Source organism: Tardiphaga sp. 866_E4_N1_4 (assembly GCF_052076075.1).
GTDB classification, from domain to species: domain Bacteria; phylum Pseudomonadota; class Alphaproteobacteria; order Rhizobiales; family Xanthobacteraceae; genus Tardiphaga; species Tardiphaga robiniae.
Genome location: NZ_CP197242.1, coordinates 2,532,828 through 2,645,613, shown reverse-complemented (window position 1 = coordinate 2,645,613; position 112,786 = coordinate 2,532,828). Strand labels below are relative to the sequence as shown.

General features: G+C 59.7%; 113 protein-coding genes and 1 pseudogene (2 of these 114 only partly in view). 72 read left to right on the top strand and 42 right to left on the bottom strand.

Going from position 1 to position 112,786, the window contains the following annotated elements; genetic code table 11:
- Nucleotides 1-1,201, top strand: the 3' portion of a protein-coding gene (gene mdoH, locus AB8B20_RS13000; protein WP_439073071.1) for a glucans biosynthesis glucosyltransferase MdoH. It extends 959 nt beyond the left edge of the window; 1,201 of the gene's 2,160 nt are visible here — the last part of the coding sequence; its start codon lies beyond the left edge, outside the window; the stop codon is at nucleotides 1,199-1,201.
- Nucleotides 1,202-1,338: 137 nt separating this feature from the next.
- On the opposite strand, the gene AB8B20_RS12995 is transcribed toward mdoH, so the two are convergent.
- Nucleotides 1,339-2,349, bottom strand: a complete 1,011-nt coding sequence (locus AB8B20_RS12995; protein WP_439072826.1) for a DUF1236 domain-containing protein — start codon at nucleotides 2,347-2,349, stop codon at nucleotides 1,339-1,341.
- Between the two features lie 758 nt (nucleotides 2,350-3,107).
- Between AB8B20_RS12995 and AB8B20_RS12990 the strand changes: the two genes are divergently transcribed.
- From AB8B20_RS12990 to AB8B20_RS12980, 3 genes and pseudogenes are all read left to right on the top strand, one after another.
- Complete coding sequence (locus AB8B20_RS12990) at nucleotides 3,108-3,263, top strand: DUF3606 domain-containing protein (protein WP_439073070.1); 156 nt, start codon at nucleotides 3,108-3,110, stop codon at nucleotides 3,261-3,263.
- Between the two features lie 1,447 nt (nucleotides 3,264-4,710).
- Nucleotides 4,711-4,929: pseudogene (locus AB8B20_RS12985) on the top strand (RlpA-like double-psi beta-barrel domain-containing protein); the annotation flags it as partial.
- A gap of 135 nt (nucleotides 4,930-5,064) precedes the next feature.
- Nucleotides 5,065-5,361 carry a hypothetical protein gene (locus AB8B20_RS12980; protein ID WP_120286796.1) on the top strand — a complete coding sequence of 99 codons (297 nt, stop codon included), beginning with the start codon at nucleotides 5,065-5,067 and terminating at the stop codon, nucleotides 5,359-5,361.
- A 109-nt stretch (nucleotides 5,362-5,470) separates the two neighbouring features.
- On the opposite strand, the gene AB8B20_RS12975 is transcribed toward AB8B20_RS12980, so the two are convergent.
- Nucleotides 5,471-5,797, bottom strand: coding sequence for a nuclear transport factor 2 family protein (locus AB8B20_RS12975; protein WP_231079558.1), 327 nt, complete (start codon nucleotides 5,795-5,797; stop codon nucleotides 5,471-5,473).
- A 2,205-nt stretch (nucleotides 5,798-8,002) separates the two neighbouring features.
- On the opposite strand from AB8B20_RS12975, the gene AB8B20_RS12970 reads away from it, so the two are divergent.
- The gene (locus AB8B20_RS12970) at nucleotides 8,003-8,245 is read left to right on the top strand and encodes a ribbon-helix-helix domain-containing protein (RefSeq protein ID WP_081422132.1); all 243 of its coding nucleotides are present in this window, start codon (nucleotides 8,003-8,005) and stop codon (nucleotides 8,243-8,245) included.
- On the opposite strand, the gene AB8B20_RS12965 is transcribed toward AB8B20_RS12970, so the two are convergent.
- Nucleotides 8,206-8,328: a hypothetical protein gene (locus AB8B20_RS12965; RefSeq protein WP_439060590.1), complete on the bottom strand. Its 123-nt coding sequence runs from the start codon at nucleotides 8,326-8,328 to the stop codon at nucleotides 8,206-8,208. The two genes, AB8B20_RS12970 and AB8B20_RS12965, sit on opposite strands and share 40 nt — an antisense overlap.
- Nucleotides 8,329-10,119: 1,791 nt before the next feature.
- Here AB8B20_RS12965 and AB8B20_RS12960 point away from each other — a divergent pair.
- A complete protein-coding gene (locus tag AB8B20_RS12960; protein ID WP_120286793.1) occupies nucleotides 10,120-11,811 on the top strand; it encodes an alpha-amylase family protein in 1,692 nt (563 codons plus the stop codon).
- Between the two features lie 233 nt (nucleotides 11,812-12,044).
- Complete coding sequence (locus tag AB8B20_RS12955) at nucleotides 12,045-13,211, top strand: glycosyltransferase family 2 protein (protein WP_120286838.1); 1,167 nt, start codon at nucleotides 12,045-12,047, stop codon at nucleotides 13,209-13,211.
- On the opposite strand, the gene AB8B20_RS12950 is transcribed toward AB8B20_RS12955, so the two are convergent.
- From AB8B20_RS12950 to AB8B20_RS12940, 3 genes are read right to left on the bottom strand one after another with little or no spacing between them, the layout of a single operon-like run.
- Nucleotides 13,144-13,698, bottom strand: a complete 555-nt coding sequence (locus AB8B20_RS12950) for a class I SAM-dependent methyltransferase (protein ID WP_244499902.1) — start codon at nucleotides 13,696-13,698, stop codon at nucleotides 13,144-13,146. The genes AB8B20_RS12955 and AB8B20_RS12950 overlap by 68 nt on opposite strands.
- 17 nt (nucleotides 13,699-13,715) lie before the next feature.
- The gene (locus AB8B20_RS12945; protein ID WP_120286792.1) at nucleotides 13,716-14,453 is read right to left on the bottom strand and encodes a PIG-L family deacetylase; all 738 of its coding nucleotides are present in this window, start codon (nucleotides 14,451-14,453) and stop codon (nucleotides 13,716-13,718) included.
- Entirely contained in the window at nucleotides 14,453-15,592 is a 1,140-nt protein-coding gene (locus tag AB8B20_RS12940; protein WP_439072825.1) for an acyl-CoA dehydrogenase family protein, read from the bottom strand. Before AB8B20_RS12940 ends, AB8B20_RS12945 begins: the two co-directional genes overlap by 1 nt.
- A 93-nt stretch (nucleotides 15,593-15,685) precedes the next feature.
- On the opposite strand from AB8B20_RS12940, the gene AB8B20_RS12935 reads away from it, so the two are divergent.
- Nucleotides 15,686-15,913 carry a hypothetical protein gene (locus AB8B20_RS12935; RefSeq protein ID WP_068738721.1) on the top strand — a complete coding sequence of 76 codons (228 nt, stop codon included), beginning with the start codon at nucleotides 15,686-15,688 and terminating at the stop codon, nucleotides 15,911-15,913.
- Between the two features lie 145 nt (nucleotides 15,914-16,058).
- On the opposite strand, the gene AB8B20_RS12930 is transcribed toward AB8B20_RS12935, so the two are convergent.
- Together AB8B20_RS12930 and AB8B20_RS12925 are read right to left on the bottom strand one after the other, a co-directional pair.
- Entirely contained in the window at nucleotides 16,059-16,268 is a 210-nt protein-coding gene (locus AB8B20_RS12930; protein ID WP_120286791.1) for a hypothetical protein, read from the bottom strand.
- Between the two features lie 966 nt (nucleotides 16,269-17,234).
- Entirely contained in the window at nucleotides 17,235-19,157 is a 1,923-nt protein-coding gene (locus tag AB8B20_RS12925) for a PAS domain S-box protein (protein WP_439060533.1), read from the bottom strand.
- Between the two features lie 694 nt (nucleotides 19,158-19,851).
- On the opposite strand from AB8B20_RS12925, the gene AB8B20_RS12920 reads away from it, so the two are divergent.
- The 12 genes from AB8B20_RS12920 to xth all read left to right on the top strand — a co-directional run bounded on the left by AB8B20_RS12920 (nucleotide 19,852) and on the right by xth (nucleotide 29,994).
- On the top strand, nucleotides 19,852-20,076 hold the full coding sequence (locus tag AB8B20_RS12920) for a hypothetical protein (RefSeq protein WP_147421556.1): 225 nt from the start codon (nucleotides 19,852-19,854) through the stop codon (nucleotides 20,074-20,076).
- 96 nt (nucleotides 20,077-20,172) lie between these two features.
- Nucleotides 20,173-20,388 carry a hypothetical protein gene (locus AB8B20_RS12915; RefSeq protein WP_081422127.1) on the top strand — a complete coding sequence of 72 codons (216 nt, stop codon included), beginning with the start codon at nucleotides 20,173-20,175 and terminating at the stop codon, nucleotides 20,386-20,388.
- Between the two features lie 692 nt (nucleotides 20,389-21,080).
- The gene (locus AB8B20_RS12910; RefSeq protein WP_120286788.1) at nucleotides 21,081-21,242 is read left to right on the top strand and encodes a DUF2934 domain-containing protein; all 162 of its coding nucleotides are present in this window, start codon (nucleotides 21,081-21,083) and stop codon (nucleotides 21,240-21,242) included.
- 111 nt (nucleotides 21,243-21,353) lie between these two features.
- On the top strand, nucleotides 21,354-22,214 hold the full coding sequence (locus tag AB8B20_RS12905; protein ID WP_120286787.1) for an SDR family oxidoreductase: 861 nt from the start codon (nucleotides 21,354-21,356) through the stop codon (nucleotides 22,212-22,214).
- 41 nt (nucleotides 22,215-22,255) lie between these two features.
- The gene (locus tag AB8B20_RS12900; RefSeq protein WP_068738714.1) at nucleotides 22,256-22,531 is read left to right on the top strand and encodes a SemiSWEET family sugar transporter; all 276 of its coding nucleotides are present in this window, start codon (nucleotides 22,256-22,258) and stop codon (nucleotides 22,529-22,531) included.
- A gap of 67 nt (nucleotides 22,532-22,598) precedes the next feature.
- Nucleotides 22,599-23,165, top strand: coding sequence for a phosphatase PAP2 family protein (locus AB8B20_RS12895; protein ID WP_120286786.1), 567 nt, complete (start codon nucleotides 22,599-22,601; stop codon nucleotides 23,163-23,165).
- A complete protein-coding gene (locus AB8B20_RS12890; RefSeq protein ID WP_439072824.1) occupies nucleotides 23,162-23,500 on the top strand; it encodes a DUF3147 family protein in 339 nt (112 codons plus the stop codon). The genes AB8B20_RS12895 and AB8B20_RS12890 overlap by 4 nt, the downstream gene beginning before the upstream one ends.
- Nucleotides 23,501-23,933: 433 nt before the next feature.
- A complete protein-coding gene (locus AB8B20_RS12885) occupies nucleotides 23,934-24,542 on the top strand; it encodes a cysteine hydrolase family protein (protein ID WP_439072823.1) in 609 nt (202 codons plus the stop codon).
- Between the two features lie 793 nt (nucleotides 24,543-25,335).
- Nucleotides 25,336-25,818, top strand: a complete 483-nt coding sequence (locus tag AB8B20_RS12880; RefSeq protein ID WP_120286837.1) for a (2Fe-2S)-binding protein — start codon at nucleotides 25,336-25,338, stop codon at nucleotides 25,816-25,818.
- Nucleotides 25,815-26,828 (top strand): FAD binding domain-containing protein, encoded by a 1,014-nt coding sequence (locus AB8B20_RS12875; protein ID WP_120286783.1) that lies wholly within the window; start codon nucleotides 25,815-25,817, stop codon nucleotides 26,826-26,828. Before AB8B20_RS12880 ends, AB8B20_RS12875 begins: the two co-directional genes overlap by 4 nt.
- Before the next feature lie 20 nt (nucleotides 26,829-26,848).
- Nucleotides 26,849-29,104: a xanthine dehydrogenase family protein molybdopterin-binding subunit gene (locus tag AB8B20_RS12870; RefSeq protein ID WP_439072822.1), complete on the top strand. Its 2,256-nt coding sequence runs from the start codon at nucleotides 26,849-26,851 to the stop codon at nucleotides 29,102-29,104.
- 119 nt (nucleotides 29,105-29,223) lie between these two features.
- Nucleotides 29,224-29,994 carry an exodeoxyribonuclease III gene (gene xth / locus AB8B20_RS12865; RefSeq protein ID WP_120286781.1) on the top strand — a complete coding sequence of 257 codons (771 nt, stop codon included), beginning with the start codon at nucleotides 29,224-29,226 and terminating at the stop codon, nucleotides 29,992-29,994.
- A 9-nt stretch (nucleotides 29,995-30,003) separates the two neighbouring features.
- Here xth and AB8B20_RS12860 read toward each other — a convergent pair whose 3' ends face one another.
- A complete protein-coding gene (locus AB8B20_RS12860) occupies nucleotides 30,004-30,372 on the bottom strand; it encodes a hypothetical protein (protein WP_120286780.1) in 369 nt (122 codons plus the stop codon).
- Between the two features lie 161 nt (nucleotides 30,373-30,533).
- Between AB8B20_RS12860 and AB8B20_RS12855 the strand changes: the two genes are divergently transcribed.
- A complete protein-coding gene (locus AB8B20_RS12855) occupies nucleotides 30,534-32,921 on the top strand; it encodes a PAS domain S-box protein (RefSeq protein WP_120286779.1) in 2,388 nt (795 codons plus the stop codon).
- 5 nt (nucleotides 32,922-32,926) lie between these two features.
- Here AB8B20_RS12855 and dinB read toward each other — a convergent pair whose 3' ends face one another.
- Both dinB and AB8B20_RS12845 read right to left on the bottom strand, forming a co-directional pair.
- Nucleotides 32,927-34,039 carry a DNA polymerase IV gene (gene dinB, locus AB8B20_RS12850; protein WP_439072821.1) on the bottom strand — a complete coding sequence of 371 codons (1,113 nt, stop codon included), beginning with the start codon at nucleotides 34,037-34,039 and terminating at the stop codon, nucleotides 32,927-32,929.
- The gene (locus AB8B20_RS12845; protein WP_120286777.1) at nucleotides 34,018-34,287 is read right to left on the bottom strand and encodes a hypothetical protein; all 270 of its coding nucleotides are present in this window, start codon (nucleotides 34,285-34,287) and stop codon (nucleotides 34,018-34,020) included. The genes dinB and AB8B20_RS12845 overlap by 22 nt, the downstream gene beginning before the upstream one ends.
- A 257-nt stretch (nucleotides 34,288-34,544) precedes the next feature.
- Here AB8B20_RS12845 and AB8B20_RS12840 point away from each other — a divergent pair, with 257 nt between their 5' ends.
- Nucleotides 34,545-36,206, top strand: coding sequence for an acetolactate synthase large subunit (locus AB8B20_RS12840; RefSeq protein ID WP_439068995.1), 1,662 nt, complete (start codon nucleotides 34,545-34,547; stop codon nucleotides 36,204-36,206).
- A 408-nt stretch (nucleotides 36,207-36,614) separates the two neighbouring features.
- Here the strand turns inward: AB8B20_RS12840 and AB8B20_RS12835 are convergent, their stop codons facing one another.
- From AB8B20_RS12835 to AB8B20_RS12820, 4 genes are all read right to left on the bottom strand, one after another.
- Nucleotides 36,615-37,088, bottom strand: a complete 474-nt coding sequence (locus AB8B20_RS12835) for a TspO/MBR family protein (RefSeq protein ID WP_120293167.1) — start codon at nucleotides 37,086-37,088, stop codon at nucleotides 36,615-36,617.
- Between the two features lie 280 nt (nucleotides 37,089-37,368).
- Complete coding sequence (locus tag AB8B20_RS12830; RefSeq protein ID WP_439072820.1) at nucleotides 37,369-37,518, bottom strand: hypothetical protein; 150 nt, start codon at nucleotides 37,516-37,518, stop codon at nucleotides 37,369-37,371.
- Nucleotides 37,505-38,326, bottom strand: coding sequence for a DUF1365 family protein (locus tag AB8B20_RS12825; RefSeq protein WP_120293169.1), 822 nt, complete (start codon nucleotides 38,324-38,326; stop codon nucleotides 37,505-37,507). The genes AB8B20_RS12830 and AB8B20_RS12825 overlap by 14 nt, the downstream gene beginning before the upstream one ends.
- Complete coding sequence (locus tag AB8B20_RS12820; RefSeq protein WP_120293171.1) at nucleotides 38,326-39,672, bottom strand: NAD(P)/FAD-dependent oxidoreductase; 1,347 nt, start codon at nucleotides 39,670-39,672, stop codon at nucleotides 38,326-38,328. Before AB8B20_RS12820 ends, AB8B20_RS12825 begins: the two co-directional genes overlap by 1 nt.
- A gap of 135 nt (nucleotides 39,673-39,807) precedes the next feature.
- Here AB8B20_RS12820 and AB8B20_RS12815 point away from each other — a divergent pair, with 135 nt between their 5' ends.
- From AB8B20_RS12815 to AB8B20_RS12795, 5 genes are all read left to right on the top strand, one after another.
- A complete protein-coding gene (locus tag AB8B20_RS12815; RefSeq protein ID WP_439059602.1) occupies nucleotides 39,808-40,461 on the top strand; it encodes a sigma-70 family RNA polymerase sigma factor in 654 nt (217 codons plus the stop codon).
- The gene (locus AB8B20_RS12810; protein ID WP_120293173.1) at nucleotides 40,458-41,108 is read left to right on the top strand and encodes a ChrR family anti-sigma-E factor; all 651 of its coding nucleotides are present in this window, start codon (nucleotides 40,458-40,460) and stop codon (nucleotides 41,106-41,108) included. Before AB8B20_RS12815 ends, AB8B20_RS12810 begins: the two co-directional genes overlap by 4 nt.
- Nucleotides 41,109-41,251: 143 nt before the next feature.
- Complete coding sequence (locus tag AB8B20_RS12805) at nucleotides 41,252-42,082, top strand: DUF1295 domain-containing protein (RefSeq protein WP_120293175.1); 831 nt, start codon at nucleotides 41,252-41,254, stop codon at nucleotides 42,080-42,082.
- Entirely contained in the window at nucleotides 42,082-43,110 is a 1,029-nt protein-coding gene (locus AB8B20_RS12800) for an SAM-dependent methyltransferase (RefSeq protein WP_120293177.1), read from the top strand. The genes AB8B20_RS12805 and AB8B20_RS12800 overlap by 1 nt, the downstream gene beginning before the upstream one ends.
- Nucleotides 43,111-43,113: 3 nt before the next feature.
- Nucleotides 43,114-43,683 carry a hypothetical protein gene (locus tag AB8B20_RS12795; RefSeq protein ID WP_120293179.1) on the top strand — a complete coding sequence of 190 codons (570 nt, stop codon included), beginning with the start codon at nucleotides 43,114-43,116 and terminating at the stop codon, nucleotides 43,681-43,683.
- Between the two features lie 5 nt (nucleotides 43,684-43,688).
- Here AB8B20_RS12795 and AB8B20_RS12790 read toward each other — a convergent pair whose 3' ends face one another.
- Nucleotides 43,689-44,099: a DUF2177 family protein gene (locus AB8B20_RS12790; protein ID WP_199712142.1), complete on the bottom strand. Its 411-nt coding sequence runs from the start codon at nucleotides 44,097-44,099 to the stop codon at nucleotides 43,689-43,691.
- A 482-nt stretch (nucleotides 44,100-44,581) separates the two neighbouring features.
- Between AB8B20_RS12790 and AB8B20_RS12785 the strand changes: the two genes are divergently transcribed.
- The 5 genes from AB8B20_RS12785 (at nucleotide 44,582) to AB8B20_RS12765 (ending at nucleotide 48,987) form a co-directional block, all read left to right on the top strand.
- Nucleotides 44,582-45,418 (top strand): hypothetical protein, encoded by an 837-nt coding sequence (locus AB8B20_RS12785; RefSeq protein ID WP_120293181.1) that lies wholly within the window; start codon nucleotides 44,582-44,584, stop codon nucleotides 45,416-45,418.
- Nucleotides 45,419-45,990: 572 nt separating this feature from the next.
- Nucleotides 45,991-46,242, top strand: coding sequence for a hypothetical protein (locus tag AB8B20_RS12780; RefSeq protein ID WP_184511612.1), 252 nt, complete (start codon nucleotides 45,991-45,993; stop codon nucleotides 46,240-46,242).
- Nucleotides 46,243-46,257: 15 nt separating this feature from the next.
- Nucleotides 46,258-46,419: a hypothetical protein gene (locus AB8B20_RS12775; RefSeq protein WP_184511611.1), complete on the top strand. Its 162-nt coding sequence runs from the start codon at nucleotides 46,258-46,260 to the stop codon at nucleotides 46,417-46,419.
- A 650-nt stretch (nucleotides 46,420-47,069) separates the two neighbouring features.
- Nucleotides 47,070-47,273: a CsbD family protein gene (locus AB8B20_RS12770; protein ID WP_068738686.1), complete on the top strand. Its 204-nt coding sequence runs from the start codon at nucleotides 47,070-47,072 to the stop codon at nucleotides 47,271-47,273.
- Nucleotides 47,274-48,261: 988 nt separating this feature from the next.
- Complete coding sequence (locus tag AB8B20_RS12765) at nucleotides 48,262-48,987, top strand: Crp/Fnr family transcriptional regulator (protein WP_120293185.1); 726 nt, start codon at nucleotides 48,262-48,264, stop codon at nucleotides 48,985-48,987.
- Between the two features lie 174 nt (nucleotides 48,988-49,161).
- Here the strand turns inward: AB8B20_RS12765 and AB8B20_RS12760 are convergent, their stop codons facing one another.
- A complete protein-coding gene (locus AB8B20_RS12760; RefSeq protein WP_439059594.1) occupies nucleotides 49,162-49,341 on the bottom strand; it encodes a hypothetical protein in 180 nt (59 codons plus the stop codon).
- Between the two features lie 426 nt (nucleotides 49,342-49,767).
- Here AB8B20_RS12760 and AB8B20_RS12755 point away from each other — a divergent pair, with 426 nt between their 5' ends.
- The 9 genes from AB8B20_RS12755 to AB8B20_RS12715 all read left to right on the top strand — a co-directional run bounded on the left by AB8B20_RS12755 (nucleotide 49,768) and on the right by AB8B20_RS12715 (nucleotide 53,662).
- Nucleotides 49,768-50,043 carry a hypothetical protein gene (locus AB8B20_RS12755; protein WP_439072818.1) on the top strand — a complete coding sequence of 92 codons (276 nt, stop codon included), beginning with the start codon at nucleotides 49,768-49,770 and terminating at the stop codon, nucleotides 50,041-50,043.
- 98 nt (nucleotides 50,044-50,141) lie between these two features.
- Nucleotides 50,142-50,354 carry a hypothetical protein gene (locus tag AB8B20_RS12750; RefSeq protein ID WP_141137210.1) on the top strand — a complete coding sequence of 71 codons (213 nt, stop codon included), beginning with the start codon at nucleotides 50,142-50,144 and terminating at the stop codon, nucleotides 50,352-50,354.
- A gap of 195 nt (nucleotides 50,355-50,549) precedes the next feature.
- Nucleotides 50,550-51,053, top strand: a complete 504-nt coding sequence (locus AB8B20_RS12745; protein WP_120293195.1) for a YciE/YciF ferroxidase family protein — start codon at nucleotides 50,550-50,552, stop codon at nucleotides 51,051-51,053.
- A 376-nt stretch (nucleotides 51,054-51,429) separates the two neighbouring features.
- Entirely contained in the window at nucleotides 51,430-51,651 is a 222-nt protein-coding gene (locus tag AB8B20_RS12740; protein WP_439072817.1) for a hypothetical protein, read from the top strand.
- A gap of 413 nt (nucleotides 51,652-52,064) precedes the next feature.
- Entirely contained in the window at nucleotides 52,065-52,238 is a 174-nt protein-coding gene (locus AB8B20_RS12735; protein WP_120293199.1) for a DUF3606 domain-containing protein, read from the top strand.
- A 71-nt stretch (nucleotides 52,239-52,309) separates the two neighbouring features.
- Complete coding sequence (locus AB8B20_RS12730) at nucleotides 52,310-52,468, top strand: hypothetical protein (RefSeq protein ID WP_439072816.1); 159 nt, start codon at nucleotides 52,310-52,312, stop codon at nucleotides 52,466-52,468.
- Nucleotides 52,468-52,689 (top strand): hypothetical protein, encoded by a 222-nt coding sequence (locus AB8B20_RS12725; RefSeq protein ID WP_149534431.1) that lies wholly within the window; start codon nucleotides 52,468-52,470, stop codon nucleotides 52,687-52,689. The genes AB8B20_RS12730 and AB8B20_RS12725 overlap by 1 nt, the downstream gene beginning before the upstream one ends.
- A 57-nt stretch (nucleotides 52,690-52,746) precedes the next feature.
- On the top strand, nucleotides 52,747-52,923 hold the full coding sequence (locus AB8B20_RS12720) for a hypothetical protein (protein WP_172980498.1): 177 nt from the start codon (nucleotides 52,747-52,749) through the stop codon (nucleotides 52,921-52,923).
- Nucleotides 52,924-53,395: 472 nt separating this feature from the next.
- Entirely contained in the window at nucleotides 53,396-53,662 is a 267-nt protein-coding gene (locus AB8B20_RS12715) for a helix-turn-helix domain-containing protein (protein WP_439072815.1), read from the top strand.
- A 281-nt stretch (nucleotides 53,663-53,943) separates the two neighbouring features.
- Here the strand turns inward: AB8B20_RS12715 and AB8B20_RS12710 are convergent, their stop codons facing one another.
- Entirely contained in the window at nucleotides 53,944-54,303 is a 360-nt protein-coding gene (locus tag AB8B20_RS12710) for a hypothetical protein (RefSeq protein ID WP_439072814.1), read from the bottom strand.
- A 281-nt stretch (nucleotides 54,304-54,584) separates the two neighbouring features.
- Between AB8B20_RS12710 and AB8B20_RS12705 the strand changes: the two genes are divergently transcribed.
- The 7 genes from AB8B20_RS12705 to paaE all read left to right on the top strand — a co-directional run bounded on the left by AB8B20_RS12705 (nucleotide 54,585) and on the right by paaE (nucleotide 59,952).
- Nucleotides 54,585-55,160: a DUF3325 domain-containing protein gene (locus AB8B20_RS12705; protein WP_439072813.1), complete on the top strand. Its 576-nt coding sequence runs from the start codon at nucleotides 54,585-54,587 to the stop codon at nucleotides 55,158-55,160.
- Nucleotides 55,161-55,262: 102 nt separating this feature from the next.
- A complete protein-coding gene (gene paaX, locus AB8B20_RS12700) occupies nucleotides 55,263-56,135 on the top strand; it encodes a phenylacetic acid degradation operon negative regulatory protein PaaX (RefSeq protein WP_439072812.1) in 873 nt (290 codons plus the stop codon).
- A gap of 75 nt (nucleotides 56,136-56,210) precedes the next feature.
- A complete protein-coding gene (gene paaA, locus AB8B20_RS12695) occupies nucleotides 56,211-57,203 on the top strand; it encodes a 1,2-phenylacetyl-CoA epoxidase subunit PaaA (RefSeq protein ID WP_439072811.1) in 993 nt (330 codons plus the stop codon).
- A 17-nt stretch (nucleotides 57,204-57,220) separates the two neighbouring features.
- Nucleotides 57,221-57,508 carry a 1,2-phenylacetyl-CoA epoxidase subunit PaaB gene (gene paaB, locus AB8B20_RS12690; RefSeq protein ID WP_089265549.1) on the top strand — a complete coding sequence of 96 codons (288 nt, stop codon included), beginning with the start codon at nucleotides 57,221-57,223 and terminating at the stop codon, nucleotides 57,506-57,508.
- 79 nt (nucleotides 57,509-57,587) lie between these two features.
- The gene (gene paaC / locus AB8B20_RS12685; RefSeq protein ID WP_439072810.1) at nucleotides 57,588-58,364 is read left to right on the top strand and encodes a 1,2-phenylacetyl-CoA epoxidase subunit PaaC; all 777 of its coding nucleotides are present in this window, start codon (nucleotides 57,588-57,590) and stop codon (nucleotides 58,362-58,364) included.
- Nucleotides 58,358-58,861, top strand: coding sequence for a 1,2-phenylacetyl-CoA epoxidase subunit PaaD (gene paaD, locus AB8B20_RS12680; protein WP_439072809.1), 504 nt, complete (start codon nucleotides 58,358-58,360; stop codon nucleotides 58,859-58,861). Before paaC ends, paaD begins: the two co-directional genes overlap by 7 nt.
- Nucleotides 58,862-58,872: 11 nt before the next feature.
- Nucleotides 58,873-59,952: a 1,2-phenylacetyl-CoA epoxidase subunit PaaE gene (paaE, locus tag AB8B20_RS12675; protein WP_439072808.1), complete on the top strand. Its 1,080-nt coding sequence runs from the start codon at nucleotides 58,873-58,875 to the stop codon at nucleotides 59,950-59,952.
- Here paaE and AB8B20_RS12670 read toward each other — a convergent pair whose 3' ends face one another.
- The 8 genes from AB8B20_RS12670 to paaG form a co-directional block, all read right to left on the bottom strand.
- Complete coding sequence (locus tag AB8B20_RS12670) at nucleotides 59,953-60,378, bottom strand: PaaI family thioesterase (protein WP_093757343.1); 426 nt, start codon at nucleotides 60,376-60,378, stop codon at nucleotides 59,953-59,955.
- A gap of 31 nt (nucleotides 60,379-60,409) precedes the next feature.
- Nucleotides 60,410-61,648: a cytochrome P450 gene (locus AB8B20_RS12665; RefSeq protein ID WP_093757342.1), complete on the bottom strand. Its 1,239-nt coding sequence runs from the start codon at nucleotides 61,646-61,648 to the stop codon at nucleotides 60,410-60,412.
- Nucleotides 61,649-61,684: 36 nt separating this feature from the next.
- Nucleotides 61,685-61,996 carry an EthD family reductase gene (locus AB8B20_RS12660; RefSeq protein WP_439072807.1) on the bottom strand — a complete coding sequence of 104 codons (312 nt, stop codon included), beginning with the start codon at nucleotides 61,994-61,996 and terminating at the stop codon, nucleotides 61,685-61,687.
- A 66-nt stretch (nucleotides 61,997-62,062) separates the two neighbouring features.
- A complete protein-coding gene (gene paaZ / locus AB8B20_RS12655) occupies nucleotides 62,063-64,090 on the bottom strand; it encodes a phenylacetic acid degradation bifunctional protein PaaZ (protein WP_439072806.1) in 2,028 nt (675 codons plus the stop codon).
- A gap of 42 nt (nucleotides 64,091-64,132) precedes the next feature.
- Entirely contained in the window at nucleotides 64,133-64,768 is a 636-nt protein-coding gene (locus AB8B20_RS12650) for a TetR/AcrR family transcriptional regulator (protein WP_439072805.1), read from the bottom strand.
- Nucleotides 64,769-64,791: 23 nt separating this feature from the next.
- Nucleotides 64,792-66,126, bottom strand: coding sequence for a phenylacetate--CoA ligase PaaK (paaK, locus tag AB8B20_RS12645; RefSeq protein WP_439072804.1), 1,335 nt, complete (start codon nucleotides 66,124-66,126; stop codon nucleotides 64,792-64,794).
- 22 nt (nucleotides 66,127-66,148) lie between these two features.
- Entirely contained in the window at nucleotides 66,149-66,613 is a 465-nt protein-coding gene (paaI, locus tag AB8B20_RS12640) for a hydroxyphenylacetyl-CoA thioesterase PaaI (protein ID WP_439072803.1), read from the bottom strand.
- Nucleotides 66,613-67,404 carry a 2-(1,2-epoxy-1,2-dihydrophenyl)acetyl-CoA isomerase PaaG gene (gene paaG, locus AB8B20_RS12635; protein WP_439072802.1) on the bottom strand — a complete coding sequence of 264 codons (792 nt, stop codon included), beginning with the start codon at nucleotides 67,402-67,404 and terminating at the stop codon, nucleotides 66,613-66,615. The genes paaI and paaG overlap by 1 nt, the downstream gene beginning before the upstream one ends.
- A 201-nt stretch (nucleotides 67,405-67,605) precedes the next feature.
- Here paaG and AB8B20_RS12630 point away from each other — a divergent pair, with 201 nt between their 5' ends.
- The 5 genes from AB8B20_RS12630 to AB8B20_RS12610 all read left to right on the top strand — a co-directional run bounded on the left by AB8B20_RS12630 (nucleotide 67,606) and on the right by AB8B20_RS12610 (nucleotide 72,190).
- Nucleotides 67,606-68,787: an ABC transporter substrate-binding protein gene (locus AB8B20_RS12630; protein WP_439072801.1), complete on the top strand. Its 1,182-nt coding sequence runs from the start codon at nucleotides 67,606-67,608 to the stop codon at nucleotides 68,785-68,787.
- Nucleotides 68,788-68,893: 106 nt separating this feature from the next.
- Complete coding sequence (locus AB8B20_RS12625; protein WP_068734804.1) at nucleotides 68,894-69,766, top strand: branched-chain amino acid ABC transporter permease; 873 nt, start codon at nucleotides 68,894-68,896, stop codon at nucleotides 69,764-69,766.
- Between the two features lie 3 nt (nucleotides 69,767-69,769).
- Nucleotides 69,770-70,714, top strand: coding sequence for a branched-chain amino acid ABC transporter permease (locus tag AB8B20_RS12620; protein ID WP_439072800.1), 945 nt, complete (start codon nucleotides 69,770-69,772; stop codon nucleotides 70,712-70,714).
- Nucleotides 70,711-71,493: an ABC transporter ATP-binding protein gene (locus AB8B20_RS12615; protein WP_439072799.1), complete on the top strand. Its 783-nt coding sequence runs from the start codon at nucleotides 70,711-70,713 to the stop codon at nucleotides 71,491-71,493. The genes AB8B20_RS12620 and AB8B20_RS12615 overlap by 4 nt, the downstream gene beginning before the upstream one ends.
- Complete coding sequence (locus AB8B20_RS12610) at nucleotides 71,486-72,190, top strand: ABC transporter ATP-binding protein (RefSeq protein ID WP_439072798.1); 705 nt, start codon at nucleotides 71,486-71,488, stop codon at nucleotides 72,188-72,190. The genes AB8B20_RS12615 and AB8B20_RS12610 overlap by 8 nt, the downstream gene beginning before the upstream one ends.
- 344 nt (nucleotides 72,191-72,534) lie before the next feature.
- Here the strand turns inward: AB8B20_RS12610 and AB8B20_RS12605 are convergent, their stop codons facing one another.
- Entirely contained in the window at nucleotides 72,535-73,434 is a 900-nt protein-coding gene (locus AB8B20_RS12605) for a GntR family transcriptional regulator (protein ID WP_439072797.1), read from the bottom strand.
- Between the two features lie 195 nt (nucleotides 73,435-73,629).
- On the opposite strand from AB8B20_RS12605, the gene AB8B20_RS12600 reads away from it, so the two are divergent.
- From AB8B20_RS12600 to AB8B20_RS12560, 9 genes are all read left to right on the top strand, one after another.
- Nucleotides 73,630-74,457 carry an ABC transporter substrate-binding protein gene (locus tag AB8B20_RS12600; RefSeq protein WP_439072796.1) on the top strand — a complete coding sequence of 276 codons (828 nt, stop codon included), beginning with the start codon at nucleotides 73,630-73,632 and terminating at the stop codon, nucleotides 74,455-74,457.
- Between the two features lie 12 nt (nucleotides 74,458-74,469).
- Nucleotides 74,470-75,195: an amino acid ABC transporter permease gene (locus AB8B20_RS12595; protein WP_439072795.1), complete on the top strand. Its 726-nt coding sequence runs from the start codon at nucleotides 74,470-74,472 to the stop codon at nucleotides 75,193-75,195.
- Between the two features lie 9 nt (nucleotides 75,196-75,204).
- The gene (locus AB8B20_RS12590) at nucleotides 75,205-75,945 is read left to right on the top strand and encodes an amino acid ABC transporter ATP-binding protein (protein WP_439072794.1); all 741 of its coding nucleotides are present in this window, start codon (nucleotides 75,205-75,207) and stop codon (nucleotides 75,943-75,945) included.
- Nucleotides 75,946-75,967: 22 nt separating this feature from the next.
- Nucleotides 75,968-77,131, top strand: a complete 1,164-nt coding sequence (locus AB8B20_RS12585) for a M20 family metallopeptidase (protein ID WP_439072793.1) — start codon at nucleotides 75,968-75,970, stop codon at nucleotides 77,129-77,131.
- Nucleotides 77,132-77,135: 4 nt separating this feature from the next.
- The gene (locus tag AB8B20_RS12580; RefSeq protein ID WP_439072792.1) at nucleotides 77,136-78,236 is read left to right on the top strand and encodes a mandelate racemase/muconate lactonizing enzyme family protein; all 1,101 of its coding nucleotides are present in this window, start codon (nucleotides 77,136-77,138) and stop codon (nucleotides 78,234-78,236) included.
- Nucleotides 78,229-79,401, top strand: coding sequence for a M24 family metallopeptidase (locus tag AB8B20_RS12575; RefSeq protein WP_439072791.1), 1,173 nt, complete (start codon nucleotides 78,229-78,231; stop codon nucleotides 79,399-79,401). Before AB8B20_RS12580 ends, AB8B20_RS12575 begins: the two co-directional genes overlap by 8 nt.
- A 36-nt stretch (nucleotides 79,402-79,437) precedes the next feature.
- Nucleotides 79,438-80,367, top strand: a complete 930-nt coding sequence (locus AB8B20_RS12570) for a dihydrodipicolinate synthase family protein (protein ID WP_439072790.1) — start codon at nucleotides 79,438-79,440, stop codon at nucleotides 80,365-80,367.
- 24 nt (nucleotides 80,368-80,391) lie between these two features.
- Complete coding sequence (locus AB8B20_RS12565; protein ID WP_439072789.1) at nucleotides 80,392-81,699, top strand: ABC transporter substrate-binding protein; 1,308 nt, start codon at nucleotides 80,392-80,394, stop codon at nucleotides 81,697-81,699.
- 172 nt (nucleotides 81,700-81,871) lie between these two features.
- The gene (locus AB8B20_RS12560) at nucleotides 81,872-82,642 is read left to right on the top strand and encodes a LamB/YcsF family protein (protein WP_439072788.1); all 771 of its coding nucleotides are present in this window, start codon (nucleotides 81,872-81,874) and stop codon (nucleotides 82,640-82,642) included.
- A gap of 310 nt (nucleotides 82,643-82,952) precedes the next feature.
- Here the strand turns inward: AB8B20_RS12560 and AB8B20_RS12555 are convergent, their stop codons facing one another.
- Nucleotides 82,953-84,905 (bottom strand): FAD-binding monooxygenase, encoded by a 1,953-nt coding sequence (locus tag AB8B20_RS12555; protein WP_439072787.1) that lies wholly within the window; start codon nucleotides 84,903-84,905, stop codon nucleotides 82,953-82,955.
- 164 nt (nucleotides 84,906-85,069) lie between these two features.
- Between AB8B20_RS12555 and AB8B20_RS12550 the strand changes: the two genes are divergently transcribed.
- The 3 genes from AB8B20_RS12550 (at nucleotide 85,070) to AB8B20_RS12540 (ending at nucleotide 90,562) form a co-directional block, all read left to right on the top strand.
- Nucleotides 85,070-85,552: a MarR family winged helix-turn-helix transcriptional regulator gene (locus tag AB8B20_RS12550; protein ID WP_439073069.1), complete on the top strand. Its 483-nt coding sequence runs from the start codon at nucleotides 85,070-85,072 to the stop codon at nucleotides 85,550-85,552.
- A 1,291-nt stretch (nucleotides 85,553-86,843) separates the two neighbouring features.
- On the top strand, nucleotides 86,844-87,872 hold the full coding sequence (locus tag AB8B20_RS12545; RefSeq protein WP_439072786.1) for an ABC transporter substrate-binding protein: 1,029 nt from the start codon (nucleotides 86,844-86,846) through the stop codon (nucleotides 87,870-87,872).
- A complete protein-coding gene (locus tag AB8B20_RS12540; RefSeq protein WP_175366278.1) occupies nucleotides 87,869-90,562 on the top strand; it encodes a hybrid sensor histidine kinase/response regulator in 2,694 nt (897 codons plus the stop codon). Before AB8B20_RS12545 ends, AB8B20_RS12540 begins: the two co-directional genes overlap by 4 nt.
- Here the strand turns inward: AB8B20_RS12540 and AB8B20_RS12535 are convergent.
- Nucleotides 90,559-91,299: a response regulator transcription factor gene (locus AB8B20_RS12535; RefSeq protein ID WP_093756926.1), complete on the bottom strand. Its 741-nt coding sequence runs from the start codon at nucleotides 91,297-91,299 to the stop codon at nucleotides 90,559-90,561. The genes AB8B20_RS12540 and AB8B20_RS12535 overlap by 4 nt on opposite strands.
- A gap of 77 nt (nucleotides 91,300-91,376) precedes the next feature.
- Entirely contained in the window at nucleotides 91,377-93,086 is a 1,710-nt protein-coding gene (locus AB8B20_RS12530; RefSeq protein ID WP_439072785.1) for a ShlB/FhaC/HecB family hemolysin secretion/activation protein, read from the bottom strand.
- 387 nt (nucleotides 93,087-93,473) lie between these two features.
- On the opposite strand from AB8B20_RS12530, the gene AB8B20_RS12525 reads away from it, so the two are divergent.
- From AB8B20_RS12525 to AB8B20_RS12515, 3 genes are all read left to right on the top strand, one after another.
- Nucleotides 93,474-94,127 (top strand): hypothetical protein, encoded by a 654-nt coding sequence (locus AB8B20_RS12525; protein ID WP_441253324.1) that lies wholly within the window; start codon nucleotides 93,474-93,476, stop codon nucleotides 94,125-94,127.
- A 67-nt stretch (nucleotides 94,128-94,194) separates the two neighbouring features.
- A complete protein-coding gene (locus AB8B20_RS12520; protein WP_439072783.1) occupies nucleotides 94,195-101,310 on the top strand; it encodes an MBG domain-containing protein in 7,116 nt (2,371 codons plus the stop codon).
- A 72-nt stretch (nucleotides 101,311-101,382) separates the two neighbouring features.
- The gene (locus AB8B20_RS12515; protein WP_439072782.1) at nucleotides 101,383-101,565 is read left to right on the top strand and encodes a helix-turn-helix domain-containing protein; all 183 of its coding nucleotides are present in this window, start codon (nucleotides 101,383-101,385) and stop codon (nucleotides 101,563-101,565) included.
- 260 nt (nucleotides 101,566-101,825) lie between these two features.
- Here AB8B20_RS12515 and AB8B20_RS12510 read toward each other — a convergent pair whose 3' ends face one another.
- The 3 genes from AB8B20_RS12510 to AB8B20_RS12500 form a co-directional block, all read right to left on the bottom strand.
- A complete protein-coding gene (locus tag AB8B20_RS12510; RefSeq protein WP_439072781.1) occupies nucleotides 101,826-102,749 on the bottom strand; it encodes an HpcH/HpaI aldolase/citrate lyase family protein in 924 nt (307 codons plus the stop codon).
- Nucleotides 102,746-103,912 (bottom strand): CaiB/BaiF CoA transferase family protein, encoded by a 1,167-nt coding sequence (locus AB8B20_RS12505; RefSeq protein ID WP_439072780.1) that lies wholly within the window; start codon nucleotides 103,910-103,912, stop codon nucleotides 102,746-102,748. Before AB8B20_RS12505 ends, AB8B20_RS12510 begins: the two co-directional genes overlap by 4 nt.
- A gap of 102 nt (nucleotides 103,913-104,014) precedes the next feature.
- Entirely contained in the window at nucleotides 104,015-104,992 is a 978-nt protein-coding gene (locus AB8B20_RS12500) for a LysR substrate-binding domain-containing protein (protein ID WP_439072779.1), read from the bottom strand.
- Nucleotides 104,993-105,134: 142 nt separating this feature from the next.
- Here AB8B20_RS12500 and AB8B20_RS12495 point away from each other — a divergent pair, with 142 nt between their 5' ends.
- On the top strand, nucleotides 105,135-106,097 hold the full coding sequence (locus tag AB8B20_RS12495; protein ID WP_439066905.1) for a Bug family tripartite tricarboxylate transporter substrate binding protein: 963 nt from the start codon (nucleotides 105,135-105,137) through the stop codon (nucleotides 106,095-106,097).
- 259 nt (nucleotides 106,098-106,356) lie between these two features.
- Here AB8B20_RS12495 and AB8B20_RS12490 read toward each other — a convergent pair whose 3' ends face one another.
- From AB8B20_RS12490 to AB8B20_RS12465, 6 genes are all read right to left on the bottom strand, one after another.
- A complete protein-coding gene (locus AB8B20_RS12490) occupies nucleotides 106,357-106,617 on the bottom strand; it encodes a hypothetical protein (protein WP_089266051.1) in 261 nt (86 codons plus the stop codon).
- Nucleotides 106,618-106,710: 93 nt separating this feature from the next.
- Nucleotides 106,711-106,986 carry a hypothetical protein gene (locus tag AB8B20_RS12485; RefSeq protein ID WP_439072778.1) on the bottom strand — a complete coding sequence of 92 codons (276 nt, stop codon included), beginning with the start codon at nucleotides 106,984-106,986 and terminating at the stop codon, nucleotides 106,711-106,713.
- A gap of 85 nt (nucleotides 106,987-107,071) precedes the next feature.
- Nucleotides 107,072-107,998 (bottom strand): glycosyltransferase family 4 protein, encoded by a 927-nt coding sequence (locus AB8B20_RS12480; RefSeq protein ID WP_439072777.1) that lies wholly within the window; start codon nucleotides 107,996-107,998, stop codon nucleotides 107,072-107,074.
- A 642-nt stretch (nucleotides 107,999-108,640) separates the two neighbouring features.
- The gene (locus tag AB8B20_RS12475; RefSeq protein WP_158596715.1) at nucleotides 108,641-108,787 is read right to left on the bottom strand and encodes a hypothetical protein; all 147 of its coding nucleotides are present in this window, start codon (nucleotides 108,785-108,787) and stop codon (nucleotides 108,641-108,643) included.
- 379 nt (nucleotides 108,788-109,166) lie between these two features.
- Nucleotides 109,167-109,406: a hypothetical protein gene (locus tag AB8B20_RS12470; protein WP_089266054.1), complete on the bottom strand. Its 240-nt coding sequence runs from the start codon at nucleotides 109,404-109,406 to the stop codon at nucleotides 109,167-109,169.
- 892 nt (nucleotides 109,407-110,298) lie between these two features.
- Nucleotides 110,299-110,514 carry a hypothetical protein gene (locus AB8B20_RS12465; RefSeq protein ID WP_147421564.1) on the bottom strand — a complete coding sequence of 72 codons (216 nt, stop codon included), beginning with the start codon at nucleotides 110,512-110,514 and terminating at the stop codon, nucleotides 110,299-110,301.
- A gap of 539 nt (nucleotides 110,515-111,053) precedes the next feature.
- On the opposite strand from AB8B20_RS12465, the gene AB8B20_RS12460 reads away from it, so the two are divergent.
- Nucleotides 111,054-111,392 carry a hypothetical protein gene (locus tag AB8B20_RS12460; RefSeq protein WP_068734854.1) on the top strand — a complete coding sequence of 113 codons (339 nt, stop codon included), beginning with the start codon at nucleotides 111,054-111,056 and terminating at the stop codon, nucleotides 111,390-111,392.
- On the top strand, nucleotides 111,389-111,595 hold the full coding sequence (locus AB8B20_RS12455; protein ID WP_089266057.1) for a hypothetical protein: 207 nt from the start codon (nucleotides 111,389-111,391) through the stop codon (nucleotides 111,593-111,595). Before AB8B20_RS12460 ends, AB8B20_RS12455 begins: the two co-directional genes overlap by 4 nt.
- Nucleotides 111,596-111,616: 21 nt before the next feature.
- Here the strand turns inward: AB8B20_RS12455 and AB8B20_RS12450 are convergent, their stop codons facing one another.
- Nucleotides 111,617-111,805 (bottom strand): TenA/THI-4 family protein, encoded by a 189-nt coding sequence (locus AB8B20_RS12450; protein WP_439072776.1) that lies wholly within the window; start codon nucleotides 111,803-111,805, stop codon nucleotides 111,617-111,619.
- A gap of 185 nt (nucleotides 111,806-111,990) precedes the next feature.
- A complete protein-coding gene (locus AB8B20_RS12445; RefSeq protein WP_256461247.1) occupies nucleotides 111,991-112,122 on the bottom strand; it encodes a hypothetical protein in 132 nt (43 codons plus the stop codon).
- Between the two features lie 231 nt (nucleotides 112,123-112,353).
- Here AB8B20_RS12445 and AB8B20_RS12440 point away from each other — a divergent pair, with 231 nt between their 5' ends.
- Nucleotides 112,354-112,557, top strand: a complete 204-nt coding sequence (locus AB8B20_RS12440) for a cold-shock protein (RefSeq protein ID WP_068734860.1) — start codon at nucleotides 112,354-112,356, stop codon at nucleotides 112,555-112,557.
- A gap of 182 nt (nucleotides 112,558-112,739) precedes the next feature.
- On the opposite strand, the gene AB8B20_RS12435 is transcribed toward AB8B20_RS12440, so the two are convergent.
- Nucleotides 112,740-112,786, bottom strand: the final stretch of a protein-coding gene (locus AB8B20_RS12435) for a hypothetical protein (protein ID WP_158596714.1). The gene runs 130 nt beyond the window's last position; only the last 47 of its 177 coding nucleotides appear in the window; the start codon falls outside the window, past its right edge; its stop codon occupies nucleotides 112,740-112,742.

Below are 112,786 nucleotides of genomic sequence, written 5' to 3'. Positions count from 1 at the left end.
TGCCAGCCTGCCCGAACTTCCCGGGCGCAAGCCGTTCGGCGGCCATATTCTCAGCCATGACTTCATTGAAGCAGCTTTCATGCGGCGCGCCGGATGGGCGATCCACATGGCACCGAAACTGGGCGGCAGTTTCGAGGAGTGCCCGCCGTCGCTCCTCGATTTTGCAGCGCGCGACCGCCGATGGTGTCAGGGCAATCTGCAGCACCTGGCTGTGCTGGGAGCGCCACGGCTTCATTGGGTCTCGCGGTTGCATCTCCTGACCGGCATCGGTTCTTATTTAACTGCGCCGCTGTGGCTTATGTTTCTGGTGCTCGGGATTCTCATCTCGCTGCAGGCCCAGTTTGTGCGTCCGGAATATTTCGCAAAGGGGTTTTCGCTGTTTCCGCAGTGGCCAGCCCAAGATCCGGTTCGCGCGGCCTGGGTCTTCGCCGGCACGATGGGTCTTCTGATCGTACCAAAACTGCTTGCCTACGTTTTGCTGCTCACCCAGGCCGAAAATCGAGCGCGGTTCGGCGGCGGCTTTCTTGCTTTGTCCGGCATCATCGTCGAGACTTTGCTGTCCGGCCTGATCGCGCCAGTGATGATGATCTTCCAATCGTCGGCGGTCGGCGAGATTCTGCTTGGTCGGGATGCCGGCTGGCAGGTTCAGCGCCGCGACGACGGCGTTGTCCCGATCCGCGAAGTGGTCAAAAAGTACGCGGTACCGACCGTGTTCGGTGTACTGATGGCGATTAGCGCTTATGCGGTGTCGCTACCGCTATTCCTGTGGATGACGCCGGTAATCGTAGGTTTGTGGCTGTCGATGCCGCTGGCCATCGTGTCGTCGCGCGCGCTGCAGCCAGGCCAGCACGCCCGCTTATTTGCAACTCCCGAACAGAATCTACCGCCGAAAGTACTGATTCGCGCAAAAGAGTTGGCCTTGGCGGCACCGATCTACGGCGCAAGCTCGCTGCACGAATTGCGTAAGGACTTGGATCTGTGCGCGGCCCATTTGAGATCGCTGGTTGATGAGCCACGCAGCCGTGGCCAGATCGATTCCGACCTCGCCATCGCGCGAGCAAAAATTGTAGAAGCTGAGGATTTTGACGAAGCCGTCAGTTTTTTCAGTATGCGCGAGACTTTTGCGGCGCTGAACAGTCGGGTCGCGCTTCAGCAATTGGCTGCACTGCCCGATAAGGCACACGCCACGAAGTCTGAGTAGGACCTGCCAAAATATAATACGGAAAAGTGCGCGAGCCCCCATATGACAGCCATCGCACCCGAGGTTGCGGCCTTTGTAATGACATTGCGAAAAAGAGGCGGCCCATTGGCCGCCTCGATTCACTTTGTGAAGTCGTGTCAGTCAATTTCGTCGATCACCACGCGCTCTCCGGGGTCGACCAGATAGGTGCGATTTTCGCGGTGGATGTAGCGGTAGTCGCGCAGTGAAGGAGCTTCTCGGTAAACGACGTCGGGAAATTCTTCAATCTCGACCGTTTCCGGTAGACGCTCGCCGCGGCGGATAACCGTCTTGGCCGTACTGCCGGTCGTTTGGCGCTCGGTTGTCCTCGTCTTGACGTGCTTGCGCACAACGTCCCGGTCCTTGTCGGTAAACGAGACCTTGGAGCGGGCCGGTGCAGGCGCGGCGGCCGTTGATCCACCGGAGCGCGGCAGCACAGTTACGATTTGCAAGGTCGAAGGTTCGACGATGACGATTTCGTCGCGCACCACAAAGAAGCTGTAGCCTCGATATTGCGGTACGACTTCGACGACCTCAGAGGGAAGCGTCTGCAGACGGGTGTCGCGGGGGACAGAGGCGCCCACGGTCAGGGAAAAATTAACGTTGTTAAGAGGCTGCACGTTGAGCCGAGAAATCGACTGGGTAACACGCGTGCGCTGCTGGTCATTGATATTGACGGAAGCATTGACGCTGGTCGATTGCGACTGCGCATTGTTGTTCGTCGAGGGAGCTTGCGCCGCGTTGTTAGAAGGAGACTGCGCCGTATTACTCGTTGTCGTTGGCTGCGCTGCAGCGTTAGCACCGCCGCTGGTCGGAGCCTGCATCTGGCCGCCGGCCGTTGCGGGCGGCGTGTTGGTCTGCGCTTGCGGGGGCTGCGATGTCGAAGACCCGGCCGCCGACGATGGAGCAGTCGTCTGCGCCTGCGAAGAGCTGGTGGATGTGCTTGGTGAGGTGGACGTGGACCGATCGTTGGTCGTATCGGGTGCCTTATGAGTCGTAGGCGAAGAGGTGCTCGGGGACTGCGTTTGTTGTGTGCTAGGGGAGGTTGCTGTCGCGCTTGGCGACTGAGCAATTGCTGCGGTGGCGAACACCAAGCCGACCGCCGTGCTAAATAAGAAACGCGCCTTCATGATCAATTCCTCCATTTTTTGTAGTCATCGTGAACGAGGAAGACACACGGTAGTTCCGATAGAAGTCGGGAATAAGTGGCAAATTCTAATGACAAGGGGTCTCTTCTCGGTCGCGTAGGCATTGATGGCCGCGTGGCAGAGCCGGAGAGCGAGGGCCTGGCGCAATTGCACGGCGCCTGCTGATCTTAATGCGAGCTGCGGCATCGTTCTGCTCGACGCCGTGCCTGCGAGCTCAAGTCTGCTAACCGGCTCCCTCTTTGTATTCCCGCAAAATTCGCCGGACCGTTCCGGCAATCAAGCAACTATTGTAATTGGGGAGTACGTCAAGGCAGACACATGCTCGCGGCGCACCCGCGACGCTCGCAACGTGACGGGAACCGTATGGTGTTTTAGCGGGACCAAAATTATTTGTAGACGGGACGCATTGCGGGCCTACCGAGAACGGCGTCTCAACGACTCCCCGGCTTCGGAATAAGACGACCTTCAGCCGCTCCGCAGCGGGGTCGCAATTGCATACCTTTCCCACCACCAGTCGCTTGGAACAACGCTCAATTAGAGCTCTTGATCCCACGTCCTTGCATGCACGCAAACTCTTGCATAGACGAACTCGCCGCGCGGGCCTTTGGGTTGGCGCGGCTCCTTTATGTGATCGTAACGCTTTACAGAGCGCTAACCTGCGCGACTGGCGCCAGATGTGTCTGTAGCGGTCTTGGCGGGAACTTGATGCCGCTGTCCGCCGTTTAACACGCGAATCGAGGCTGTTATGGACGATCTTAAAAAAAATCCGCAAGGTCGCAGCAAGAGTTCGATACTGGACCAAGCACCTCAAGGTTCCGAAGGAGGAGTTGCAAAGCGTTGTCGAAAAAGTTGGCAACTCTACCGCGACCGTGCGTAAAGAGCTCGCAATTTCATAACGGGAGGCGACCCTGACTACTGTCTCGCTCGCTGCGCTTCTTGATGAGTCCGTCGATATCGCTTTCGATTTTCTGCGGCGCTCGGGAGACTTGGAAGATGTTCGTGAGGCTAACCAGTTCCTCACATTTCACGTAGCCAGACTGATGCGAGAGGGCATCACGAGCCGCCTTCTGTTGTCCAATCGGGCTATCGCGGCATATCGATCCCGAGCGGCCAATGGCCCGCCAAGGGATGTCAAGCGCTCAGCGGGCTAGCGTGGAGTTTTACCGGTCCTACCTTCGCGCGTCGCCGAAGGTTTGACGCCGACTTGGCCTTCGCCAACTGGGAGATCCCCGGCTAAGTCCTCAGGTCCAAGTCTGCGCTCATTCCGGCTGCCGCCGGCCGCCTCACTGAACTCGGTGCGGAATGATCCCGAGCCCTGCGATTGAAACTGGAGACGCTCCGCGACGGTTGAGTTGGGTGGCAGGGAACGCCGCTGAGCCCGGCCAACAGCTTCTTTAAAAGCTGTCGACTCGTGAAAATTGGGATCAAATGGTTTCGTTCCGGCGGAGCTTCATCAGCCCCCAATAATATAATGGAAGGCCCGGCCGCCTGAGGTTGAGGGACATGGCGAGCCGCCGAGCCCGGCGACAGCGTAAGGGATCATCTGCCAGCCGCCGGAAAAACAGAATACTTGGGATCCTTCCTGGGCCGACGGAAACCGGAGTGTGTGACCTTGGAGGAATACGATCGGCTCCTCAAATAATCAGATCTGATCGACAACGTTCCGGTCAACATCCGCCCAGCTTAGTGGGGCCGCTCATATTGCAATTGAGCGACCCCGTGCCACGCAATTGAAATGTTGCCTGTACGAACGACAAGTCCGGCAACGTCACGCGACACTTTTGACGCTAAGCCCATCGTTCATGTGCACAACACAAGCCGCTCCTTAACCTAACTACTCAACCTTATCGACGAAATTCGTTAGCTGCTTCTCGCGGCTTGCGGAGCGGATTTCGCCATCGCCTGTCACCGGCGGCACAGGGCACATCAGCCGAATACAATCATAGGAGGCTCGGCGGCGTTGGGTTTTGGGGGTGGGGAAGCCGCCGAGCCCGGCCGACAGCACCACACAACTGCCGACCGCAGGAAAAAGCGGCAATAATAGATTTCGTTCCATCAAATAGCAGCTAATGAAATGGCCCGGCGCACAGCCGAATCCTTGAGCGGCGGGCCGACCGTCGCGTGTGTTTCCTGGGATCGCTCCGGGCCGGGAAAATCTAGCATCAACACAAATGGAAACTCAACGACCCACCTTTTAGCGGCAGCATGGCTGTGCGTGCTCTCCGTCAGGCCTGCTGCTGCTCAGAACTTCCTCGAAGGCGTTGTATCCCTCAACGTCACCGTGACCAAGGAGGAAACCTGCATCGCTAGACATACGGCGTAGGAGATGGCTATCACGGCCGCAGGACGGCCTCGGGCGAACGGTTCAAATTACGCCCTGGCGGCCGCACACCGCACCACGCGCTTCGGCAGCCACGTCACGGTGATAAAGCCAATGATCGGTCGGTAAAAGTTCGGATCACGGATCGCGGCCCGTGTATCAAGGGCGGTTGCATCGATCTGTCTCAAGCAGCAGCCAATGCAATCGGCATGGGCGGTATCGCGCGCGTCACCGTCCGGTAGCCCCACGAGCGGGTGACCCGGTCGTGTTTGCCTCCGGAACTTGCCAGGCTGTCGAACGGAGGCCGGGCTTTTTGTAATCCGTTGCGATGGAGTGTCTAATAGCCGGACCGGCACGGTGCCGACAGGGAGGTTGCAATGCGCGAGCAAAATCCATCCCGGACGATTAACTTTGGTCAGGCCATCGTTTTAATCGTTCTGTTCGCCATGCTGCTCTTCGCAATTGTCTGGTCGATGATGGCATGGACGTCAGCTGAGGACGCTGAGATGTCGATCCATGGTTGGATCGCCTTGGCGCTCGGGACGGTTTTCTCACTCGTTATTGGATGCGGCCTGATGGCCTTGATGTTCTACAGTAATAGAAGCGGCTACGACGACACGGCGAACACCGATTGGCGCAGCGAAAAAAAACCGCCAGATGATGAAGTCGGGTAGGTACCCGCGATTAGCCTGCGGCCGCTCTTGCTCGGCGCCGGCGATGGTGACTGGGCTTTTTATTCGACCAGCCTGATGACCCTTAGCCGGTTTGCGCGGTCAAGTGGCCCTAATTTGGCGGGCCGCATTTTTGGAAGGTGATCTGGCCAGCAGCATCAAATTCAAAGCCAGCGCGGATATTTGAGCCGTGGCAAACGTAAGTAACGGCAACGCCATCACGGGCCGGTTCGAGATTATCCAAGTCCGCGGCCGGAGAATCTCTTAGGCGCTGCTCCCAATATGCACGTAAAGCCTCGCGACCATTTATCGTCGTCGCGCCGCCGCAACCACATTCGATCGTAGCGGCGTCGGCATAAAGGCCGAGAATACTTTCAAGGTCGCCTGAGCGATAAGCATCCAGCCAATCAACTACCGCGGCCATTGGGTCAAAGGACATTTTCTCACCTACTTGCCAAACGTATGCGTCTAACAAGCGATTTAGAAGTAGTCTAATGAATGCGTCCTGAATGGTTTATTCAGGGAAGTGGTCTGAAACCCCGCCGTGGACGGTATACCAGTATGTTGGTGGTGTTTGGTGATCGCCGTCCTCTTAGCACTTTGGAATTTGGGGATTGCTCCGATGGTCGGATCGACAGCACGAGCGAGCGCATTAGCGATGCCCTAACCAAGCTCGATCAGCCTATCCAAGAATGCGGCGGCACCGGACGGGGAGCCAGCAGCCGCATCACAATGCCGTCCGTTGTCATGCCCGGGTGGCTTTTTCGTCATTCGATCAATCGGATCACTTTGCGCCGATTGAGTCGATCCAGCGTGCCAACGAAGTCCCGATCGTCGAGCACGTCCAGCCGATCGACTGTATCAACGGCACTTCGCGAGCCCGGCCCGATGTAGTCTCTCAACAGATTTCTCGCCGCGGTCACAGAACGTATTAGATGATCGATATCATCTCGTTCACTCATTGGTCCCTCGCTAGCTTTGTTCGGTCGTGCCACGCCGGCTCCTTCTTGCCGTAGTGATAGATGGGTTCGTCCGTCGGAAAAGGTTTGCATCGAGCCAAGCCGGGCGAACATTTGCGGTCTAGAAACTGGCCCCCGACACCAACAGAACCGCACCAATTATCATTAGGAGAATGCCCGGCCAGTTCGTTCCGAGCCCCAAGAATCTCAAGCCCCGCCGCGGTGGCTCCAGAGTGTCGCGAACTGGCCGGGAGGAATCTGGGCCGCTAAGCGATCCCCGCCAAATAGCGGCGCGTGCCATGTGCAAGACGCCGCCTAGGACTAGCGCCAAGGCCCATCAGGAACATTCTCGCCTCCGCGTTCATCGCTGACACACGCACGGACCGGGATTTTAAGAGCCCGCCGAATGATTCGTTCCGGGCTGGCCGATCGACAGGCTCGCCGGATCGTACCGGTCCAGCCGCTTTTCTGCCAGGCGCGCGCCTTAGAAAGTAAGAGAGCGAAGACGCTCATTGATGCAATACGTTCATGTTCTTCCCACGAGCAGGTGTTGGGCGCGCCCAGCTCGCACGCGCGAATGGTGTTCCAACCCCATCGCGCTCGATGGTGCGGTGAGATCCGACCAAGTGGCCAGCCAGATGGTGTTCCAATTGGCGAGCCGTGGAGGAACAGAGCAAAGCGGAGAGCTGTTATCAAGGGCAGATAGGAGTTACTGATGACACGTTCGATCCTTTTAATAGCCGCGGCAATCGTATTCTCCGGCACAGCCCTTGCGCAAAGCAGCGGAACGCCGGAGGAGCAGGCTGCGTGCCGTGCCAGCGTGAAGCGCTATTGCGCACAAGCGATTCAGGGCGGGGATATAGTGCTTTCCTGCCTTCAGCAGAATAGGCCGCGCATTTCGAAAGCATGTCGGCAAGTGTTATTGAAGTATGGCCAATAGGCGTGCTCAGGCGAAGGGCCCCGGCACTTGCTCCGAGGCCCCGGCTGTCCAGCAGAGTACATCCGTCCAACTGAACAGTTAGTTCCCGCCGCCCGCGCCACCCCCGGCACCGCCGCCTGCGCCACCGCCTGCGCCGCCTGCGCCACCGCCCGCGCCGCCGCCGCTAGTGCGACCTTGGTCAACGTTGTTCATTGAGTTGGCGCCACCGGCTTTTCCTGCAGCTGCGTTCGAACCGCTGAGAGAGCTGGCGTTGTTGCCACGTTCCGAGCCAACTGCGCCCGTCGTCCGATCCGACGTTGTTGGTGCAGTGGGCGAGCTCGGCGTCGTCTGGGCGAACGCCGGCGCTGCAATAAGTGTCAGCGCTGCACTTGCAATAAGAAGCTTTCGCATGTCGTTTCCTCTCGTGGCGCCCCAACCGAGAAATGCAAACTAACAAAACCTGTTCCCGAACGACTTCACTTTTAGATGGGAACAATTTCTGGTTCTCGCATTTCTCAGAAAGCCTCGCATGAGTGTGTCTTCGTCAGGAGTTCGATTTTCTGGTTGCCTCGCCGCGGCGCCTCGAACACCGGGGGACCCTTGAAAGTAGCCTCTATGTTGAAGAGTCCGCGACGATCCATCCGACCGATTTACGGCTACGCGCTCGGCTTCATCTTGTTGCTGGGTCTCATTGGAGGCGCGGTCTCGGTCATCAGAAACGAAGGTAAGGCACCTGTCGATCAGCAAACCAAAACGGTGAAATAGCGTGCCTCAGCCGAAAAGGAGAAAGCAGGGACTCGTTAAAGCCGACGGATCGAAGTCGAGCGTCAGCCTTGAGCCTGAGTTTTGGAGCGCTTTAAAGGAAATTGCCAGTGAACGAGGGACGAGCCCAGCAGCCCTTGTCAGACTGGTCGACCGCAACGGGCCTCAGGTGAACTTAACCTCGGCCGTCCGTCTGTTCGTCTTGCATCATTTCAAAGCCAAAATAAAGGACGGGTCTCCCGCGTAACTTAGCCGGCTGTTGGCAACGTTCGCATTGTGAAATTCAATGCGGTCATCAGCAACCGGCCGGTAATGCTCAATCATCGTCATGTATGCCTCCGCTGGAAAATCCGCGAAATAAGCGCGCGCTCGTTGTCTGGCGGCAAGACGGGGCCGGGTAAATGTCTCGGGGACGGACCCACTGTTAAGTCGAAGCTTTTCACGTCGTGATCGAAGCCGTTCGCTCAACGACCGGGGCTTCGTTTACGATCCTCAACTGGCCATAGCCCTTCTGCAAACTCTCCAGAGCGGCGATTTGCATCGTCACGGTCAGGTATTTCAGGCATGCACTGGAGAACCGACTGCGGGTGGCGACGCCTAGGCTCGATGTAGTCCCATAGAAGCCGCAGGTCCATTTTCAGATGCCAGACCTTTCCGGGTTCGCATTCCAGTCTTGCTGAGCGATGGTGCCGACGTCTACGTCGCCGTACCGGATGTCCATGTCTCGAGCAGGGCGGGAGAGCGATGGCGGGAGAGTTCGGGCGGGCATCACAGCGCCTTTGTGGCGTGCCGCCGTCCGGCGGCGACGATTTCGATGAGCGTCGGGATGGGCAAGCGGAACAATAGGCGCGAATTGGCATTGCAACACAATGGAAGACAGACTCTACCGAGTCCTTCTCGCGTTAGGCATAGCCGGGCTGATTACTGCACTCGTGGTTTTGGTCCTCCTACTGCTTTATTGGGCAGTAGGTAGTATTTGAGCGGCCGCCTCAGTTGGCGGCCTCTTTCATTATGACTCGATGCGACGTCTGCGGATCGCGCCAAATCAAAACGCGGCTCCTACCTCTTTAGACGATGGCCGGTGGGTGTCGCCCTCGCGCATCAGAACGAGCCGTCATTTGGCTCCTGGTGTGTCTGAAGGATCAGCGCTATGCCGAAGAGTAAGATGCCCAACATTAGAAGATCGAAAATATGGTCCTGCATATCCCCATTTTATCCGATGGCGGGGAGGGCGTCACGTGCTGATGGGCGCCGCGTTCTGCGTCCCCGTTAGCTTGTTCGAAATCGTCGCGGGCTCGCGCATAAAAAACCGCCCGCATTTTCGCGCGGCGGCTACCGGAACTGCTCAAAATGGATCGGTAATAAAAACCTTTCCTCCTCCGGTCGGATGAGCAGATCAGATGCGAGAAACATACCGTTGATTCGTCGGGTCCCTTCTACAAGTTCACATCGGATGTTCGCGACGCTTGATTGGTTGAGCCTGCGTTTTAATAGCCTTTCAAACGTCTGATCAGAAGTTGCGCGTCAGTGGCACCCACTTCATAGGGAATCCTCGTGACGTTTCATTGAGTTCGTTCACTCAACCCAGAAATAAAATAAGCGTCAGCAAAGGGCATTATAAATTGCCGCTTGTTCCCGAATTGGAATCCTCGACACGATCGGACTGTTGTGGGTAACGGCCGGTGCCATGCTGCACGGCGTGCATCCCAGGTTTTTTTTGCCCGGTCGGCAATCTTTGCCGGCGCGCCGCGACGTCCCGGATGCCGCTGGGCTGAAACTCGTCGACTTCCGCGCCGTCCAGTTGCTAGCATTCTGTCATAGTCGACACTGACACCAAACGACAACTCCGCTTTATTCGCACATGCTGTTTATAAGGATCGCTGTGTTGACGGGAACCATTGATAGCACCAGCAGTTTAATCGACTTCATCCGCACGGCCAAAGTAATTGCGGCTCGTGTAGTCGATGGATCTTTCCTTCGCGTCGAGCTCTCATGGTTCAGGACTGAAAATGGCGTTGCGATTTTGGACGTGTGCGCCGTCGGCAAGCTCCAACGATTCCGAGTGAGTCCCGGCTGATCGACGCGACCCGGTTGCGACACAACCACGGACCAAAGGGCCACATGATCGACGACCTCTGGTACAAGAACGCCGTCTTCTACTGCCTCTCCGTAGGCAGTTTCATGGATGCTGATGGCGACGGTTGCGGCGACTTCAAGGGCCTGACGCGGCGGCTCGACTACATTCACGGCCTCGGCATCACCGCGATCTGGCTGATGCCCTTCCAGCCCTCGCCCGGCAAGGACGACGGCTACGACATCTCCGACTACTACGGCGTCGATCCGCGCTACGGCACGCTAGGCGACTTCGTCGAATTCACCCATGGCTGCCACCAGCGCGGCATCCGCATCATCATCGACCTTGTGGTCAATCACACCTCGGACCAGCACGCCTGGTTCAAGGACGCGCGCAGCGCCAGGGATTCGCGCTATCGCGACTGGTATGTGTGGTCGGACAAGAAGCCGCCCAATGCCAACAAGGGTATGGTGTTTCCCGGCGTGCAGAAATCGACCTGGACGCATGACACGACCTCGAAGTCCTGGTTCTTCCACCGGTTCTATGACTTCCAGCCAGACCTCAACACATCCAATCCCTATGTGCAGGCCGAGATCCTGAAGATCATGGGGTTCTGGCTGCAGCTTGGCGTCTCCGGCTTCCGCATGGATGCGGTGCCCTTCGTGATCGCCACCAAGGGACCGAAGGTCAACAAGCCCACCGAACAATACGACATGCTGCGCGCCTTCCGCGAATTCCTGCAATGGCGCAAGGGCGACGCCATCATTCTCGCCGAAGCCAATGTGCTGCCGGAAACCGACATGGAATATTTCGGCAGCGACGGCGACCGCATGCAGATGATGTTCAACTTTCACGTCAACCAGAACCTGTTCTATGCGCTGGCCTCCGGCGACGTGCGCCCACTGGCTGCGGCGATGAAGGTGACCAAGCCACGCCCGGCGACGGCGCAATGGGGCCTGTTCCTGCGCAATCATGACGAGCTCGATCTCGGCCGGCTGACCGAGGAGCAACGCCAGACGGTGTTCGCGAAATTCGGCCCGGACAAGGACATGCAGCTTTACGATCGCGGCATCCGACGTCGGCTGGCGCCAATGCTCGGCGGCGACCGACGCAGGCTCGAGCTTGCTTACAGTCTGATGTACACGCTGCCGGGTACGCCGGTGCTGCGCTATGGCGACGAGATCGCCATGGGTGATGATCTCACGCTGCCTGAACGCAACTGCGCGCGGACGCCGATGCAATGGTCGAACGAACCCCGTGCCGGCTTCACCAAGAGCGAGAAGTCAAAGAATCCTGTGATCGACAAGGGCCCCTACGGCTACAATCACGTCAATGTCGCCAAGCAGCGCCGCGATCCCAATTCGATGCTGAACTGGACCGAGCGCATGATCCGGATGCGCAAGGAGGTCCCCGAAATTGGCTGGGGCGACTTCACCATCATCGCCACGCGCAACCCTGCCGTGCTGGCGATCCGCTACGACTGGCGCAACAACTCCGTGCTGTTCGTGCATAATCTCGACGAACAGCCACGCGAAGTGTCATTTGCACTCGGCCTCGATGGCAAGCAGGGCGACCACCTGATCAATCTTCTGACGGAAGACCATAACCGCGCCGATGCCCAGGGCAAGCACCACCTGATGCTGGAAGCATATGCCTATCGCTGGTACCGCGTCGGCGGTCTAGATTATCTGCTCCGGCGCAGTGACATCGACAGTGATACGGATGCGCATCCGGCGTGAGGGTGCCTGCGCCCGGATCGCGGGACCAAGCCTGCGGCCATCAGCAAGTACGCCGACATCAGCGGAAGGCAGATGAAGAAGCTTCGCTCTAAAACCTGGAGAGCGATACGACCTGGAACATGGACAGGCCTTCGCGCCAGTCTCTTGATAGAGTAGCCGCTGCGGCCCAGCTGAGGGAACATGCATCGAACCTGGCGATTAGCAGGCGCACCTACGCCAGGACGCTCCGCCTTATGAATACGAACATCGAGCCTTTCGCGATCGTCACCATTCCGGCATGCAACGAAGCCGACCGGATCGAGCGGTGTATCGCTGCGCTGGCCGTCCAGCGCGACCGTTTCGGCGCGCCCCTTGCCGCGGACGCGTTCGAGATCCTGGTGTTCGCCAACAATTGCACTGACGGTACCTCGGGAGTCGCCAGACGTTTCGCCGACTCGGTCCCGCAGAGGGTGGTGGTCATAGAGGAGGAATTGCCGTCGGAGATGGCCAACGCCGGCTGGGCGCGGAAGCGTGCAATGGACCTTGCGGCCGACCGCCTCGATGCGCTCGGCCCGGGCGGTGTAATTATGAGCACGGATGCCGATAGCTGCGTCGGCCCCGCGTGGTTTTCGTCTAACCTCCATGAGTTGGCGAACGGTGTGGAGTGCGTGGCAGGCTACATCGATGCAGAACCGCTCGAGATCGTTTCGCTTGGACGGGATTTCCTGTCCCGCGGTAGGCTCGAAGATACTTACCTCAGCCTTGCCGCGGAAATCATCGCGCGCTGTGATCCGCGAGCCCATGATCCCTGGCCGAACCATCGTGTCTCTTCGGGCGCGAGCCTGGCCGTAGCCGTGGCGGCCTATCGGGCCATCGGAGGACTTCCTGCACGCGCTCTCGGCGAAGACGCCGCCCTTACGGCTGCGTTGGACGAGGCGGGATTCAAGGTTCGTCACTCGCTCGACGTCGTCGTCCAGACGTCCTGTCGGATCTTGGGGCGGGCGCCTGGCGGAGCGGCCGACACCATGCAACGCCGGCTCGCCGATTTGAATGCTCCTTGCGACGACGATCTTGAGCCCGCCTTGCAGATCGCCCGTCGCGCCATGTACCGATCGCTTTTCCGCCGGGCGTGGCAGAGTGCGCTCGAAGACGGTCCGATGTCCGCCCGGTTGTGCATTCCCTCCGACTTCGTTCGTCACCTCCGTGCAGAGGAGGCGACGCTTCGTGAGGCATGGGAAGCCGTATCGGGCAGAAGTCCTGTTCTCACGGTTCACCGGACGCTGCGCCCCTCGGAGCTGCCTCGGCAGATCGCGATCGCCAGAATGATCGTCGCAAGCCTGAGGGCCGCCGCAATCACGCGGACAGCCGCTCCAGGCGGTAGACTTCATCGCGAAGGATCCGGCGAGCCGGAACTCGCTTGACGACGGCGTCGGCGAAAGCGTCGCTGGCCTCCGTTCCCCTCAGCGGATAGTCAGTCTCGCCCAGCCAGTGGCAGAGGACGATCTCTCCGTCGGGAGCGAGGACCCTGCAGCAGTTTTCGGCCACCGAAAGGAGATCGGCCCGGCTGAAGTAGTACAGCACTTCAGACAGCACGATGAGGTCGAAGGCGCCGTCCGGGAATTCGGTCGGCAGCACACATTCCTCGAAGGCGACGTTCGGCGGCGCGTCCTTTCGCGCAGCTTCCAGCGCCGTGCGGGACGCGTCGATCGCCAGCAGTTCTCCGCCTCGCTGCGCGAGCCTTGCCGTCAGGACCCCGATCGAGCAGCCAACTTCGAGGATACGATCGTAATGGGCGCGCGTAAGAGCCGACAGAGTGCGGTCATATTTCTCCCGCTCGTAGGCGCTGGTTCGGAATCCCCAGGGGTCGATATCCTGCCGGTACCGTTCCTCGAAGTATGAAGCGGGCAAACTCTCTATGTGCCTCCTCATCGGGAGACCTCGTAAACGTACTCGTGCTCGCCAAGGAACGGCGCCAACGTCTCTTCGGTGAACCGGAAGCCCGTTGGATCGTCTTCGATAAGCGTGGACATCTGCGAAGCGTGGGCCGCGATAGCACGGTGCTTGAGATCACGTTCTCCAGCGATATCCAGCCGGTGGCCCCGCGGGAAGCCTGGGACATCGTCGTCCTGATCGAGGTGCCACCCCCAGATGGGGTAGGCCCAGAGCCTGACAGCTGGGTTGGCGACTCCGGCCGCCTTGGCGATGGCAGCGGCCGCCTGATGATCGCAATGCGGATCCCGATCCCACGTCACAAACAAGGCCTTTGCGCCCGTCTCCTGAAGAAGGTCGGACACGGCGCGGACCGCCGCGTCGAACTGGGGTCCCTCCAGAGGAGCTTGCGTGTCGGGGAGGTCGAGATGGCGTACGAACGCCGGATGGAGGCCCAGAATTTCGCCTGCCGCCCTGACTTCCGCCTTCCGGAGATCGACCAGCCGTTCCGGAGGGTACTGGACCGACCGGGGGTGCGAACCCGCACCATCGGTCAAAACCACGACGTGAACCTTCTGGCCTGCTTGGCAGGCCTGAGCGATCAGACCGCCAAGACCTAACGTCTCGTCGTCCGGGTGCGGCGAGAGAATTAAGAAGGGCGCACCCTCCGTCAGCGCCTCGCGCGAGATGATAGGAAGCGCCTTCGTCACTTCGAGATATTCCGAAACCTTCACTAAAAGTCTCCTGCCGACCGCGACGAACTCAGAAAGACCTGAGCCCCATCGCTCATGGCGCGGTCCGGCACCGGTTGCCGCAGATACGTCGCCAAGTCGCGGCAGATGCGCTCAACGTCGTGAGGACGCACAAACGCCCGAAGCCCGATGCCCCTCTGGACGGTCTCCATGACAGTCAGGGCGGATCGTTCGACAACCATCCGGGTGAGGTTGGCGAAAGCCACGATGCTTTCTGGATCATCTTCGACCGCCAGACGGCGCGCGGCGTCCTCCACCCAAAAGCGCGCCGTCGTCGCGTCGGCGACACAAGTCGCAAGGCGCTCGAGCTGATACGCGTCTTCGCCCCTTGCTGAGGAATTAAGGTGCTCTCGGAACAGGTCGACTAGCCGTTCCGTTGCGCCGGTATGGACGGCGCAGAAGCGCCATGCGCCGCCCGAGAAGTGCGGCTGTCGCATGAAGTCGCCGGGAGCGCCGATCCGCTCACGATCCGTGATGCGTCGCCCGGTGAAGTCGACCGTCCCGGTCGCCGTCGCGCGCATGCCTTGCGCCTGCCAGCTGGACGTGTCGTGCGCATATCCGATCTCGAGGTCGAGCAGGCACATCTGCTGCCCCTCCGGTGCTGATGCGGTAACCAGGGGACGCGTCACGAACCCGGCGCCCGACGCCAGGATCTTGCGGCCTTTGAGGACGTTGCCATCCCGCTCCGGGGTGATCCTCAGGCCCTGCGCGTCGTCGGCGCCCCATACTGCGGACAGCGCACCATCACGCACGCTTCCCGCGAGACCTTCGATCTGCGCTTGTGTTCCGTAACGGCAGACCAGCCCCACCGCGTTGACGTGGCCCTCAAATATACGGGCAAGCGAGAGGTCCGCTGCGCCGAGTAGACGCAGGATGGTGCAGAGTTCGGCGCCGAACCGCGGGTCCCAGAGACTGCTGCCGCCGAGCTCATGAGGCAGTGGGCTCATGGCCAATCCGCTGAAGCGGAAGTCCGTCCAGACGTCCGGTGCGATGTGAGCAGTTCTGTCCGTATCAAAGGCGCGGCTTGAGAGCTTCGCGGCGAAGGCCTGCACATTCTCCAGCAGCTTATGACATTCGGAAGGGGCGAGAATGACGGTGTCCTCACGACAGTTGGCGAGCATGCGATGAAGTCCGCAGCGCACCGATAGTTCCGATCTGCTGGAACGACTCCTAATCTTGGCGTTGTCCTCGGGCACTCCTTTTGGACGAACTATATGGCGACCATCGAGCTGCAGCCACACAACGAGAACTCCCAGACGTGGCTGCTCGTCTGGGCCGAGCGTCAGGAGATCGTCGGACGCGTCCGACGGGGGGAGGATGGGTGGTTCCATATCACCGCTCACGGACCGCACTGGAGCCCCATGAAGAGTTTCGCCGGCGACAAGTTCGACGACCCGTCCGAGGCTCTGAAGCAGGCTCAGGCGTATTTCGGAAACCGGTAGGGCACTGTCCTACAATAAGCAGATAGGACAAAGGCCACGTCGTCATGGGCGATGCGGCCTTTCTTTTTAAGCATTATCTAGTCGATCGTTCGAAGGACCAACCGCACATGCGAAGGGCCGTAGGCGCCAGCGGGCCGCGGCCATCCTAATGCGGTTTGAATAAACTCACGACGAAGTCGTCGCCGACAAGGCGAAACGACGCTAGGTCCGTTCCAGTCCGGTCCATTTCCTCGATTGGAATCCGTAATGGACCGCCGCCAAGCCGCTTCAACATGACGATCAGCAACTGATCTTTGAAACGATCGACGAGACCATCGCCGTTAAGTCTCGGATCACTTCCTAGTGCAGTCTTCATGAAACGCTCCGCGGCCGCTTAACGGCCTTTGCTGGTGAATCGTGGGCAAAGACGCTGCCTCCAAAGAGATCCAAGCGAGTCATCGCCCAGGCGCAAGCACGCCGGAAAAGGTCGTTAGATAGCCAAGGCTCAAGGCGCGGAGAGCTAGGCGACCTTGATCGTTGAGACTGCGAAAGCGAGTTCAAGCGTCCGGCGACTTCACTGTATGACCAAGTGAAAATTGTTAGCGTTGTTCCCAAGATGTACCGCTGACATTGGTCCATCCACCGAGCAGAGCCGCCTGCCATGCAAATTATTACTACTGCCGCGGCGGCAATCAGGCCGACAGCGTCAACGTCACCAAGATCCGAAGTCCCGCCCCATTAAGGCAATCCGCTGGGCCCGCTGGCGTCCCGTTGCCGACCGCCGGCCGCAAGATGAGCGCAACCGGGCAGGCCGTGAAGGAGGGAGCGAGGCCTAGTCCTTCGCCGCCTTTGCTAGGATAGCCCGTGCCTGCTCCAAAATCCGACGTGCAATTTCAAGCTTGGCCACCTGCTCGGCGTCTATCCCGGGGATTGTGGTTCCGTCCCTTGTGACCATGGCAAACACTTCCACGCTGACGAACGCGAAAACAGTTTGATCTTCAAAAGCACGTTCCAAAGCTGGCGCGAAACGGCGCCGCGGCCCTCAAGGACAACGAACAAGGCGGCAAGCAAGACGATCTGCAACGTGGAGTCTGACAGAAGGGACATGGCGCCCTTACTACGTTCATTTCGCAGATGCGTTCCAATCTAAACTGCGTTCTCAACACTCTGCATTTAGATAAAATTACGGCCACGCAATCGAAGGCATCGTCGCATCGCGAACCCATGAGGGACCTTCGCCTTGCTCCATCGGCTCTCGCCATGGCAGGCAAAGTGTCATGAGCCGATGAGGCTGACGCTAGTCAAGACAGGTGGGTGTAAGATCCGGTGCATTGTTTGTGGTTCAATTTAATAGAGCGCCCTTCGATCTTTGGTGAAGGGCTGTCTGTAAGGCACTACTCAGCTCATGAAGCTCGTAAGGTTTTCGCAACAGCAAAAATTCAGAGCCCAGTTTCCGCGCTGCCTCACTATAGCCCGTTGCGAGAACGACGGGGATGTTCGGGTAATTCTGCCTAAGATGTCGGGCCAGGCCGAGACCATCCATTTTTCCAGGCATCACGACATCGCTGAAAACGAGGTCGATGCCGTCGTGCTCGATCTCGCGCAATGCGGACTCCGCGTCCGGTACGCATTTCACGCGATATCCCAACTCTTCCAGAAATACGGCGCTGGCGGTGGCAACATCCGGATTGTCTTCAACAAGAAGGACATTGCCGGCGCCTTTGGCCAGAACCTCTGCTTCGTGCGCACCTGCATGGCCTTCGCCACGCGGAAGCCGAATGGTGATTTCCGTACCAGCGCCGAGCTTGCTTTGGATTTCGACACGACCGCCGGCCTGGTTGGCAAAGCCATGCACCTGTGAGAGTCCCAATCCTGTTCCTTTGCCGACGGGTTTGGTCGTGAAAAACGGATCGAACACCTTCGCAATGACGTCCTCGGGAATACCTGCGCCGGTATCAGCCACCTTGATCTGCACGTACTCGCCTTTATCCTCTCCATCCCTGACCCGGTAATTTGCTGCCGTAATCGTCAAGGTGCCCCCGTCGGGCATGGCGTCACGAGAGTTGATGCTGAGATTGATGAGTGCAGTTTCGAGTTCGGTTGGATCCGCGAAGATTGGCCAAACTCCGGCCGGTACGGAGATTTCGAGCTTGATCGCGCTACCCAGAACGGTAGCCAAGACCTCGCGTACAGCTTGCACGGTCTCTTCAAGATTGAGCAGCGTCGGAGCGACTTGCTGACGCCGCGCAAACGTCAGCAACTGACGAGTAAGTGCCGCGCCGCGACGAACGCTTGCCTCAATCGCTCCTGCTGCCTCGATCACGCGGGGGACAATGGCATGCCGTTTGATCAGCCGAACGTTACCCGTGATTGCCATAAGGAGGTTGTTGAAGTCATGAGCCACTCCGCCGGTCAGCTGACCGAGCGCATCCATTTTCTGCGCTTCCGCCAGCTGCTTTTGCATACGTTCAAGTTGCTGCGTTGCTTGACGTCGCTCTGTGATGTCGCGCGTGATCTTGGCAAACCCGATCAGCTCGCCTGCGTCATTGCGGACGGGATCAATGACCACACTCGCCCAAAAGAACGTGCCGTCTTTGCGGACGCGCAAGCCTTCTTCTTCGTAACGGCCCTTTTCACGTGCAATGCTGAGAGCACGCGCTGGTTTTCCAGCGTCCCGGTCGCCGGGGGTATAAAAGCGCGAAAAGTGCTGACCGATAATCTCGTCAGGAAGATAGCCTTTGATCCGCTGACCGCCGAGGTTCCAGCTGGTGACATGACCTTCCGGATCAAGCATGTATAACGCATAGTCCGTGACATTGCTCACCAACAGGCGAAAAAGATTTTCGCTTTCGCTCAATGCGGAGCGGGCTTGCATCCGTTCGGTGATGTCCCGCGTGATCTTGGCAAAGCCGACAAGGACATCGTTTTCATAGATGGCGTCGATAACCACGGACGCGAAAAACCGCGTACCGTCTTTCCGCATCCGCCAGCCTTCCGCTTCGAAGCGCTTATTCCGGCGTGCGGCCTCCAATGCGGTGGCGGGAAGTCCGGCTTCGCGATCCTCCGGCGGATAGAACACCGAGAAGTGCTGGCCCACGATTTCGTCGGCGCCATACCCTTTGATCGTCTCGGCGCCTGCATTCCAGTTTGATACGATGCCGTTGGGGTCGAGCAGATAAATCGCATAATCTGTGACGCCTTGAACGAGAAGTCGGAAGGCGCGTTCGCTTTCTAAAAGATTGCGGTCGTTTTTTGTTTTTGGCATCATTCACTTTCCGCGAACCAATCCCTCTGGTAGAGGCGATAACTGCCATCGTTTAGCGGCACGGGAGTCGCAGGTCAGAGTAGGCTCCCCCACATACGCGGCACAAGAACACTTTTACCGTCAGATTTGGAACCAAAGTTTGCTTTAAGGATTGTCTCTGCCTTCTCAGATTAGCCGCTCGTTACGGCGATAAATTCAAATTTCTAGAAGAGGGCAAGGCGACCGGCCGGAGGATCGCCTAAGCCGCGACCTTGTGCGGGCACGGGCTCTGTCGATGAGGATCAGGCTTGGGTCTGAGAACGGCGCTCAGTTCAGCTAGTTGGTCTGAAGGGCGGCCCGCTCGCAGTGCCTTTTGCTGCACGGACAAATCTGTTGTGCCGTCCCCAACGGGACGATTCGCCGTCGATAATCGCTGACTTGGTTTTTAAATGCCACGCGTCGGTTGCGATCTTCCTAAAGCGTCCCCGCCAGTCGTGAAGAAGTAAGGCGATGCTCCCTAGGCCCAACATTCTCGGCGCTGTAGCCCTGCCGTTGCTACCCGGCAGAGCGCTTATTCTGCGTGACGCCGGCTCGCGCGAACCGCCCGACCAGGTTTTCAAAGCGCAACGGGAATGATCTTGGACCGGGAAGAACCGTCTTGCCCGGAACAATACTCATAGTGAGTGCTTGTGCAACGACCCGATGAGGACGCGCCATGACCGATCAAGAGACGCCATGTGTAAGTGACCAATGGTCTGATCTGAAGGCCACCGTGGCGGATGGTGTCAAAGCCGTCGCATCAACAATGGGAGAAGCAATCGAGGAAGGCAAAAAGCCCGGCAAGCCGCTCGACATACTAAGCAAGCTTACGCGTGAAGCTCCGCTCGGTATGTTGTTGGCAGCATTTCTCATTGGCCGGGCACTGGCACGGCGGCAATGATTAGGCCCGTTGCCTTTTGAGATCGCCGAGCACGACGCTTTTGGCAGACATGAATCTAGCAGTGGCTTGTGACCGACAGTTATTCCGGAGGACACTATGGGTTTAGCAACTTATGCCGTCATCGAATCTAACGATGGCTGGGGCGTTCTGCACGATGGAGACGTGGAAGGGAAATTCCTGACCAAAGAGTCTGCTTTCGAAGCAGCCGTGGCTGCAGCGTCTCTTGCGATCCGCCAGGGACACGAAGTCCATGTCAGCGCCCCGAGCAGCGAAGCCGGAAACAAGACAGCGCTTGGCGGTCCAACAAATTGACGGGGGCTCAAGCTGCGTGAAAGGATATGAATTGGGACGAGATGATGATGGCGCCGAAGTAAAGTCAGCGCGCAAAGCACGCGGCGCCGAGCCAGGGCCGTCGGTTCGCAACGTTTTAATTTGGAGCCTTGGCTTAGTTGTGGCCGCCTTTGCCGTTGTATATTTCCTGTTTTTCAAAACCTAGCCGACCGTCAGCTGGTGGCGACGTACCCGCTTGGAGACGCCGATCAGGTTGCCGCCTGTTACTTAGAAACGACTTACATTCCTTCCTCTTTTGAGGTTGAGCGTCCTGTTCGCATGGTGGCCGTTCCGATGGCCCTGCCATCGCTCCAAACGTGGCGGAGCTTTTGCTGTCATAGCCGTTGGTATGCAGTAGCCGGATGAACTCGTCCATCGAGGCATTAACTGTTGGTACGCTCGGCAGCTTCCGGTGTGAGGGTGAGGCCAAAAAGCCGGCTGATGGATTCGCGAAAAGCCATGCGAGTCCCCTTTTTTCGTGACAGCGCTTTGCTGCGCGGACGAGAGAAAGGTTCATTCGGGAGCGACAGTCCTAACGGAATATTCTTGGACGGGGAACTGGTCGCATAGTGGCGTCTTAAGCGCACAAGCAATTATAGCGATCGATGCGCTCGCCTGCATGACTGTACCAAAGCGATTCGCCGCCGCAATTATCCGTTTTTGAGGAGAGGCCGATGCCCCGATACTCTGAAGAACAGATCCGAGAGTACGCTCACAAACTTTGGGAAAGGGAAGGTCGCCCGGAAGGTAAGGCCGATGACTTCTGGCACCAGGCCAAAAGCGAGCTCGAAAGCGATGCGCCTGGCGACGAAGACCCGAAACCGGTGCCAGAGTAGGAAAAAGCGCTGCCCAAGCGCCCCTTCGTCATTGGGCGGGCGATGTCGTCACCGGCGGAACGCTGCATCCGATCAAGCGTTTTCGATTGGCACTTATCTAGGAGCTGGTTCATGCCCCATTCTTATCCCGCGCCTCCGTTTGCTGCCCAGAAACAACCGATGCCCGGCCGAACGGAGGCCATGCAGCCTCGTCCCGATCATGGCGAGAGCAGTTACAAGGGGGGGGGTAGATTGCAGGGCATGAGAGCGGTAATTACCGGTGGCGACAGCGGGATCGGCCGCGCTGTCGCGTTGGCCTACGCACGCGAAGGTGCCGACGTCTTGATTTCTTATCTCGATGAGACCGAGGATGCCCTCGAAGCTAAAGCTTTAATCGAGCGCGAAGGCCGCAAGGCCATAATGGTCCCAGGTGACATCCAGCATCGGCGCCATTGCGACGTGATTATCGATAAGGCGGTAAGGGAATTGGGCGGGATCGACATCCTCGTTAACAACGCCGCGCATCAAGCGACCTTCAAGGACATCGGCGACATTTCCGATGACGAGTGGGATTTGACGTTTAGGACAAATATCTATGCAATGTTCTACCTGACAAGGGCCGCCGTGCCTCACATGAAGCCGGGAAGTGCGATCATCAATACCGCGTCGGTCAATTCGGATATGCCGAACCCCACCTTGCTGGCCTATGCAACGACGAAGGGGGCCATTCAGAATTTCACCGGCGGCTTGGCGCAGATGTTGGCCGATAAGGGCATCCGCGCAAACGCGGTGGCACCGGGACCGATTTGGACGCCGCTCATTCCATCCACTATGCCAGACGAAGCCGTTAGAAATTTCGGCAAGCAGACGCCGATGCAACGTCCCGGACAGCCCGCAGAGCTTGCAACCGCCTACGTGATGCTCGCAGATCCACTCTCAAGCTACGTTTCCGGGGCCACGATCGCCGTTACAGGCGGCAAACCTTTCATCTAATCGGATCGAGCGTTTCGCGGCAAAGCAGTGGGGTCTCATCGGTGTCCAGCATTTTGCCGTGGGTGGGAGGGTTCGCCGCTGTCCTGACTTCGCTGTCGTACATTCCCCAGGTCCGGAAAGCATTGCCCCGGAGCTCAACCAAAGATCTGTCGCTCAAGATGCTTGTGGTGCTGACATCAGGCCTGGGTCTGTGGATCGGCTACGGTCTACTCAAGGGCGACTGGATCATCGTTCTGGCGAACAGTATCGGCTGTGCGCTGACAGCAACCGTGCTCGGCTGTAAAATACGAGACATTCGCGGGGAGGACTCTGCATAGGGAGCGGAACCTGGCTGCATGATCAGGGTTTAGAGTGCGTGTTATCTAGGTGTCATACGGAGATGCCATGCGGCCAATAATGGTACCACCCACTCTCCTTGATCGCGAGGTCGCAGCAACCGCCGTTCGGCACGCACATGCCGCAAGCGAACAAGTGGCCGAAGCTCTGACGTGGGGCGCGGACGAGCATGTTCTCGTTGTTGCTGCAGCGGCCTTCTGGCTCCTGTCGCGTAGCGGCTCCCCCCGGAAGCGAACTGTCGGTACGCATTTTCTGGCGGCCTCGTTGGCCACGGCCGTTGTGCCGCATGCACTGAAGCATGTTTTCAATCAACGTCGACCGGATAGGCTCACCATTCTTGGCCATCTACACGGAGTACCGATCTCAGGCCGCCCGAATGATGCGTTCCCCTCGGGGCACGCGATGCATATGGGGGCTCTCGCGAGCGCAGCATCCTCATTCGATCGGCCGTATCGCGAGCTGACCTGGACGGCTGCGGTCGGTATCTCGCTGACGAGGATCTATGTTCTCGCGCACTGGACGAGCGATGTGGTCGCGGGCTTCGCCAGCGGATATCTGATTGATCGGCTATTGAGACGCTGGACCGGCTACGGCAATGGGACGACGACGCCATGACGGATTACGCCTTCCGATTTTTCGTTGGAGGGGCAGTCGTCTCGATATTCGCGCTGCTCGGAGACGTGTTACGGCCTAAGTCCTTCGCGGGACTGTTCGGCGCCGCGCCATCGGTGGCCCTGGTTTCGCTCGCGCTCGCAATCTCCAGGCACGGACCGGACTACGTCTCTACGCTGGCTGCTTCGATGATGGCCGGCGCGACCGCTCTTCTCGTGCTCAGCTTCGTGACGTGCCGTTTACTCAAACGCACGGGGTTGTCCGTTCTATCTGTTACCCTGCTCGGGCTTCCCCTGTGGCTGGTAGTCGCGTTTGGCCTCTATGGGATGGTGGGCTGAATGTTTGTTCGAGCCTCATTCTCGTCGTTGAGCGATGGTCGCTGGTACGAATACATCGTCCGGTTCCTGCTGGGCGGAGCATCGACTGCAATAACTGGCCTGATCGGCACACGTTGGGGTCCGGGCGTCGGAGGTCTGTTCCTGGCATTTCCAGCCATGCTCTGCGCCAGTGCCACGCTGGTCGAGGCGCACGAAAGGCGCCGCAAAAGGGAAATTGGCCTGCAGGGCAAGAGACGTGGTGAAGACGCCGCTGCGCTCGAGGCCGCTGGAGCGGCTCTGGGAAGCATGGGCCTCGTTGCGTTCGCTCTCACAGTCTTCCTCGTAAATGCCGCGGCTCCCTGGAGCAGCTTGGCGCTGGCATCTCTGGTATGGGCGGCGACCGCAGGTTCTTGCTGGTGGACTTACAAGAGACTTCGCAGGACGTGGACCTGAGATGGGCGAGCTCCGATCAAGAATAGACACCAGTCGGGCAGTGCACTTGTGTCTGGACATGCAGAGGCTGTTCGGTCCCGAAGGGCCTTGGCCGACACCTTGGCTCGAACGTGTCATGCCGGCGGTGGAAAGCCTCGTCCAACGTGACCCGGCACGGACTGTCTTTACGCGCTTTATTCCCCCGGCGTCGCCCGAGCATGCAAATGGGATGTGGCAGAGCTACTTCCGAAAATGGCGGTTGGTCACGCGCGAACGTCTGGACCCGCACCTCCTCGAGCTTATGCCGCCTTTGCAGCGACATGTCCCACCGGCGATTGTCTTCGACAAGTCTGCGTATTCTGCGTTCTCGAACGGAAGGCTTCACGATATTCTGCAAGACGGTAACGTCAATACCTTGATTGTGAGCGGCGCGGAGACTGGCGTCTGCGTTCTCTCAACCATCTTGAGTGCTGTTGATCTGGGCTATCGCATCGTCGTTGCGCAAGATGCGATGTGCAGCTCAGCTGACGAAACTCACGATGCCTTACTTGGCTTGTACGCCCGGCGTTTCGACCTACAGATCGAACTGGCAGATTGTGCCGAGATCCTTGAAAGATGGTCGCAGGCTTGAATGCAGTCAGGGCTAGGCTGGGCGGGCGAAGTGTTTGGCGCGCGCGCCACAGGCGCGGGCGACCAAGACCCACAAAGAGGAGACCCCGATCATCGGGGTCTCCTTCTGGTTGGCATCACGCGCTAGTTGCCGCCGCCGGCACCACCACCAGCGCCACCACCACCACCACCAGCACCGCCGCCCGAAGTGCGACCTTCGGCAGAGCTGTTAGACCCGGTAGTTCCAGTCGCTGCATTCGATCCACTAAGGGAGCTGGCATTGTTGCCAGTCTGCGATCCTGCAGCGTGCGGCGCCGCGTGTGGAGTGCTCGAGGTCGGGCGATCGACTGCCGTCCCCGTACTGGTAGTGCCGGGCTGTGTAACGCCATTGCCTGCGGAATTGACCTGAGGCGCGCTCGGATTTGCACCGCTCTGTGCGAATGCGGCAGGAGCAGTCATCAGTGCCGCTGCCGCAACTGCTATCAACGTCTTCTTCATATTGTCCTCGTTCGTTGTCATGCCCCGAGCTGGATGAATTAACTTGCTCGCTTGTTGTTCCTGGCGAGAAATCGCGCAACAGTGGAACAACACTCGCTTCTCCTCACCCATTTGCCCGAGGCGGTTCCCCGACAGCATCCTGGCGGCCTTCCGACGGCGCGCCTGAGACGCCAGAAGCGGGAAGGTTGGCCTCGCCGATCGGTGCGGGCAAGCCGATCCTGAGGGCGGAAGAAAACGGAACATCCTACGATTAGAATGGTTCTGATGGCGAACGCATAGCGAGGCGCCCCGTGAACCAGATCCCACATCACCCACAGATCCCAATTTGCCTGACGATCAACGGAACGTTGCACGAACTCAAAGTAGAGCCGTGGGTGACGCTGCTGGACCTGTTGCGCGAGCGCCTCTCGCTCACCGGGACTAAGAAGGGATGCGATCAGGGACAATGCGGCGCCTGTACCGTGCTCGTCGATGGCAAACGCGTCAATTCGTGCCTGGCACTCGCGGTGTCGCGCGACGGCGCCGAGATCACCACTATCGAAGGGTTGGCTCAGAATGGCGAACTGCATCCGCTGCAGGTCGCCTTCATGGAGCGCGACGCGTTTCAATGCGGCTACTGTACGCCTGGCCAAATTTGCTCAGCGGCGGGTCTGCTGGCGGAAGGCCACACCCGTAGTCGGGCCGAGATACGCGAGCATATGAGCGGCAATCTGTGCCGCTGCGGCGCCTATACCAATATCGCCGACGCGGTCGAGGACGTGCTGATGCCGCGCATCGCGGCGAAGGAGGCCGCCGAATGAACCGGTTCGAATATATCCGCCCGGCCACAGTGGCCGATGCCATCGCGGCGCTGAATGAACCTGCAGCGCGCGCGCTGGCGGGTGGCACCAATCTCGTCGACCTCATGAAATATGATGTGGCGCAGCCGTCGCGGCTGGTCGACATCAACCGGCTTCCGCTCAAATCGATCGAAATCACTCCCAGTGGAGCGCTGCGCATCGGCGCGCTGGTCACCAATACCGATCTGGCGTGGCATCGAGACGTTCGGGAAAAGTGGCCGATACTGTCAAGCGCCATTCTTGCCGGCGCATCGCCGCAATTGCGAAACGCAGCTACAGCCGGGGGAAACCTGATGCAGCGAACCCGCTGTTATTATTTTTATGATCCGTCGACAGCCTGCAACAAGCGACAGCCCGGAAGTGGCTGCTCCGCCATTGGCGGCGTCAATCGCATTCACGCCATTCTCGGCGCCAGCGATAGCTGCATTGCAGTCCATCCGTCGGACATGTGCGTCGCGATGGCTGCACTCGATGCATCCGTCGAAGTCGAGGGGCCGGACGGCAAGCGATCGATTCCGATGTCTGGTTTCCACCGCCTCCCCGGCGGAGAGCCCGAACGCGACAACACGCTGAAGGGCGGCGAGCTCATTACATCGATCATTATCCCCAAGCCCGACTTCGGTGCCCATCACACCTATCTCAAGATCCGGGACCGGCTCTCCTATGCCTTCGCGCTGATCTCCGTCGCCGCCGCGCTGCGTGTGGAGGAGGGCATCATCCAGGACGTCCGGATCGCGCTCGGCGGGGTCGCGCATAAGCCGTGGCGGGATTTTGACGCAGAAAGATCGCTGAAAGGCGAGCGAGTCGGGACCCAGAGCTTTAAGCAGGTCGCTGATTTCATTCTTCGTGATGCGAAGGGGCAGGGCGACAACGACTTCAAGATCGAGCTTGCTCGCCGCGCTATCGTTCGTGCGCTGGAGCAGGCGGCTGCGGGCACACCGCAGGATCAGGCCGACAAATCGATCCACTAGAAAGTTAACGGGACCATCGCATGTCAGTTGGTGAAATCACGCATATCGGACGTCCGACCAACCGGGTCGACGGTAAACTGAAGGTGACCGGCCAAGCGCACTACGCGGCGGAGTATCCTGCTGACGATCTGCTCTATGGCTACATCGTTGGTAGTACGACCGCCGCTGGACGGATCGCGGCGATGGACTTGGATGCAGCAAGGCAGTTTCCAGGCGTCGTCGAAATCTTCACGCACGAAAATCGCAGCAAGGCGGCATGGCTTGATCGTAGCTGGCGGGACGAAGTCGCGCCTCCTGGCCATCCGTTCCGGCCGCTGAATTCGGACCGTATCCTGTTTGACGGTCAGCCGGTCGCGTTGATTGTCGCCGAAACGTTCGAGGCCGCGCGCGATGCGGCCTCCCTGGTTCGCATTGCCTATGATGTCGATGCGCATTGTACCGAGCTTGAGGCGAAGCGGGCAGAGGCCTATGTGCCTCCGAAGAAGCGTAGCGGTATTCCGCCGCCACCGGACCCGCGCGGCGATGCCGAGCAGGCGTTTCAAAATGCGCCCGTCAAGATCAGCCGCGATTACCGGATCAATGCCGAGCACCACAATCCGATGGAGATGTTCGCCACCACCTGCGTGTTCGAGGGCGACGGCAAGCTGACGATCTATGACAAGACGCAGGGCTCCCAGAATGCGCAGGGCTATGTCACCTCAGTGTTCGGCCTGCGCAGCAAGGATGTCCGCCTGGTCAATCAATATGTGGGCGGGGCATTCGGCGCCGGCTTGCGGCCGCAGCACCAATTGTTCTTCGCCGTCATGGCCAGTCTCGAACTCGAACGCTCGGTGCGGGTGTCGCTGACGCGTGCTCAGATGTTTCATATCGGCTACCGGCCGGACAGTTACCACACCGTCTCGCTCGCCGCCGATCGCGATGGGCGGCTGCAGTCGATCATGCATGATGCCGTTGCCTCGACCTCCCATTACGAGGATTATCAGGAGGCTGTCGTCAATTGGTCGGGCATGATGTATCACTGCGACAACGTCAAGCTGACCTATCAGCTTGCCAAGCTCGATACGGCCACGCCGTGTGACATGCGCGCACCCGGCGCAGCCATCGGCGTGACAGCGCTCGAATGCGCGCTCGATGAACTTTCATACGAACTCGGTATCGGTCCGCTCGAAATCCGGCGGATCAATTTCGCCTCGAAGGACGAAAACACCAACAAGCAGTTCACATCCAAGGCGCTTCTGGAATGCTACAGCGAGGGCGCTGCGGCATTTGGATGGGAGAAGCGAAGCCCCAAGCCGCGTGCCATGAAGGAGGGTCGCGAGCTGATTGGATGGGGCGTCTCAACGGGAATGTGGGACGCCTTCCTGCAAAAGGCCCAGGCCACTGCGACTCTCAAGGTGGACGGGACGCTGGAGGTGGCAACGGCGGCGTCCGATATTGGCACTGGGACCTGGACAATCCTGACGCAGATCGGCGCCGAAGCGTTCGGATTACCACTCGAAGACGTTCAGGCCAGGATCGGCGATTCGACTCTGCCGATGTCGCCGGTCGAAGGAGGTTCGTGGACCGCAGCGTCGAACGGCTCGGCAGTTCAGGCCGCATGTGAGGCGGTCAAGCATTCTCTGTTCAAGCAAGCCAGGAAGATGGCCAATTCGCCTCTTGCGGATGCAAGTTTCGAAGACGTCGAGGTTCGGGATCGACGCATCTTCCGGAAGGATGATCCGGCGCGCGGGCTTTCCGTTTTCGAAGTCATGCACGCCGCCGAACTCACGGAAATCACCGAGCAGGGCAAAGTCAGCCCGAACCTGCGACAGATGCTGAAATATATCAGCTACACGAATTCCGCGGTGTTCGCGGAAGTGCGCGTGGATGAAGATCTGGGGGTCGTTCGCGTGACGCGCGTCGTGTGCGCGGCGGCGGCGGGCAAGATCCTTAATCCCAAGACGGCCCGCAGCCAGATCCTAGGCGGTGTGGTGATGGGAATCGGCATGGCGCTTCACGAGGAAGCCATGACGGATCATCGCCTCGGCAAGATTATGAATGCCAATCTCGGCGAATATCACGTTCCGGCCCATGCCGACATCGAGGATATTGAAGTGATCTTCGTCGATGAAAAGGACGACAAGGTCAGCCCTCTTGGCGTCAAGGGCCTGGGCGAGATCGGCATCGTGGGAACCGCGTCTGCCGTCGCTAATGCGATCTTTCACGCAACTGGTGTGCGGGTGCGTGATTTTCCCATCACGATTGACAAGATTTTGAATGCTCCACGACCGTCCTGAGTTCATCTCGTACAGACCCAACGGTGGCATACGCCGATGGGGCTTCACTTGTCGGCTTTGGAGCCCGGGCCTCTGCATGACTGAGCTAAATGTCCGTAAGCCTCGGATCAGGAGAGCGCGTGAAGATCGCTACCTTCAACGTGAACAATATCAACAAGCGATTGCCCAATCTGCTGGCATGGTTGAAGTCGTCGAAACCGGATGTGGCCTGTCTTCAGGAGTTGAAGGCCGCCAATTCCGAATTCCCGGAAAGTGCGTTGCGTAAGGCGGGCTATTTTGCCGAGTGGGTTGGGCAGAAGACTTGGAATGGCGTCGCAATCCTCGCTAGAGAATCCAAGATCGTGGTAACGCGCAGGCGGTTGCCTGGTGACGAGAGCGACGAGCAAAGCCGATACATCGAGGCTGCCGTCGACGGCGTTCTCGTTGGCTGCGTCTACGCACCCAACGGCAATCCGCAGCCGGGACCGAAGTTCGATTACAAGCTCACCTGGCTGAAGCGTCTGAACGCCCACGCCGGCAAGCTGCTCAAGTCCGGTGCTCCTGCCGTTATCGCCGGCGACTTCAACATCGTGCCAACGCCCTTCGACATCTACCCGACCAAGTCGTGGGACAAGGATGCGCTCGTGCAGCCGGAAAGTAGGGCGGCGTTCGGCAAGCTCCTCAAGAAGGGGTGGATCGATGCACTGCGCGAACAGCATCCGGATGAGCCGATGTATACGTTCTGGTCGTATTGGCGGAACCGCTACGAGCGTGACGCTGGCCTTCGCATTGACCATCTGCTTCTCAGTCCTGCGCTGAGCCCGCGGCTTGCGCAGGCCGGTGTCGACCGAAAGGTGCGCGGCAAGCTGGATCCAAGCGACCATGCTCCAGCGTGGATAGTGCTGAAGTAGCGCTACGCCTTACTTTTTTGCTTTCCGATCGACCCGGACGTCGCGGAATTCCTCGGGCCCTTTGAGCAGGCGCCGCTTCCGACTGGCCTGATCGTCCGCACTGGCGCCCTTGTCCGTCAGCTTGTCAATTGCGCCGGCGGCCATCTCACTGGCACGGGCTCTATGAGCGACGTTCTTTCTGCGAGACGGTTTAACGGTAAGGCCCAGTTCGACAAGGCGGCGCACAGCTTCTGAGAGTTTCGGAGTGTCCGGCTGAAACTCGGCCCAATGAACAATCCTGCCGCGTAGTTCGTCTGCGGCGCGAAAGCCGAGCATTGGCGTTTGGCCGGTCGCAGGTCGGCCTTTTGATTTTTGCTTTGCTACTGTCGTTTTCTTCATAAGATAATGTTTAGCATAAATGCCAGACCGCGAGAAGTTGGAACTCTGCGTCATGTTATTGAGTTGCGATCTCCGAGGGCACGCTGTTTTAGCGGACTTTCCCCCTGCGCCTTGCTAAACAGTGTGAGAGCGGCCGACCGCCGCATGATGGCGAGGAAGCCGTGGCGAAAGAACTGACAGCGTCCGAACAGGCCCTGCGCGATCGGGAAAGCGAACTCGCGGAGGTCCAACGGATCGCGAAAGTCGGCGGTGTGATCGTCGACCTGCGCGATGGATTTCAGAACCGACGATCACCTGAATATCTCGCCATACACGGGTTACCCCCTGAAGCTGCAAACGAGACACATGAAGACTGGGTCGCCAGGCTTCATCCGGACGACCGGGAGCGCGCTGAGCGGCAATTTCTGGACCTTCTGAATAGCGATGCGGAACGTTATTCTTCGGAGTATCGCATCATTCGGCCCAGCGACGGGGAAATTCGCTGGATCGTAGCAGAGGCGCGTATCGAGCGTGATCCAGAAGGCCGACCGCTGCGGATGATCGGCGCTCATATCGATATCACGGAACGTGCGATCGCCAGAGAGGCGCTACGCGAGAGTGAAGAGCGGTTCCGATTGATCGCCGACAGTGCGCCAGTCCCGATGTGGGTGACACGTCTTGATCGGACGCGGTCCTTCGCAAACAAAGCCTACCTGGAATTTCTTGGCCTTGAATATGAAGAAGCGTTGGCTTTCGATTGGAGGACCATCCTTCACCCGGACGATATGGCGCGCGTCGTGCGCGAGAGCATTGCAGGTGAGGCATCCCTAAAGCCGTTCGTGCTGGAAAGCAGATATCGACGTGCGGATGGCGTGTGGCGTTGGGTCAGATCCGAATCGCAACCCCGATGGGACCCGGCGGGTAAGCATATCGGCTTTATTGGGGTTGCCCACGACATCACGATTGCAAAAGAAGCAGAGATCGAACTGCGTGGGTTGAATGAGGTGCTTGAACGGCGGGTTGAAGAGCGAACCGCGCAACTTCATACCCACGAGGCTCATTTACGAGCCATTTTGGAGACGACCAACCAGTATCAGGGATTGCTCGCGCTGGATGGTACGCTCGTTTTCGCCAATGCGGTCGCACTTGCCGCCATCGCGGTCGAAGCGAAGACAGTGCTCGGGATGCCGTTCTGGGATACGCCCTGGTTTACTGCGACGCCCCGTATGCCCGAACGAGTTCTCAGCGCGTTTAAAACCGCACTGAGCGGCGATGCGTGGCGCGCCGAAGTTCAATTGAACCTATCCGGCGCGGGGCGGCATCTCGACCTCGCCATGCGCCCAGTATTTGGCAGTGGAGGTAGGATTACAGCCGTCTTGGCAGAGGCCGTCGATGTGACCGAGCGTCGCCGGAACGAGGACGCTCTGCGCCAGGCTCAGAAGATGGAGGCGGTCGGACAACTCACCGGAGGCGTGGCGCACGACTTCAACAATCTCCTGACGATTATCAGGTCAGCCACAGATTTTCTTCGTCGGCGCGATCTTCCAGAGGAGAGACGAGGGCGGTATATCGACGCGATTTCCGATACAGTTGACCGTGCGGCCAAGCTGACCGGACAGTTGCTTGCATTCGCTCGCCGACAGCCGCTTGCTCCGCGCGTCTTCAATGTTTGTACGCAGGTCGCGAGCGTGGCGAATCTGATCCGACCACTGGTCGGCGGCCGGATTCAGATTGATCTGGAAGTTCAGACTGCCGACCAGTTCGCCATGGCCGATATAACGCAGTTCGAAACCGCGTTGGTCAATCTCGCTGTTAATGCACGCGACGCCATGAACGGCGAAGGGCGCCTCGTCATTGGTGTCGCGGCAGTGGGTTCGATCCCGGGGATGCGTTCTCATCCTTTGAGGGAGGGCGACTTCATCGCGGTTTCCGTAACTGACTCTGGCGTCGGCATAGCTAGCGAGTACCTGGATGCGATCTTCGAACCATTTTTCACGACCAAGGACGTGGGAAAAGGAACGGGCCTCGGCTTGAGTCAGGCCTTCGGGTTCGCCAAACAGACGGGCGGCGAGATCGGCGTCAGCAGCACGCTTGGAGCGGGCGCGACGTTCACAATTTATCTGCCGCGGGCCGAAACTGGCGCCGAAGTCGAAAGCAGCGCGCCGCCATTAGCAAGCGCAGCGACAAGCGGGCGGGGGCACCGCGTTCTTGTTGTCGAGGATAATACGGATGTCGGGGGATTCTCGACAGAGCTTCTGCAGGATCTCGGATACGCAACCGACTGGGTGACGTCAGCTTCCGCGGCACTGGACGTTCTAGCCAAGGATGAATTCGCATTCGACCTCGTGTTTTCGGACGTCATCATGCCCGGCATGAACGGGGTGGAGATGGCCACGATTATCCGCGACCAATACCCTGGATTGCCGGTCGTTCTGACAAGTGGCTACAGCCACGTTCTAGCCGAAAACGCCCATACAGGCTTTGAACTCATCCAGAAGCCGTATTCGGTTGAGCTTTTGTCGCGCACGCTGCGCAAGGCGATCACTGATCGACGGACTGAATCGGCTTAGCGCTGCTAGATTGGTAATTGGAACTGGGATTGCGCGTCGTCCCCCTTCGTCTGAAGTGTCGATAGCGAAACACCGAGAAGCCGCACGGCTTTCGGCAGTGGCATCGAGCGTTCGAGAAGTGATGCCGCGACCCGTTCGAGCTCTTCGCGGTTTGATACGGCTGTCGGCATTGATTGGCTTCGTGACATGATCTCGAAGTCAGCGTACTTCACCTTCAGCGTGACGGTTCGTCCGCGGTTCCCTGTGTTCGCACAGTGTTGCCACACTTTGTCGACGAGGGGCTGCAGCGCGGCAATCATGGCGTCGAACTCGGTGAGGTCGTCGGAGAAAGTGTTCTCGGCGCCGACGGATTTCCGCATGCGGTTGGCGCGGACAGGACGCTCTTCGATGCCGCGTGATATCCAGTAGTAATAGGTCCCGGCTTTGCCGAAGTGTGCCTCCAGGAACGTCAGCGACTGGTTCCGGATGTTTAGTCCTGTCTGGATACCCAATGCGTTGAATTTAGCCGCAGTCGCCGGTCCGATGCCGTGGAACTTGCCGACGGGCAGGGTCTCCACGAAGGCGGGGCCCATCTCCGGAGAGATGACGTACTGACCGTTTGGCTTGCGATGGTCGGAGGCGAGTTTGGCCAGGAACTTGTTGTAAGAGATGCCGGCGGAGGCATTGAGCCCGGTCTCAGCTTTGATTTTTGCGCGGATCGCCAGCGCGATGTCGCGCGCCAATGGGATGTCCTGAAGGTTTTCAGTGACATCCAGATAAGCCTCGTCCAGCGACAGCGGTTCGATGATGGGCGTGTGCTCGGCGAAGATTTCACGGATCTGCTGGCTGATGGCCTTGTAGACCTCGAAGCGCGGCTTCACGAAGATTAGATCTGGACATTGACGTTTGGCTGTAACGGACGGCATCGCCGAGCGGACGCCGAACTTGCGGGCTTCGTAACTCGCTGCTGCCACGACCCCGCGCTCCTGAGAGCCGCCGACGGCGACAGGTTTGCCGCGAAGCTCTGGATTATCCCGCTGTTCGACTGACGCGTAGAAGGCATCCATGTCGATATGGATGATCTTACGCTGTCGGATTTCCGGCGCGACGTCGTTCGTCACCGGGCCATCGGTTTCCATTTGCCATCTCTGATCGCCAGCATCGCCTTCGCGACCGGAGTGGATGCGCGATCGGCCGCTCCATCGGCCGCCGCCTCGACGGCGCGCCAGTCGATCAGAACGGTGCCGTCCGGAGCGACCTCATAGAGGCCGACGCCCACTGGAGTGCCTGAGATGCGCTCGGTTCGGACGGGGCGCTGCGTGATGTCTTGCGCCAGCGCGGCAGCGGGCAGCACGATGGCAAGTAAGGCGATCCACATTTTGCGCATTTGGTGCATCCTTCTTTGGGCCTTGGACTACGATCTTTCAGGGCAAGCAGATCGGATCGCCAACGGCCAAGGATATGGCGTCTCGAACGCGGGTCAGCAACCATTGTCCTCTCGGCTGCCGGTCGGTTCCTGGCAGGTGCAGGAGGCGCATATCCGGGCAATCTGGGAAGGGCGCGCTCCGACGCCTAGTCCACCAAACGTTTCATTAAATGGACCTGTTTGTCCAATACGGTGCTGGGCAAACGGAGGAGCTTACGATGAACAACGAGGAACGGGAAATGAAAGGCTCCGATCTGCTAGTGGCGGCTCTCGAAAACGAGGGCGTCGACCGCATCTTTGGCGTTCCCGGCGAGGAGAACCTCGACGTCGTCGAGAGCCTGCGCAAGTCTTCCATCGAGCTGGTCGTCACGCGTCACGAGCAGCCCGCCGCCTTCATGGCTGCGACCCACGGGCGTCTCACAGGGAGGCCTGGTGTCGCGCTCAGCACTTTGGGGCCCGGAGCCCTGAATCTCTCTACAGGGGCTGCTTATGGACTCCTGGGAGGCATGCCGATGGTCCTGATCACTGGCCAAAAGGCGATCCACGCCAGCCGACAGGCGCACTTCCAGATCGTGGACGTCGTCGCGAGCATGAAGCCGCTCACGAAACTGTCGCAGCAGATCGTAAGTGCGTCTTCCATCGCGACTGTCGTCCGGAACGCTTTCCGGATTGCGATGGAGGAGCGTCCCGGACCCGTGCACCTGGAGCTTCCGGAAGATGTCGCGGCGGAGAAGGTGTCCGGCGTTTCGGCCGTCCCGGTCCACCCGACCGATCTCCCGGCGCCCTCGATGGACGCCGTCCGGAAGGCGGCTGAGCTCATCCTCTCGGCAAAATGCCCGTTGCTCATGTTCGGTGCCGGTGCCAGCAGGCCCAGGCTGGCGCCCGCGCTCTCCGAATTCGTCCGCCGGGTGAAGATCCCATTCTTCAACACGCAGATGGGGAAGGGGGCCGTCGGCGGGGCGTCCGACTACTATGTCGGCACGGCGGCGCTGAGCGAACGCGACTACGTCCATCGCGCGATCGACTGCGCCGACCTGATCATCACCATCGGCCACGACACCATCGAAAAGCCGCCATTCATCATGGGGCGTGGCCGCCATCAGGTGCTCCACATCGGCTTTACGCCGGCGGCGGTCGAGGAGGTTTACTACCCGCAAGCTGAACTTATCGGCGACATTGCGAAAGGTCTCGACATGCTGGCGGCCGAGCTCGATGGGAAGCTCAAGCAGACCACGCAGTGGGACGGCGTGCGCGCGGATATCCTGCGCCACATCGGCGACCGGGCCAACGAAGACCGCTTTCCGCTGACCCCGCAGCGGATCGTCCACGACGTCCGCCAGGTCATGCCACTCGACGGCATCGTCGCGTTGGACAACGGGATGTACAAGATATGGTTCGCGCGTAACTACCGCACGGACGTCGCCAACACGCTGCTGCTCGACAATGCGCTTGCGACGATGGGAGCGGGGCTTCCGTCGGGCATGATGGCGGCGTTGCTGAATCCGAAGCGCCGTGTGCTCGTTGTCGCCGGCGACGGCGGTTTTATGATGAATTCGCAGGAACTGGAGACCGCGCAGCGTCTGAAGCTCGATCTGGTCGTGCTCGTCATCGAGGATCACGCCTACGGGATGATCAGGTGGAAGCAGGCCGTCGACGGTTTCGCCGATGCGGGGATGACTTTCGGCAATCCGGATTTCGTTGCCTACGCGCAGTCCTACGGTGCCCAGGGTCATCGCGTGACAGAGGCGGGCGGTCTGGCACCGACACTGGAGAAGGCCTTCGCGGCTGGTGGCCTTCACCTCGTAGTGGTGCCGGTGGACTACAGCGAGAATGTTCGTGTTTTGGTGGATGAACTGGCCGACATGCAGCAACAAGAATGAAAAACCATTCGACAACTGAAACGGGTTAGGCATTTGCAGTGCGAAGGGACATCAGGCCAATTCGTTCCCCTATTCGTTTGAACCCAGTTTTGGTGCTGGCCTGTTTTTGGCCGCAGTGGCCTATTCTGGCCGCGCCCTTATTTCGGAGGTTCTAGAGAACCAATTTCTCCGTCCCGCGTAACGATATCGGCGGAGGGTGGAATGCATACACGACGTACAGTCGGGGAGCTTCGAGAGAAGGTAGATAAGTATCGGGCCATGGCCCGGATGACGACCGATCCTGAAACGGCCAGACGTATTATCGAGCTTACTGACGAATTGGAACAACAGGCCCGCGATATCGAGCGAGGAAAGTAAGGCCTCAATGGGCGGCCTCTTTCGTCAATGCGGTCTCATGCCACGTTGTCGCTAATTCATTGTAAGAATGCGAGCATTGAGTGCAGCCGCAAAAAGTATCCAAGCGAGATAGGGCAAAAGCAGCAAGGCGGCGGTGCTGTCGACGCCCAAGCCTATGATGACGGTCACTCCTATTGCCGCGAACAACAGCGAAATAACAATCATGCCAGACCGCAGATCGTGGCGACCGAAGAAGAGCGGCGACCATATCGCGTTCAGGGCGAGCTGGATGCCGAATGCGCCAAGAGCTGCGGTTCGAGCGGGCGAAGGAGGCGCCTCCCAGAACATCCACACGGACAGCGCCATGAGGAAATACAGGATGGGCCAGACGATGGGAAACGCGATGCGCGGTGGTGTCCACGATGGTTTCGCCAAACTCGCGTACCAAGTCGGAATCTCAGGCGTCGTAACCCGAGCGCCGATAAACGCGACGCTATAACAAATCCCAAGTGAGCAGAGTAAGGACGCGACCGAACTGTTAGTCATGCACCGTTAAGTCCTTGCGTTCTCGCCAGTTCCCCGGCCTCAGACGACTTCCACATTAACGTGGCGCCGCGCTCGTGCATTTCGATGATGCCGTCGGAGACGTCTTGTCGCGGTCGGCCGTGTAACTCCGACACTCCCGGCCTTCAGGAGTGTGCCGTTCCACTCGCCAACGGGCATGCGGCCAGCCATCGCGTCCAGTGCTTGCTTTCAGGTCGCAGAATGTTGGTAGTGCATTGTCCGGCTTTTTCCGGAGTTATTCCCCGGTGGCGTACTGCTTGCCCTAGGCGTCCGGCTTGTCGGTGCGCTCCTTTGCCTTCTTGGAGAAGGCATCGCTCGACGACGGCATCCCCAGCGTAGCACGGCCAACTGACGCCATCTTCCTTTCGGCGGATGAGGTAACGCTCTCCCAGATTTGGCTATCGGAGGACATTTGTCGTGTCCTTCGTCAAATGGGGGGCTGCTTCGAGATCGCGGCCGAGTGTTATCGGTCGATCGGGGGGAGAAGGGTGGTGATGCCGGCGAATGCCCTTGAGCCAAATCAGCAGTGCTTCCCAGTGGATGCCTGCGATCACCTTCAAGGTCAGCAGGGGGTAAACGCAGAAGGCGTGCGCTAGAGCTGCGTCGGTCAGATTCTGGCGGGTTGCAGCGAGCTTGGCGATGAGCAGCGGCCCTTGTGCATCGTGACCGATGACCGAAACCGTCAAATTCTTTCCCGGAGGGACGACAGAAAACGAATAGACCATGTCGGTGCTCATGAAGGGGGAAACGTAGAAGGACTTCTGGCTTTTCTGGCGGATTGGCACTTTCGTGTCGCGGGCAACGGGAATGAGATAATTGTGACGCTCACCGAACGTATTGCTGACCTCGTATAAGATCGCCGAAATCGAGTTGTCTCGCCTGTAGCAGAAATAGATGCTCAGCGGATTGAAGGCGTATCCCAGGATGCGCGGCATGGTGAGAAGCCGGAGCGGGCCGCCGGCTTCGATGCCGGCCTCTTGCAAATGCCGCTCGATCCTGGCCCGCGGCGACGTGGTCTCTCCCTCGCCGTGATCCCGATCATGGAAGCTGAAGAGGTTGAAGCGGTTGTGCGAGAAGAGGTGCAGCCTGCCTGCCAGCATATCGACTTCATCAAGATCGAGAAGCATGTAGAAAATGCTGTAGCGCAGCCGATGCTCTCTTGGCCGCAATCGGTGATGCATCACTGAGCCGGAGTAGAGGGCCGAACGAAAGCCCGACATCAGGCAGCCTCCGTTTCAGGCGTGGCGAGCACAGTCTCATGAACATGGATGCGGCCGGATTCGTCAGCGACTGTCCAGGGGCGCCGCAGGTCCCCGAGGGCTTCAGCGACGGCAAGCCCGGCTTGTAATCCATCCTCGTGGAAGCCGGCGCCGAAGTAAGCCCCGCAAAACCATGTATTGCGCTTGCCCTGCAACGACCAAAGCTCTCTCTGCGCTTGCATCGCCTGCGCATCGAAACGGGGATGGCTGTAGCGCATTTCCCTGAGAATAGCGTTGGGTGCGATCTCCCGGTGGGGATTGAGCGTGACGAAAAGCGGTCGCTCGCTTTCGATTTCCTGAAGACGGTTCATCCAATACGTCACGGCGAGCTTGCGACCGCCATCGTCGTCCCTCGCCATGTAGTTCCAGCTCGACCAGACCCGGCGGCGGCGCGGCATCAAGCGAGGGTCCGAATGAAGGACTGCATCGTTGTCGATATAGTCGAACGCGCCGAGCAATCGCCGTTCCTCGCTGCTCGGATCAGCAAGCACTTGGAGCGCTTGATCCGCGTGAGTGGCAATCACCACCTGATCGAAACGGCGACGATCACCGTCATATCCGACGACCTCGGAACCGTTCGTGGTGCGAACGATTGTACGGATCGGATAGTCAGACACCACTTCGGCTATGGCGTCAGTAAGCACTCGCACATAGGAGCGGCTGCCGCCGCACACGGTGCGCCAGATCGGGCGACTAGACAGTTTCAGGAGGCCGTGGGTGTCGCAAAATTTGATAAATGAAGCCGCTGGATAGGCCCCGATCTTTGCAGCAGGCGTGGACCAAATGGCCGCCGCCATCGGATAGAGATGATCGTTGCGGAATCCTTCTCCATAACCGGCGGCGTCGAGATACTCATCGAGCGTAATCAGGCCCAAGGCCGCCACATTGCGTGGCGCCTCGCGATAGAAGCGCACGAGGTCGCGCAGCATCCGCCAGAATCGTGGGCTGATGGCGTTTCGACCCTGCGCGAACAGGCCCAGAAGGCCGGTTCCGGAGTATTCGAGCCTGCCATCGTCGAGCGAGACGGCAAATGACATGTCGGATCGCTTCGTGGCGACGCCGATATGCTCAAAGAGTGATGTCAGGTTTGGATAGGTGGATTCGTTGAAGACGATAAAGCCGGTATCGATCGCGGCGCCCGCGGCATCGACCGTGTGGCTGTGCCCACCCAGGCGGCTATCGGCTTCATATAGAACAACCCGATGTCGTTTTGAAAGCAGCCACGCTGCGGACAGGCCGGAAATACCACTCCCAACAACGGCTATGTCGAGGCTTCCGCTATGTGCCGCGGCGTTAAGGCTGTTCATTCTATCACTCCCAGCAATCTTTCTCGTCAAAAGACTTCCCTCCACGCGCCAAGCTGCCAATATTTACGGAACCCAGCGCGCATTGGATCACTTGAGGCGTGATCCAATTAGGGGGAGGGCGCGTATGAAGGGCAAATGGATGCTGCAAGATTACATCTCGACATCAGGCGCACGCGGGATGTCGGTCCGGCGGCGAGGCTCATTGTTTTGAACGAGGGCATTCAAAAAGAGGTGCTGCCCTCTCCTGTTGAGTTGATCCGCCTGATAGATGCCGTTGCACAGGCGCAGGATCGCAAGGCGTTCGCGCAGCTCTTCGCCTATTTCGCGCCGCGTGTGAAAGGCTTCCTTATTCGGACCGGTCTCGCGGAGTCGGTTGCCGAGGAGGTGACACAGGAAGTCATGATCGCGGTATGGAGAAAGGCGTCCTATTTCGATCCCAGCCGGGCGGGCGCGTCGACATGGGTGTTTACGATTGCTCGTAACCAGAGGATCGACAGGCTGCGCCGCTCGCGCTCCCGTACGGCCGATCATCTCTTGGATCTGAGTGACGAACCGGACACGCCACCGTCGGGCGAAGATATCGTGATCATGGCAGAGCGGGAAGAAGAGGTCCGGAAAGCGCTGGCGACCCTATCAAATGAACAGGCAACCATCGTGAAACTCTCTTTCTTCTCCGAAGCGCCGCATGCGGAGATCGCTCGTGAGCTGGGCATCCCGCTCGGCACCGTAAAATCCCGCGTCCGGCTCGCATTGAACCGGCTGCGAACGCTATTGGACCGCGATATATGACGATCAACCATCACCCCAGCGACGAAACGCTTCTGCGTCTTGCGACCGGAGCATTGGGCGCCGGCCCGGCGCTAGTCATTCGCGTCCACCTCGAAGGATGTGCCGTTTGCCGCGAGCGCTTAACCCGGTTCGAGGCTGTGGGCGGGGCGATCCTCGACGAGATGCGCTTGGCTCCGCTTGCTGAGGATTTGTTCGGACGGACCATGGAGCGGCTGGAAAGCATTCCATCCACGTTAGTGAAAGAACCCAGGCCGAGGAAACAGCCGGACCTGGGCATCGAGCTCCCTCATGCGATGCGCCACTGCGAAATTGGTCCCTGGCGATGGCTTGGCCCCGGCTTCAGATGGAGCAAGGTCCAAATTGCCGGAAGTCCAGATGCCAAAGTCATGATGATTAAGGGTAAAGCGGGGCTTCATCTGCCTGCCCATGGACACACCGGCATGGAGTTTATGCAGATTCTATCTGGATCTCTGTCGGACGAGCGCAGTCAATATTTTCCCGGCGATCTCGACGAAGCCGATGATGAAGTCAATCACCGGCCCCTTGTCGGCGAGAAGTCGGATTGCGTCTGTCTCGCTGCTTTGGAAGGAGATACGCGCCTTCATGGATTTCTGGGGCGTCTCCTACGTCCGATCGTGGGATTTTGAACGATGGCGGCGGCACAGCCGATCAGATTCCTTTGGCTAGCCTCGGTCGGCCTATGAAGATGTTTCATGAGGTCGTGTAATTGGCCTTGCGAGAAAGCCGTCGCGAAAATTGTGCCAGTTTGGACGGTACGGGACAGAATCGCATGACACTGGTCATCGCAGTCGTTGCGCTTGCGATTTTCCTTTCACTGACCATGGCGGGAGCATGGTTGGTCGCGCTTCGAACCGGCCAGTCAGGATGGATCGACGCGATATGGTCGTTTGCCACCGGCGTGTTCGGCGCTGCCGCCGCTCTTCTCCCTTTCGCCGGGGGGGAAATTTCATCGCGTCAGATACTCGTGGCAGTGCTGGCGCTCTTGTGGGCACTGCGTCTCGGCATCCACATCGTGGCGCGCACCGCGCGGGGCGGTGATGATCCGCGCTACCGGCACTTGCGCGAGCAGTGGGGAAGTGCCTTCAGATCGCACCTGTTCTGGTTCCTGCAAATCCAGGCATTGGCTGCGCTGGTACTCGTCCTCTCTATCATGATCGCGGCGCAAAATCCGACTCCTGGCCTGAGGGTCCTAGACTGGCTCGGAATTGCCATCCTGATTGCGGCCGTTGTCGGGGAAACGATCGCGGATCGCCAGCTGTCCACCTTTCGCCTAGACCCCGGAAACCAGGGAAATGTTTGCGACGTCGGGCTTTGGGGTAGGTCACGCCACCCAAACTATTTTTTTGAATGGTTGGGATGGCTGGCTTATGCCGTGATCGCGGTCGATCTCACAGGCGCCTATCCGCAGGGGTGGCTGGCTTTCGCCGGGCCATTGCTGATGTATTGGCTCCTCGTCCACGCCTCCGGCATTCCGCCCCTGGAAGGGCACATGTTGCGCTCGCGCGGCAAGGCCTTCCGAGAATACCAGCACCGCGTCAACGCATTCTGGCCCGGCCCGCAGAGCGGCGCTGGCGCCGCCGGCAACAAAGAAGACCTTTGATGAGCCTGATTTCCTCGGCGATACGCGTCGCGGAGTGCCGTCCGCTTCCCGACCCAATGACGCGAATGGGCATCGAGTTTCTGGTCGGGCGCACGAGAAGTAAACTTGCCGCTGCAAGCGATCGCGAGGAAGGCGATTTCGCGCGCGCCATGGCAGAGTACCCGATCGCAGAACATGCGAACGCCGCCAACGCACAGCACTACGAATTGCCGCCCGAATTCTTTGCCCTTACGGTCGGCCCACGTCGCAAATATTCCTGTTGCCTCTATTCGACGGGTCACGAATCGCTGGCCGATGCCGAGCGCTTGGCGCTTGAGGAAACGGTTGCGCATGCCGGTATCGCCGACGGACAGTCGCTCCTGGAACTCGGCTGCGGCTGGGGCTCGCTGACGCTGTTCATGGCTGAGCGGTTCCCTCGCACTAATATCACCGCGGTTTCGAATTCGACCCCGCAACGGCTTCACATCGAGGCGGAGGCCGTGGCCCGCGGTTTGGGAAATATCCGCGTCGTCACTGCCGACATGAACGCTTTCGAACCGGACAGCACATACGATCGGGTCGTGTCGGTCGAAATGTTCGAGCACATGTCCAACTGGCGGAGTTTACTCGCGCGCATCAAGACATGGCTTGTACCCCAACAGGGGCGGGTTTTCGTTCACGTCTTCAGCCACAGGCGCAGTCCCTATCGCTTCGATCATAACAACGATGCCGATTGGATCGGGCAGCATTTCTTCACTGGCGGAATCATGCCGAGCCATGGCCTTATCCGGCATTTTCCGGACTGCTTTGCCGTTGAACAAGACTGGCGCTGGAACGGCCTTCATTATCAGAAAACCGCGATCGACTGGCTGGCTCGCTTCGATGCAAACCGCCCTCACATTGATAGCATTCTGAGTAGAGTCTATGGACCGGACGCGGCGCTTTGGCATCAACGCTGGCGGCTTTTCTACCTGGCGACGGCAGGGCTCTTCGGGCATGCCGGCGGTGAAGAATGGGGTGTGAGCCACTACCTCCTGCGCCCGGCATAACGCATGGCGTTCGTGATTCTAGTCCGGAACATCTGGCGGCGAGTTGCCGCTTATGCCGCTCACGATGATCCGATGGTCGCGACCTGCAACTTGGTCGCGCTTGTCGTCGCCTCCAACCAGCCCTTCTATCCGCTCTATGTCTATTGGGCCGTCAGCGAACACATTTGGCCGACCTTCTTCACGTTCCTGTCGACGCCATTTTTCCTCGCGGTACCCGCACTGGCTAGGCGATTGCCAACGGCAGGCCGTGCGCTTCTCCCACTTACCGGCATCGCCAATACGGTTTTGAGCGCAAAAGTGTTCGGGCAGGCATCGGGCGTGGAGATTTTTCTCATCCCTTGTGCGCTGATTGCCGCGACCTTCTTTCGACCATCTGAAAGGTTGACCGCCCTCATTCTGGTTGGGCTGGCGATAATGGCTTACCTTGGACTCGATGGCGCGTATGGCGCCCCCGTCCACCTCTACGCGGTCTCAGAATACCGTGCTTTCCTCAGATTGAACGTCATGAGCGCTGGCATCCTCACCGTGTTCATCGGACTTGTCGCATCGGAAATGTTAAGCCGACGTGCTTAAGCTCGTCAGGATGAAGCTGTGAAGGCGCGCGTGATCAGAAAGCCGATGGTTGCGGCAGAGGCCGTCAGCAACGTTCCCCAGCATAGATCTGCGATCGTCACCGCCACCGGCCAGTTCCGCAACGTCGCCTGGTTGGTCAGATCGTAGGTCGCATACGCAACGAACCCGAGGAAAGCACCGTTGAGCGTGGCCGTTGTCAAACGCTCGCTGGCAATGGCCGGTGCAATGGCGAGCACCACGATGCCGGCAACGTAAATCAGATAGAAGAGCATCGCCGGTACCAGCCGGAAGCTATCAAGCAGCATCTCGCCCATCAGCGGTCGATACAGCCGCTGCGACGCAAGCGTAAGCCAGATCGCGTCCATTCCGAGAAATACCAGACCCGTCGCGACATAGGCGATGCCATAAGTTTTCAATGTAATTTCCTTTACCGAGTCGACGCTGAAGATTTTACGCGCGAGCGAGATGGTCGGATCACTCTGCCGCATGACGGCAATGTCCAACATCAGAAACAGATTGATTTCCCGTAGAAGGAATCAAAGCCGGCGCGTGCTGCGTCGAGGTCCGGGGCCACTCTGAAACATTTGTCGGGATTGAGCGTAAAAGCCGCAAGGCCATTTCCAGACGCCAGACCGCTCCGGGTTCGGATCCCAATCCTGCTGAGCGATAGTACCGACGTCAACGTCGCCGTACCGGATTGGATGATGGGCGATCGTCTTGAGTTGGCTGATCGTTGCTCGAGGGGCTTAGCGTCTTTCTATCAAGCTCGTCGTCCGCCCACCTTTGCGCAATCGCTGAAGACAGGCGAATTCGCCTTCGCGGGCGGAACCATACTATTGAATGCACATTGTGTGGGCATCGGTATCTATTCCGGAGCCGCTCCAAGGGGAATTTCAGAATGATTGATACTGTTGTCGTGCAGCCAGCTTCCCCTGGCGTAGACGAGCCTTCGGTTGCGGGTGTCTCGTGGGCTGCAGTCGCGGCTGGTGCCGTCGTCTCGCTCGCGTTGACACTCGTTCTTATTGCTTTCGGGGCAGGGCTTGGTTTGTCAGTCGTGTCGCCCTGGTCGTCCAGCGTATCGGCTACGACATTCAAAATCACGACGGGAATCTATCTGATCGTCATCGCCATGATCTCGTCGTCGATCGGCGGATATCTCGCTGGTCGTCTGCGGTCGCGCTGGATTGGCGTTCATGCAGATGAGGTCTATTTCCGCGACACCGCGCATGGGTTTCTGGCATGGGCATTTGCAACGGTGCTCGGTGCTGTACTCCTAGCTTCGCCCGCGACGACCGTTTTAAGCGGCGCGACGTCGGGAGTCTCTGCTGGTGCGACGGCGTCTGCGGCGCAGGCGGGACCGGTCGAAGGCTTCATCGACGCACTATTGCGTCCATCGACACCATCTGGCGATGGCAACAGTGCTGACGCGCGCGGTGAACTGTCCCGCATAATGGCCTCTAGCCTCCGAGCCGGTGAGCTGAAGCCAGCCGATCGCGCTTACGTCAATAAAGTCGTGGCCGCTCGCACCGGTTTGAGCGAACCTGATGCTGACAAGCGCGTTACCGAAGTCACCAATGATGCAAAGGCCGCTGCCGATAATGCTCGAAAGGCTGCAATGCAGCTCGCCTTTTGGCTCACGGCATCACTTTTGATTGGCGCCTTTTCTGCGAGCCTGGCGGCGACCGAGGGCGGTGGACTTCGAGACGGAACTTGGAAAGCGCGTCGCACGCGATAAGGAGAGAACAATGCCTATTCTGCTATGGCTACTTGGAATTCCACTGCCGCTGATCATTCTGGTCCTGCTGCTTCGATGAATAAAGGCCCCGCGGTGCGGGGCCTTTATTCATTGCGTAGGAGTGCAGGGAACAAGAGCCGGGCGCATTACTTGACCTTCATCGCTGCTCGGATTTTGGCTAACAATCAGTGATGAGAGCATAGCTCCAGCCTGAAATGGGAGCGCAATATGTGTACCAAGTGCATCGGACTGGAAGATCAGATCGCCCGATATCTTGGTTTTGCCAGGCGCGTAAACGCTTTGACGAGGGGGCGCATCTACGATCTGGTTTTGCATCTCCAGAATGATAAAGAAGCGATTGTACACGGCCAGGATGCTCTTCGGCCGCGGCTTCTTGTGTAGCTCACCTTGCCTGCACGCTTCTCGTTAGTTTATCTGACCGCCACGAGAAGAGCTTGGCGGGCCGGTTCGGGGATTGCCACGAGGCTGTTAGTGGGGGCCCGGCGCGGAACGAGTCAGGCAGCGCCACGTTCGACTGACAAGGGCTTCATGAACAGATTGGCTTTGGTTCAATGCAAAAGATTATAACGATCAGCGCTACAGCGCTTCTCCTCGTCGGTGCCACGATGTCGTCGGCGTCCGCCGAAAAGTCCCGCCGGCACCACACTCAGCAGGGCGTCACCTCCGGTCAAGGCATGACCACCGGTACCGGCCGCACATATACTGGCGGCAATACCGCTCTGAAGGGCAACAGCGGCAATTCGGGGCAAGGGGACAACTCGCTGGGCAACATCAAGGGCGGCAACATCGGCGCCGGCAAGTAGCATTTCGGAGGGACCATGAGCAAAGAAAATCCCAAAGATGATCCCCGCACGGAGTCAGATTGGGCTCCGACGAAACAGACCGACAAGCCCTGGAAAGGCGTGCCGGAAAAGGAACAGTTTGCTCAGGACCGGGAAAAGCCGGACCTTGAAAAGTGGAAAAGGACCGACACTCATTGACGTTGCGGCGGACGTGCATCGATCTTTTCGATGGGTCGACGATTGAGCCGTCCGAGCAATATGCTCGGGCGGCTTCTTTGCGAAAATGTTTTCGCGTCTTATGGATGGATGTCCGCTAAACGGCGGCGTCGATCCTCTCCTACGGTCTGGCCCACGGCTCGGACACGTATGGGTGCTTTCGGCAACGGCATTCGCGACGTCTTCGGTGGGGGACCGTCATCCTCATCAAGGGATCGGAGAGCTGCGAGAATATCACCGATCCTAACAGTCTCATGGGAGCCTGGAATTTGGCGTAGCCATGGCTTCCCTTCGACAGTAAACGCATCCGATGCCCAAACGGCTAGGATGCATCGCTTTTGCAGCGTGTCTAAGAAGGGATTGGCAAGAACCTCCCGCGGGTGCGAGAAGGTGCTGGCGAGTAGAGAATTTGCGTGGATTTCATTCATCGACATGGCAGCGCTTGTCATGCTGGGCCTCCTAACTCCTTTCGTTTAAAGGCGATTATCGATGTAGATTTTCGCTGCTTTCGGTCAAGGGGTGACGCTAAAAATTTTCGGGGCGCTTCTCAGACTGCCGGGCGCTGTCTTAGTGTCGCACGGGAAACAAAGACCTGATCACGACGTTCATCCCACTAACAAGGGAGAGAAAAAATGGATTGGAACAGGGTCGAAGGAAATTGGAAACAGATGAAGGGCAAGGTCAAGGAGCAGTGGGGCAAGCTCACTGACGATGACCTCGACGTCATCAACGGCAAACGGGAGCAACTCGAGGGTCGTCTTCAAGAGCGTTATGGCTACGCCAAGGACCAGACCACGAAGGAAGTCGACGACTGGTATGGACGTCAGAGTTGGTAATCAGAACGTACTTCGCTCCAAAGTTGTTCCACGCTTTTCGAGAACAGGATTGAGCGAGTTGCCTCAATCTAACGGCTGATGGATTTGCGGTCGGAGTTAACGCAGGATGACAGCGACCGAATCTTGACCCCAGAAGCCTCGCTTCGGTCGGCCCGGCGGTAGAGCGACCTACCCGCCAGGCCTTTAAGCAGCAATGTTCCCTAACGTTGCTGTTCGAGCAACCAGACAACACCCTCCAGTATCGACAAGCCGGTCAGGCCCGACGCGCACTTGCCTAGCTCCCAAGGACGTCAATCTTCGATCGCAGGCTTCTGCTGCCTCAACTTGCGCGTTGAGCCTCGGTCGATGACACTTCGGAAGTCTGACATGGAAGGCACCAGACGCGATTACATCGCCAGCATGGTGGAGACGACGCCGTGGGTGGCAAGGATCCGGGTGCCAAAACGGCGAAGGTGCACCGCAAAAAAACATTGAGATCCGCTCTCGGTAAATTCGTCTCAAATGAGACGATGTCACCTCCTGGCTTGTGGTTCCATCCCGAGGAACCGTTGAAGGAACCGACATGAATGAGCGTCAGCTGATAACCCGCGCATGGCAAGATGCGGACTTGGAGAAGCTCAAACAGTTGCATGCAGAGGGGGCTACGCTCCTACGAGCATGTGCGGCTATGAAGCGACCAATGGCTTCCGTCAAAAAACGTGCTCGTGAACTTGGCCTGCATTTCGCAAGTGTTCGAGAAGTTCGGCGAGAGATCAGCGCTCGCGAGCAAACCCAATGACAGTTATTGGGTCTTCAGCGCCGAAATGCCCAAAGTGCAATCGCAAGATGACGTCATCTGAAAAGGGAGATTCGGAGTTTAGATGCGCGAGGTGCGAGGTCGATCCGATGGAGCGCAGCAAGGGTTGGCTTTCGAGCGAGTTGAAGCCACCGTCAAGATGACTAGGATGCTGAGCGCAGCCGAACAGGTTCAGCCGCGTAGGAGGCTACAATCGACCCTCTAGTCGTCCTTATAAAAAAACTGAAAGAGCACTCGCACCTGAGCCAAGAGGACCTTTTGGAGGTCCGCCGCCTGCCGTGCTCTGTCCGCGAATTGGATAGTCATGAGGACTTCATTCGGCAAGGCGATCGACCCAAGGTGTCCGCAATCGTCGTCGAAGGAATGCTGGCTCGCTATCATCTCCTGCCGAACGGCGCACGCCAGTATTTGTCCTTTCATCTCGCTGGCGACATGCCGGATTCACAGTGTCTGTTCATCGAGGTGATGGATCATGCCGTCTGCGCGATCGGCAAGGCCGTCGTCGCCTCGGTCCCGCATCGGGACTTGATGAAGTTATTCGATAGTAGACCAAAGGTTGGCGCTGCAATCTGGCGTGAAACCCTGATCGACGCAGCCATCTTCCGTGAAGCGATCACGAACAATAGCGCGCGGTCCGCCCCTGCCCGCATGGCTCATCTCTTCTGCGAACTCTTCTACCGATCGCGGGCTTCCGGCTTGACGCGTGACGATACGTGTATTCTGCCGATAGGTCTTAATCAGCTGGGAGAGGCTCTCGGGCTGTCGCTAGCTACCGTAAACCGCGCTTTGGCCAACCTTCGAGACACCGATCTTGCCGACTTCAAGAGCGGGTCTCTCACCATCAGAAATTGGGCGGGTCTGGCGGACTGCGGCGAGTTCAATCCTCGCTACTTGCATCTGCGACGCGAGCCGTTCTGACATCGCGAATGTCAACGAACAGCACAATAGCGGCACCTATGCCAATCTCAAGACCGCTGTCGAGTTTGTAGAGAGGCTGCACAACGCGATCACGGTTCTTAGCATCTCGCAAGCTCCCTTGTTCTGTGTGAGCCAAATCAGAACACCAGAAGATCGTCCTTCGGTAGGAAGGCTTCACTGGATCTTCCGATTTCCGGCCTCCGTCAGTTTGACCTGGTCGTCCACGATTTCGACGAGGCCCATCTCCAGGAGTTCGCTGAGTTGGTGTTCCGTGATCGGGGACAGCTTCAGCCGGCCGCCACCGATATCGCGGAGCGTCCAGTCGAGCTCGAAATCGTCTCTCCAGTATTTCATCTGGTGGGACCGTCGCCGGCAGAGGTTGAAAAATTAGAAGCTCGCCGGATCGTCCGCGCGGCCTTTCACTATCTAATTCCGAAAACCAACGTAGAGACCAATCATGGTGATGGCCGATACCAAGATGAAGCAAAAAAGCCCCCACGCGATAATCGTGGCTTCATCTGGGGTATTCCGATTGGTCTTCTGAAGAACGTTCAATGGTCTCTCCCTGTAATCTCTATCGTCAACGCTCGCATTTTGAAGCGAACTTGTGCAAAGCGTAGCGACGGTAGATCGCAGGGTCCAGAATGAATTGATGGTGCGCTGCAGCGCGGCGCGTCACAGCGGGTTGCCCATTTCGGTAGCTGCCGTAAGCACCGCAGCTCCCATTGAAGGAACTAAAACACCAAATGCACGATATAGGAGAAAACAAAGGAGGTCGTCATGTTGATGGAAGATGGAATTGCCGGACGGCCAGTCGCCAGCGCACCGCCATTGGTCGCGCAGATGGTCGACAAGCGAACAATTCTTGAGATGGAGATAGCCCTTACCAAAGCGTGCGAGGTCTTGCCGCGCGAGTTGGACAACCACAAGAACCGCTGTTTCGTCGCCAAGAAAATACTGAAGCGCGTGAATGCGGGTGAGCGCACGTTCGGCGGCATGGTGTCCGCGGGGATGGCGGCGGTGGAGACGCTACGGCGCAGGCAAGAGCAGGTTTGACGGCGTTTCCTGAACAATCATTCAGGAAATTTATCCTGAGGCGACGGAACGGCCCCTATAGTCGCGCATTCAATCTCCGCTCATCAAAGGAGAAGATAATGCGCAAAGTTCTTTTGGCTATCGCTGCCTTCGCTACCATCGGCATCGCTGTTCCTGCCGCTACTTCACAGGCTGATGCTCAGACCGTAGTGGTGCGGCATGGCGGCGGCCATCACGGCGGCTACCATCGCGGTCATCGTGCCAACAAGGTTGTTATCGTGAAGCGCGGTCATGGTCACATGCATCGTGGAATCCACCACGGCCATCGCTGAACGCGTTGCTCTTCAAAACAAAATGCTCCCTCCCGGGGGCCTTTTTCGTTGGGCGCTATCAAGGGTAACTGAACAAAGGCCATCGCGTTTTGGAAAGAAGAGCGCAGCTCCTCATCGGAACTTAAGTTCCAGCGGTCTGTTGGGCTGGCGTGATAAGCCGCCCCAGCTCACCAGGGCTACTGGAGGAAATTTCCCATGGCCAAAAAGCCGAAGCTTCTTGCCGACCTTTTCCATGACACGCTCAAGGATGTCTATTTCGCCGAGAAGAAGATTCTCGCCACGCTGCCGAAGATGGCAAAAGCCGCACAATCGAAAGAACTCAAGGCCGCCTTTCTGAAGCATCAGAAGGAGACCGTTGGTCAGATCAAGCGGCTCGAAGGCGTGTTCAAGATATTCGGCAAGAAGCCGACCGCCAAGAAGTGTGAAGCCATCATGGGTATTACCAAGGAAGGCGCAGAGATCATGACCGAATACAAGGGCATGCCTGCTCTCGATGCCGGCCTTGCTGCCGCGGCACAGGCGGTGGAGCACTATGAGATCTCCCGCTACGGAACGCTGGCGACCTGGGCGAAGGAGCTGGGGATGCCTGAAGCTGTCTCGCTTCTCGATGCCACGTTGAAGGAAGAGAAGGCCACCGACGTTGCGTTGACCGCGCTGGCCAAATCTGTCGTCAACGTCGAAGCAGAGCAAGATCTCTAAGGCTAAATGTCCGGCTCCGTCACTGGAGCCGGACTACGTAAGTCCTCCCACCCGTCGAAGAAACCTTTAGCGCAACAGTGGCTTATGTTTTCGCTGAAATGGAGAGCGAAATGCGCCAAGGTACGTCGTTTCGGTTGATGGCATCCGATGCAGCGAAACAGGCAAAAGAAGCCACGGACCAGGCTGAAGCTCTCCGGCTTTTACAGATGGCACACTACTGGATCTCAGCTGCAGACAACGAGGACTGGCTGAATGCCAACTCGATCCATCATCCGGTAAGATCACCTAGCTCCGACTGAAAACTGAGAAATTTCGGAACGATAGGAAGTAGCGGGACTTGACTTCGACAACTGTCGCACGTGGCGACGGTGAACGGGTGGCTGAGGCCATCAGAAAGCTCGCCATGAACATCCCGGCCGTCGACCGCGCCATCGATATTTATGGCGCTCTCTCAGGACATTCGGGAGCACCGGGCGTCCGCGCCCAGCTTTCCCAGCATCTTGACCAACTGCACAGTGAGGGTGAGACCGATCATCACCGCCTTACGGTGCATGGCCTCTCGTTCCTTCGGCAAAACGATCTTCAGCGCAACAGCTAGCCGCGCTGCATAGCTCGCTGCTTCTGCAATGATTTACGGAGCGTCGCTTTCGCAGAGTGAGCACGTTCCTTGTCGCTCGCCGATTTCTTGATCGGACGAAATGGGCCGGTCTTGGAATTTCCGGCCATCGGCATTGCCGGCATCATCTGCGAGCAGGATTCCGACTGGGAAGGTTGAAGGCCCATAGGGGCCGATGTCCGTGTGCGCTTGGGCATATTTCTCAACCCGCCACTCAACCCAAAGTTCATTCGTGCAGATCAAGCGGCGGCAAAAAGACACCTCGTCCCTTTAGAAGGCCGGCATCAGTACCGCGAAGAGGCGCGGCGACCTACCGCGGCGGCCGCCATACTGGCCGCGCCGGAACAAGAAAGTCAGAAATGCGTTCCTTTAGGCATCAAACACTGGAGGATGCCATGGACGATCTGAAGAACAAGGGGCAGCCGGATCGCAGCAAGATCAACATGCACGAGGCGCATGAGGTCAAGTATTGGACCAAGGAGCTCGGCGTGGATAAAGACAAGCTGCAGAAGACGGTCGCCAAGGTCGGCAACTCAGCCGCCGCAGTTCGCAAGGAGTTGGCAGCCTGAGCCAGTCAACGGAATCCCTGCACGAGCAATCTGTAAAGATCGCGCTGGATTACCTGGCGGGGGTTGGCCGCTTGCGCGACCTGCAAGAAGCGTTTGAATTTATTGGAAAGCATGTCGCGTACCAGATCGGGCAGGGAGTCGTCAGTCCTCTGCTGCTGTCGAACCAGGCGATTGCAGCCTACGAGCGCAATAGGGAAAAGACGCCGCTTCGGTTGGTGGAGTATGAGTGATGATGCCGCTAATCCGGCCTTGGTCGGCCGAAGAAAGTGAAAAACTTAAAGCCATGGCTGAAGCGGGTGCATCGCCGATCAAAATTGCTGCGGCCATGAAACGTAATGTGCAGGCCGTCAGACGTCAGGCGAATCGATTGGGGATCTCTTTGCCCACAACGCGAGAGACGCGCAAACGACAGCGTGCGTTAGAGGCGGAAGCCATAAGGTCTTCAGCATGACATCGCAAATAGGAACAAGCTGCGCGTTCGGTAGTTGCTAGGGAAATGGAGGTTCCCATGCTTACAGACGATCAACTGATGGTTCTGCGGGAAATCGATAACGCCTTTGCTTTTGACGATACAGCGAAGGCTGAAGAGTTGGTGCTGGACGGCTATGTCCAGAAGGACGGCGACCTTTATCAGCTCACGCCGAAGGGTGAGAAAAGCCTGCTCGACAATGGCGTCTCAGCATAGACTGCATCGTGAAGGGATCCAGACCTCACACAGAGCTCAGGGAGGACGACGAGGCGCTCCGGGACCGGTCGTCGCTCCAGGGGCGTCAAATTACATCGCACAACTGAGGGACATTGAGCCAACCGAAAGCTGCCGGGTTCTGCGACTATGGCTAAGCACGATGTTGCCGACGATAGGTTTAGTTTGCCCCCTGCACCGTATCGGTCACAACTAGCCCTCCGCAACTTCACAGGAGGCTGTGAGATAGCATAGATCTCGGTAGTCAAGCATGACAGCCGCCATGCCCGTCGCGACTCATTGTTGTGGCTGATGCGGTCAGTGAAAATTCTCCTCACCGCCGTTGATGTCCGGATATGCTCGAAAAGTCCGTCGAAGTACGCTGTTGTACGCGAGGGCCCTCGGTTGCTCGCATTGACGTTGCTCGTCGCGCGGTCAACTCTCGCCGTCGAACGCTTTGCGATTGGGAGGCTTCGTGAGATACAGACGTCGAGAGAAGAACAGAGGACAGCAGTCACAGGCTACTCCATGCCTTCCAAAATCCGCTGAACCGCAGACGATTGCATTCTCCCAGCGGTTCACCTGTACGATCGACGAAGCATGTGAGGCGACCGGTTTGGGACGCACGAAGCTTTACGAACTGATAGGAGCGGGACATCTCGCGACCACAACGGTCGGACGTCGGCGACTTGTGGCAGTACAATCACTTCTGTCGCTTCTTAAAGCGAACATGTCGGCGTGATGAGGCTACTTAAGTGGCGCGGCTACATTTCGGTTCGTGTTTTCCTTCACACTCTCACTCTGAGGAGGCGACCGTTCTCCCTCAACAGGTCAAGCGCGTCGGCCCAAAAACGCATCATCCGAACACGCTCCTGCCAGATTTCGACGGCGTGGGTATAGGCGCTACGGATTTCGTTCGCGCGGCAGAGCCAAATTTGTAGAGGTCGATTCTCGCCTATTTTAAATCAGCGTCGCGGGTGCTCGGCCAGATGGGTATTAGTTGATCAAGATATCGGGCAATGTTCACAGGCCCGTCGTGTCCGAAGCTGCGAAGTGTGCGATCCTACCGAAGCCAGTTGGTGGGTCTGAGCCTGTCCAGCGCTTCGAGTATGCCACGAGCGCTACTGGACGCGGCGGTGATCGGGGGCGCCACGCCTCCCCTTCGAAGTGCTGGTCCACCTTGTTGCTGAAGCCGTCCCAAGTGACCTGATCGGCCTCCTTTAACTGTTCGCTGCTATCCATATCGAAGCGGTTTTTGGCGAAGCACGCTCCCAGGTGATCGGTCTCATCGAAAAGCAACGCCCTACCCATATCGGGAATGGTGCCGTAGTCTGCCTGCCGGTGGTGCTGGTCGACGATATCCGCCCGCGGGCGGCCGGGCATTCGTTGTCCCGGCAAAACTCAGTCAACATTCGCAAATTGTTGGTATCGACGTTGGTAGCGTCTCGGATCAACCTAAAAAATCATGTGTCTTGTCAATATTATAGCTTTGCAATGCGGAGCCGCCCCTGGGCACCACTGTTATCCTGCCCGCAACATGATGCGAAGCAACGGCTGCTAACTTTCGCTTAGTGGCGTACGCTGCGCATGGACGTGGTAATTGCCGGCTATTCCGACTCGTCGAGCGACTGAATATTTCGAACACAGCCGGCCTGTCGATCGCCATGACCGCGTTTCTGTGGGGGAATCGCCTCCTGCCGTACCCGGTGGAAGGCCGCGCTGACCCGGAGATCAATCTGTTCTTCAGCGTCTGGGCCTTCACGCTCCTGCACGCTTCGGTACGTCCAGCCAGATCGGCCTGTGTCGAGCAGTTATGCGCGGCGTCCGCGCTGCTGTTTCTGCTGCCAGTTCTCAATGCATTCTCCACGCAGCGACCGTTATGGCACAGCCTGCTTCAAAGCGATTGGGCTTTCGTCGGTGTGGATCTCACGAGCTGGACGCTTGCACTGCTCCATGCTGTTCTGGCGATACGGACCTGCGGGGCCGTCGCGCTCAGCCCAGGCCTACGGCAAACAAGCGAGGTTCGATCGCGGTCGCGCCCGAGAAAGAGCAGCATGAATCACCTTATCGCTTTTGTGCCGTGCTCGGCAGGTTTTGCTGCGTTGGCATTTGCCATGCATCGCCACCAACGCGATATCATCGGCAGGTCGCCGCCGCTGACCACGACGCGAGTCCTTCGAATGGTCGGCGCGGGCGCACTGTGTTTTGCGCTCAGCACTCAGTACTTCGCCGGATGCTGATCTTTGCGCCGGGCCGGCGGCGCATGTCGGATCTCATTCTACCAATCAAAGTGCAGGGGCGAGCAGGTTGGTGATTGCCCCGGAATGTTTTACGGATGTGGCATGTCGCAGCATCCGCTTTTTCGCATTATCAGCCGATTCAAGCGTGAACCATCGCGCACCGGCTCACTGATCATCACCTTCTACGGCGATGCGATTTTGCCGCGTGGCGGATCGGTGTGGCTCGGCACATTGCTGGCATTTCTGGAGATGCTGGAGATCGACGGCGGCGTGGTGCGCACCGCGATGTCCCGTCTCGCCGCCGACGGCTGGCTCGATCGCGAGAAGGTCGGCCGCAAGAGTTTCTACAAGCTGGCTCCAGACGGGCAGGAGCGCTTCGCGTCAGCCGTAGCGCATGTCTACAATCCGCAGCCCTCCGAGTGGCAGGGGCGTCTTGAATTGCTCCTGATCTCCAATGGCGGGGATCGCGAGGTGTCGCGCGCCGCATTGACCGAGGCGGGGTTCGGCAATCCGATGCCGGGCGTCTGGGTCGCGCCATCCGGCACCGCCGTGCCATCGGCAGCGGCCGGTGCGATCCGGCTGGAAGTATGGGCCGATAACGAAATGGGGCGACGCCTGATCGGGGAGTCCTGGCTGCTGCCGCGGATCGCCGATTCGTATCGGGATTTTCTGAAGACTTTCGCGCCGCTCGAGGCGTGGATCGCCGGCGCGGATGCACTGCCGCCCGCAGATGCGATGCTGGCGCGTATCCTGCTGATTCATCAATACCGTCGCGTCCTGCTGCGCGACCCATTGCTGCCATCGGCGCTGCTACCGGCGGATTGGCCCGCCGCGGAGGCTCGTGCGCTGTGCGGACGGATCTACCGGGCCTTGCTCTCAGCCGCCGAGCAGTGGCTCGACCAACACGGCGCAAGCGCGGGCGGACCATTGCCAGCGCCTAGTATGGAACTCGCCCGCAGGTTCTCGGGCCAATAGCCGTTATGTTACAAAAATATCTTGCCATTAGATTTTTCCGTTATATGTTGTGGGAAACATACGGGAGGATGAGGCATGTATACGCAGAACCTGAATGCGCCGCAGGCCGACGACCGGCATCTGGAAGACGCTGACAAATCCGCTCGTTTCGAGGCCCGCGTCGCCAATGAGGAGCGCATCGAGCCCAATGACTGGATGCCTGCTGCCTATCGCAAGACATTGACGCGGCAGATTTCCCAGCATGCCCATTCCGAAATCGTCGGCATGCTGCCGGAAGGCAACTGGATCACGCGGGCGCCGACCCTGCGTCGCAAGGCGGCCTTGTTGGCGAAGGTGCAGGACGAGTGTGGGCACGGACTCTATCTTTATGCGGCCGCGGAAACGCTCGGCACCTCGCGCGAGGAACTTGTCGATCAGATGCTCAGCGGCAAGGCGAAGTATTCGTCCATCTTCAACTATCCGACGCTGACCTGGGCCGATATCGGCGCGATCGGATGGCTGGTGGACGGTGCCGCCATCATGAACCAGATTCCGCTGTGCCGATGTTCCTACGGCCCCTATGCGCGTGCGATGATCCGCGTCTGCAAGGAAGAGTCGTTTCATCAGCGCCAAGGTTACGAGATCATGGTCACGCTGTCGCACGGGACGCCCGAACAGAAGGCGATGGCGCAGAGTGCGCTGGATCGCTGGTGGTGGCAGTGCCTGATGATGTTCGGCCCGCCGGATGGCGAGAGCCAGCACAGCGATCAGTCGACCCGCTGGAAGATCAAGCGTTTTTCCAACGATGAGTTGCGTCAGAAATTCGTCGACGCCACTGTTCCCCAGGCCGACTATCTCGGCCTCAAGATACCGGATGCGGATCTCAAGTGGAATGCAACGACGGGCCATTGGGATTATGGCGCCATCGACTGGAAGGAATTCCAGGACGTGCTGGCCGGCAATGGCCCCTGCAATCGCGATCGTCTCGCCGCGCGCCGCAAGGCACATGACGATGGCGCATGGGTCCGCGAGGCCGCCGCGGCCTATGCGGAGAAGCAGCGGGCACGCCGCGCAGCTGTCGCGGCTTGAACGGACAGGAGCTGATCATGAGCACGCCGAACATCCAGCTTTGGGAAGTCTTCATTCGCAGTCGCAACGGGCTGGCACACAAGCATGTCGGATCGCTGCACGCCGCGGATGCCGCCCTGGCGATGCAGGCGGCGCGCGATATCTACACGCGCCGCGGCGAGGGGCTGTCGATCTGGATCGTCCCGTCGGACACCATCGTCGCCTCGGATCCCGCCGAAAAGGACATGATGTTCGAGCCGGCACTGTCGAAGATCTATCGGCATCCGACATTCTACGATGTGCCGGACGAAGTTGGCCACATGTGAGCAAGCGTACGCGCTGCTTCTTTCGCGCACGCGTCATGCTCTTACAGCAACAGAATTCTTGCCAGCAGGATCACAGGCCATGGCTGCAGCTTCGATTTCGGTAACTGAGAGCCCCCAGGTGCTCTATGCGTTGCGTCGTGCCGACGACGCGCTGATCTTGGGACACCGGCTTTCAGAATGGTGCGGCCATGCGCCGATGATGGAAGAGGATATGGCGCTCGCCAATATGGGCCTCGACCTGATCGGTCAGGCGCGCGAATTGTACAGTTATGCGGCGAAGGTCGAAGACGCCGGCAATGACGAGGATCGCTACGCCTATCTACGCGACGTCCGCCAGTATCGCAATCTGCTGCTGGTCGAGCAGCCGAATGGCGATTTCGCCCGCACCATCGTCCGGCAGTTCTTCTACTCGGCCTTTGCCGATGCCTACTGGCGCGCCATGATGGGTTCCAAAGATGCCACGCTGGCGGCGATCGCCGCGAAATCCCAGAAGGAGAGTGCCTATCATGTCAGGCATTCGTCTGAATGGGTGATCCGCCTTGGCGACGGCACGGCCGAGAGCCACAGTCGTGCGCAAGACGCCGTTGACGATCTCTGGTCCTTCACCGGCGAGCTGTTCCACACCGACGACAGCGATGCCGGACTGATCGCCGATCGGCTTGTCGTCGATCCCGAGAGCCTGCGTGCCGGTTGGACCGACACCGTAGCGGAGGTTTTGCAGACGGCGACGCTGGCGTGCCCCGAGAAAAGCTGGATGCAGAAGGGCGGGCGATCGGGACATCACAGCGAGCATCTCGGTCATCTTCTCAGCGAGTTGCAGTCGCTACAGCGCTCGTTCCCGGGCGCAACGTGGTAGTCGCCGACATCAATGACAGCGCGTTACGCGCGCGCGCATGGGCCGCGGCGTCCGAAGTGCTCGATCCGGAAATTCCGGTCCTGACCATCGCGGATCTTGGCGTGCTGCGCGACGTATCCATTGTGGACGGACAGGTCGAGGTTGCGATCACGCCGACGTATTCAGGATGCCCGGCGATGAACATGATCGCGCTGGAAATCGAACTGGCCTTGGCGCGTGAGGGCATCTGCAATTCGAAGGTCAGAACGGTGCTGTCGCCAGCCTGGACGACGGACTGGATGAGCGATGACGGCCGCCGCAAGCTGAAAGACTACGGCGTCGCGCCGCCGCAATCCGGCGGTGGCCGTCGCGCATTGTTCGGCGAACAGCAGGTGGCCTGCCCGCAATGCGGGTCGCTCGCGACCGAGGTGTTGTCCGAATTCGGCTCGACGTCCTGCAAGGCGCTGTGGCGCTGCACGGCATGCCGCGAACCGTTCGATTATTTCAAGTGTCACTAGGACGAGTGCCGATGTCCCACGCCCCCAAATTCCATCGTCTCGCGGTCGATGACCTGCGCTGGGAAACTTCCGATGCGGTGTCGATGACATTCGCCATTCCTGGAGATCTCGAACAGGATTACGCGTTTGCGCCGGGTCAGTATCTGACGCTGCGGACCACGATGGATGGGGAAGAAGTACGCCGGTCCTATTCGATCTGCTCCAGTCCCGATGACCGCGAGCTGCGCATCGCCGTGAAGAAGGTCGATGGCGGCGCCTTTTCGAGCTGGGCGCTCGAGCAGCTCAAATCGGGAGACGAACTCGACGTCATGACGCCCACCGGCCGCTTCGGCATCGCGCATGCGCCGGAGCAGGCGCGCATTCATGTGGGCTTCGCTGCGGGATCCGGCATCACGCCGATCATGTCGATCATCCGCGGCATTCTCGCGCGTGAGCCCCAGAGCCGCTTCTTTCTCTTCTACGGCAACCGGACGGCCTCCAGCATTCTATTTCTTCAAGCACTGGAGGAATTGAAAGACCGGTTCATGGGCCGTCTGTCCGTGTTCCACGTCCTATCTCAGGAAGAACAGGACCTGCCGATCCTGTATGGCCGGCTGGATCACGACAAGGTCTCCATCCTGCTGCGCGCGATGGTGCCGGCTCAGGCGGTCGATCACGTATTCATCTGCGGACCGGTGGCCATGAGCGAGGAAATCGCGGCGACCTGCACCGAACTCGGCGTCGCAGCCGAGCATGTTCATGTCGAGCGTTTCGTCTCGGGCCTGGGTGGCAAGCCACGGCCGAAGCCGGTCGTGGCTCCGAAGGCGCCCCCTAAGGCGGTCGCGGCGCTCATCGTGGACGGCAAGCGCAAGGACGTGCCGATCGTCGAGGGGGAATCCATTCTCGATGCGGCGCTTCGCGCGGGCATGGATCTGCCCTATGCCTGCAGGGGCGGCATGTGCAGCACTTGTCGCGCGAAAGTCGTCGAGGGCGACACGCAGATGGATGTCAATTATTCGCTGGAGCCGTGGGAGCTGGAGGCGGGCTTCGTGCTCACTTGTCAGGCACATCCGGTGTCTGCGCGCATCACCGTCGACTATGATCAGGTCTGATTACTTGCTGTCGCGCATGATCGCATAGGCGGTCTGGGCCAGCGCGACTGGCTTTGCGTCGCTTGCGGTTTCGATCGTTACACTGCCGAACGCCATGGTGCGCCCGAGCCTGACTACACGTGCCTGAGCCAGCAGATCGGAACGCATGGCCGGTTTGAGGAAGTGGATAGTCTGATCCACTGTGGTCATCGGCAGATAGCCGCCCGCTGCCGAAGATATCGCGAACACCATGGCGGTGTCGGCCAGAGACATCAGCGCCTGTCCGCAAACCACGCCATTATCGCGGCAGAGCCTGTCCGAGAACTTCATGCGCAAGATAGCGCCGTCACCGCCGATGCTTTCGATTGAGAGGTCGAGGTCCTGCACCCATGGGGCAAAAACGGTCTGCAGCAGATGAGTGGCAGTAGAGGCGTCGAAGGTCGTCATCACGGAGCATCCTGCATTCGATGTGAAGAAATCATCCAAGCGTTACGGGCAATGATGTGAAGCCGCGGAACCGGGCGCGCCGGGCCCGCTGTGCAGGACCGGAGGCGGCGAAATCGGGGAAGCGAGCCATGAAGCGTGCGATGGCGATGCGGCCTTCCATGCGGGCGAGATTGAGACCCGCGCAGACATGGGCGCCCGAAGCGAAAGCCAGATGGCGGTTCGGCGCGCGGCTGATGTCGAGTTGATCAGGCGTAGCAAATTGCGCGGGATCGCGGTTCGCGGCGCCGATGCACAGCGTGATCAGCGTGCCCCTCGGAAGTGCGATGCCTCCGAGCTCGGTCTCGACCGCGACGCTGCGGTTGCCGAGCTGATTGGAGCTTTCGAACCGCAGGAATTCCTCGATCGCGGGGCGGATCAGCGCCGGCTCGTCGATCAGACGCTGCTTTTGCTCCGGAAAGCGCAACAGCAGTTCGAGGCCGTTGCCGATCAGATTGGTCGTGGTCTCATGGCCGGCATTCAGGATGAAGATACAGTTCTGCAGCAATTCACTTTCACTGAGCCGTTCGCCGCCAGCGGTTTCGCCGGCGATGAGACATGTCAGGACGTCGTGTTCGACATCGCCCGGCCGTGCTCGCCGGTCCGCGACCAAGCGGCGCAGATAGTCCAGGAACTCGGCGACGGCGATTTCGCCGCGTGACTGCACCTCTGCCGACAGCGTTGGTTCAAGGGCGCCGAGAATGGCAAGCGACCAGCCGCGCAGCGGGCCGCGTTCGTCATGGGGCACGCCAAGCAGGTTGCCGATCACCTCGATGGGGATCGCCGAGGCGAAATCCTCGATCAGGTCGGCATGGCCGCGGGCCGCGATGTCGTCGAGCAGGCGGTCGACCAAAGCGACCAGCCGCGGTTCGGTTTCAGCGATTGTGCGGGGGCTGAGGGCGCCGGCAATGAGATGGCGAACGCGCGTATGCAGTGGCGGATCGTTGAACACGAGGCTAGTCGTGTGGTGTTCGAACAGCAACGAACCGATGCCGTATTTGGGCGCGAATTCCACCTTCTTGTCGGAACTGAAGCGGGTCGTGTCCTTGTAGATGGCCTCCAGATCGCTGTGCCGTGTTAGGAACAGCGACCCATCTGCCATCCGGTGAAGCGGATCGTGCGCCTGAAGGGCGCGGTAGGTCGGATAGGGGTCATCGTAAAAGGCGTCGGGCAATGCCTTCAACGAAAAGCCGCGGACGAGCTCCGCATCACCGATCGCCGCCGCGCTGGCCATGAGCTGCATCTCCACCGATCATTGACGCTGAAGGCCTCAGGCCAGAATCTCGCTGATCTGAACCGTAGCCTGAGTATCGGTGAAATTTTGGATGTCGGCGAAGATCTCGCGGCCATGCGCCTTGCCGGCAGCCTTGAAATTGTCGAGCGACCCGAAGGTCAGCAGCGCCATCATCTGGAAGTCCGGTGCGCTGCCGTCGGGTTTGCTGACGCCCTTCACGACCTGGGTATTGGTCAACCCATGCGGTGTCCAGCGTTCCCTCACCAGCGGCATATGCTTGCTCAGATAATAATCGAGGTCGAATTTCGTCTCGGCTCCGGCGGGATACATCACTGTGACGAGGATCATGGTGGTCTCCTGAATAGATTTCGGGTGTGGTGGCGGGCAGCCAATGGGCGCTGCCCAATACAAGAATCAGGGGCGCACGGCGTTCATCGTGAGCAGTTCATAGGTCGCCGCCGTTTCGTTGGTCGCGGTGGTGATCTCGACGTCCCAGCGAACCTCGCCATATTGCTTGTTGCGCGGCGACTTCTCCTTCGCGGTCAACCGTACCTTGATGGCCTCTCCGGGTTGCACCGGCTTGATGAAGCGCAGCGAGTCGAGGCCGTAATTGGCGAGCACCGGGCCGGGATCGGGATCCACGAACAGTCCGGCAGCGAAGGACAGCAGCAGGTAGCCATGGGCGACGCGGCCGGGAAAGAACGGATGTCCCTTGGTCGCTTCCTCATCCATATGGGCGTAGAATGTATCGCCGGTGAAGTGGGCGAAGTGCTCGATGTCCTCGAGCGTGATCGTGCGTTCCTTCGACATGAAGGTCTGCCCGACATCGAGATCTTCGAAGTGATAGCGGAACGGATGTCGTTCCTTCTCGACGATCGGCGCGCCTTTGGACCAGCTTCTGGTGATCCCGGTGAGCATGGCAGGTGATCCCTGCAATGCAGTGCGCTGCATGTAGTGTTGCAGACTGCGAATGCCGCCGAGTTCTTCGCCGCCGCCGGCGCGACCGGGACCGCCATGGACCATCTGTGGCATAGGTGAGCCATGGCCGGTCTGTTCCTTGGCGCAATCGCGATCGATCATGACCAGGCGCCCGTGGAAGCTGCCGATGCCGAATACGAGGTCGGATGCGATTTTTGTATCATGCGTATAGATCGATGCGACCAGACTGCCGCCGCCGCGATTGGCGAGGGTGATCGCATCGTCTAGCGCGTCGTAGCCCATGACAGTGCAGACCGGGCCGAACGCTTCGATCTCATGCACGCTGATGGCGGCCGCGGGATTCGCACAATGCAACAGCAATGGCGGCACGAAAGCGCCGCGTGCGGCGTCCGCACCCTCGACCGCAAAATGGTCGGGATCGCCGCTGACCAGTTCGGCTTCGCTGCGCAGCTTCGCTACATGGGCAAGTACGTCGCGTCGCTGGTCCAATCCGACCAGTGGGCCCATGCGCACGCTTTCCAGTTCTGGATTGCCGATGGTGATCTTGGCGAGCCGTTCGCGCAGGGCTGCGATGACGGCATCGACATGGGCGGATGGTGCCATAGCGCGGCGGATTGCGGTGCATTTCTGTCCCGCCTTCACCGTCATCTCCTTCACCACTTCCTTGATGAACAGGTCGAATTCCGGCGTGCCAGGCCCGGCGTCGGGTGCGAGGATAGCGGCGTTGAGCGAATCCCGTTCGGCCACGAAACGAACCGCCTCCCGGGCAATAATCGGATGTCGCTGCAGCTTCTGCGAGGTCTCGGCCGAGCCGGTGAAGGACACCACGTCCTGGCAGGTGAGGTGATCGAACAGGTCGCCGGTCGAGCCGACGACAAACTGGAAGGCGCCGTCGGGTAGAATGCCGGACTCGGCAATCATGCGCGCCAGCGCATGCGCCACATAGGACGTGACGGTCGCGGGCTTGGTCACGACGGGAACGCCGGCCAGTAATGCGGGGGCGAGTTTTTCCAGCATTCCCCAGCAGGGGAAATTGAACGCATTGATATGAACCGCGACGCCATGCAGCGGCGTCACGATATGCTGGCCGGCGAAGCTGCCGGTTTTCGACAGCGATTCCACGCCGCCATCGAGCATAAATTTCGCATTGGGCAGTTCACGGCGACCCTTGCCGGCATAGACGAACAGGGTGCCGATGCCGCCGTCGACATCGATCATGTTATCGGTGCGGGTCGCGCCGGTCTGGAACGACAGCTTGTAAAGCTGTTCTTTGCGCTCGGTGAGATACTGACCGAGTTTCTTCAGCAAGTCTGCGCGCTGGTGAAAGGTCAGTCGCCGCAGATGTGCGCCGCCAGTGCCGCGGGCATAGTCCAGCACCTTGCGCATATCGATCCCGCCACTGATCGCTTGTGCGATCACGTCGCCGGACACTGCGCTGGCGATCTCGATCAGGTCGCGCCCGGGGGCCGCCCATTGTCCGCAAACGAAGCTTTCGAGTTTCATGAGATCGCCCTTCTTTGTGAGTGGCCGAGTGGGGAGGCTGCGCTACTTGCGTGCAGTGGCACGTTTGGGGACGGGAGCGGGATGCGCCAGCAGATCGCGCGTGCCGTCGGTGATCAGCCGTGTGACCAGGTCGGCATAGTCCCCGCGGGTGAACGGGCCCTGGCTCCTGAACCAGAGGTAGTGCCAGTTGACCATTCCGAACAGCGACATCGTCACCGGCTTGAGCATCGTCGTGCCCGCGAGCTGCGGGGCGATCCCGGATACGGCGCTGGAAAAGATGCGCACGAGTTCGCGTTCCATGTTCTTCAACGCGGATTGGCGCTCGTCGGACAGGAACCGCATGCTGCTGATCTGCACGCTGTGCTGTGCGTCGGCGTCGCGATAGGCCTCGAGCAGCGCTGCCACCAACTCGCGCAACCGCGCGGCGGGTGCCAGATCGGGGTGGTCGGCAGCCTCGACGACTTGCAGCAGGTCTTCGAGATGGACGCGGATGACGTCGAACAGAAGCTCATCCTTGTCCGTGTAGTAATGATAGAGATTTGCCTTCGACACCCCGCATGCGGCGGCAATCTTGTTCATGGATGCACGGTCATAACCGTATTCGGAGAACAGCTCCGCCGAGCGATCGAGGATCGCGCGGCGCTTGTCGTCGTAATTGTTGGCGCGGGGACGGGCCATGTTGAATCGAAGTCCTTTGGATTCTAGCTCTGCGGCCGGCGGTCGAGGATACGTCTGGCCTTGCCGGCCGAACGTTCGATGCCGTCGGGGTCGCGGATGATGACGCGCGATGTGATGCCGATGGTGTCCTTGATCGCCTGCTCCAGCCGGTTGGCCGTGGCCTGACGGAGGTCTGACGCAGAGAATTCGGGACGGGCCTCGACGTGAATCTCCATCTCGTCCATGCGACCGCTTCGCGTCAACACGATCTGGTAATGCATCGACAACCCGGGGATGGTCTGCAGCTTTTCCTCGATCTGGGTGGGAAACACATTGACACCGCGCAGGATGATCATGTCGTCGGTGCGACCGGTGACCTTCTCCATGCGTCGCATGGCGCGCGCCGTGCCGGGCAGCAGGCGGGTGAGGTCGCGCGTCCGGTAACGGATGATCGGCATTGCCTCCTTGGTCAGCGATGTGAACACCAGCTCGCCTTCCTCGCCGTCCGGCAGCACCTTTCCGGTATGCGGATCGATCACTTCCGGATAGAAATGATCCTCCCAGATATGCAACCCGTCCTTGGTCTCCACGCATTCGCTGGCGACGCCCGGGCCCATCACCTCCGACAGGCCATAGATGTCGACGGCATGCAGATCGAAGGCTTCCTCGATCTCCTCGCGCATCGCATTGGTCCACGGCTCGGCACCAAAGATGCCGATGCGCAGCGACGACTTGCGCGGATCCAGGCCCTGCTTCCGGAATTCATCCAGGATCGCCAGCATGTAGGATGGCGTCACCATGATGATGTCAGGCTTAAAATCGGTGATGAGCTGCACCTGACGTTCGGTCATGCCGCCGGAGATCGGGATCACCGTGCAGCCGAGACGTTCCGCGCCGTAATGCGCGCCGAGGCCGCCGGTGAACAGGCCGTAGCCATAGGCGTTGTGCAGCTTCATGCCGGCGCGTCCGCCCGCGGCGCGGATCGAGCGAGCAACCACATCGCTCCAGGTGTCGATGTCGCGCTTGGTGTATCCGACGACGGTGGGCTTGCCGGTGGTGCCCGACGAGGCATGGATGCGTGCGACCTGCTGCTCGGGCACGGCGAACATGCCGAACGGATAGTTGTCACGCAGGTCGGCCTTGGTGGTGAACGGAAATTTCGCGAGATCGTCGAGGCTCGTGAGATCGTCCGGATGAATACCGGCGGCGTCGAATTTGGCGCGGTAGTGCGGGACGTTGTCATAGGCATGGCGCAACGACCATGCGAGTTGCTTTAGCTGCCAGGTCTGCAGGTCTGCGGTGGCGGCGACTTCGTAGCGGTCCAGTTCAGTCGGTTCGGGTCTGAGCTGGTCCAGCTTGCGCAACGGCATTTGAAACATGGAATCCTCCCGGATCGGCTTTTTATTGAGCTGGGGTGGAATTCGGCGGCACCAACTCGCCCGAAATGGTGCGCGAGTGGCCGCGGAATTCGGCAACGACGATATTCTTGCTGTCACGCACCGTGACATCGTAGATGCCACCACGCCCGGCCTTCGAGCGTTCGATGGCGTGGGCGGTGAGCGTCTCGCCGGCAGCAACAGCGCGGATAAAGGTCACGGCGCATTGTTGCGCGACGGCGCGCTGATTGTAGCTATTGCAAGCGAAGGCGAAAGCCGAGTCGGCGAGGGTGAAGATGAAGCCGCCGTGGCAGATATCGTGACCATTGGTCATGTCCGGCCGCACCGTCATGGCGAGCACCGCTTCGCCGGGCGCGATCCGCTGGATCGACATGCCCAGTGCCTTGCTGGCGCGATCATCGTGCCACATCGTGTCGGCACAGGCCTGGGCCATGGTCTGCGCCGCGGTCTCGGCTGCGTGCGACTCCATTACTGCCTCCCGACAAAGCGCGGCGCGCGCTTTTCCATGAAGGCGGTGACGCCTTCGAGGTAGTCCGGCGTACGACCGGCTTGTCCCTGCAGATTGCATTCGAGGTCAAGCTGCTGGTCGAGACTGTTGGTCTCAGAGGCGTCGAGCGCCTGCTTGATCAAAGCAAGGCCGGCGGTCGGCTGGTTCGCGAAATGAGCTGCGAGGCAATGTGCTTCGTTCATCAGGTCGGCGTCATCCACCGATTTCCAGATCATGCCCCAGGCTTCCGCCTGGTCCGCGGGAACGGGTTCGGCGAGCAGTGCGAGCGCCCGGGCCCGCGCGGTGCCCACCAGTCTCGGCAGGATCCACGTGCCGCCAGCATCCGGGACGAGGCCGAGCTTGGCGAAGGCCTGGATGAATTTCGCGGAGCGCGCGGCGATCACGATGTCGCAGGCGAAGGCCACATTGGCGCCCGCGCCGGCCGCGACGCCGTTGACGGCACAGATCACCGGCATCGGCAGGCTGCGCAATTTGCGAACCAGCGGATTGTAGTAGGTCGCAATAGTAACGGAGAGATCCGGTGTTTCACCCGGCGTGAAAACGCCGTCGGAAAGGTCCTGTCCGGCGCAGAAACCGCGGCCCGCGCCGGTCAAGAGCATGGCACGGCAGGATGTGTCGGCTTCCGCAGCTACCAGGGCCGCCATCAATTCGGCATGCATTGCCGCGCTGAACGAGTTCAAGCGGTCGGGCCTGTTGAGCGTGAGAACGCGATAGCCTTCACGGATTTCGGTCGTGACGAGACTCGTATCCACCGCTTCCTCCCTTTTGTTGCTTGGTCGTTATTTTTCGGCTCTGCGCCGTTGTGAAGCAGACGTTACTATTGACCAACCGTCCGGTCAATTATAAAAGTCGATCCGGGATTTGGTGCCATCGCGCGCGGTTTGGCCGCTAGGATGCACGCAAAGCGCCGGGCACGCTCAAAAATGGGCGGCCATCATAGGGGAGGAAACGAGATGACGTGCCACTCGCATTTCAAGAGCCTTGCTATTGCCGCAGCCATCGCGCTGCCGCTGTCGGGACTGTCCATCTACAGCCCGGCGCTTGCACAGCAGACCGTCAAAATCGGGTCGGTGCTGTCGGTCACAGGTCCCGCGTCGTTTCTCGGCGAACCCGAAGACAAAACGCTGCGCATGTATGTCGACAAGATCAACGCTGCTGGCGGCGTAGCCGGCAAGAAGATCGAACTCGTGATCTATGATGATGGCGGCGACGCCAACAAGGCGCGCACATTCGCCACCCGTCTGATCGAGGACGACAAGGTGGTCGCGATGGTCGGAGGCTCCACCACGGGCACCACCATGGCGATGGTGCCGGTGTTCGAAGAGGCGCAGGTCCCGTTCATCTCGCTGGCCGGCGCTATCGAAGTGGTCGATCCCGTGCGCAAGTTCATCTTTAAGACGCCACACACAGACAAAATGGCGTGCGAGAAGATCTTCGAAAATCTCAAGCAGCGCAATTTTACCAAGATAGCGATGATCTCCGGCACTGATGGCTTCGGCGCTTCGATGCGGGCGCAATGCGTTAAGGTCGCCCCGACCTATGGCGTGCAAATCATCGCCGAGGAAACCTATGGCCCGCGCGACAGCGACATGACGGCGCAGCTCACCAAGATCAAGGGCGTTGCCGGGGTGCAGGCCGTGGTCAATCCCGGTTTCGGACAAGGGCCCGCGATCGTGACGCGCAATTATGCGCAGTTGGGCATGTCGGCGACCCCGCTGTATCAGAGCCATGGCGTGGCATCGAAAAGCTTCATCGAGCTCGCCGGTCCAGCTGCGGAAGGCGTACGGCTTCCGGCCGCGGCGCTTCTGGTCGGCGACAAGCTGCCGGACGGCGACCCGCAGAAGAAGGTCGTGGTCGACTACAAGCAGACATTCGAGGCGACGGCCAAGCAACCGGTCTCGACCTTTGGCGGTCATGCATATGATGGGCTGTACATCATGGTCGAGGCGATGAAGCGCGCCAACTCCACTGACGCCAAGAAAGTGCGCGACGAAATCGAGAAGACCAAGGGCTTTGTCGGCACCGGTGGCATCGTGACCATGTCGCCGACTGACCATCTCGGCCTCGATCTATCCGCCTTCCGCATGCTGGAAGTGAAGGGCGGCGACTGGGCCCTGTTGCCACCCGGTACCTGACGTCACAACCGGCGATCTCCGCGACACGCATGGTCGTGCGCGGGGATCGACTGCTCTCGCTCCACGCAGAACAGATTGTACTGGCAATGAAAGGCCGTTGGCACGCATGCCGGAGTTTTTTCAATTTCTGGTCTCGGGCCTGACGATCGGCGCGGTCTACGCCCTGGTCGCACTTGGCTTTACCCTGGTCTACAACGCCTCCGACGTGGTGAACTTCGCTCAAGGCGAGTTCGTCATGCTGGGCGGAATGGTCACGGTTTTCGTTCATGCGGCCGGTGTGCCGCTGCCGCTTGCGGCGCTGGTCGCGGTCATCGTGTCGGTCGTCCTTGGCCTGTCGCTGTACTGGCTCGCAATCGCGCCGGCCCGCGGTGCGTCGGCCGTGTCGCTGATCATCATCACCATCGGTGCGTCGATCCTGCTGCGCGGTGCGGCGCAGATCGTTTTCGACAAGCAGTTTCACAAGCTGCCGGCATTCTCCGGTGATACGCCGGTGCAGATGCTGGGCGCCGCGGTTCAGCCGCAGAGCTTCTGGGTGATTGGCGGCACCGCCGTGATGGTCCTGTTGCTCTACGTCTTTCTCGAACGCACCCTACTCGGCAAGGCTGTGCTCGCCACATCGGCCAACCGGTTCGCCGCACGGCTTGTCGGCATCAACACCACGACCATCATGGCGCTGGCTTTCGGCGGCTCGGCCGCCATCGGTGGTGTTGCCGGCATCCTGATCACGCCGATTACCCTGACGAGCTACGATGTCGGCACGTTGTTGGCGCTGAAGGGCTTTGCCGCAGCCATGCTCGGCGGCATGGGCAATCCGCTCGGTGCTGTTGCCGGCGGGCTGCTGCTCGGGTTGCTCGAAGCGTTCGGCGCCGGCTACATCAGCTCAACCTACAAGGATGCGTTTGCCTTCATCGTGATCCTCGCAGTGCTGTTTGCCGCGCCACAGGGGCTGTTCGGCCGCCGCACCATCGAGAGGGTCTGAGCGATGCTTGCAGCCCTGCGCCACCGCTATGGAATTCTGCTCGTGCTGGCGATCGTCATCGCCGTCCTGCCGCTGGCATTTCCGTCGAGCTATTATTTCCGGGTCGCGTCATTGGTTTGGGTCTCTGCCTTTGCGGCGATCGGCCTGAATATCCTGATGGGCAAGGCCGGGCAGGTCAGTCTCGGCCATGCCGGTTTTTTCGGGATCGGCGCATATGCCGTGGCGATCGGCCCGACACATCTCGGCATCCCGTCGCTGGCGGCGCTGCTGCTCGGTTGCCTGCTGTCGGCGCTGCTGGCCTTTCTTGTCGGCCGCCCGATCCTTCGCCTGAAGGGGCACTATCTCGCGATCGCAACGCTCGGATTCGGCGTGTTGGTCGCGCTGGTCATTACCACAGAAAGCCGCTGGACCGGCGGTCCGGACGGCATGTCGGTGATGAAACTCACGCTGTTCGGCTGGCGCGCCAGTGGATCCGATACCTGGTACTGGATTACGGGCGGGTTGCTGCTCGCAGGTACCTGGATTGCACTCAATCTGGATGATACGCCAACCGGACGCGCGTTTCGCGCGCTACATGACAGCGAAATCGCTGCCAGGGTGACTGGCGTCAACGTCAATCGTTTCAAGCTGCAGGCCTTCGTCATTGCAGCGGTCTACGCCTCACTGGCGGGCTCTGCGCTCGCGCTGATGAACGGCTTCGTCAATCCGGATCAGGCCGGCTTCCTGCATTCCATCGAACTCGTGACCATGGTCGTTCTCGGCGGCCTCGGCTCGGTGCTGGGCAGTATCGTCGGGGCGGCCGTGTTGATCATGCTGCCGCAGGTGCTCACCGTATTTCAGGAATACGAGAACCTGCTGCTGGGTGCCATCATCATCGTGTCGATGATCTTCATGCGCGAGGGCATCGTGCCCATGCTGTCGAAGTTCATGATGGGGCGCCGCGCATGACCATTCTCAAAGTCAGCGACATCGGCATCTCGTTCGGAGGCCTCAAGGCCATCGACGGCGTCGGCTTCTCCGTTGAAGCCGGCCAGATATTCTCCATCATCGGGCCGAATGGTGCCGGCAAGACCACATTGTTCAACGTGATTTCCGGCATCTACGAAGCGAGCGAAGGTCGCATCGAACTGGCGGGGCAGGATGTCACCCGCCTTGAACCCGATGCGCTGGCGGCGCGGGGCCTGTCCAGAACATTTCAGAACCTGCAGATATTCCAGCGCATGACCGCAGTGGAGAACGTCATGGTCGGACGGCATCTGCAGGAAAAGTGCAACCTGTTCGCGGATCTGTTGCGGCTGCCTTCGGTGACGCGCCAGAACGAGGAGACCCGTGCGGCTGCGCTTGCTTTCCTGGATGAGGTTGGCTTGCGGGACCAGGCCGACACGCCGGCGGGCGCGCTATCCTATGGGGCCTGCAAGCGCCTTGAGATCGCACGCGCGCTGGCTGCCGAGCCACGTGTGTTGTTGCTCGATGAACCGGCGGCAGGCTGCAATTCAGTGGAGACTGAGGAGATCGACCGGCTGATCTGTCGGGTGGCGGCGAAGGGCATCGCCGTGGTGCTGGTCGAGCATGACATGAAGCTGGTGATGAAGATCTCTGATCGAATTCTGGCGCTGGAGCGGGGGCGGCCGCTCATTGAGGGCAGTCCGGGCGAGGTGCGCGCCAACCCGGCCGTGCTTGAAGCCTATCTCGGCAAACATGGCGCGCGGGAGGCTGCCCGTGCTTGAGATCTCCAATCTCCGCAGCCGCTATGGACGTATCGAAGTCCTTAAGGGCATCAGTCTCGACGTGCAGACTGGCGAAGTTGTTGCGCTGATCGGTTCGAACGGTGCCGGAAAGACGACGCTGCTGCACGCGCTATCCGGAGTTCAGCCGATCAGCGGCGGCCAAGTGACATTTCTTGGTGAGCGCATCGACGGCTTGCCTGCCCATCGCCGCGTGGCGCGCGGCATTCTTCAGTCGCCAGAGGGGCGGCAGATATTCGGCCCGCTCACCGTGGAGGATAACCTGCGGCTTGGCGCCTATCTGCGGCGCGACAAGGACATCGCCGAAGATCGCGACAGGATCTTCGGCATGTTTCCAATTCTGGCCGAGAAGCGAAATCAAATAGCAGGGGGTCTGTCAGGCGGACAGCAGCAGATGCTGGCCATCGGCCGTGCTTTGATGGGCAAGCCGAAGCTGCTGCTGCTAGATGAACCTTCGCTCGGTCTGTCACCCCTGCTTGTTGATCAGATATTAGCGGCCATTGTTTCGTTACGTGCCCTCGGCATGACCGTATTGCTTGTTGAGCAGAATGCCATGGCAGCACTTGAAATCGCTGACCGCGGTTATGTGATTGAAACCGGCCATATTGTCCATGCCGGACCCGCATCGCAATTGCTGTCAGATCCCAAAGTAAAAGCGGCTTATCTCGGCTTGGAATAATGTAGGCATGGCTGCTTGTGGCGCAAAGCTGTCATTCGATCCCTTTGCGATTCCATGGGGGATGCGCGTATGACCCGCATTCCGCCGACCTAGCACGCGAGATGACGCCGCGCCTGACAGCACCGGTGTCAACTCTCGTCCTCGACGAGCTGTTGTGAGCCATCCAACGATGCAGCAACGTGTGCTTGCGAGAAGCAAGCACCAGCGGACAGGGCCTGTCCTTTATGACGCAAAGCGAAGGATGCGCTCGACCATTCTCACATTGGCGAGATCGAGCATCCGGTTGTCCAGTGTCACGGTGCCATGCCCGTCCCGTTCGGCGGCGCGCATCGCTTCGATGATCGTCAGTTTCCCTTTTTGTGCGTGCTTGGCGCTGTGGCCAATGCCTGTTCGAGATGCAGACGCATTTTGGCGGAGGCTTGGCTGAAATCTTCTGTTGCAATCGCCTCGATGATTGCGACGTGCTCACGGCACCAGTCCTGGACGCGGCGGCTGTTCGTGTAGCTGCCGAATTCCAGCAGCCGCCTCAGCCGGTTCTGGTGCTGGACCGCTTGAACGAAGAAAGCGTTGCCACTGAATTCAGCGCACATTTCGTGAAACGCTGCATCTGTCTCGAACAGTTGCGTACTGCTGACGGAGGCGATGTCAGGATGCGAGATGAGATACAAATGTTGTAAGCGTATTCGTTCGATGGCGGCCAGATCCGGCTTGAAAGTCGGTAGCAGGAAGCAGGCCGGTTCGAGCGTGAGCCGAAATTCGTAGCTGCCTCGCAACGAGACGAGGGAATCGAAGGTGGGAAGGAAGGTCCATCCGTGTCCCTTATTCTTCGCGATCAAACCGTCCTCGGCAAGTCGCGACAGGGTGCGCGTCAGCGCTACACGGTCGACGTCGTAGCGACGCGCGATTTCGCTCTGGGTCATGGAATTTGGAACGGCGTTATCCAGACGATCACGCACCAGCCGCTGATAGAGTTTCTCGTCTGCCGTCGAAGGAACCTCGATCTCAATGCGATGCAATGAGTCGAACGGCTTGCGCAGGAAATATCCGTGGTTCTTCCGCGTATCGACGATACCGCGCTCGGCAAGAAGGTTGAGCGCCGAGCGGATCGGGGTTCGCGAAACCCCGACAAGGTCGGCGAGCTGCTGCTCGCGCAGATGATGGCCAGGCTCCAGCTTGGCGTCGCGGATGACGTCCAGAAGCTGATTGGCCAGGTGGAAGCTGCTCTGACGGGAGGAAGGCGCCATTTTAGCGGAGGTTTCGAAGGTTCATAGCTAAAGTACGGTACGTTTCATTCAATACAATATGACCATCGCATGTTCCAAGCAATATCTGGGTGATAAAAGCTTAGGCATGAGTTGCCTGTCGATGAGGCTTGACGAAGCTGGGGGCATTGATTGTACGTTATGTATCAATAAAACAATCAAAGCACAGGTGCCACCATGCCACGCTTGCGCATTGTCTGCGAAATATTGCTGCTCTGCCTGGTCGGCCCGGCTTTGCTTTCCAGGCAGGTCATGGCCGCCGACCTCTCTGCCGCTACTCTCGTGGAAAAAGCAGCGCTGACCTACGGCGTCGCCGCCACCTTCGCGCCGTTCGAATATCAGAAGGACGGCAAGCTGGCCGGCTTCGACATCGACATGATCGGTGCATTGAGCAAAAAGCTTGGCGCCGAGGCGAAGCCGATGAACATGGAGTTCAAGGGCCTGATCCCCGCGCTTCAGGGCGCGCGCATCGATCTCATCAATTCGGCCATGTACATCAATGAGCAACGCGCTGCTCAGGTCGACTTCATCCCCTATCTGAAGATCGGCACCTTGGTCGTCGTTCAGGCGGCCAATCCCGCGAAAATCACGGGGCGCGATAACTCCCTGTGCGGCAAGACCATCGCCGTCACGCTCGGTGGCATACAGGAGAGCTACGCGCGGCAGGACGACAAGCGATGCCGCGATGGCGGGCTCGCAGGCGTCACCGTGATGACGCTGCCTACTGCGCAGGATTCGGCGTTGACGCTGCGGCAGGGGCGCGCCGACGCGCTGTTTAACGCCACGCCAGGCGCCGTCGAACTGATGGACAAAGTGCCGGGCGTCTACACCGTGGTCGGGGCTGAGTTCGAGGCGAATACCCTGATCGGCATCGCAGTGCGCAAGGGCGACACGGCGATGAAAGCGGCCATCGAGGCCGCGCTCAAGGAGATCGTCGCCGACGGCACTTACAAGACGCTGATCGAGACCTGGAAATTTCCTGCCTCCGTGTCGCTGCTCAACTGAGGGGGCGTTGTCGTGTCAATCGAACTCGTCTGGCACTATCTCGTTTCACCAAGCTTCGTTCACGGCGCCGGGATGACCCTGCTGCTGACGGCGACCTCGCTGTTCTTCGGCGTCATGATCGGTCTCGTGCTCGCGCTGATCCAGGAAGGCCGGACGCGCGCGGGACATGTCGTAACGTTTTTTTACCTGTGGCTGTTTCGCGGCACGCCGGTGCTGTTCCAGGTCATCTTCATCTACAACGTGCTGCCGTCGTTCGGCATCAAGCTGTCGGCATTCGTGTGTGCCGTGCTGGCGCTGTCCTTGAATGAGGGCGCGTACATGGCGGAAATCTTGCGGTCGGGTCTGCAGGCAGTGAAGAAGGGCCAACGTACTGCCGGCCTCGCGCTCGGCATGACCGGCAGCCAGATGATGCGCTATGTCGTCGTTCCGCAGGCGGCACGAATCGTCTTGCCGCCGATCGGTAACCAGATGATAGGTATGCTGAAGCTCAGCGCGCTGGTCTCGGTGATCGCCGTCGAAGAATTGTTACTGGTAGCGAACCAGACCGCGAGCGCCGACTTCCGCTACTTCGAGGCGCTGACCGCGGCCGGCATCTACTATCTCACGATGACCACGGCGTTCATGGGCCTGCAGATACTGATCGAGACGGCGCTCGATCCCAAGAAGCGTCAGCGCATGCGGCGGGTTTCGCTAACCGAGCGCATGCTCGGGACATCAAAATCGTTCGCTGTTCGATAGGCGCAGGGAATGGTTGTGGAGCATTTTCTCGAGATCGTCGGCATCAACAAGAGCTTCGGATCTGTGCAGGTCCTGAAGACTTGCAGCATGACGGTTGCAGCGAAGGAGACCGTTGTCGTCATCGGTCCGTCCGGTTCCGGGAAGTCGACGCTGCTGCGTTCGATCAACCTGCTGGAGCCGGTCGACAGCGGCGATATTTTCTTCGCCGGTGAGAATATCACGCGCGAACGCAAGAAGGCGCATCTGTTGCGCCAGCAGATAGGCATGGTGTTCCAGAATTTCGAGCTGTTTGCCCATCTTTCTGCGGTCGAAAATGTGATGCTTGCGCCAATGAAGATCCTTGGCGTCAGCTCTGCCGATGCTCACGACATTGCCGTTGATCTGTTGCGGAAAGTCCAGATTCCGGAAAAAGCGGATGCCTTCCCCGACGAGTTGTGCGGTGGTCAGCAGCAGCGTGTCGCCATCGCCCGCGCGCTCGCCATGCGTCCCAAGTTGATGCTCTACGATGAGCCGACATCCGCACTCGATCCCGAAATGATCCGCGAAGTGCTCGATGTGATGGCCGACCTCAGCGCGGAAGGGATGACTAGCATCGTCGTGACCCACGAGATGGGATTCGCGCGCCGCGCTGCCGACAGGATCGTCTTCATGGAGCAGGGCGAGATCATCGAAAGCGCGTCGAGCGATCAGTTCTTCGGCGGGACGGTCAATGATCGGGCGCGTCGGTTCCTCGATCAGATCCTTCACTGAGCACATGTCCGGAGTCCGTTGAATGCCCTTGTCCCCCGATGCCGCCCGCATGAAGCGCGAACTGGCGAGCCTCGTCGCGATCGACACGCAAAACCCTCCCGGCAACGAAGCGCGCGCCGCGCAATTTCTGCGTGGTCTGCTGACGACCGAGGGATTTGAAGTCGCGCTACAGGAGTACAAGCCGGCGCGGATCAACGTCATCGCGCGGCTCGAGAACGGCGCCGGCCCGGTTTTTGCCTTCAACACCCATATGGACGTCGTACCGGTGGGCGATGGCTGGTCGTCCGACCCCTTTGCCCTGAAGGAGGCGGATGGGCGGCTCTACGGTCGCGGCGCGTGCGACTGCAAGGGCCCGCTTGCGGCGATGCTGGAGGCCATGCGCATGCTCGCTGCGGATCGCGCGGCTTGGTCGGGCACGCTGCTAGGCGTCTTCGTTGCCGACGAGGAGATCGCCAGCGAAGGCGCCAAGTTCTATGCCGCCAGTGCTCCGAAGATCGACGCTGCCGTTATCGGCGAGCCCACCTCCAATGCAATCTTCACTGCGCATAAGGGAAGTCTGCGCCCACTCGTGCGGGTGCACGGCGTGTCGGCGCACTCCGGTACGCCGCATCTCGGGGAGAACGCGATCTACCGTGCCGGTGAACTTCTGGGTCTTGTTGCCGAACATCATGAAGGCGTTGTGCGTCATCGCACCCATCCTCTCGTGGGAGCGGCAAGCCTGACGGTGACCCGCATGAATGGCGGTCATGCGGATAATGTGCTGCCCGGCGCTTGCGATCTTCTGCTTGATCGCCGGATGGTGCCGGGCGAGGACGAAGAGGCGGTCAAGCGTGAAATCGGCGACTTGCTCGCGCTCGCCCGTGAACGCTTTGGCGTGCGTGCCGAGATCATCGGTTACAACGCAACGACCGGCGGTGCGACGGAGACGGCCCTGGACACTCCAATCGTACAAGCGAGCCTCGCCGCAAGCCGGGCCCATAGTGCGGCCAAGTCAGGCCCCTTCGGTTTCCAGGGTGGCTGCGATCTCGTGCATTTCCGCAGCATCGGCGCGCAGGGAACAGTGATCGGCCCGGGTGATCTCGCCGTTGCCCACAAGCCCGATGAGTTCGTGCCGGTGGATGAGTTCGTCGCCGCCAGCTTGATCTATCGCGATGTGGCGAAAGCCATGTTGCAGAACGGAGCTTGAGCTGGTGCGTGTCTCGCTGCACTCGACTGATCTGCATTATAGCGGTGGCCTCGTGCTACACACGGCGTCGTCCGGCAGCATTCCGTATCTGAAAGAAATTTATCTGCGGCTTGACGATGGCGAGACGATCGGTATCGGCGAAGTGCGGGCCAACATCGCTTACCTCAATGGCTTCGCTGAAGGCACCGTGGTGGAATACGCGGTCGCGGCCATGGGCGCCGTGGACTGGACGCGTGATCCGGTCGACCTGCTTGCGACGATGGCAGATTGGGGAGAGCCCTTGATCGCTCCGGTGCGCACGTTGATCGACTGCGCGCTGCATGATTTCGTTGCGCGCCGCGAACGCCTGACCGTGGCCGCCTGGCTCGGCGCCTCCTCGCAGAAGGTGGTCCACGAGACCAACCAGACATTGTTCTGGTCGCCGTTCGACGAATTCTTTGCGCAGGCACAAACCTATGTCGATCGTGGCTTCAGGGATCTCAAGGTTCGGGTCGCCGCCGCTGATTTCGCCGAGGACCTGCGCCGGATCGCGATGCTGCGTGAGCGTTTCGGCACGCAGGTCAAGATTGCCGCTGATGCAAACGGGCGTTGGTCGGCGGAGGAAGCACTTGAGAAGCTCGATGCGCTGGCCGTCTACGACCTCGCTTATGTCGAGCAGCCCGTTCCACCCGGAGACTGGGCGGCCGTCGATTTGCTTGCCGATCGAAGTCCGTTGCCGGTGATGCTCGACGAAAGCGTCGCCACGCCGGATGATATCGCGCGGATCTGCACTTATGGCGGTCGGGTTTTTGCGCATCTCAAACTGATAAAGCTCGGTGGCATTGCGCCGACCGTGGCTGCGGCGCGGCGGCTGTCAGATGCGGGCATCCCTTTTATGATCGGCCAGATGAACGAAGGCGGTGCCGCGACAGCTGCAGCGCTGCACGTGGCCTGCGCGGCGTCACCTGCCTTTGCGGAGCTCTACGGCGCCGACGGCCTCATCGATGATCCGGTCTCGGGCGTCTCGTACACGGCAGGGACCGTGTACGCGGACCATCCACTTGGCCTCGGTGTCGCCTTCGACGCTGCAGCCACCCACCTCATCGGAGATTTTAGCCATGGATAACAACGGCATTCGGCAGGGCTCGGAATCAGCTTTCCCGAAAGTGGAGTACGACCAGCGGATTGCGCGCGCGCGCAAGCTTCTGGCTGCGGCCGGCATCGACGTCATGGTCGTGACCGGGCCAGAGAATATCTTCTACCTCACAGGGCAGCAGACGCCAGGCTACTACACTTTCCAGGCGCTGGTACTGCCGGTGGAAGGCGAGCCCGCATTCGTCGTCCGGCAGCTCGAATATTTCAACTTCACCGCAAACACCTTCATCGCGAACGCGGAAATCTATCAGGACGGCGATCAGCCGGTGAACTTCCTGGTCAACGTCATCAAGGCGCGCGGCTGGTCGTCGAAACGCCTTGCCATCGACAAGCGCGGCTGGTTCCTTCCGATTGCCACCTATGAGTCGCTGCAGGATAAGCTTGGCGCATTCCATGACGGCGCCGGGATCATTGAGCAGCTCCGGATCGTGAAGTCGACTGCCGAAATCGAGAAGATTGCGATGGCGGCCTCTTACGTCGAAGCCGGCATGCGCGCTGGGCTCGCGGCGGTGAAAGCGGGTGCGAGCGAGAATGATTTCGTCGCGGCCATGGTAGGTGCGGCGATCTCGGCGGGGTCCGAATATGTCGGCATGGAGCCGCTGGTCTCCGCCGGCCGGCGCTCGGGCGTACCGCACGGCACCTGGCGCCGCGGCAGACTGGGGATGAACGAGCCTGTCTTCCTCGAAATGGCCAGCAGCCACGATCGCTATCACGCCGCCTTGATGCGCTGCGCCTGGGTCGGTCCGATGCCGCAAGTGGCGGTCGACATGGAGAAAACCTGTCAGGAGGGACTTCAGGCGGCGATCGAGGCGATCCGTCCCGGTGCGCTATGCGAGGCGCCGCATATCGCTTGCCAGCAAGTGATCGACCGTGCCGGCTATACCGACAACTTCAAGAAGCGCGCGGGCTACAGCATCGGTATCGCCTTCGCACCTGACTGGGGCGAGGGCGGCATCCTCAGCCTCTATACGGGCGTCACCACCGAGCTGCGGCCGGGAATGGCGTTCCACATCCCGGTAGCGCTGCGCGTCTTCGGTCAGTTCACAGTCGGCGTCAGCGAGACGGTGGTGGTCACCGAAACCGGCTGCCGTGCGCTCAGCGTGATCGATCGTCCGATCCTGCGCATCCCCGGCTGACACCACAACAATTCAACATTCGGAAGGACAGGAATTATGGAAGATATCACTGAGTGTCATGCGCGGTTGCGCGGACTATTCAACATCACCGTCACGCCATTCAAGGCTGATGGTGCGTTCGACTATGTGGGTCTGGCGCGGAATATCGAGCGGGTCATCAGCCTCGGCTTCGACGGCATTCTGATCGGCGGCACCTATGGCGAGTTTCCGGCCATGTCGGCCGAGGAGCGGGCCGATCTGTTCCGGCGCGTGATGGACATCGTCGGCGACCGGGTTCCTGTCATGCTGTGCAGCGCCGGATCCGACGTCCGCGTCGTCCGTGAACTGACGGCGCTTGCCGGCGACCTTGGTGGTCTGCCGATGGTGACGCCGCCGTTCGTTTCGGAAGTCACGGATGCGCAGATCGTGGCGTTTTTCCGCGACATGGTCCCGCTCTCGCGAACCGGCGTGCTGGTCTACAACGCACCCGGCATCGGTATCACCCTGTCGCCATCGACGCTGGAGCAACTCGCCGAGATTCCCGGCGTCGTCGGCGTGAAGCAGGGGGATCTGTCTCCCACAGCGATCGATCAGATTGCCAATCGGATCGGCGGTCGTATCCGTCTGTTCTGCGCTTCCGATCTCGCTTTCCTTGGTCCGATGATGTGCGGCTTCGACGGTATCAGCTCGACCAACAGCTGCGCGCTGCCGGAGCTCATTCTGGCTGCCTATCGGGCGCTCGAAGCCGGCGATGCAGCGGTGGCACGCGATCTGCATCGGCTTTGGTATCCCTTCCGGGCTCTGGCGCGAGAATTCGGGCAGCCGCAGACGACCAAGGCTGCCATGAACCTGCGTGGTTTCGATGGTGGCTCGGTCCGTTCGCCGCTGCGGGATATTGAGATTGCGAACGTCACGGCGGTTGCCAAGGTGTTGCGCGAACTGGCCGCCGATCGGCGTTCGGGATTCAGCGCTGACCTTGCCGCCTGACCAGAATACACGCGCGGCAAGAACATGACGCGTGACGACACCATCGCAAACATCACACAGAGGAGCAGTCAATTGAATCGCAGGCAGTTGCTTAAGAGTGGTGCGTCCGTTCTGTCCTTCGCTGCCATGTCGGGTCTGGCCCGACCTGTCCTTGCTCAAACGAGTCCGGAGATTGTCATCGGGGTCTTATTCCCGATGTCCGGCGCGAACGCACAGATTGGTATAGATGCGCGCCACGCGATGGAAACGGCGGCAGATATCGTCAACAATTCCTACGATCTCGATTTGCCGATGGCGAAGAATGCCGGTCTCGCCGGGCTGGATAACGCCAAGATTAAGCTGATCTTCGCCGACCATCAGTCCGATCCCCAGAAGGGGCGGGCGGAGGCCGAACGCCTGATTACTCAGGATAAAGTGTGCGCTCTGATCGGGTGTTATCTGTCGTCGGTTTCCTCCACTGTCAGCGCCATCGCCGAACGCTATGGCTTGCCGTTCCTGTGCGCCGACTCCTCATCGCCAAGTCTGGCGCGTCGCGGCCTCAAATTTTTCTTCCGCCCGGCTGCGCAGGATGAAATGTTTTCGGCCGCGATGTTCGATTTTCTCGATGCTCAGAAGGCGAAGGGCAAGAAGGTCGAAACCGTCGGCCTGCTTTTCGAGGACACGATCTTCGGTACTGATTCGTCAAATACCCAACGCAAGCTGGCCGCGGAGCGCGGCTACAAGCTCGTCGTCGACCTCAAGTACAAAGCCAATTCACCATCGCTCACCGCCGAAGTGCAGCAGCTTAAATCTGCAGATCCGGATGTGCTGTTGCCCTCGAGCTACACCACCGATGCAATCCTCTTGATGAGGACGATGGGCGAACTCGGCTACAAGCCCAAGAATATCGTGGCCCAGGCGAGCGGCTTTTCTGACAAGGCGTTTCTCGACGCGATGGGAAGCAAGGTGGCGGGCCTCATCTCGCGTGCGAGCTTCTCGCTGGACATGGCACAGAAGCGACCGAGTGTCCTGAAAGTCAATGATATGTACAAAGCGCGCTCCAACCGTGACCTGAACGATAGTACTTCGCGTGAACTGATGGGGCTGCTCGTGCTCGCCGACGCGATCAACCGTGCCAAATCGATCGACGGCGAGAAGATTCGGGAGGCTCTGGCGGCGACAGATATCCTGGGTGAGCGCACCATCATGCCGTGGAAACGCGTCAAGTTCGGCGCTGACGGGCAGAACGCCGATGCCGATCCGGTGCTGGTTCAGTATGTCGGTGGAACGTTCGTCACGATCTTTCCCACCGCAGTGGCGATGGCCGAGCCGGTGTGGCCGATGAACGTCTGACGATATGATATGAGGAGGCATCGGCGTTGGTCGATGCCTCCCGACTTGTCGATTGTCCTCGGTTTCATGCTCCCTCGAAACTGTCGTCTTTCGCATGCCGCAGGGATTCCCGAGAAGGTCTGGCTGATGTAGCGCCGTCATGAGCCCCGCGTAATGAAATAAGGAGGCTACAATGCCATCCGTCGATCTGAACTCCGATCTCGGCGAAGGTTTTGGCACTTATCGTTGTGGCGACGATGACGCCATGCTCTCGATCGTCACGTCAGCCAATGTGGCATGCGGTCTTCATGCCGGCGATCCCGAGATCATGGCGCGGACCTTCGCCATCGCGCGCGAGCGCGGCGTCGCTGTCGGCGCCCATCCCGGATTTCCTGATCTATGGGGCTTTGGTCGCCGCCGTCTGCCGTTCTCGATCGGCGAGATCGAGCGGCTTGTCGCCTACCAGATCGGCGCCGCCGCGGCACTCGCCGCCTATGCCGGTCATCGCATCACTTACGTGAAGACCCACGGTGCTCTCGGCAATATTGCCTGCGAGGAGCGCGATTTCGCTGATGCGGTGGTCCGAGCGGTACGCGCGGTTGACCCCGGCCTTGCTTTGCTGGCGGTAGCGCTTACCGAGCTGGTCGCTGCCGGCGATGCAGCAGGTCTTGACGTTTATCAGGAAATCTACGCCGACCGCGGCTACACCGAAACAGGGCAGTTGATTTCGCGCAGCCTGCCGGGCGCGATGATCGACGACGCTGAGCTAGCGGCCGCGCGGGTGCTCGAGATGGTTGAGACGGGTGCGGTCATTACCGCGCGCGGGAAGCGTCTGCCAACGCCGATCTGCTCAATCTGCGTCCATGGCGATTCCGTTCACGCTGTTGCAACCGCGCGTCACCTGCGAGAGCGACTGGAGTACGCTGGCGTGACCCTGAAGCCTTTCGGATCAAATTCGAAATGACGCAGAGAACCGAGTCGGATTGCGCCGCGCCGTCCGCAAGCGCATCGCGATGGATGAGAGTGGTTTGCTGGCGCAATAGCGATAGAGGATTAGCGATCATTGGGCCCATTAGTTTAGTGACCGCTTCTCGTGATGGAGCTGACCGATCGAAGTTGCTGTGCCTTCACGCGTGATGAGGCCCCGTACCCTTTATGCCGGGCCGCTTCTGGTTGGACGCGATTTGATGTCGTTTATCATCGGCGATGCCGTGGCGGCAGTCGATCAGGCAGGGACCGCAATTTCTAGTCCGTAGGGTCTCAAGCCCTGTTGTTCAACACGGCCATATCAAAATTCGCTCGAAGTATGCAGCGAGTTGAGCGTGGCCGTTCAACGGAAGAACGTTGGCGATATATTGATCGGGACGAACAACGACCATGCAGCCCTGGTCGCGGTCAATGCCTCGCATGGTGAAGATATCGCGATCATCGCTGCTGTCTGCGCAGAAGATCTTCTCGTAATCCCGCAATCGATAGCGTCCTTTGCTTGGCAGTAGAAGGTGCGGCATGGCTTCGATGGCGAGGTCGCTGTGGCGTTGCTGGAAGACGGCCCGCACATCGATGACGGAATCGATGTCGTCATCTGTCGGCGTGTATCGTCTCAGAGGAGACGCCTTGGCACTGGCGAGGAACTCGCAAAGAGCGCAAATGGCTGAGCCCGGCATCGCCGAATCCTCAGATCCGGCGAACGCAAAGATGCGCCAGCGCCCATCCGCTCTGATGGTGTGCCCAAGATGAATCGGTTTCGCGTCCGCGACACGGGTCACCGGCGCGGAATGAAAGCGCATCCCAATCGTCAGTCCCGAGGCCAGGTGTTGATAAGTGGGTTCGGCGGTGAGAAGCGAGGGGCGGTAATGTGCGGCGGTTCCCGCGGTGTAACGCCCGTGTTGCACGAAATATCTTTGCGTCTCGGCGGGATCGAATTGCTTGGATGCGTCGTCTGGTTTCGCATCTGCTCTTGAAGCCGAACTGATGACCTGCGCCCATTCACGATCGAAGTCGATCAATTCCTTCGCAATTTCATGGCGCTCCGCGGAGTAGGAATGTAGAAGTGCGGGCGCGGATCGCTTGCGCAACACCGAAGCCAGCTTCCAGCCGAGATTGAAGCCATCCTGCATGGAGACGTTCATGCCTTGACCCGCTTTTGGGCTGTGGGTGTGACAGGCGTCGCCGGCGATGAACACGCGGGGCAGGCGCGTGCTGTCTCCATCAGGCACATCGTCGAACTTGTCGCACAGGCGTTGGCCGATTTCGTAGACCGACCACCAGGGGACTTCCTTCACGTCCAACGTGTACGGCTTGAATATCCGCTGCGCCGCCGCGATGAGGTCGTCGGGTGTGATTTTGCGGTCCGATACGCGTTCGCCGTGGTGAAGTTTGTCCATCTCGATATACAAGCGAAACAGATAGCCGCCTTCTCTCGGGATGATCAGCATGCTGCCGTGTTGGTCGGACTGGATCAGCGATTTGAAGCGGACGTCCGGAAAGTCGGTGACGGCCAGAAGATCCATGACGCCCCAGGCGTGATTCGCCGAGTCGCCGTACAGAGTGCGTCCGATCGATCTACGCACGGTGCTGCGCGCGCCGTCGCAGCCGACCAGATAACGCGCCTTGATTGTCTCGGTCTTACGTTCCTGGTTGGGCATTAGCCACTCGAGGCGGGCGGTCACCGGATACTGCGGTGTCGTGTCTTTGGAGGCCGTACCGTCGACCGCAAGATCGATCAGGCGCCGGCTGTAGAACGGTCTCAATCCCGTTGGGGAATTGCGCATAATGTCCAGGTAGAAATCATGAATGCGCGCCTGGTTCAGCACCACATGCGGAAATTCCGACAAACCGTTCTCGGTATCTTGCACGCGTCCGCTGCGGACAATGTTCTCCGGCTGCGCCTCATCGGGCTTCCAGAACACCGTCTCGTTGATCCAGCAGGCTTCCTTCAACACGCGCTCGCTGAATTCAAATGCCTCGAACATTTCCATCGTGCGGCAAGCGATTCCATCCGCCTGGCCTCGCAGCAGGGGGCCAGGCTTTTGTTCGACGATGCAGGTCTTGATGTCCGCGAATTTGGATAATTGGGCCGCCAGCGTCAATCCGGCCGGACCGCATCCGATGATCAAAACGTCGACCTCGGCAGGAACAGTGCCAGAACTTCCTGCAGCGTCATGACGCTGCGCCCGGTCAGAGATATGCGGATCACCGGGCTCAAAGCCGTTGAGATGAAACTGCATGGATCCTCCCAGGATCAGGTAGCCGTTCGTCGTCTTCGTCGACAGTACGATAAGTGCACTGTTGTGGCGTTGCGCCGGAGCACTATGCTGGCCGGATCGTCACGTCGCACTTGATCAGCATGCTGATGATCAGTATACGTGTCAAGTGGAGCTTTGGTGTACAGATGAGCGATAACCTTAACAAACCAGGACACCTTGCCCGCCGGTTCCAGCAGGTCGCGGTCGCGGTATTTCATGCCGAGGTTGAGAAAGCCGGCTTTGATCTTACGCCCGTTCAATATGCGGCCCTGACTGCGATCAAAAAATCACCTGGGATAGATCAGGTGACGCTCGCTGCATTGATCGCCTATGACCGCACCACTATCATGGGTGTTATCGATCGGCTGGCGCAAAAGGGGCTTGTACTTCGCCGCACGACTGAGAGAGATAGGCGTGTTCGCGAACTGGTCATCACGGACGAGGGACGCAGTATACTCCAAAGGATCGAGCCGGCTGTCCGGTCGGCCCAGAAGATCATGTTGCGTGGTCTGAACTCGAACGAGGCGAACGAACTGGTGCGGTTGCTGCAAAAGACAATCGCTGCAGGCAACGAATTGAGCCGCGCGCCGCTGCGGGCTGAGCTCGCTAAGACCGTAGGGAAGAAGTAGATTCGAAGCGGGCTCCCGACTCGGGCTTCAGGAGGGTCGGAGAGACTTATCGACCTTCCTAGCGCAAAGCGGTCGTTGAGGTGCGGTTAGGCGCCAGCTGGACCTAGTCCAAACTTCCTCTTAATGGGCTGTACCGACCAAGATTGTCGTGCTTCTCGCGTCTGATGAGGCAGCGTACTCCTTTTGCCGAGATGTTGGTGTCAACTGCTCTTGTCGAGTTCAACCGCTTTGATTTATGCGAAGGCGCCAGATCGTACAAAATCTTTTCGATTCCGGGATCAGCCGGGACCAATTGTGCGAGTGGGATGTTTGTGCACCAGCCATTTTGACCAAGGCGTTACTTCCGTTCTACCTGAGAATGCGGCAACGAAATCGCAACGAATTGGGTGAAACGACCGTGAACAAAACGTAGTGGGAGCACCTGCCGCAACAATAAATATCAACAACTTAGGAGATATGCACTGCGTTCGAGACGCAAGGACCGTCCGCTTCATACGGCCACGATCAGCGAATGTCGGTATCGGCGGTTGCACGTCCGCGCTTTGAACCTATCTGCGGGTCGGTATCGGGCACTCGGAGCCATCGCGAGCAGATCGGGAAGTCTCTTCGTGGGGTGGCGGGATGCGGGGGAGGGTGGACGGCGGTGGCGGAGAGCGATTTTTGGCATCGTGCCAAACCGAGGTGCCCCGCTTTTACCCGGGCCTCGCCAATCAGGCTGCCTTCCGATCGGAAAAACAGTGCTCCTATGATAGCGGAGCAGCGGGCTTACGCCACTAATGCCGAGCGCTCACGCCATCATACTGAGGAAAAACAGCGGTTCGTCGTGTCGGTGGTTGCGTGTGATTCCCTCCTTGGGCACCAACGCTCCAGGCCAGCCGATGGTGCTGGCAAAGCCAGCGAGCATGTAATTCCCGTAATCGCACGGCGCGCTTGCCGAGTTCGACCGTCTAACCTCTCTCCCGTCGGGCGGCGACGCGAGATCACCCTCACTGGCTGGCGGAAAAGGCGGAGCATCCCTGCCTCTAAAGAGAATGAAGCTCCACCGGATCCTGCAGGCCATTATAGCCAGTTTCGGTAGCGAGGAAGGTCCGTTGGCTGGGATGATCCTCGAACCTGTTGATAGAGGGATAGAGGGCGGGCCGCCCCTGCCAAGAGCTCGGCGGCGAGCGAACCCGACCTGCTTTGATCGTTCTCGCTCAGATCGTCCATTTCGGGTATTTGAGAAAAGTGAGTACTGGGACGTCCGCTCCCCGCGGGGACAACGTCTCGCTGTTGTGCTGGGAAATTCCTGATGCGGAAGACTATGGCGCTCGATCGACGAAGTGTTCTTGCGTTTGCTGCGATCTTGGCCCTGCCGCGCCTGGCCGTCGCGCAGGTGGCGCCCGAGCGGCGGCGCGTCTCATTCCTGCTGAGCACCGCCTATGACGAGCCTATGACCGTTGCGCGCCTGGCAGCGATGAAGGCCCGACTTGGCGAGCTTGGATGGGTCGATGGACGCGTGATCGAGTATGAAGCGCTGTCGTGTCTGAACGATCCGGTCCAACGTAAGGCGATGGCCAAGCAGATCGTGGCACGGACGCCGGATCTGATCATCACGGGTGGCGTGCTCGACGCCCAAGCCATCCTGAGCGAGACCCAGACCATTCCGCTCGTCTTCTCGACGGCCGCGGATCCGGTCAGCAGCGGATTTGTGCAGAGCCTGGTGCGCCCGGGGGGAAATGCCACGGGCTTCACGACCAGCCATCCATCGATGGGGAGCAAATGGCTGGAGATCCTTTTGGAGCTTGCGCCTCGCGTCAAGCGCGTCGGTGTGATTTTCAATCCGCTCTCTGCGCCGCGCAATGGCGACTACTATCTCGATCCGTTGAGGGAGATGGCGTCATCTTTCGGCGTTGACATCATCCCGCTTCCGATTTCGGATCCGGACAACATATCCGCGCAGATTGCCCGGCTCGGTGGTGCACCGGCCGGCGGGCTCGTCGTGACGCCGGATGCGTTCACCGTCCTCAACCGCAAGGCGATCGTATCCGCTGTTGCGGCAAATGCGGTCCCGGCGGTCTATTCCTATCACTTCTTCATGACCGAAGGTGGCCTGGTCTCCTACGGCTTCAAGTATGAATCGGCGGCGTCGGAGCGCTCGGAGCTGGTGGAGGCGATGGTCGAATATATCGACCTGATCTTGCGCGGCGCCAAGCCCGCGGAGCTGCCGGTGCGATCGCCGCGCACCTATCAGCTGATCATCAATCTCAAGACCGCGAGGTCACTGAACCTGACGGTGCCGCCGGTGCTGCTGGCCCGCGCCGACAAGATCATAGAATGAGTGTTATCGGCGCCGATCGCGATGCACGACCGCCGGTGCGCGGCGGTCTGTTCCGCAAGTACCTCGTGTCCTTTCTGGTGGTCGTTTCGGCGGCGCTGATCGCCAATAATGTGATCGACGCGATATTCTCCTATCGCGAGCAGCAGCGCCTGCTGATCGCTGTGCAGCGCGAGCAGGCCAGCGCCGCGGCGGACAAGATCGATCAGTTCCTCAAGGAGATCGAGCGGCAGCTCGTTTGGTTATCCCAGCTCTCGCTGCAGATGCTTCCGCCGGAGGAAATGCGCATAACCGGCATTCGCCTGCTGCGCCTGACGCCGGCGATCTCCGAAATCGCCCAACTCGATCCGCAAGGTCGCGAGCAATTGCGCGTGTCGCGCTATGTGCGTGACATGGTCCGCAGCAATACGGACCTTTCGCAGTCTCCCGCATTCGTCGATGCGAAGGCACGCGGCATCTATTACGGGCCGATCTTCTTCTTCCGCGAGACCGAGCCGTATATCACGGTTGCCGTGAGCGGCGCGGATGGCGGCGTGATCATCGCCGATGTCAATCTGCGCTTCATGTGGGATCTCGTCTCGCAGATCAAGGTCGGCAATGAGGGCAATGCCTTCGTCGTCGATACGAGGGGGCGTCTGATTGCCCATCCCGATCTCCGCCTCGTGCTCAAGAACACCGACTTGTCGGGGCTTTCGCAGGTTGCGTCCGCGCTCGCGGGAAGCGCAGGCAGCGATGCGGATTCCGTCGTCACCGATCTGGCGGGAAAACGCGTTCTTTCGGTTCACACATCCATCGCGCCGGTCGGCTGGAAGGTGTTCGTTGAACTGCCAACTCACGAAGCCTATGCGTCGCTCTACGCGTCGATGCTCAATTCGGCGCTGCTGCTGCTTGTCTCGCTGTTCTGTGCGTTTATCGCGGCGCTGTTGCTCAGCCGTCGTATGGCCGATCCGATCCGTGCGTTGACGGAAGGTGCAGAACGCATCGGAAGCGGCGATCTCGATCAGAAACTCGTCATTCGGACGGGCGATGAACTGCAGACTTTGGGTGAGCAGTTCAACCGGATGGCAGAGCGCCTGCGGGAGTCATATCTGACCCTTGAAGGACGGGTTGTGGCGCGGACGACCGAGCTCGCGCAGGCGCGCGATCAAGCGATCGAGGAACGGGCAGAAGCGCATCACGCGCGACAGGCGGCCGAACTGGCCAATGAAACCAAGTCGCGCTTCCTCGCGGTCGTCAGTCATGAACTGCGGACTCCACTCAACGGCGTGATAGGCGTGCTGCAATTGCTCGATAATAGCCGCCTGGACGAGCGTCAGATCCGCTTGCTCACGGCCGCCAAGGTCTCGGGCGATACCCTGCTCGCACTGATCGAATCGATTCTCGACTATGCCCGCCTCGAAGCAGGCGCCGACAAGCTCGAATTCCGCAGTTTTCGCCTGGATCAACTGATCGAAGCAGATCTGGATCTGTTGAGGGAGGAGGCGGAGGCGAAGGGATTGACGTTGAGCCTGTCGATGCGAGGCGATGTGGCCGCGGATGTCGCCGGCGACCCGATCAAGCTGAATCGATTGGTGCTCAATTTACTCGGCAACGCTGTCAAATTCACCGCGCGAGGTAGCGTCCAGGTCGATCTCGCATTCGATACACTGGATGCTCCCGGCATGCTCCATCTGTCGGTTACGGATACGGGTATCGGAATCGCGCCGGATATTCAGGAGCGCATCTTCGAAGACTTCGTGCAGGCTGACAGCGATATCGAGCGTCGGTTCGGCGGGACGGGGCTTGGCCTCGCCATTTCCCGCCGGTTGGCGCGGCTGATGGCCGGCAATCTCTCGGTCCGCAGCGAACTCGGCAAGGGAAGCACGTTTACTCTGTCCATTCCCCTCGATCGGGCGCAACTGGTGCCGGCCGTTGTCGAGACGAGACCTCCGGCGACGAAGCTGTCCGTGCTGCTCGTCGATGACGATCCGGTCAATCGCGACGTGGGGCATGCCCTCCTTGTTCGTCTCGGTCACGAGCCAGTCGTAGCATCGAGTGGGGCCATGGCTCTGGAGCTCGTTCGCTCAGGTGCCTTCGACGTCGTACTCATGGATGTGCATATGCCGGAGATGGACGGCATTGCCACGGCCAGGCTCATTCGGAAACTGCAGCTTGATCGATCGCCACGGATTATCGCACTGACAGCCGACTTGTCGGATCGCACACAGGGACGGCTCACTGCCAATGGCATCCGCGCGCGCGTAGGCAAGCCGATCACGCTACAGGCGCTGCAATCAGCCTTGCAGGCGGGTGTCGACGATCTGCCAGGCGCCCCGGTTGGTGCGTCCGAGCTAACCGCTGGTTCTCTCATCGATGACGATTTCTTTAACGATCAGGAAGAACTGCTAGGGGTGCCCCGGTTGCGTGGTCTGCGCACCATCTTCCTTGACACCTGCCTTCCGCTGACGCGGAGCATGGTGGAAGCGGCCAGCATGGGGGATCGGCATCACATGCAACGCCTGGCGCATCGGATCGGCAGTGCGGCCAGTGCGCTCGGTCTCGAACGTCTGTTCTTCCAATGCAACGGGATCGAGGCTGATGCGGCGCGATTGCCGGCAGATGCGCTTGAAGCTGTTGCCGTCCAGCTGGAGGCAACCTGCCGTGAATCTATCGCTGCGCTCAATGAACGGTTGCGAGAGTCCGAACAGGCCTAGCGCTTTGATTCGAGCATGAGTTTGTAACCTATGCCCGTCACGGTCGTGATCAGGGGCTGGTTGCTGCCGCTGGCGAGTTTGCGTCGGAGTCTGGCAACGAGGGCGTCGACGGTACGTATATCGACATCGGTCTGCCGATTGCTGACGACTTCGATCAGATACTCCCGGCTGAGCGGCCTGCCGTCGGCGCCGACCAGCGCTGCGAGCAGATCAAATTCGGCGCGCGTGAGATGCACCAGCTCGCCGCCGAGCGTGGACAGTTCGCGTCGCACGAGATCGATGATCCAGCGTCCGAAGACGATCGTGGTGCCGGCGGTCGCGGCGTCACGCTCGATCGCGCGGCGCCTGAGGACCGAGCGAGCGCGCGCGAGCAGGTCGCGCAGGTTAATCGGCTTCGTGACGTAGTGATCGCCAGCCACCTCGAGGCCAAGGATCCGATCAACTTCGGTATCGCGGCGCGTGACGAATATGATGCCGGCCTGGCTTACGCTCTGGATCTCTCTCGCGAGTTCGAACCCATCGCCGTCCGGAAGCTGAACGTCGATGAAAACGAGCTCGGCGCCGTTCTTCCTGATCTTCTGACGGCACTCAGCGCAATTTGCCGCTTCGGCGACGTCAAAGTTGTGATCGGTGAAGTAACCGGCCAGCATGGCCCGCGTCACGGGGTCGTCCTCGACGATCAGGAGCCGGTCGCGGCGCTGCGAATCTCGGTTAAATGAAGGGACCGGCGCCGACATCTTGTGCTCCTGCCGTATCAATGGAATGGCATCTGACCGAAAGCAAGTGATCTGTCCGTTGTTGCCATCTCTGGAGTCTAGTAGCGGATCGAGCCGCCGGCGAACACCATCCAGCCGTCGAGGCTGGAAGCGCTGGCGCGTCGTTCGCTCAGCTCCACGAAGCCGGACAGCGACGGGGCGTCGGGTGCCTGTGGCGCGAGCTGGAAGCGCATACCGCCACCATAGTTGTTCGCGCGAATGACGGGGATTTCCAATACGGTCGGCATTTCATAGCGGCGCTCGCCAGTAGCTGCAAAGACGTAAGGTACGATTGCATGCGGTTCGGCGATGAACGGGAGCTGGGTGCTCCAGCCGAACTCTCCGCGTCCCACCCAGCCTGTATCGCCGGCGAGCGTGCCGGCGGCGAAGCCGGACAGCATGTTGGTGCCAATGATCGGAAACTGCTCGGATGTGAGCATCGGGCGACCGAATGATGTCTGGCCTGCGAGTCCTGCCGAGAGAAACAGATTCTCGGGAAGCGTTTGCATGACGTCGATGCGACCGTCGAGCTTGCTGAATTCGGCGTCTGCGCCTTGCCGCGAAAGTGGGAGCAACGGCGTTGCATCGGCTATGGAGCGGGCCCCAAGCGCATTGATGCCGTGAGAATAGGTTGCCGTGTAGCTGAGGGTGGTTCCGCTTTCGCGTAGTCGCAGGATGCCGTCGAGGCCGACGCGTGGCACGCGCGTACGGTCAAGCGATAGCGGCGTGGCCGGTGTCGTAATCAGCGTGCTGACCTGTTCCTCTGTGAGATCAAATCGCGCATTGAAGCTCAGTTCGGTGTCGCGGCGTTTGACAATATCGTAGGCGAGTTTTGCGCGCCCTTGCCGGAAAACACCCTGTGATGCGAATATCGCATCAACCCGCGGGGTCGTGCGACCATCGGTGAAGCCGAGTTCGAACCGCCAGCCGTCGATACCGAGTGGGACGGCGAGGTTTGCACCGAGATAGCGGCGCGTCGGATAGGGCGTCACGAAATCATTGTCGGGCAGTCCGGCGATGGAGATCGAGATCTGTTCGCCAAATCCCGTCAGATTGTTGAGCGAGAAATACGTTGCCGCCTGCCACTCGCCAAAGGATTTTGGCATGCCATTGTCGAGATAGAGGCTCGCCGAGACTGGCCTGTACCGGCCGCTAAGCACCAGAACAGAGCTGCCGACGGCCGAGCCGGAAGCAAAAGTGGCATTGAGAACGAGACCCGGTGTATCGCCCGCAATCAGCAATTGCCGTTCGAGTTCGCTCTGCGTGAGGCGTCGCTTGTTGAGCAGCGGCGCCAGCACGGCTGCAACGCGAGCAGCCGATGTTCCGGACAGGGTGCTGGTATCGAATTTCTCGACATAGCCGTCAATGACGCGCAGCTTTACACGTGCGCGCCGATCAAGTTCCTGGGGCAGGATGACGACGCGCACGAGCGGGTAGCCTGCGCGCACATAGGCTTGCTGCAACTTGTCGGCAAGGCCGAACAGATCTGCGACCGTAACGGACCTTCCCAGCATCGTCGCCGCGGCTTCTTTTCTCGCTATGGCGATCTCATCAAATTCGCCTTCGATGTCGATCCCGGTTAGGATGAAAGTCAGCTTTTTGGCAGCGTCCGGCACGGTTGAGCCGGCGGCGATTTGCGGCAAGGTAATACGCGTCGATGCGGGCGGCGTGGCAATCGTGGGTGGTTGTACGAGGCTTGGTGCGGGAGCGGGGGATTGAGCGAGCGCGCCGCTGCACGGCGATCCCAAGGCGATTGCGATCAACGCCAAGGATTTCTTTGTCGAACGAATAGACATCAAGACAACCCCAGAACTTCCCACGTGCAGTGCGCATGCATCCGTCGGTCATGCGCAATCCGACGACTGGCATCGTCAGGCTGCAGCGACGCGGCGCATATATGCATGGATAGTTTGGGCATGCATCAACCATAACGGTCGTTGATGGCCGATGTGAACGAGCGTTCACACGGTGTTCGAAACTGATTGCATCCAGCCCCTAATAAGACGCTGGTATCATGGGCATCGGCCGCGTTTGCGCAGCCCGGGGCGGTTCTGCGCTCAACCGATGCAATTGATCGCTTAGGAGTTGAGCAGGTGAGAGATCGTTTCGGCACTTCCATTCGTTGTGATTCCGCTTCGCATGCGCTCAAGCGCGCGATGGCACGGCTGATCCTCGTCGCAGCGATTGTCGCGGGCGTGGCCGATGTTTTTCCGGCCCGGGCGCAGCAGGAAGCACCGAAATATGAAGTCACCGGATTCCGCGATGCCCGTTTCGGCATGACGGAGGCGGAGGTGCGGGCCATCGTGACGAAGGCATTCAATGTCAAGGGGACCGACATCGCGAGCAGCGTGAACAGCATCGAGGGCACGAATGTCCTGACCGTCGCTGTGCCGTCGCTCGATCCTGGTCCGGGCGCTGCACGGGTCGCCTACATCTTCGGCAACAAGTCGAAGAAGCTCATTCAGGTCAATGTCGTCTGGGGCGAGGTCGCCTCCACGCCGCCGGTCGATCCCAATGCGATGATCACTGCCGGCACGCGTCTTGAGCGCTATCTCGCAGGCTTTGTCTGGAAGAAGGACACCCTGCGCTCGGGCATTCCCGTTGGCGACAATACGATTGTGCTGTTCGCCGGCGAGGATGAGAAGAAGGGGGCGGTCCGGCTGATCGCCGATGGCGTCAAATACCAGATGCAGCGCGAAGGCAATCAGACCACTTCGCCGGACCCGAAGGGGCCGCCGAAGCTGATCATCAACTACATCGCTGAACGCGACGATCCCGACATTGCGCGGATCGAGCGCGGCAAATTCTAAACAGGGCAGACAAGACGACCTCGGGAGCGCCGGTCAACGGCGCCCGTGCAGGTGACAGGAGCTGGGCATGACACAGACATATGACGTGACGCCGATCCGCGGCAGCGTGAGGGCGGCTTTCGCACCGCTGGTGTTCGGCTGCGTGGTGTTCAGTGGCAGCATTGCACTGGCGCAGACGCTGCCGGGCGGAGGCGCCGTGACCCATGGCGCCGCGAGTATCGCCGCGCCGTCGAACGGGACGCTGAACGTCAACCAATCCTCGAACAGCGCCATCATCAACTGGAATTCGTTCTCGATCGGTGCCGGTGGCACCGTCAACTTCAACCAGCCGAGCGCGGCGGCTGCCACCCTCAACCGCGTTACGGGTACCACGCCTTCCAGCATCGCCGGCACGATCAACGCGCCCGGCACCGTGCTGCTGGTCAATCCGAACGGTATCGCGATCACTAATACGGGTGTCGTCAATACTGGCTCTTTCGCGGCCTCAACGCTCGACATCAGGAACGAGGACTTCCTATCGGGCAAATACAAGTTTACCGGTAACGGCTCCTCGGCTGTTGTCACCAATGCCGGCCGCATCAACGTGTCCGATGGCGGCTTCGCAGCGTTGCTCGGTGGCCGCGTCGCCAATGACGGCGTCATTTCGGCGCGGCTCGGCAAGGTCGGTCTCGGCTCCGGCGAGATGATTACGCTCGATCTGTCCGGCGACGGCTTCCTGTCGGTCGCTGTACCGTCCAACCAGCTTGGCAATCTCGTCGATGGCACCGGCAAGGCGCTGGTGACCAATAGCGGAAAGATCCGTGCCGATGGCGGACAGGTGTTCCTCAGCGCCGCCACGGCGAACAACATCCTGCGCGATGCGGTGAACGTCCCGGGCACGATCCGCGCCAATTCGGTCGGCACCCGCGCCGGGCGCATCGTGCTCGGTGGCGGCGAGGGTGGCCGCGTCAACGTGTCCGGCCGTGTCACGGCGACCGGCAAGTCGCGCAATCAGGTGGCTGCCAAAAAGACAGGCGGCCAGATCGACATCAGCGGCGCCGAGATCGCGCTGGCCGGTGCGCGCATCGACGCGTCGGGCGCGGCCGGCGGCGGCGGCGTTCGCATCGGTGGCGATGCCTATGGTCGCGGCGATTTCCAGCATGCCGTCAAGGTCACGGCGGATTCGGCGACGGTGATCCGCGCCGACGCGCTGGACAGCGGCAAGGGCGGCAAGATCGTGCTGTGGTCGGACGGTCTCACCAGCGTGCGCAGTACGTTGTCGGCGCGCGGCGGTGTCAATGGCGGCGACGGCGGCCTCATTGAGACCTCGGGCAAGCAGCTTGATTTCGCTGGCATCCGCGTCGATGCGTCAGCGCCGAAGGGCCGCACCGGCGACTGGCTGCTCGATCCGGTCACACTGACCATCGATTCCGCGGCGGCGGCGACCATCGGCGCCAATCTCGGCGCGGCCAATGTCACGCTGATCACCACGGCATCGTCCGCGAGCGGCCCGGGCAACCAGACGCAGGGCGCCGGCGATATCATCATCAATGCGCCGATCTCCTGGACATCGGCCAATACGCTGTATCTCAATGCCTATCGCGACATCCAGATCAACGGCACGATATCCGGCCGCAACGGGACGCTGTGGCTGACGTCGCCCGGCAGCATCTCGCAGACCGCGCCGATCATGGTGTCTAACCTGGTGCTCCCGATGACGTTCACGTCGGTATCACTGACCAGCGCCGGTAATGTCGTCGGCCGGCTGTCGAGCGATACAGCGAGTGTGGGCTGGGGGAACGAAGACCCACAGCCGTTTACTCCCGGTTCGGTGGCATTCACCAACAACGGCAATCTGGTAACCGGCGACCTCATTGGGCGCGATATATCGCTGGTGATCGGCGGCTCGCTCACTTTCGAAGGCAGCATTCGCGCAACAGGGACGGCGGCCTCGACCTCGACATCGATCGTGGCGTCGGGCGACGTCACTGCCGGAAGGATCGGCAGCATTGTCGGCGGCAATATATCGATCACGTCGGGTGGTGCGATCACCACCAACTCGCTGGGCTCGTTCGGCACGATCAATCTGCGGTCGGCCGGAAATATCCAGATCAACGATCACATTTCCAACTTCAACAGTGCGCTGACTTCGGTGACGCTCCGCTCCGACAACGGCCTCGTCAACTTCGCGTCCAATGCGCGGGTGAATACGGCCACGCCCGTCGAAATCTTTTACAATCCCTATGCGGCAACCGGCAGCTACGCCAATACGATCAACTATTCCAGCATCACGCAGAGCGGCTACGGCGCGACCGTGGCAGCGTATATGCTGGTGAATGATGTCTACCAATTGAAGGGAATCGAATCCAATCTCGGCGGTACCTACGCGCTGGGCCGGGACATCGATGCCAGCGTGACGTCGACCTGGACCTGTCTGAGCGGCATCTGCCGCGGCTTCGATCCGATCGGTGCGTTTGGAGATGGTCGCCCCTATCAGGGCTTCACCGGTACGCTCGATGGCCGCGGCTATGCGATCCTGAACATGTACCAACGCCGCGGCGAAGGGCAGGTCGGCGGTGGCGATGTCGGCGTGTTCTACCAGAACAATGGCACGATCCGGAATGTCGGTATCATCGGCGGTTCGTTCAGTGGCAATGCCAGCTATGTCGGTTCGATCGCCGCAGAGAACAATGGCACGCTGACGAATGTTTATTCGACGGCGAGCGTGACCAACATCGCCAGTTCGCTGGGCGCGGGCGGTCTGGTGGCACGCAATAATGGCATCATCAATGGCGGCTCCTATTCGACCGGTGCCATCCGCGGCTATGTTGTTGGCGGCATCGCCGGCTACAATTACGGTACCATCCAGGACTCCTATTCGGCCGGCTCGGTCACCGGCGCGACGGCAGGTGGCATTGCCGGCATCAATGGCGAAGGCGCCATGGTCCGCTGGACTTATTCGCTTGCCAGCGTGAACGGCACGAGCTGGACCGGCGGTCTTGTTGGCGAAAATCAATGGAGCGTGATGGGCTTCGCGTCGCTTCAAGATTCGTATTTCGCGGGCGTGGTGTCCGGCACCAATGTGGGTGGCATCGTCGGGCGCAACCAGTTCCGCGACTGGGATACGATGGAAAGCTTCAATTCCCAGCACAGCCAGTCAGCACGCATCTGGCATGTTTACTGGGATCAGGCCACGTCCGGCACCAGCCGCGCCTTCGGTCGCTCCTATCACGACATGCCCGGCGGCTGGACGTCGGAGCAGATTCAATATGTTGCTGCGCTGAACACGAATTCCGACAACAGCCCGTATTCGCTTAACTCCTACAGCAATTTCAACGACCCGAACTATCTCAATGGATACCAGGAAGGCAACTTTCACTCCCACTGGTACATGGTGGACGGCTATACGCGCCCGTTCCTGAAGGCCGAATATTCGACCAACATCCAGAACCTGCACCAGTTGCAACTGGTGAATATGAACGGTGCTGCCAGTTACAAGCTTGCGCGCGACATCAACGCGTCGGCAGAATTGTCCACCGGGATGTGGAAGGGCAACGCCTTCTCGCCGATCTCGCCGATCAGCTATAGCGGTTACACGACGAAGTACTTCATGCGCCTGCAATTTGGCGAGAATCGACCGTCCGATTCGTATGAGGTCTGGAACAATGGAGTGCGCGAGGTCTACACGACTGTTTATACGCTGGGCGAGACAGGATATTCGCAGTCGGGACAGTACGCCGACTACGCGAAAACGGCAGCCTCGTTCACCGGAACATTGGACGGCCAGGGTCACGCGATCAGATACCTCTTCGTGAATATGACCGACGGCAATCATGCGGGCGTGTTTGCCTATCTGGCATCCGGCAGCGTGGTGAAGAATCTCGGCGTCGTCGATAGCAGGATCATAGCCGACTGGGGATCTGCCGGCTCGATCGCTGGCGTGAGCGACGGCACGATCTTCCGCTCATGGGCGTCGCGCAGCGATGACGCGAGCGGGGTCTATTCGAACTGGGCCGCCGGCGGCCTGGTCGGCTACAATCGCGGCACGATCGAAGAGTCCTACAGCACAGTCGCGGTCGAGGCTGTTGGCCAGCAGTCTGATTACGTCACCTTTGTCGGCCAAGGGGGCGGCCTCGCCGGCGTCAACGTGAACGAAAACGGCGGACCCGGGCGGATCGTCAATTCCTATGCGACGGGCCTCGTGCGCGGCAATGGCACGATCGGCGGTCTCGTCGGTACCAATGCGACCAATGACGGCACGGGCACCATCATTAATTCCTATACGACCGGGCGGCTCGACCGAGCCTGGAACTATGGGGTGCACTTTGTCGGCTCGGTCGTCGGGCGCAATGTAAGCGACAACGGGCGGACGGGAACGGTCACCAATACGTATTACGATTCCAGCGTCTCGAATCCGTCCTGGCTCAATCCCAATCGTGGCCAGACCTTCGTCGGCACCGGCCTGACCACGGCGCAGATGCAGGATCTCAACACGTTCCGCACCGTCTATACCGGCTGGGATTATCGCAACGTCTGGATCCCGTCGAACAGCGCGGGCCAGTCGGACGGCGTCGCGCGCTATCCGGAATTCTACTGGGCCAATCACGTCGCCGTCGTCGAGACATCGAATGCCACGCGCATGTATGGCGATGCCAATACGACGCTGGCGGCGATGATCTACGGCCTCAAAAACTACGATACGCCGAACAAGATTCCGCTTGCCCTGAGCACCACCGCCAATCAGTCGTCGGGCGTCGGTACCTATGCCGTGACGGCGGGGATGACCGTCCTGCCGCCGCAGGCTGTCGGCGCTGGTGCCCCGAGCCAGGGCGGGTTTGGACCGCAATATCTCGGCATGCGGATCAACAACGGGAACGACATCCTGTGGGATCGGAATTCGACCGCGCAGCAGATCGCGGATCGCATCAATCAGTTCACCTCGCAGAACGGCGTATCCGCCACGGTCAACGGCAATGGTGCGATCGTTCTCACCGGTACGTCGGACTTCTTCCTGGTTCCGATGGGCGTGACTATTGGCGATGGCGTGACGTGGCTGCGCATGACGCCGTATGTGACCAACCGTCCTACCCAGCTCCAGCCCGTCAGCAATGACGGATCGACCTATCGCATCGTCAATCTGCCGAGCGGGCAACTGACGGTGACGCAGCGTGCGATCACGGTGGCGGCCGATGCCGGTCAGGGCAAGACCTATGGCGACACAGGTTCCGCCCTCACCTGGCAGGTGACCAGTGGATCGTTGGTGAATGGCGACAGTCTCACCGGCACGATCGGCCGCGCCGCGGGCGAGAATGCCGGCAACTATGCCATCAATCAGGGCTCGCTCGCCGCATCCTCGAACTATCGGGTGAGTTTCGTCGGGAACGATTACAGCATCGCCAAGCGCACCGTGACGCTGTCGCTCACCGGCACGGTGGAGAAGCAGTATGACGGCACCAACACCGCCGCGCTCGGCACCAACAATTTCACGCTGAGCAATGTGGTGGTGGGCGATTCCGGCCTGCTGTCGGTGACGAACCTGCCGACCTCGGGCGCCTATGACAATGCCAATGCTGGAAGCGGCAAGACCGTCTCGTTCAATCTCGGTTCCGGCGGCCTCACCGGCAGCGCGGCCGGCAACTACACGCTGGTCGTCAACAATAGCCGCAATATCGGTAACATCACCAAGGCGGCGCTGACCATCACGGCGAACGACCAGTCCAAGACCTATGGCGATACGCTCGCCCTCGGCAGCAGCGGTTACAGCATCGGCGGCACGCTTTATGGCACCGACCGCGTGACCGGCGTGACGCTGGCGAGCCTCGGCGCGGATGCATTGGCGAATGTGACGGGCGCGCCCTACGGGATCACGGCCAGCAATGCGCTCGGCAATGGCCTCGGCAATTACACAATCAGCTATGCCGGCGGTTTGCTGTCGGTCACTGCGGCGGACATCATCGTGTCGGCGAATGGTGGCAGCTCGGTCTATGGCCAGTTGCCGTCCAATCCGGGCCTCTCGGCGAATGGTTTGAAGAACGGTCAGGATGTCGATGTCCTGACCGGCCTGAGCAATTCATTCGGCATCCTGCCGACGACGGGCGTGGCCGGCGGTCCGTATACGCTCAGCGTGGCGGGAACACTGACCAATGCGAATTATCGCGTGGCGGCGCGCAACGACGCCAGCTGGACCGTCACACCGGCGTCTATCGTGGTCTCGGCCAATGGCGGCACATCGGTCTATGGCAGCTCGCCGCTCAATCCTGGTCTGTCGGCCACCGGCTTGCAGAATAACGAGGGCGTCGACGTTCTTGCGGGCCTTCGCAACTCGTTCGGCATTACCGCGACCAGCGGCGTGGCACATGGGCCATATGCGCTCAGCGTGCTCGGCACGCTGGCCAATCCAAACTATCAGGTCTCCGCGTTCAATCCGGGTAGCTGGACCGTCACGCCAGCCTCCATTGTTGTCACGGCCAATGGCGGCACATCGGTCTATGGCAGTTCGCCGCTCAATCCCGGCCTGTCGGCCATCGGTTTGCAGAACGGTCAGGGGATTGAGGTTTTGACCGGGCTCGTCAATTCGTTCGGCATCACCGGCCGGACCGGCGTCGCGGGCAATCCCTATTTGCTCGACGTAGCCGGAACGCTGACCAATCCGAACTATGCGATCTCGGCCCGCAACAGTGGCGTCTGGATCGTGACGGCCGCGCCGCTGACAGTCACCGCAGATCCCCAGAGCAAGATGTTCGCAGAGCTTGATCCGGCGCTGACCTATCGTCTCACCGGCGGCACGCTGTTCAACGGCGACCGCTTCTCCGGCTCGCTGGAGCGCGCGCTGGGTGATGTGGTGGGCGACTATGCCATTCGGCTAGGCTCGCTCGGCGTTTCGCCGAACTATGCGCTGAGCTATGTCGGGGCGGTTTTCACAATCAAGTCGTTCAACGTCTCGCTCGCGCCACCCCCCGGTCAGATCGCCGTGGTCAACCCGGCCGCGCCAACGGCCAATACGATGTCGCCGTCTCCTGTCGGCAGTGCGAGGTCCTCCTTCGATAGCCTCTTCCAGGAGCCGCCGAGATCGCCGGCTCCAACCGGAATCGTCGCCGGCAGTGCTGGCGGGAGAACCAACACCAACGGATCGTCCAATGATGACGTGACGAACTCCATCGGTGGTGAGCGACGCGACGAGAGAAAGCGGAGGAACGGTCGGTGAAACGACTCTCGCCGGCAGCTCCGCGTTCTCCGAACTGCTCTCAAATCAACGAATAATTGTGATGAGAGACGTGTGCTGAAAGAAAGGATTGGAACTCTTGACGCCGCGCGATCGCTCTTAGCTCACGCCAAGCTTAAAAGCACTAGAGTTGCCTATGCGTGCGGATACGACAGCATCGCAACATTCTATCGCGTGTTCCGAAATGCGACGGCGATGACGCCCAACGACTGGCGTGCGATGCATCGCAAGATCTAACCCGCAGTTGCTTCAAGAACGATCGTGCCATGGGATGACCGCTTCTGGTGCAAAGTCGTCATTCGATCCCTTTGCGATTCCATGAGGGGAGGGTCGGGGATGCGCATATGACTCGCATTCCGCCGACCTAGTACGCGAGATGACGCCGCGTCTGACAGCACCGTTGTCAATTCTCGTCCTCAGCGGCTGTTGCAAGCCATCCGACGATGCAGCAACGTGTGTTTGCGAGAAGCAAGCGCGAGCGAACCGGGCCTGGTCCTTTATGACGCAAAGCGAAGGATGCGCTCGGCCATTCTCACATTGGCGAGATCGAGCATCCGGCCGTCCAGTGTCACGGCGCCATGCCCGTCCCGTTCGGCGGCGCGCATCGCTTCGATGACACGTTTCGCCGATGCGATGTCGCTGGCTGACGGGACGAATGCGGACCGCGTCGGCTCGATCTGGTCGGGATGGATCACCTGCTTGCCGTCATAGCCCATGCTTGCCGCCTTGACCGCGGAGCCGAGCGTGCCTTGGTTGTCCCGGAATGCGCCAAAAGGCCCGTCGATCGCCCTCAGCTGGAAGGCGCGTGCCGCGATCAGAATCCGCATCATCGGATAGGCGAACAGGTCGAGCGCTGTTTCCCGGTGCTCCTCCGCTGCGGAGGCGACGTGCCTGTAGTCGCGCGGGGACAATCCGATCTCGTCGCTACGCGCGCCGATCGAGGCGCTGAAATCGCCGACACCGAAATGCAGCGCGGCGACTGTCGCATGCGCAGCGGCGAGGGCATCGACATTGACCACGCCGAGGGCGGTTTCGATCAGGAGCTCAAGCTCCAGCGGATGGTTTCGGTCGCCGCGATGCTGCGACAGCCGCTCGCCGATGCCAATCACATCGGTCACGCGTTCCGCTTTCGGCAGCAAGACGGCGTCCAGTCTTGCGAGGCCGGACAGCTTTTCGACTTCCTCCGCGATGGACGGGCTGTCGATCGCATTGATGCGAACCGTGACGGTCTTCCGCCCCCAGTCCAGCCGCGTGATGGCATCGATCGCCGTCCGCAAGGCGGCGTTCTTTTCGCCGACGGGAACAGCGTCTTCGAGGTCGAGAAACACGGCGTCCGCTGCAGATCCCGCGGCGCGCTCGACCATGCGTTCGCGATGCGCCGGCACGGCAAGATAGGTCCGCGTCAGTCGAGGGGCGGTCATAAGCGGGCTCGTTCTCGGAGTTCAGAGAGGATCGCGTCGGTGTGCTGCCCGACCGCGGGGACCGGACCCATCTGCGGCGTCAGGCCGGGGATCGTGATGGCCGGGAGATAGCTGGTGACAGCGCCATTCGGCGTATCGACATTGACGACGCGATGACGGCTATGCAGTTGCGGGTGATCGAGAAATTCCTCGACGCTGTTGAGGCGCGCATTGGCGATCGAGGCCTGCTCCAACTGGGCCAGCAGCTGGTCGCTGGTGGTGCCGGCAATGCGGCTTTCGATCAGACGTTCGAGCTCGTCGCGGTTGGTCATGCGATCCGGATTGGTCACGAATCGCGGATCGATGGCGAGATCGGCGTCATCCAGGACGTTCGTGCAGAGCGACAGCCATTCGCGTTCGTTCTGGATTCCGAAAAACACCGTCTTGCCGTCGCCGGCGCGAAACGGACCGTAGGGCGCGATCGTGGCGTGGCGCATGCCGGTCCGTTTCAGCGGCTTTCCGGCGCCCGCTGTATAGAGCGAGGGATAGCTCATCCATTCGGTCATCGCATCGAACAGCGACACCTCGAAGGCGGTGCCGCGCCCGGTGCGTTCGCGCGCATAGAGCGCCATCAGAACGCCGTTCAGCACATACATGCCGGTGGCGATATCCGCGATGGCGATGGCGCCCTTGGCGGGATGGTCTTCCGAACCGTTGATCGAGAGCAGGCCGGTCTCGCATTGCACCAGCAGGTCATAGGCCTTTTTGTCGCTATACGGCCCGCCCGATCCATAGCCGGAGATGTCGCAGGCGATCAGGCGGGGAAAGCGCTCAACCAGAGCCTTCGCATCCAGCCCGAGCCGCTGCGCCGCTCCCGGCGCCAGGTTCTGCAGAAAGACGTCGGCGCCGGCGAGCAGGCTTTCCAGCGCGTCGCGGTCCTGCGGCTGCTTAATGTCGAGCGCCAGGCTTTCCTTCGACCGGTTGGTCCAGACGAACTGGCTCGACATGCCGTTCAGGACGAAGTCGTAATCCCTGCAGAAATCGCCGCGTCCCGGCCGCTCGATCTTGATAACGCGGGCGCCCCAATCCGCCAGATGTCGGCTGGCCAAGGGCGCAGCAATCGCCTGCTCGAGCGATACCACGGTGACGCCCGACAGGGGCAAGGCGCGCTTTTCTTGGTCCATCTGCTGTCCCGACAGTATTGCTCCGGGCACTCTTAACCGCGTCGGTGCACGCAGGGGGCATACTGGTTCGCCATCGCCGGTATAGGCTGAACCAATGGCGTGTCAGTCAGGGGCCTTGTCCCAGATCGCGGCATGTTCGCGCGCCAGTGTGCGGATGGTCTCTTCCGCGGCCAGTGCGGCCGCGGTCTGCGGAATGCCGGTGGGCAGGCAGAGACCCACGGTGCGATTGATGGCGGGGTTCACCAGCCGTCTCGACAGGATGGGTGTTTCTGCGACCCGGGCGACCCCGGAGGAGTTGATCGTCGCCGCGGTGCCGTTGCGCACGAGTTTCATCATAACGGGCAGGGAGTCGATGTCGGACATCACATTCAGCGGCACGCCGGCTTCCGAGAACGCTTGCTCGACGAGAAGGCGCAGCCCGTTGGTTCTGTCCGGAAGGACCATCGGGACATCGGCCAGTGATGCGAGATCGCAGGTCGTCGCTTCGGGATCGCCTATATCGGGGGCGCCGAATACGGACAATTGCTCGGTAAACAGCGGCCTGACGGTCATGCCCGGCGCGTCGGAGCCGCGAAACAGGATGGCCATGTCAAGGCGGCCATTGGCCAGCAACTCGTTGAGATAGCCGCTGAAGCTCTCGAAGAGCTGGAGCTTCACGCCGGGATGGTCGTGCCGCAGGCGCTCCACCAGCGGCACGGCGAGCACCGAGGCGATGCTGGTGGGAAGGCCGACGGCCACGGGTCCGACGGCGCCGCTGCCCTCGTCAGCAATGTCGGCCGTGAGCTCCTGCATCTGCCGCAATACGATGCGGGCATGACGATACAGTTTGGCGCCCGCATCGGTTGGCTTCACGCCCGTCGCGCTACGCAGCAGAAGCGGCACGCCCAGGTCGTGCTCCATCGCGGCGATCTGCTGGCTCAGCGAGGGCTGCGACACCGCGAGCAGCACCGCGGCCTTCGACAGGCTGCCCATGTCGACCACGTTGACGAAATAGCGAAGCTGTCTCAGTTCCAAGGCATCGATCCAGTGAAGATGCGGGCAAGCTCGTTTGCTTACACCGAACCGCACTTCGCTGGCCATTGCCAGCGGCGGCGACGGGGCCGGTGCCTAATCTTATACCCCTCAGAGCAACAGCCTATGGGACGGGCCCTGGCGAGTATGCCAGAAGGACAACAAAGGCGCGCGAAGCGCCGCATCGGCAAATATCAAGGGGAGGCTCTACGTGCGCCGTCTGTTCATTGCACTGCTCTGGATTGCAGCTTCGCTCACGTCGGCACGGGCGGACAACTATCCGGACCGCCCGATCACGCTGGTCGTGCCCTATGCGGCCGGTGGCACCACGGACGTGCTGGCTCGCATTCTCGCCAAGGCACTCGGTGCCGAACTCAAACAGACGGTGATCGTTGAGAATGTCGGCGGCGCGGGCGGCACGATTGGCACCCAGCGCGTGGTTCGGGCCAAACCCGATGGCTACACGCTCAATTTCGGCAATATGGGCTCGATGGCGGCGATCGTGCCACTGTACCCGAATCTGGGCTTCGATCCGCGCAAGGACCTGACCGGTATTGGCGTGTTCGCGAATGTCCCGATGATGCTTTCGGTCAGCAAAAAGAGCGGCATCGAGAATCTGAGCCAACTGATCGAGCGCCTCAAGGTGCCGAACAACCGCATCACCTTCGGGCAATCCGGGGCGGGCTCGACCGCGCAGCTCGCCGCAGCGATGTTGCTCTATCTGACGCAGACCAATGCGATGCTGGTGCCCTATCGTGGCTCGGGGCCTGCCATCCAGGATTTGATCGCTGGCAATATCGAGGCGGTGATCGACCAAACCGTCACGATGATTCCGGCGCATCAGAACGGGCTGGTGCGGGCCATCGGCGTCACCGGGCCGCAGCGACTGGTGCAGGCGCCCGACGTGCCGACCTTCGTCGAAAGCAATCTGCCGAAATTCGATCTGCAAGTGTGGAATGCGCTGGCGGCCCCTGCCGGCACGCCGCCCGAAGTGATCGCCAGATTGGAAGCGGCGCTCGCCAAGTCGCTCGAGAATGAAGACGTTAAGGCGCGCTTCGCCGAACTGGCGGCGCAGGCGCCATCTGCGCAAGGCCGCACGGCCTTGCAGCAACTTATCAACTCGGAGGTCGACCGCTGGTCGATCATCGTGAAGGAAGCGAAGCTCGAACCCTGACACGCGCGAGATGAATTTATCTCTCGCGAGATCGCCGCGCGGCTAGGCGGGATCGATGACTATCTCAAGGTTAAGTGTCTTTGCATGGGCGGGATCTGATTGGCACCGTTGAGCCCGAATGCGCGTCCGCGAGCAACTTAACGTCACGCTTAGGCACTAAGTTATTTTGAATTGGACAGGCTTATTGTGGTGCAGAGCGGATATCAAAAACGTCAAGCCGGAGTATTCGCGTTACGCTTCATCAGCAGATTAGGCGAGCTCAGTTGGTCTTGAGGTTGTAGAGCTTGCGCAATCTTTCTTGCGTGCCGTCAATCGCGCGGACTGTATTGAGCTCTGCGGTGAGCCTCAATTGCACGTCGGCTGCTCGGTGAAGTGAGAGAATGCCCCAGTTCGTCTCAAAGCGAGGGTCTGCGATCTCGTCAATGATCACGGCCGTGACATCTTCGCACCCGTAGCAGCTGCGGATTTGCAGCAATGCCGCATGTTCGAGGTCGTGTCTGGAAAGCAGCGACTTCGCCATAGTGGGTATTTCCTTGCGTCATCGTTTGAGCCAACCCTGAAGATCAGATCGGGCCTTTAGTTTCGCAGAAACGGCAAGTATGGCGGGCGACTTCTAAATCATCACCAGCTTGATCTCACCGTCGTTGGCTGCAACCAGTTCCATCTGCTCGCGCGCCAGTTTCTCGATCAGCGGCCTGTTGGCGTGGAAGTACCTTTTGGCCTGATCTTTGGTTGGAAACTTGGTCGTCAGGATACACGCAATCCGGCGGTTGCCGTGTCTTATGTCGAACGCCACGCGCTGAAAGTCATCAGGCGCCTGAACCTGTGTCGAAATAGCAATCATGTTTGGATCCATAAAGCTCGGCGAAAGCGCGAACTCCAGGAACATTACGACGTCTATGTGTTCAATATATGTGGACGAGGGCGGCAAACAGCCTGAAGGCGATCTCGCTCTCGCTGCCGTTCTCCGTCGGTTAGCCCAGGATAGATTGGTATAGAGCCAGGTAGCGATCTGCCATTCTATCGACGGTAAAGTGCTCAGAAACCGCCGCCCGGCAGGCGCGTCTATCCAGTTCGCCAATGCGCTCAACGGCTTGTACGGCTTCGAGGGCACTATTGACCAGGAAACCTGTCACGCCATCCATGATCAATTCAGGCATCGATCCGCGGTTGCGCGCGATCACGGGTGTTCCGCAGGCAAGCGCCTCAACAACTGATAACCCGAATGGTTCGTCGAAATTGATCAGGTGAAGCAATGCCCGTGCCGATCCCAGAACGCGTGTCCGCTCCAGACCTCCGACCGAACCGAGATAAGTCGCGGACCTTCCCAGTGCTGGCACCACATGACGTCGATGATAGTCCGCATCCTGAACGATACCGGCCATGATGAGGTGGCGGCCAACCGCTTCGGCAGTTGCTATCGCTTCCGCAGCCCCTTTATCGGGATGAATGCGACCGAAGAATAGAAGATCGTCGCTGCCAAGCGGATCGAAGGGAAACTCGTCGATCGGAATGCCGTGATGGATCGTTGCCGCATAGCGAAGGTCGGGATGGCGATTGGCATCGCTGATTGCGACATAATGGACACGATCCTCATACTCCTTGAAAACCGGAACAATACGGGCTGATGAAAAGCCGTGAATGGTTGTGACGACTGGCGTGTCCACAAGGCGAGAGAAGCCCAGCGGTACAAAATCTGCCTGATTGTGGATGATGTCGAATTCGCCGGCCCGCTCGAAGACATTTGCAACATGCAGGAGTTCCCACGCCTTGGCGTCGAGCGACGAGTCTTCAGAGTATGGTGCCGGGACGACACCGGCGAGATTTCCCGACGTCAAACTGTCCTTGGTGGCAAACAGTGTGACGTCAACTCCCCGCAAGAGCAGTGCCTCCGTCAGCAAGCTCGTCACGAGTTCCCACGGGCCGTAGTGCCGGGGAGGAGTTCGCCAGGATATAGGCGCTAACATCGCGACACGCATCGTGTTTAGCCTCGCAGGATGGATGGCGGATAATCAGCTACGTCAATCCGGGCACGGCGGATATATGGCCGACGGATTGGTGGAGGCCCGCTGTAAATTGGATTGACGCGACGACTCAGGAGCGCATGGTGAATGTCGTCGATGGCTGGTTCGATGGTGTCATCATCACTGCAGAATGAGAGGCGCTCCGCCCGTCATCTGTCAAGATCAAGCGCCCCGATCGCTGCAGAACGGCGCGCGGCGCCTTCAGATAAACAGGCAGGAAGCGACCTTTTGTAAATGCTGTTTCGAAAGTGAGGCTCGACATGGTGGCTATGTATCGCCAACCAAACCTGGAAGTCACAGTCACTCCACATCCCCTGCTTTTCTGGGAATGGCAGGTGCAGGACGATGGTGATCTGTTCAACAGTGGCTTCAGCAGCACGCGGTGGAAGGCTCGGTATGATGGAAACGCAGCGCTTTTCGAGGTCCTGGCAGGCGGATTTTACTCTGAGCCTCTGTTTGACTGATTGTTAAAAGTGCCGCAACGCGGTCTTGCCCGCAAGGCAATCCGATCTTGCTGGGCTAGCGCGGTTCTTCAATAGGCGCCCAGTGCGTGGGATCAATCCGGGTGACGTTGACGCATCCTGCTTCAGCCAGGGTAATAATCCAGTCGCCGTCGTTCCACCATGCGCGGCAGGCGGTTCGCATTTTTTCCGCCTCGGATTCCATGGCATGATCCGAATTGTCATCGTATCCGCCAGCCAGGAATATTGGCGTTCCGTCTTGTGGTGCGGTGTCTATAGGTAGCCAATTCAACGGTTCATGTCCTTGCAGTGGTTGGCGAACAAAGGTGATTGTTTGCCTGAAGCGACGACTACATGCCGCGCACGCGTCTCATGTTGATTTTGCGACAATGTGGGGCGGACGTCGGTGTTTGAAGGCTGAGATGCAGAGAATTCCTTTTTCGGCTTCGTCGGCAAGAAGCATAAGTAGCCGGTACACCTCGGGACTGCTTTGGGCGGTTGCCAAACGTCTGTACCGAGCTGCACGCGCGCCGTTCATGGAAAGGCCGTCGTTAGATGCTGCGTGTCTGCCAGCTTGATGGAGGTCATGTGGTCGTTCGAGTGACTGGTTGCGAAGCGATAATGGCATCGAGTGCTGCTCTACCGAGTTGCCGCGCTTCATCTTCGTAAAGCGGTGATGGCATGTCGCCCATCGTATCCCAGGTCTTTCTGATTGCCTTCGCAGCAACCTCGACTGCAGCATCATATTCGGACTGCTCGTTACATCTGGCGTGCTGCGGCGTGTGTTGAAGGTCATTCACGGCACTGAATTCCAGCTCTGACATTGAGAAACCCTCTCAAGTTGAGATCGCGTAAGCTTTTCTTCCGTTAAGCCGAGGGCTTGGCGTCAAGCAGGTTGTCGCGCGTTCCGGCTGGAGTGGTCTAGTCTCGGCGAATAACGACGGCACCAATAACAAGAAGAGCTAAAAAGACCGGCAGTAGTATTGCGGGCACAAGGCAATCCCAGAATCGATCTTCCGACACTCTGACATGATCGCCCCCTTGTTGAGGCGGGAGCGGGGCTCTCGGTCATCGCTAAAAGCCGAAGTCCTCACGGTGATGCTTGAATCTTACGCTTCCGGTCGGAAATTACGAATGGAAGATATTATTTTGGAAGCACGAATTGTGTCGCTGCCAAAGTGCCGATCGCGAGTTAGTAGCTGGATTACCGGATAGGTCTTCACACTTCCGGTGTTTGTAGCCGATGCTTCTTCGCATCGGCGATTAGTTGCAGTTGTCCAGCTTTTCGCATGGCAAGCGTTCGCTCATCTCCGTGAGGGAGTTGAGCAGCTGTCGCAAGCGCGATCATCGCGGCGTGCTCAGCTTCGAGGTGAGAAGCTTTCACTGTCCGGACCTGTGTTGTTGCGATTCCAAAGTACATTCGGAGGTAGGCATGGCAGTCCCGAGACATTGGGCGGGAGCGCGACCGAACTCTCTGTCACCGGTGAATGCCTAAGGACGGCCGATGATGCGGTGCAGTAGATTCCCTTTATGTTCGCGAGTCGACCTAATTCGAAGGTTCTGATTTGTCGCCGGAATCGCTGAGGTCAATCCACTGGACTGCGCGTGCCTTGGGTGGCTGGCTCAGGAGAATAGGGGGCGCCTACGGATACATGCGGCTGCGGTATGGCGGGGTTGAAGAAAGCCGGATGTCGTCGTGCGGGTCTGCGTCCGGCTCTAGGCGGAGCGGCGCAGACGATATTTTCTGTCGACGACAGGTGGCGTTGCAACCAGCTTTACAGTCCACTTTGCTGCCGATGCATCCATCACGACGGATCTCACCGATCCCGTGACTGTTTGACCGTTCAGCTGAAGTGCGCGCGGCAGCCCGTGATATTGAGCCAGACGAGCGCGCCTGGCCTCGACGAGGTCCGTAATTTCGATGACCTGCATCTGCGACTCCAGAGTTGGCGCGGTACGCTCGACAAGACCCGCGCTACAGGACGGGTAGCATCGTATGGTTAATGAAATGCGTCAGATCGTCTTCAGCAATTCCGATGCTGAAGGCAAGTCAGCGGGCGGGATTGCCATCCAGATTTTGGGACCCCGTATGAGCGCTCGCGGCCCTTCATTGTCGCAAATGAGCCACTCGGTTTCGTCCCAGATGACGAGGCATGGAAATGTCTGAGGCAGCTTGTCTTTGTTTCCGCGTATCCATGTTCCACCCGCAACGATGATCCTTTCATCGTCCTTGGGTGCGGTGCTGATTGGTTGCCACCCGTCGCCCATTTGATCGCCCCTTTGTCTGCGCCTCAGTGCGACTCAAACGCGAGGCCGCAACGTCCAGTTAAAGCGTGCAGACCTTGGCTGCCACATGAAACTTCCTCCCGATTGGCAGGCAGCTAGGCGATTACGGAAGGGCTGTGCATCAAGTCGCATAGTGTCGCGACGAATTTGATTGACCGTCACGGGCATAGGCGCATGGTTCCACCATGGCCTTCAATTTCACCTCCGACGTCAAATCCAAGCAAAAAGATTGCTGGCTAATTTTGAACTTCAGCGGAGAGGAGATTTCCCTGTCGTTCGACGATGCAATCGAGCTTAAGATCCAAATCAATCATGTCCTGGAAACGGGAACTCCCAACGAACGGAAGATCGTGAGCGAAGCAGACAGCTGGTCGGCGCTGTGTGTGCCAAATGCGGGCGGTTTCGGGGTTGCCTTTGTCCTGTCGGCGACGTCGACGATAAAACTATGGCTGGATGCCAGGCAGGCCGAGCGCTTTTCTGCAGAACTTCAGACGTTTATCGATCTGGTTGGGAGTCGGAGTTGAAGGGCTTCTGGCATGGCTATGTCGAACTGGTATTGGCCGGCGTGACGTACGAAGCCAGTTACGACATCCTGGATGGCATGGTTCAATTGACCATTGGCCAGTTGATCGTGGTCGCAGAACCGCTGCCGGGTGCGACGTATGAGGAAAGTGCGCTCTACGCTTTGGAACAGTTCGCGACCGGAAAAATCGTCGCGCGGGGCTAGAGCCGCTCCCCGGGTGCTGGGTCAGCTCGCTGCCACTTCGCCTGCTTTTGTCGTCTCATAGGCAATGTCTGTCTTGTTCATGATGAGGGGCGATAGCCACCCGAGATCGACAAGGCGCTGGTATTTGCTGCGATCGATATTGCCAGCCGTATATTTTGCGCCGCCGTGCAGGACGATCTCACGGATCAGTTCCAGGCCTTCATGTGTCATGATTGCTCCATCTGGCATGATCGCCGATGCGCGTGGGAGCGCCCCGGAAGGGGATTGGACATTTTGATTGAATTTTCTGGTTCTCGATCACCGCGAACGCGGTAGCGCTATCGAGCGCATGGATCATGCGTCGGGTGCCCGTGACCTCAGATGCTGCAGCTATGCTGGCGATGCGCGCTGTTCGACTATTTCTTTCGGGGCTTTTCCGCCTCGGGGTGCATCAGGCCCTTCATGGTCGGAGCTGCTGCGATCGTCTTGGCCTTGTCCTTCTTGGGCTTCTTTACTTCGCGATTGTTCCGTTGTTCGCCTTTGGCCATGGTTTGGTCCTCCGCCCGCACTGGGCTTCGGTGACATTAGCACGTCGGTTGGGTCTCCCGGAGATTATGTTGCCTAAAGCCGCTGTCGCACCGCGGCAGTGCGGGCGGACGACCGCCACCCGTCGTCCTGGCAGCCGACAGCCGCATCAATTCAGGAGATGGAAGTTTGCTTGATTGACTCCTTCCTGAATTCAGGGTTGCTATCGTTGAGAGACAACCGGGAGAACTGAAGTGACCACTGGCGTAGTAAAATGGTTCAATGCGACGAAGGGCTTCGGCTTTATCCAGCCGGACGATGGCAGCAAAGACGTCTTTGTTCACATCTCGGCCGTCGAGAAGGCGGGGCTGAGCACTTTGAATGAAGGGGCCAAGGTCAGCTTTGAGGAAGTGGCCAACCGTGGCAAGACGTCGGCAGAAAACCTTCGGGTTGGCTGATCGGGCCTCTTTTGCCTGGCGCCGCAAGTCTGGTGGCGCCCGGCTGTCGGCCAAATGACCACATAACTGGCAGCCCGTCGGACTTGTCCCGGCGGGCGTTTCGCGATGATTTCAGCGGCCGGTTGGTGTCGGGTCGGCTTTCGCGAATGATGGTCAGGAATGCCCGTTTGGGCCAAGTAAATTCAGGCTGCCGTGCAGCTATCCATATCGTTGTGCATGATTGTCTGGC

Bases quoted from the DNA above. Each gene is read 5' to 3' on its own strand.
- AB8B20_RS12510 (WP_439072781.1), bottom strand. From the start codon at position 102,749: ATGACCGCCCCTCGACTGACGCGGACCTATCTTGCCGTGCCGGCGCAT.
- paaC (WP_439072810.1), top strand. From the start codon at position 57,588: ATGGCTGCAGCTTCGATTTCGGTAACTGAGAGCCCCCAGGTGCTCTAT.
- AB8B20_RS12470 (WP_089266054.1), bottom strand. From the start codon at position 109,406: ATGTCAGAGCTGGAATTCAGTGCCGTGAATGACCTTCAACACACGCCG.
- AB8B20_RS12630 (WP_439072801.1), top strand. From the start codon at position 67,606: ATGACGTGCCACTCGCATTTCAAGAGCCTTGCTATTGCCGCAGCCATC.
- AB8B20_RS12725 (WP_149534431.1), top strand. From the start codon at position 52,468: ATGATGCCGCTAATCCGGCCTTGGTCGGCCGAAGAAAGTGAAAAACTT.
- AB8B20_RS12995 (WP_439072826.1), bottom strand. From the start codon at position 2,349: ATGAAGGCGCGTTTCTTATTTAGCACGGCGGTCGGCTTGGTGTTCGCC.
- AB8B20_RS12885 (WP_439072823.1), top strand. From the start codon at position 23,934: ATGGGCGAGCTCCGATCAAGAATAGACACCAGTCGGGCAGTGCACTTG.
- AB8B20_RS12870 (WP_439072822.1), top strand. From the start codon at position 26,849: ATGTCAGTTGGTGAAATCACGCATATCGGACGTCCGACCAACCGGGTC.
- AB8B20_RS12930 (WP_120286791.1), bottom strand. From the start codon at position 16,268: ATGAAGACTGCACTAGGAAGTGATCCGAGACTTAACGGCGATGGTCTC.
- AB8B20_RS12545 (WP_439072786.1), top strand. From the start codon at position 86,844: ATGCGGAAGACTATGGCGCTCGATCGACGAAGTGTTCTTGCGTTTGCT.
- AB8B20_RS12795 (WP_120293179.1), top strand. From the start codon at position 43,114: ATGGCGTTCGTGATTCTAGTCCGGAACATCTGGCGGCGAGTTGCCGCT.
- AB8B20_RS12475 (WP_158596715.1), bottom strand. From the start codon at position 108,787: ATGGAATCCGAGGCGGAAAAAATGCGAACCGCCTGCCGCGCATGGTGG.
- AB8B20_RS12875 (WP_120286783.1), top strand. From the start codon at position 25,815: ATGAACCGGTTCGAATATATCCGCCCGGCCACAGTGGCCGATGCCATC.
- paaK (WP_439072804.1), bottom strand. From the start codon at position 66,126: ATGTTTCAAATGCCGTTGCGCAAGCTGGACCAGCTCAGACCCGAACCG.
- AB8B20_RS12620 (WP_439072800.1), top strand. From the start codon at position 69,770: ATGCTTGCAGCCCTGCGCCACCGCTATGGAATTCTGCTCGTGCTGGCG.
- AB8B20_RS12760 (WP_439059594.1), bottom strand. From the start codon at position 49,341: ATGAAATACTGGAGAGACGATTTCGAGCTCGACTGGACGCTCCGCGAT.
- paaZ (WP_439072806.1), bottom strand. From the start codon at position 64,090: ATGAAACTCGAAAGCTTCGTTTGCGGACAATGGGCGGCCCCCGGGCGC.
- AB8B20_RS12625 (WP_068734804.1), top strand. From the start codon at position 68,894: ATGCCGGAGTTTTTTCAATTTCTGGTCTCGGGCCTGACGATCGGCGCG.
- AB8B20_RS12910 (WP_120286788.1), top strand. From the start codon at position 21,081: ATGCCCCGATACTCTGAAGAACAGATCCGAGAGTACGCTCACAAACTT.
- AB8B20_RS12980 (WP_120286796.1), top strand. From the start codon at position 5,065: ATGCGCGAGCAAAATCCATCCCGGACGATTAACTTTGGTCAGGCCATC.
- AB8B20_RS12825 (WP_120293169.1), bottom strand. From the start codon at position 38,326: ATGTCGGGCTTTCGTTCGGCCCTCTACTCCGGCTCAGTGATGCATCAC.
- AB8B20_RS12445 (WP_256461247.1), bottom strand. From the start codon at position 112,122: ATGGCCAAAGGCGAACAACGGAACAATCGCGAAGTAAAGAAGCCCAAG.
- AB8B20_RS12660 (WP_439072807.1), bottom strand. From the start codon at position 61,996: ATGATCCTCGTCACAGTGATGTATCCCGCCGGAGCCGAGACGAAATTC.
- AB8B20_RS12720 (WP_172980498.1), top strand. From the start codon at position 52,747: ATGCTTACAGACGATCAACTGATGGTTCTGCGGGAAATCGATAACGCC.
- AB8B20_RS12535 (WP_093756926.1), bottom strand. From the start codon at position 91,299: ATGTCGGCGCCGGTCCCTTCATTTAACCGAGATTCGCAGCGCCGCGAC.
- AB8B20_RS12845 (WP_120286777.1), bottom strand. From the start codon at position 34,287: ATGCGCAAAATGTGGATCGCCTTACTTGCCATCGTGCTGCCCGCTGCC.
- AB8B20_RS12615 (WP_439072799.1), top strand. From the start codon at position 70,711: ATGACCATTCTCAAAGTCAGCGACATCGGCATCTCGTTCGGAGGCCTC.
- AB8B20_RS12975 (WP_231079558.1), bottom strand. From the start codon at position 5,797: ATGTCCTTTGACCCAATGGCCGCGGTAGTTGATTGGCTGGATGCTTAT.
- AB8B20_RS12505 (WP_439072780.1), bottom strand. From the start codon at position 103,912: ATGGACCAAGAAAAGCGCGCCTTGCCCCTGTCGGGCGTCACCGTGGTA.
- AB8B20_RS12905 (WP_120286787.1), top strand. From the start codon at position 21,354: ATGCCCCATTCTTATCCCGCGCCTCCGTTTGCTGCCCAGAAACAACCG.
- AB8B20_RS12490 (WP_089266051.1), bottom strand. From the start codon at position 106,617: ATGGCGAAGTCGCTGCTTTCCAGACACGACCTCGAACATGCGGCATTG.
- AB8B20_RS12810 (WP_120293173.1), top strand. From the start codon at position 40,458: ATGACGATCAACCATCACCCCAGCGACGAAACGCTTCTGCGTCTTGCG.
- AB8B20_RS12775 (WP_184511611.1), top strand. From the start codon at position 46,258: ATGAGCAAAGAAAATCCCAAAGATGATCCCCGCACGGAGTCAGATTGG.
- AB8B20_RS12770 (WP_068738686.1), top strand. From the start codon at position 47,070: ATGGATTGGAACAGGGTCGAAGGAAATTGGAAACAGATGAAGGGCAAG.
- AB8B20_RS12965 (WP_439060590.1), bottom strand. From the start codon at position 8,328: ATGACGATGATTGAGCATTACCGGCCGGTTGCTGATGACCGCATTGAA.
- AB8B20_RS12500 (WP_439072779.1), bottom strand. From the start codon at position 104,992: ATGGCCAGCGAAGTGCGGTTCGGTGTAAGCAAACGAGCTTGCCCGCAT.
- AB8B20_RS12565 (WP_439072789.1), top strand. From the start codon at position 80,392: ATGACGCGTGACGACACCATCGCAAACATCACACAGAGGAGCAGTCAA.
- AB8B20_RS12650 (WP_439072805.1), bottom strand. From the start codon at position 64,768: ATGGCCCGTCCCCGCGCCAACAATTACGACGACAAGCGCCGCGCGATC.
- dinB (WP_439072821.1), bottom strand. From the start codon at position 34,039: ATGGAAACCGATGGCCCGGTGACGAACGACGTCGCGCCGGAAATCCGA.
- AB8B20_RS12830 (WP_439072820.1), bottom strand. From the start codon at position 37,518: ATGTCCTCCGATAGCCAAATCTGGGAGAGCGTTACCTCATCCGCCGAA.
- AB8B20_RS12450 (WP_439072776.1), bottom strand. From the start codon at position 111,805: ATGACACATGAAGGCCTGGAACTGATCCGTGAGATCGTCCTGCACGGC.
- AB8B20_RS12920 (WP_147421556.1), top strand. From the start codon at position 19,852: ATGACCGATCAAGAGACGCCATGTGTAAGTGACCAATGGTCTGATCTG.
- AB8B20_RS12670 (WP_093757343.1), bottom strand. From the start codon at position 60,378: ATGACGACCTTCGACGCCTCTACTGCCACTCATCTGCTGCAGACCGTT.
- AB8B20_RS12550 (WP_439073069.1), top strand. From the start codon at position 85,070: ATGAGCGATAACCTTAACAAACCAGGACACCTTGCCCGCCGGTTCCAG.
- AB8B20_RS12665 (WP_093757342.1), bottom strand. From the start codon at position 61,648: ATGGCCAGCGCGGCGGCGATCGGTGATGCGGAGCTCGTCCGCGGCTTT.
- AB8B20_RS12540 (WP_175366278.1), top strand. From the start codon at position 87,869: ATGAGTGTTATCGGCGCCGATCGCGATGCACGACCGCCGGTGCGCGGC.
- AB8B20_RS12785 (WP_120293181.1), top strand. From the start codon at position 44,582: ATGATTGATACTGTTGTCGTGCAGCCAGCTTCCCCTGGCGTAGACGAG.
- AB8B20_RS12460 (WP_068734854.1), top strand. From the start codon at position 111,054: ATGGCCTTCAATTTCACCTCCGACGTCAAATCCAAGCAAAAAGATTGC.
- AB8B20_RS12705 (WP_439072813.1), top strand. From the start codon at position 54,585: ATGACCGCGTTTCTGTGGGGGAATCGCCTCCTGCCGTACCCGGTGGAA.
- AB8B20_RS12600 (WP_439072796.1), top strand. From the start codon at position 73,630: ATGCCACGCTTGCGCATTGTCTGCGAAATATTGCTGCTCTGCCTGGTC.
- AB8B20_RS12960 (WP_120286793.1), top strand. From the start codon at position 10,120: ATGATCGACGACCTCTGGTACAAGAACGCCGTCTTCTACTGCCTCTCC.
- AB8B20_RS12750 (WP_141137210.1), top strand. From the start codon at position 50,142: ATGCGCAAAGTTCTTTTGGCTATCGCTGCCTTCGCTACCATCGGCATC.
- AB8B20_RS12895 (WP_120286786.1), top strand. From the start codon at position 22,599: ATGCGGCCAATAATGGTACCACCCACTCTCCTTGATCGCGAGGTCGCA.
- AB8B20_RS12560 (WP_439072788.1), top strand. From the start codon at position 81,872: ATGCCATCCGTCGATCTGAACTCCGATCTCGGCGAAGGTTTTGGCACT.
- AB8B20_RS12860 (WP_120286780.1), bottom strand. From the start codon at position 30,372: ATGAAGAAAACGACAGTAGCAAAGCAAAAATCAAAAGGCCGACCTGCG.
- AB8B20_RS12745 (WP_120293195.1), top strand. From the start codon at position 50,550: ATGGCCAAAAAGCCGAAGCTTCTTGCCGACCTTTTCCATGACACGCTC.
- AB8B20_RS12935 (WP_068738721.1), top strand. From the start codon at position 15,686: ATGGCGACCATCGAGCTGCAGCCACACAACGAGAACTCCCAGACGTGG.
- AB8B20_RS12735 (WP_120293199.1), top strand. From the start codon at position 52,065: ATGGACGATCTGAAGAACAAGGGGCAGCCGGATCGCAGCAAGATCAAC.
- AB8B20_RS12525 (WP_441253324.1), top strand. From the start codon at position 93,474: ATGGCACGGCTGATCCTCGTCGCAGCGATTGTCGCGGGCGTGGCCGAT.
- paaI (WP_439072803.1), bottom strand. From the start codon at position 66,613: ATGGAGTCGCACGCAGCCGAGACCGCGGCGCAGACCATGGCCCAGGCC.
- paaX (WP_439072812.1), top strand. From the start codon at position 55,263: ATGTCGCAGCATCCGCTTTTTCGCATTATCAGCCGATTCAAGCGTGAA.
- AB8B20_RS12835 (WP_120293167.1), bottom strand. From the start codon at position 37,088: ATGACTAACAGTTCGGTCGCGTCCTTACTCTGCTCACTTGGGATTTGT.
- AB8B20_RS12820 (WP_120293171.1), bottom strand. From the start codon at position 39,672: ATGAACAGCCTTAACGCCGCGGCACATAGCGGAAGCCTCGACATAGCC.
- paaA (WP_439072811.1), top strand. From the start codon at position 56,211: ATGTATACGCAGAACCTGAATGCGCCGCAGGCCGACGACCGGCATCTG.
- AB8B20_RS12555 (WP_439072787.1), bottom strand. From the start codon at position 84,905: ATGCAGTTTCATCTCAACGGCTTTGAGCCCGGTGATCCGCATATCTCT.
- paaE (WP_439072808.1), top strand. From the start codon at position 58,873: ATGTCCCACGCCCCCAAATTCCATCGTCTCGCGGTCGATGACCTGCGC.
- AB8B20_RS12520 (WP_439072783.1), top strand. From the start codon at position 94,195: ATGACACAGACATATGACGTGACGCCGATCCGCGGCAGCGTGAGGGCG.
- AB8B20_RS12925 (WP_439060533.1), bottom strand. From the start codon at position 19,157: ATGCCAAAAACAAAAAACGACCGCAATCTTTTAGAAAGCGAACGCGCC.
- AB8B20_RS12485 (WP_439072778.1), bottom strand. From the start codon at position 106,986: ATGTTCCTGGAGTTCGCGCTTTCGCCGAGCTTTATGGATCCAAACATG.
- AB8B20_RS12780 (WP_184511612.1), top strand. From the start codon at position 45,991: ATGCAAAAGATTATAACGATCAGCGCTACAGCGCTTCTCCTCGTCGGT.
- AB8B20_RS12800 (WP_120293177.1), top strand. From the start codon at position 42,082: ATGAGCCTGATTTCCTCGGCGATACGCGTCGCGGAGTGCCGTCCGCTT.
- AB8B20_RS12940 (WP_439072825.1), bottom strand. From the start codon at position 15,592: ATGCTCGCCAACTGTCGTGAGGACACCGTCATTCTCGCCCCTTCCGAA.
- AB8B20_RS12585 (WP_439072793.1), top strand. From the start codon at position 75,968: ATGCCCTTGTCCCCCGATGCCGCCCGCATGAAGCGCGAACTGGCGAGC.
- AB8B20_RS12570 (WP_439072790.1), top strand. From the start codon at position 79,438: ATGGAAGATATCACTGAGTGTCATGCGCGGTTGCGCGGACTATTCAAC.
- AB8B20_RS12955 (WP_120286838.1), top strand. From the start codon at position 12,045: ATGAATACGAACATCGAGCCTTTCGCGATCGTCACCATTCCGGCATGC.
- AB8B20_RS12605 (WP_439072797.1), bottom strand. From the start codon at position 73,434: ATGGCGCCTTCCTCCCGTCAGAGCAGCTTCCACCTGGCCAATCAGCTT.
- AB8B20_RS12465 (WP_147421564.1), bottom strand. From the start codon at position 110,514: ATGCAGGTCATCGAAATTACGGACCTCGTCGAGGCCAGGCGCGCTCGT.
- AB8B20_RS12890 (WP_439072824.1), top strand. From the start codon at position 23,162: ATGACGGATTACGCCTTCCGATTTTTCGTTGGAGGGGCAGTCGTCTCG.
- AB8B20_RS12575 (WP_439072791.1), top strand. From the start codon at position 78,229: ATGGATAACAACGGCATTCGGCAGGGCTCGGAATCAGCTTTCCCGAAA.
- AB8B20_RS12815 (WP_439059602.1), top strand. From the start codon at position 39,808: ATGGATGCTGCAAGATTACATCTCGACATCAGGCGCACGCGGGATGTC.
- AB8B20_RS12755 (WP_439072818.1), top strand. From the start codon at position 49,768: ATGTTGATGGAAGATGGAATTGCCGGACGGCCAGTCGCCAGCGCACCG.
- AB8B20_RS12840 (WP_439068995.1), top strand. From the start codon at position 34,545: ATGAACAACGAGGAACGGGAAATGAAAGGCTCCGATCTGCTAGTGGCG.
- AB8B20_RS12590 (WP_439072794.1), top strand. From the start codon at position 75,205: ATGGTTGTGGAGCATTTTCTCGAGATCGTCGGCATCAACAAGAGCTTC.
- AB8B20_RS12710 (WP_439072814.1), bottom strand. From the start codon at position 54,303: ATGCCCGGCCGCCCGCGGGCGGATATCGTCGACCAGCACCACCGGCAG.
- paaB (WP_089265549.1), top strand. From the start codon at position 57,221: ATGAGCACGCCGAACATCCAGCTTTGGGAAGTCTTCATTCGCAGTCGC.
- AB8B20_RS12915 (WP_081422127.1), top strand. From the start codon at position 20,173: ATGGGTTTAGCAACTTATGCCGTCATCGAATCTAACGATGGCTGGGGC.
- AB8B20_RS12805 (WP_120293175.1), top strand. From the start codon at position 41,252: ATGACACTGGTCATCGCAGTCGTTGCGCTTGCGATTTTCCTTTCACTG.